Genomic DNA, 112,986 nt, shown 5'->3' with positions numbered 1-112,986 from the left:
ACAATCCGTCACCGGCCAGCCCGCGCGCGATATCGCCGCGCCCCAACGGTTTTCCGGTGATCCGGCCGATCGCCAGCAGGCTCGCGGTCGACTCGGCGAACACCACCGCGATCGCCACCGTCATGGACACGATGGCCGCGATCGGGAATTGCGGCGCCCCGAAGTAGAACGGATGCGGCACCCCGAACCAGCCCACCCCCGACACCCCGTCCAGTTGCAGCAAGCCCAGCGGAATCGCCAGCAGCACACCGGCGATCAGCGCCACCAGCACGCCCAGCTGCGACCACAGCCCGCGACCGAGACAGATGAATCCGAGCGCGATGGCGAGCACCGTCGCGGCCAGCCCGATCCGGGCCGGGTCGGCGAACGACGCCGCCTTGGCGTCGGAGCCCACGATCAGGCCGCCCGCCACCCCGATCAGCGAGATACCGACCACGGTCAGCACCGTGCCCGACACCAGCGGCGGGAAGAACCGCACGATCAGCGCGAACGGCCACGCCAGCAGCACCCCGGCCACGCCGCCGACCAGCATCGACCCGTACACCGCGGGCAGCCCGTACTGCTTGGCGATCAGGATCATCGGCGTGAGCGCCACGAAGGTCGCCCCGCACACGATCGGCATCCGCGCGCCCACCATCCGGCCCACCCCCAGGCTCTGCACCACCGTGACGATGCCCGCGACCAGCAGATCGGCGCTGATGAGAATCCCGATGGTGGACCGGTCCAGGCCGACGGCCGCGCCGAAGACCAGCGGCACCGTGATACATCCGGTGTACATGATGAGCACGTGCTGGATGCCGAACAGCAGCAGCGGCCCGACCGGTAACCGGGTGTCGACGGGATGCGGTGTTGTCATGGAGACTCCCTGGAGCGCAGGAGGGGCCGATCATTCTCACGGTAAATCACCCGACCGGGGGCGGGTTTTGTCCGGAAGGCCAAACCGGCGGCCGGGCGACGCGCCGGATTTGTCGCGGATACAGGTCCGGACCCGCCCGGGGTGAGCCAGAGTGAACGATGACGGATCGTCTACCGCAGGAGTATCCATGACCGATCTGAACGGCAAGATCGTGCTCGGCCCGAACCAGTACGGCAAGGCCGAGAACCGGGTGGTGCGCATCTATCGCGACACGGCCCGGCACGAGATCCGCGACCTGAACGTCTCCTCGTGCCTGCGCGGCGACTTCGACGCCGCGCACGTGAGCGGCGATCAGGCCACGGTGCTGCCCACCGATTCGCAGAAGCAGACGATCTACGCCTACGCCAAGACCCACGGCGGCGGCAGCATCGAGGAGTACGGGCTGGCGCTGGCCCGGCATTTCGTCGACGACATCGAGCCGGTGGACTCGGCCCGCCTCGAGATCGAGGAGTACGCCTGGCAGCGCGCGCAGGCGGGCGGCCGCCCGCACGACCACACCTGGACGCGCACCGGTCCCGACGTGCGGATCGCGGCGGTCACCGTGGCCGGTACGGGCGCGGCGCGGCGGGAGTGGGTGATCGGCGGCATCAAGGATCTGGTCATCCTCAAGTCCACCGGTTCGGAGTTCGCGGGCTTTCTCACCGACCCGTTCACGGTGCTCGAGCCCACCCACGATCGGGTGATGGCGACCAGCCTGGTGGCGCGCTGGCGCTTCGCCGCACCGCCCGCCGACTGGGACGCCGCCTACGCCGGGATCCGCGCCGTGCTCATCGAGCGGTTCGCGCAGTTGCAGTCGAAGGCGTTGCAGCAGACGCTGTTCGAGATGGGGCGGGCGGCGCTGGCGGCGTATCCGTGCCTGGCCGAGATCCGGCTGTCGGCGCCGAACAAGCATCACTTCTCCTACGATCTGGCCCGATTCGGCATCGAGAACGCGGGCGAGGTCTTTCACGCGGACGACCGGCCCTACGGGCTCATTCAGGCGAGCGCGCTGCGCGAGGACGCCCCCGACGCGGGAATCGCCTGGGACGACTACACCGGGGCGGTCTAGCGGACCGCTATATCGGGCGGTCAGGCCGGGAGCGCGCCGGGCCGGGACCGCGCCCGCACCGCCAGATACAGGTCCAGCCGATCGTCGAGGCGGCCCAGATCGCGCCCGGTGAGCTCCTCGACGCGGCCGATGCGGTAGCGAACGGTGTTGAGGTGCAGGTGCATTCGGTCGGCGGCCTGCCGCCAGGAGCCCGCGCAGCCGAGGAACACCTCCAGGGTCTGCAACAGCTCCGCGCCGGTGCGCTCGTCGTAGTCGACCAGCGGCCCGAGGACCCGGTCGGCGAAGCGGCGCTGCAGCTGATCCGGGATGGTGGTGAACAGGCCCACGGCCGAATCGACGTCGGCGACGCGCACATCGACCGGCTCGTCGGCGGCCACGCTGGCCGCCGCGACCGCGGAAGCGGCGGTGCCCGTGGCGGATTCGCCGCCGCGGCAGGCGCTCACGCCGACCCGCAACCGGACCTCGCGCAGCGCGGGGGCGAGCCGGATCAGGCGGCGGCGCAGCTGGGCGGCGATATTCTGCTCGGTGCCGCGGACCCAGGCGATGATCCGTCCGTCCGCATCGACCTCGGTTGTCGCGCCGGGCAATACGTCGTGCGCGATGGCCCGCAGCGCATCTCGGCCCGGGCCGCCGCCGGACCACTGTTCCGGCTTCGTCACCGGATCGAAGGCGACCGCGACCATCGGACCGGACGCGGCGTCCACCGGCGACCGGTCGCGCTCCCACGTCATGCGCAACAGTTCGAGGCGCCGCATCCGGTACAGTTCGGCGATCGCGGCCAGGTCGGCCCCCAATTCGTCCGGGTCCTGCTCGTCGGTCGCGCCGCGAATCACCAGGTACCACACCGAGAGTCGATCCCCGAACCGGCCGCCGACCGGCCACACCGCATAACCGCCGGGCAGCGACAGGGGCAGCCGGGACGCGGTGGCCGCCGCCGCGACGAGCGCGTCGATCCGATCGTCGGACAGCGGCTCGGTGCCCGCCACCGGCATCCCGGTCGCGGTCAGCAGCCACACCGAAATCCCGCAGTCCCGGGCGAATTCGTCGATCAGCGCGGCGATGTCACGGCCGTCGGCGACCGCGCTCAGCAGCCTGCGCTGCCGCGCCATCCCGGATTTCGCTCGGCGCAAACGCATGTCGGCGTTGCGACCGGCCAGGTACTCGATCATCCGGCTGAACGGGACGCGCTCGGGCACCTCGAGCAGCGGCAGCCCGTGGCGGGCGCAGGCCGCGACCACGTCCGGCGGCACCCGCCCGTGCAGCGACATCCCCGCCGCCACCGCGACGGCCCCGGCCCGGGCCAGCAGGCCCACGTAGCGGTCGCTGTCGTCCGCGTCGTGCCGCCAGACCAGCCCGGTGCACACCAGGGCGCCCGGGGTGACGAACGGCGTCGGATCGGGCATATCGGTCACGCAGATCCGGGCCACGGGCCGCTCCAGCGCCGCGGTCGCCCCTCCGAGTAGCCGCAGGCCGAGCGGCTCGGCCAGCATGTCCCGTACCAGCACGGCGCACCTCCGGTGATCGGTTCGACTGTGTCGTCACCGTAGAGCGGCGGTATTTCCGGCCCGTTTCGTCCGTGTCACGCCGGGCGGCAGCCGATCGCGCTACTCGGCGGGGTCGTCGGTGAATTCGCGCGGCACGTAGCGCCACACGCCGAGCAGCGCGCGATCGTCGAGCGGGTCGGGCGCGGTGTGCACGGTGTCGCGGAGGCGGGCGGTGGCGGCCTCAGTGTCCATGCCGGAACCGATCAGCACCAGCGTGCTCTCCCGGGCCTCGCCCCGGCCCCAGGCCGACGGCTCGAACACCACGTGCCGACCGACCATGTGCAGCACGAACTTTCGCCGCTCGCCGCGCACGCCGAAGGCGGTGCAGCCCTTGGCGCGGAACAGGCCGGGCGGCGGGTCCTCCAGGAAGCCGACCAGCCTGCGCGGGTCCAGATCCGTTGTGCTGGTGAAGGATACGCTGTCGTAGCCGTCGTGCAGATGGTGGTGGCCGTCGTCGTCGTGGTGGTCGTGGTCGTCGAGCAGTGCGTCGAGGCTGAGCTGCTCGGCGACGGGTGCGACGTGCTGCTCCGGCGGGTCGAACAGCAGGCGCGGGTCGGGGCGGCCGTGCGTGGTGGCGTGCACCGGCACCTGGCCCACCAGATCGCCGATCTCGCGGCGCAGCCGGTCCAATCGCTCGGCGGGCACCCGGTCGGCCTTGTTCACCAGGACCAGATCCGCCAGCCGCAGGTGGGTCGCGAGCTCGGGGTGCCGGGCGCGGCTGTCGTCGAAGTGTTCGGCGTCGACCACCTCGATCAGGCCGCCGTAGCGGATGTTCGGATTGTCGGAGCCGATCACCATGCGAATGAGGTTGCGGGGTTCGGCGAGTCCGCTGGCCTCGACCACGATGACGTCGATGCGGTTGCGCGGCTGCGCCAGCCGGGTGAACATCTCGTCGAGCTCGGTGATGTCCACCGCGCAGCACACGCACCCGTTGCCCAGCGACACCATCGCGTCGACCTGCCCCGCCACCAGCATCGCATCGATATTGACGGCCCCGAAGTCGTTGACCACCACGCCGATCCGCGCATCCCGCCGCCGCAGCAGATGGTTCAGCAGCGTCGTCTTCCCGGCCCCGAGAAACCCGGCCACAATCAGAACTGGAATGCGCCGACTCACCCGGCCACCCTACCGTTCGCGCATACGGCCGATCGGCGCGACCTACTTGGAGAAGGCGTTGTAGGCCGTCGCCACCAGCGTGTAGGCGAGGTTGATCAGCTCCGGCGGAATGGTCGCGTCGTTCATGCCCAGCGTCTTCGCCAGCGGAAGCAGCAGCTGCATGGCCGTGGTGACCAGGGTGCTCGCGGCCGCGGAACCATTGTCGCCCTGGGTCCCCGGCGTGGTCATCGGCGTAGTGCCCTGCTTACCCGGCATGGACGCGCCCGGAACCCCCGGAACGGAGGTATTCGGCACAGAACCGTTCTGACCACCGAGCGCGGAACCATTCTGGGCTCCCGGCGTATAAGCCCCCAAGGCATTCGGATCGATACCGCCCGACTGCTGACCCGGAACACTCCCCCCGGGAGCCACCTGCCCCGATCCACCCTGCCCCAGATTCGCCTGCCCAGGCTCGACCTGCCCAGCACCCAACTGCCCCGGCACGGATTGCCCCGCACCCGACTGTCCCGGAACCACCTGCCCCGCACCGGGCTGCCCCGGCGCGGCCTGCCCCGCACCCGACTGACCGGGAGCAATCTGCGCCCCACCGGGCTGTCCCGGAACCGCCTGACTCGAACCCGACTCCCCCGGAACCACTTGTCCCGCACCCGGACCCGTCTGTCCCGCACCGAGCTGCCCCGGAGCCGACTGCCCCGCACCCGACTGGCCGGGAGCAGTCTGCGCCCCACCAGGCCGCCCCGGAACCGCCTGACTCGAACCCGACTGCCCCGGAACCACTTGTCCCGCACCGAGCTGTCCCGGAGCGAACTGACTCGAACCCGACTCCCCCGGAACCGCTTGTCCCGCACCCGGAGCCGACTGTCCCGCACCCGACTGGCCGGGAGCAGTTTGTGCCCCACCAGGCTGTCCCGGAACCGTCTGTCCCGCACCCGTTTGTCCTTGGTTCGCCGACCCCTGGCCCTGGTTCGTTCCGGGGACCGAGCCGCCCGTCCCCGACTGGTCGGCCCCACCGGCACCGCCGTCGGCCGACCCGGTCGACAGCGGCGGCACCTTCGACTGTCCCTGGGTGCCCTGTGCCTGGCCGTCCGGTGACATTGTGCTCGGCGCGGCCTGGAACTGGTTGGTCGGCGGGGCGCTCGCCGTGTTCTGCCCCGGGGTCTTCGCGCCGTTCGCGGAGCCCGAATTCGGGCTGCGGCCCATCAGATTGTCGACGGGCGGCTGGCTCGGGGCGCCGAGCAGGTACGAGGCCAGCCCGGTGGTGATGGCGATGGCGTGCCGGATCTGACCGTCCTGGTTCTCCAGGGCGGTCGCGTCGTCGGCATTGGCCCCATTGCCCATTTCCACGAACACGTCGGGGACCTCGGTCAGCGCCGGGCCCGCGATGTCGTTGCGGGGCATCAGCCCGTCCACCGCACCGGCGTAATCGGCCGGGGTGAATCCGGCCGTCCGGTAGGCGTCGCGGACCGCCTTGGTCGCGGCCAGCCCGGCGCCCGACTGCACCTGGCTCGCCTTCTCGTCCGCGGTCGGCAGCTGCGGAACGATGAAGTGGAAACCATGATCCTGCGCGGGCGCACTGTCCGCGTGAATGCTGATCGCGACGTCGGCGCCGGACCGATTGGCGGCGGCGGCCCGCTCGTCGACGCAGCCGCCCCAGCCGGTGTCGTCCTGGCGGCTGAGCACGACGCGCGCGCCCAGCGTCTCCAGCGACTGCTTGACCAGCTGTGCCACATTCCAGTTCACGGTGTGCTCGGGCACGCCGTGCACGGTGGTCATACCCGTGGTCTGGCACGGCTTCGTCCCGCCGTAGCCGTTGGCGACCTGGCGGTTCATGTCTTCGGTGTGGTTGGGGCCCTGATGCCCCGGATCCAGGAACACCGTCTTCCCGGCAAGCTTGGTCGACACCTCGGGTGTCGCGGGGGCGGCGAGCGACATCGCCGGGTGCAGCCCGGCGGTGGTGGCCACGGCCGCGGCGGTGGCGGCCACGCAGAGGATGATGCTTGGTTGCTTCATGTGCGGACGGCGTACCCCGAAGGGACGCCCCTCCCTTCCCACTAGTAACACCAAACCCAGTGGTTCACTCTGGCAACGTAAGCATCAGGAAGCAAGTCCCGTTACCGAACAGTTATTCGTGTCGGGAGCCTCCGCGGATGGGCCAGGCGGGCAAAATCCGGTCGCCGTCGACCCGAATCCGCAGCGTATTCAGCGGACGTGCCGCGAGCCCCCGCGCCACGGTCCCATCCAGATGGAAACGACTGCCGTGACAAGGACAGATGATCAATCCGTTGGCTACCGACCCGCGGCGGGTTGGGTGACGCGAATCAGGCCCCGAGCGGGAGCTGACGCAGCGAGCGCAGCGCGTAGTGCACCCGGGTCTTCACCGTGCCGACCGGCACCCCGAGGTCGGCGGCCACGTCGCGGTAGGCGCGATCGCGCAGGATCACCTGGACCACCGCGTCGCGCTGCGGGCCGGGCAGGCGGGCGAGGAGCTGGTCGACCAGCAGGCCGTCGGTCAGCGAGTCGGTGAAATCCGGTCGGGCCCAACGCAGGTCGACCGAGTCCTCGACGAGATCCCACCCGGCCTCCATGGGCCGCGCCGCGCGCATCCGGATGATGTCGGTGAGCACATTGCGTTCGATCGACAGCAGCCAGGTCCGCACGCTGCCCCGATCCGGGTCGTAGGTGGCGCAGCCGCGCCAGGCGCGCAGCAGCGCCTCCTGCACGGCGTGCTCGGCCAGGCCGGGATCGCCGAGGCGGCGCGTCGCGCGCCAGTGCAGCAAGCCCTGCTCGGCGGCGAGCACCTCGGCGAGTCCTCGATCGGTACACAGTCGGGCGCACCGCGGGGCGCAACCGTCCGGGGCGACGGGCCGTAGACCACTCATACCGGGAATATCGCCGCGGCGCCCCGGAACGACATCGCGATCGTGCCCCCAATTCCGGCGGGCCGATTTCGCCGAATCGGCCACGCGGCGGCCGGATTCTGGTAGACCCACCTGCGAGGACGACCTGATCGAGGAGGACCGTCGTGCACGCAGGCACATTCGCGCTCGCGGGAGCCCTGGCGTCCGCGGTGACGCTGCTCGGATCCGGGATCGCCGCCGCCGATCCGGCGCCGAGCATTCCCGCCGACGGGGTCTACCGCGTGGGCATCGATATTTTGCCCGGCATCTACCAGGCGCCCGGGTCGCCGGACCCGAACCACGTCTGCGGGTGGCAGCGGCTGTGGAAGATCATGGGGCCGGGCGACGACCCCGATCCCAACCACTACGTCATCGCCAGCGACTTCACCCACGTCAATCCGGTGCGGGTGCTGATCCGCCCGAGCGATGTGGGTTTCGCGACGGCCAACTGCGGCGGCTGGGTGCTGATGCCCGCCCCGCCGTCCACCGGGTCCTACGGCCCGGGCGGGCTGTTCGGCAGCGAGTACTGAGCGCCCGGTGAACGGCGGGCCGGCGCTCCGATCGACCCGATGTTAACGCTCACAATCACTCCGTGTACTGTCCGGCTCGTCCCAGGAGTACCGACACCGGAGGTCGCGACGATGCCGCCTGCCATCACCCGCCGAAAGCTGGCCGACGGCAGGGAGATTCTGTACTTCGATGCAGATCCCGGCCAAGAGCACGCCGGGAACATCGGGAGCGGGACGCACGCCGGGAACATCGGGAACATAGTGCGGACCGCCGAGGACACGCGTGATCTCCCGCGGACGACCACGCATTCGCAGACGCGGTTCGACCCGCTGCTCGGTGAGTGGGTGGTGATCGCCTCGCACCGCCAGACTCGTACCTTCCTGCCCCCGGCGGATCTGTGCCCGCTGTGCCCGTCGACGCCGGAGCGGGCCACCGAGGTGCCCGAATCCGATTATCAGGTGGCGGTTTTCGAGAACCGGTTTCCGTCGCTGTCCACCGATCACGCGAATTTCGCTGCCACGGTGGAGGGTTCGCCGCTGACGCCGCTGCGCGACGGCTTCGGCCGCTGCGAGGTGGTGTGTTTCACCAGCGACCACGATTCCTCGTTCGCGCAGCTGGATCCGGCCCGGGCGCGGCTGGTGGTGGACGCCTGGGCGCACCGCAGCGCCGAACTGGCCGAGATCGACGGTGTGGCACAGGTGTTCTGCTTCGAGAACCACGGCGAGGAGATCGGCGTCACGCTGTCGCACCCGCACGGCCAGATCTACGCCTATCCGTTCGTCACGCCGCGGGTGGCGAAGATCTCGGCGAATGTGGCGGCGTACCGGAACTCGCACGGCGGCAACCTCTTCGGCGACCTGCTGGCCGCCGAGCGCGCGGCCGGGCTGCGGGTGGTCGCGGCCAACGAGGAGTGGACCGCCTTCGTCCCGCCGTTCGCGCGCTGGCCCTACGAGGTGCAGCTGTTCCCGCACCGCCGGGTGGCCGACATCCCCGAGCTCGACGACGCCCAGCGCGACGCCTTCGCCGAGCTGTATCTGAATGTGCTGCAACGGTTCGCGCACCGCTTCGACACCCCGATGCCCTACATCGCCGCCTGGAACCAGGCGCCGACGCCGAAATCCGGTCTGGCGCGCGACGATTGGTGGCTGCACCTGCAGCTGTTCTCGATCCGCCGGGCGGCGAACAAGCTCAAGTACCTGGCCGGTTCGGAATCGGGCATGCAGGTGTTCATCAGCGACACCACGCCGGAGACGGTGGCGACGGAACTGCGGGAGGTGCGGTGACCGGCGGAGTGTGGGTGGCGCCCGGGCGCGTCAACATCATCGGCGAGCACACCGACTACAACGACGGCTTCGCGCTGCCCATCGCGCTGCCGCAGGTGGTCACCTGCACGGCGGAGCCGACTTCCGATGGGCTGGTGCGGGTTTCGTCGCGCCAGCATCCCGGCGAGGAGATCCGGGTGCCGATCGCCGGGCTCGCCGACGCCGCGGTGACCGGGTGGGCGCGGTATCCGCTCGGCGTGGTGCACGAGTACGCCGCGCGCGGGCACGCGCTGCCCGGGGTGGCGCTGCGCCTGGACGGGGCGGTGCCCGTGGGCGCGGGACTGTCGTCGTCGGCGGCGGTGGAGTGCTCGGTGGCCATCGCGGTGCGCGACCTGTTCGCCCCGGCGGTGGCCGACGCCGATCTCATCGATATCGGCCGGGCCGCGGAGAATTCGTACGTCGGCGCGGCCACCGGCACCCTGGACCAGTCCGCCTCGGTGCTGTGCACCGCCGGGCACGCGCTGTTCCTGGACTTCGGCAGGGGTGAGCACGCGCAGGTGCCGTTCGATCTGACCGCGACCGGGCTGGAGCTGCTGGTGGTCGACACCAACACCCCGCACCAGCTGGTCGACGGCGGATACGGGCAGCGCCGCCGCGAATGCGAGCAGGCCGCCGCGGCGCTCAGGGTCGGCTCGCTGCGCGCGATCACCGAGCCCGCCGCGGTGGAGCGGATCGCCGATCCGGTGCTGCGGCGGCGGGCCCGCCACATCGTCTCCGAGAACGCCCGGGTGCTCGCCGTCGTCGAGATGTTGCGCGGCGGCGGCGATCCACGCGCGATCGGACCGATCCTCGCCGCCGGGCACGCCTCGCTGCGCGACGACTTCGAGATCTCCACACCGCAATTGGACGCCGCGGTCGACGCCGCGACGGCCGCGGGCGCGTACGGGGCGCGCATGGTGGGCGGCGGTTTCGGCGGCAGCATCATCGCCCTCACCGACACCGAGCGCACACCCCTGGTCGTCGAGGCGATCGAGAAGCGCTTCCGCGCAGCGGATTTCGCCGCGCCCCGCACCTTCGTGGCGGTGCCGTCGGCCGGTGCCCGCCGGATCGGCTGAGGCGGGAAGCGGACCTCGGTCCACCCGCCGGACCCGGTGAGGTCCCTCACAATCGGAGTACCCTCCGCGTCGCGAAATGCCGCCGTCGCATCGATTACCAAGCGTTTGCCGATGCCATCGAGACGGTGTCGGACACCCCGGCATCCCCCCAGAAAGAGGGGGTCGTAGCCGGAGGGTGACTAATTCCCGATACCAACGGTAACGTGAACATCCGTCCCAGACAGTTGCTTCCGAATGGCCGAGATGCGCTTGGGCGGCCGACTAGTTACTCTCGGGTAGCATCGTTGCTCGTCCCGAATTCCCAACGCATTCGTCACCCGTTTCAGGAGGCGACGTGTCGCATTCTCGCTTCGAATCCCTGGGCGCTTATCTGCCCGAAAAACGAGTCACCACGACCGAATTGGTATCGCGGCTGAAAGAGCCGCCCGCCTTCGATCTGGAAAAGATCACCGGCGTGGCGGAACGGCGCGTGCACGACACCTCGCCGGAGCGCTACGAGGACTCGTTCACGCTGGCACTGAAGGCCATCGACGACTGTCTGTCGAGGTCACAGTACTCGGCAGGCGACCTGGACGTGATCATCTCCACCTCGATCACGCGCAGTAAGCACGGCACCAGAATGTATATGGAGCCGTCCTTCGCCAGCTCTCTGGCCAAGCACATCGGCGCCGGATCCGCGATTACCTTCGACCTGTCCAATGCCTGCGCCGGAATGCTCACCGGCACCTACATCCTGGATCGGATGATTCGCGCCGGAATTGTGCGCAACGGATTGGTGGTCAGCGGCGAGGCCATTACTCCGATCGCGGATACCGCGGTCGAGGAAATTTCCGAGAAATACGATCTGCAATTCGCCTCGCTGACCGTCGGCGACTCCGCCGCGGCGGTGGTGCTGGATCGGTCGGTCGACGAGAACGACCGGATCGAGTACATCGAGCTGGTGACGGCGTCGGAGTTCTCGCACCTGTGCCTGGGCATGCCGAGCGACAAGACCGCCGGGCCCGCGCTGTACACCGACAACCGGAAGATGCACAACGAGTCGCGGTTCCTGCTGTGGACCGATACGCACCGGATGTTCTTCGACAAGCACGGCGGCAGTTTCGCCGACGAGAAGTTCGACTACATCATCCACCATCAGTTCGGCGCGGCCGCCATCCCGTACATCAACGCGATCGCCGAGCGCGAGTTCGGCGCGCCGATGCCGCCGGATCTGAATGTCATCTCGAAGTACGGAAACACCTCCACCACTTCGCATTTCATCGTGCTGCACGATTACCTGAGCCGCCAGGAGATTCCGTCGGGGTCCAAGGTGCTGATGGTTCCCGCGGCGTCCGGCGTGGTCGGCGGCTTCCTGTCCACCACCATCTCGTCTCTGAAGGTTTAGGGGGTTTCCGTCATGGGTGTGCGTATCAAGGCCACCGGCATCAGCCGCGAGGACGACTCGTACAGCATCGTCGATCACAGCGGCCGTGCCGCGCGGCGCAGCCTGGAGCGGGCCGGGGTGCGGCCCGACCAGGTCGGCGTGCTGATCAACGCGGGGGTGTTCCGCGACAACAACACCGTGGAACCGGCGATCTCGGCGCTGATCCAGAAGGAAGCCGGGATCGGCCTGGACTACGGCTTCGGCGATCCGCGCTCGTTCTCCTTCGATCTGATGAACGGCGCTGTCGGGGTGTTGAACGCGGTGCAGGTGGCGCAGTCGATCCTGGAGACCGCCAGCGCGGAGCACGTCGTGATCGTCTCCGGCGACACCCACCCGTCGCTGACCCGGTCCGCGGCCGACGAGCAGTTCCCGTACGCGACCTCCGGCGCCGCGCTGCTGCTCGAATACACCGACGCGCCAGAGGGTTTCGGGCGGGTGCACACGTTCACCGGCGAGGGTTCCCCGACCGAGGAGGCGTTCGTCGACACCGCCACCATGGGTGCCGCGGGCCGCACGCTGATGACCGTCGAGCGGGACGCGGACTTCACGCAGCGGCTGCTGGATGTGGCCGCGGGCGTGGCGCGGGCGGCGCTCGAGGAGGTGGGCGAGATCGACCCGGAGACAACGATTCTCATCGCCTCCACGCCGACCACCGAGTTCCCGCGCCTGCTGGCGGACACGCTCGGCATCGCGGAGGTGCGCACGCCGGACCTGTCCGCGGGCGACCCGCACACCGCGTCGCTGCCGCTGGCCTACGACCGGGCGGTGGCCGAGGAGTCACTGCGCGGGTTCTCCCGGATCCTGTTCGTCGCCGCGGGTGCGGGGCCGTCGGCCGCGGCGGTGCTGTACCGGCTGCCGGAGCTGGCCGGGGCGCGGGCGTGACCACCGCCACCTACTGGCGGGCCGTGGACCGATTCCGCGCGGTCGTCGCCGCCGATCCGGACCGGGAAGCCGTGATCTTCCCGGCCGGACGGCCCCGCGACGGGCTGCCCCGCTATCGGTATCTGACCTACCGGGAGCTGGATCGCTGGTCCGACGTCATCGCCGAGAAGCTCACCGCCGCAGGGGTTTCGAGTGGTACCCGCACCATCGTGCTGGTGCTGCCGAGCCCGGAGCTGTACGCGATCATGCTGGGGCTGTTGAAGATCGGTGCGGTGCCGGTGGCCATCGATCCCGGTATGGGCCTGACGAAGATGCTGCGCTGCCTGCGCCATGCCGACGCCGAGGCGTTCATCGGGATTCCGCAGGCGCATGCGGCGCGGGTGCTGTTCCGCCGCTACTTCAAGGGCATTCGGGTTCCGGTCACGGTGGGCCGCCGCTGGTTCTGGGGCGGGCCGACGCTGCGCGGCTGGGGCATCGAACCGGTCGCGCCGCTGCCGGAGCGCGCGCCCGCGCCCGATGCGGATCCGCTGCTCATCGCGTTCACCACGGGCAGTACGGGTCCGGCCAAGGCGGTGCAGATGACGCACGGCAATCTGTCGGCGATGGTCGATCAGGTGGACGCGGCCCGGGATCGGGTGCCGCCGGAGACGTCGCTGATCACCTTGCCGCTGGTGGGAATTCTGGACCTGCTGCTCGGATCCCGCTGTGTGCTACCGCCGTTGATCCCGAGCAAGGTCGGCTCCACCGATCCGGCGCACGTGGCCGACGCCATCGACCGGTTCGGGGTGCGGACCATGTTCGCCTCCCCCGCCGTGCTGGTTCCGCTGCTGCGGTATCTGCGGTCCACCCGATCGAATCTGCCTACGCTGCACAGCATCTACTCCGGCGGCGCTCCGGTCCCCGACTGGTGTATCGCCGGGCTGCGCGAGGTACTGAACGAGGACGTCCGGATCTTCGCCGGATACGGCTCCACCGAGGCGCTGCCGATGTCGACCATCGAATCGCGGGAGCTGTTCGACGGTTTGGTGGAGCGCGCCCATCGCGGCGACGGCACCTGCATCGGCCGCCCGGCCGAGCACGTGCGGGCCCGGATCGTCGCCGTCACCGACGATCCGCTGCCCACGTGGGCGGATGTGCAAGCGCGCGAAGGCGAATTGCGAGCCACCCGCGGCATCGGTGAGCTCGTGGTGTCGGGTCCGAACGTGAGCACGCGCTACTATTGGCCCGAGAGCGCCAATGCCACAGGGAAGATCGTCGATGGCGACACCGTGTGGCATCGCACGGGCGATCTGGCGTGGATCGACGAACAGGGCCGGATCTGGTTCTGCGGGCGTAAGAGTCAGCGGGTGCAGACGGCGGACGGTCCGTTGTTCACGGTGCAGATCGAGCAGGTGTTCAATACGGTGGCCGGGGTGGCGCGCACGGCGCTGATCGGTGTCGGCCCCAAGGGCGCGCAGCGACCGGTGCTGTGCGTGGAGCCGAAGCCGGGCGCGGACCGGGCGCTGATCGAGGTCGCGCTGAAGGCCCGCGGCGCCGAATTCGAGCTCACCGCACCGATTTCGGAGTTCCTGTTCCATCCGGCGTTCCCGGTCGACATCCGGCACAATGCCAAGATCGGCCGCGAGCAGCTGGCGGCCTGGGCCACCGAACGGACGGAAGCGGCGGCGGCGCGATGAAAACCACTGCACTGCGGGCGATTCCGATTCTCGGCTGGCTGTATCTGGCGGCCGGGCTGGTGGCCTGCGCCGCCGATCGCACCCCGCGCCACCGAATCCTGCGCGCGGTGTGGTGGATCGACGCCGTCCTGAGCACCGTCGTGCACGCCGCGCAGATTCCGGCGGCGCTGCGGGCGGCCGACCGCGCGGGCCGCTCGCGCCGCGAGGCCGCGCTCATGACGCAGATCTTCGGTCTCACCTGGACTCGGACGCAACAGGAGGCACGATGAAGGCACTGGTCACCGGCGCGTCCGGATTTCTCGGCGGCGCCCTGGTCCGGCGGCTGGTCCGCGACGGCGACCACAAGGTCGTCGTGCTGGCCCGGCGCACCAGCAAGCTGCGCGATCTGGCCGATCTCGACGGCGTCGAGATCGTCTACGGCGACCTGGCCGACGAGGTGTCGCTGGCCCGCGCGGCCACCGGCGTGGACGTGGTCTTCCACAGCGCCGCCCGGGTCGACGAGCGCGGCACCCGCGACCAGTTCTGGGCCGAGAATGTGCGCGGCACCCGGCGGCTGCTGGAGTCCGCGCGCCGCGCGCACGCCTCCCGCTTCGTGTTCATCTCCAGCCCCAGCGCGCTGATGGATCGCCGCGGCGGCGATCAGCTCGACATCGACGAGTCGGTGCCCTACCCGCGCCGGTACCTGAACCTGTATTCGGAGACCAAGGCCGCCGCGGAGCGGTCGGTACTCGCCGCCGCCACACCGGATTTCGTGACCTGCGCGCTGCGACCGCGCGCCATCTGGGGCGCGGGCGACCGCACCGGCCCGATCGTGCGGCTGCTGGGCCGCACCGCGGCGGGCACGCTGCCGGATCTGTCGTTCGGGCGCGCGGTGTACGCCTCGCTGTGTCACGTGGACAATATCGTCGACGCCTGCGTCAAGGCGGCCGCGTCCGAATCCGTCGGCGGCAAGGCGTATTTCATCGCCGACGCGGAGCGCACCAACGTGTGGGAGTTCCTGGCCGAGGTCGCGGGCGGCCTCGGCTATCCGCCGCCGAGCCGACGGCCCGATCCGCGGGTGCTCGCCGCCGCGATCACGGCCATCGAAACCGCTTGGCGCATACCATTTATCGCGAAGCGGTGGTCGCCGCCGCTGTCGCGGTACGCGGTCGCGCTGCTGACCCGCTCCGCCACCTACGACACCTCGGCGGCCGCACGGGATTTCGGCTACGAGCCGATCGTCGACCGCGACCGGGGCCTGGCCGAGTTCCTGGCCTGGCTCGACACCGAGGGCGGCATCGCCGAACTCACCCGAGACCTGTGATCCTCCGCGAGAGAGGCCGATCATGAGCACCGTCTTCCGTCGCCGCATCTCCCCCACCGAGCTGATGTACTTCCCCATGCGGGACATGGCTCCGCCGTTCCTCATGCAGCTGATGTTCCGGGGCGAGGGCGCCCTCTCGGCCGCCGAACTCCAGCGGGCCGTCACCGTGGCCGCCGCGGCGTGCCCGGGGGCGCGCCTGGTGCGCGACGGCGCCGACTGGGTGGACAGCGGCGTGCCGCCCCGGGTCCGCGAGGTCACCGGGCACACACTGAACTACCCGCGCCTGGAAGAGGATTCGGTACTCACCAGCCCGATCGGCCCCACCCCGGACACCACCTGCGAGGTGCTGCTGCTGACCGGTCAGGCGATCGTCTTCCGGGTGTTCCACGGCGTCATGGACGGCATGGGCATGGTGCAGTGGGCCACCAATGTGTTTCGGGTGCTGCGCGGCGAATCACCGCTGCCCTACCCGGATCCCGTCGCCGACGCCGAGCTGGTGCGCCGCGTCGGCGCGCCGGGCCGCCCGACGCCGATGGTGCCGCGGTTCCGGGCCGCCACCGGGCACGGCCGCCAAGACCCCGGGCTGGCCCGGCATCTGTTGCGGCACCGCGTGATCGAGTCGACCGGCCCCGGCGCGGTGGCCCGGGTCGCGGCCCTGCTCGCCGAGACCACCGGGACGGTGTCGCGGATCATGGTCCCGGTCGATCTGCGCCGCCACGATCCGGAACTGCGCTCGACCGCCAACCTCGCGCTGCCGCTGTTCCTCGATGTGCGGCCCGGCCAGAGCTGGGAACAGATCAACGCGGACAAGCGAATCGGGCTGCGGGAACGACGCGAGCTCAACCAGATGGCGTCCAGCGGCCTGGCCATCCCGCCCGCCGCGGGCCGCTCGCTGCTGCGCACCCTGAACTGGCTGGGTGCGCGCTCGGGCCGAAACCTGGCCTCGGCCACGGTCTCCCACATGGGCCGCTTCGATCTCGACGAGCTGACCGTGCCGGGCTTCGCGCCGACCGGGGTGTGCATTCTGCCGCAGCACAGCGTGGCCATGCCGCTGCTGTTCGGCATGGTGGAGGCGGGCGGGCACACCCACCTCACCGTCTCCGCGCGCAACGGCCGCGGCGTCGAGCCGCGCCTGGAGGCCCTGCTGGACCGGATCGCCTCCACCCTGGCGGCCGAACTGCCGCAGCGGGCTTCGGTCGCGCCATGAGACGCTGGGCCGGGGCGGTGGCGGCCCGCCCGAAGCTGGTGATCCTCGTAGCCCTCGTGCTCGCCCTGGGCTTCGGGCTGTTCGGCGCGGACGTGCAGGACCGGGTCAGCGCGGCCGGATTCTCCGATCCGGGCAGCGAGGCCGCGCTGGTCGATCAGGTCGTGCGCGCCCGGATCGGGCCGCAGAATCCCGATGTCATCGCCATCTACACGGTTCCGGACGGGCAGAGCCTCACCGATCTCGGGCCGCGCGTGCAGCGGGCGGTCGCCGACGTCGATCCGGGGCTGCTGGCGCATCGCGTCGAAACGTATTGGAACAACGTCCCACCGCGCCAGGGGTACTTCCGCTCCGCCGACGGGCGGCAGGCGCTGGCGGTGGTGTACGCGGCCGGTGACGAGAATCAGCGCATCGCCGCGTATCGGAATATCGCTGCGGCGCTGCGCGTTCCGGGCGTCGAGACCCGGTTCACCGGGTACAGCGCACTGGCGGACGCCATTACCGTGCAGTCCCGGCACGACCTGGTGGTGGCCGAATCCGTCTCGCTGCCGGTCACATTGGTGATTCTGGTGCTCGTGTTCGGCGGGCTGGTGGCCGCCGCGCTGCCGGTGCTGGTCGGCCTGCTCGCGGTGCTCGGGTCGCTGGGCGCGGTCGGGCTCATCGCGCGGGTGACCGAGGTGAGCGTGTTCGCGGTGAACATCGCCTCGCTGCTCGCGCTCGGATTGGCCATCGACTACGGGCTTTTCGTGGTGAGCCGGTTCCGCGAGGAACTGGCCGCCGGTCGCGCCGCACCGGAGGCCGTGGCCCGCACCCTCGCCACCGCCGGTCGCACCGTGGGCTTCTCGGCGCTGCTGCTGGCGTGCGCGTTCGCGGGCACGTTCGTGTTCCCGCAGGCGGTGCTGCGCTCGCTGGGCTTCGGCGCGATCGCGGCGGTGGCGCTCGCGGCCGTGCTGTCGCTGACCGTGCTGCCCGCCGCGCTGGTGCTGATCGGCCCGCGCATCGGGAAATGGAGTTGGCGCGCGGACGCTTTCGAACGCGGCGAACGGCGCGCCGCCCGCTTCTGGGGTCGCGTGGTGGCGGCCGTGATGCGGCGGCCCGCGGTCGTGGCCGTCGCCATCGGCGCGCTGCTGCTGACGCTGGCGAGCCTGCTCGGTGGGGTCCGGCTGGGCGATGTCGACCACACCGCGCTGCCCGCGGGCAGTGCGGCCCGCACCACCGTGGACGAGCTCGCCGCCCACTTCCCCGCCGCCAACAGCGGTGCCACCGTGCTGGTTTCGCGCACGGACGGCACGGCTCCGACCGCCGCCGACGCGGATCGGGTCGGCGCGGAGATCGGCGGTGTGCGCGGGGTGCACCAGGTGCTGCCAGTAGGCCGCGATGCCGATGTCGTGGTGCTGCACGCCGCCCTCGACGTCCCCGACCGCTCCGAGCCCGCCACCGAGATCGTCACGCGGATAAGAAATCTCGGGCTGCCCGGCATCGCGCTGCGGGTGGGCGGGGAATCCGCGGCGACGGTCGACAGCGTGCATGCCATCGTCTCGCGCATGCCGCTCATGATCGCGGTGATGGTGGCGGCCACGCTGCTGCTCCTGCTGCTCGCCTTCCGCTCGATGGTGCTGCCGATCAAGGCGGTGCTCATGGCATTCCTCAGCCTGGCAGCCACTTTCGGCATTCTCACGTGGATCTTCTACCGCGGCCACCTGGCCGGGATGCTGGCGGTCAGCGTCGGCCCGCTGTCGGCGGGCATGCTGGTGCTGATCATGGCCGTGGTGTTCGGGCTGTCCACCGACTACGAGGTGTTCCTGCTGTCGCGCATGGTCGAGGCGCACCACGCCGGGGCCGATACGGCCGAGGCGGTGCGCACCGGCATCGTGAAGACCGCGCGGGTGATCACCGCGGCGGCGACCCTGCTGGTCTTCATCACCGGCGCGTTCACGCTGTCCCCGCTCACCCCGATGCGATTCCTCGGCCTCGGCATGATCATCGCCCTGATCATCGACGCGACCCTGGTCCGCATGCTGCTGGTCCCGGCGCTGGTGAAGCTGATGGGCCCGGCCAACTGGTGGATGCCGGGCCGCCGCGCACCGCAGTCGGTGCGGGTGGTCGAACGGGAACGCTTACCCCTCGGGTAATCGACCGGCGCGCCCGCGTGGGGCAGGCTCGTGGTCATGATCGATACCGACGGGACGACGCTGTTCCACCAGACCATGCCCTTCACCGAGAAGCTGGGCGTCGAGGTCCTCGAACACGGGCGCGAGGTGGTACGCAGCCGCCTTGCCTGGGACGAGAGCCTGTGCACGCTGGGCGGCGCCCTGCACGGCGGAGTCCTCATGTCCCTGGCCGACGCCACCGCCGCGGTATGCGCATTCCTCAACCTGCCCGAGGGCGCACAGGGAACGACGACCGTCGAATCGAAAACCAACTTCCTGCGCGCGGTACGGTCCGGGCACGCGGTCGCCACGTCGCGGCCGCTGCACGCCGGGGGGCGGTTCATCGTGGTGGAGACGGAGATTCGCGACGACGAGGGCAAATTGGTCGCGAAAGTGACTCAGACGCAGGCGGTGCTGTAGCGGCACGCCGGAATCATGATGTAGAGCTAGTGAAATTCGCTGGTGCGCACGGCAACTCGGCCGAGATTGCGGCGTTCCGCAACCAGATCCAGAGCAGAAACCACCTCAATAGCCGGAAATACAGTGACACGCGGCCGAATCTGACCGTCACCCAGCAGCTTCCAAAGCTCGGTGCGATACTCGGCGATCACCTCCGGTACGCTGCGGGCGAGCAGCCCGACGGAGAACCCGGTGACCGTCTTCAGTTCCGGCAGCAGGCTGTTCACCTCGACCGCACCGCCGCCCGCGCTGTAGGCAACGAGTCGGCCGTGCGGGTTCAAGGTGGCCACGGTGCGCGCCAGCAGGTCTCCGCCGACGCCGTCGAGCACGACATCGACCGTCTCACCCCAGTTTTCGGCATACGTCACCACCGCGTCCGCCCCGCACTCGCGCAGGAAATCGGCCTTGTCCACCGATCCGGCCGCCGCGAGGACACGACCCGCGCCGAGCGCGCGGGCCATCTGCACCGCCAGGTGACCGCTACCGCTCGCCGCGCCGGTAATCAGAATCGACTCGCCCGCAGCGAACCGCCCGGCCCGCAGCGCACCCAGCGCCACAAGGCCGCCGCGCACCACCGCGAGCGCGTCCACGGCGGCCACCCCGTCGGGAATCTCGGTGAGCAGGGCCGGAACCCCCAGCACGTACTCGCCGTACGCCCCGGCCATCACCACCCCGCCGACCCGAACGCCCAGCCACGCTTCCGGCACCTCCGACCCCACGGCCACGACCGTGCCGACCACCTCGCCCCCGGGCTCGTCGGCCGTGCCCGCCCGCACCATCCGCACCAGGCCGAGGTGGATACCCGCCAGCTCGGTGCGAATCAGCACCTGCCCCGGACCGGGCGTCGGGCGCGGGGCCTCGACAACCTCGGGGAGCGCGGAGAACCGAATCTTGTACACGGGCAATGCCTTTCGAGAGGATTCGGCCGGGTTCGGCCGCACAGAACGTCACGGCGAGCAGACGGCTCGCCCGGGGCGCGGTATCAGCAGCTGTTCCGCGGAAGCATCCCCGCCTCCTTCCTAAAACTTACAACGGACGTAAATTTAGCCCGAGGCTATCCGATGCGTCAAGAGCATTTTTACCACGGTGGTAAACTTCCCGTTCGTGACCATCGAAGCAGGACTGCGAGAGACCAAGAAGCGGGAAACCCGCCAGTCGATCTCCGACCACGCCACCCGCCTGTTCATCGCCCACGGCTTCGAGGCCACCACCATCGCCGAGATCGCCGACGCGGCGCGAGTCGCCAAAAAGACGGTCACCAACTACTTCCCGCGCAAGGAGGACTTGGCGCTCGACTACCACAACGAATTCGCAGCCTCACTTGCCACCACCGTCACGGCCCGCGCTCCCGGCGAATCGGCCCTCACCGCCCTCCGCCGCGAATTCGACCGCGCCGCAACCGCTTACGAAGCCGTAGCAGGCTTCACCAGCCCCGGCTTCTGCCGCATGATCACCAACAGCCCCACCCTCACCGCCCGCCTCCGCGAACTACACGAACTCCGCGAACAGGCACTAGCCCAAGCCCTCCCCGGCACCGAACTAACCCGCCGCGCCGCCGCCACCCAACTCGCCAGCGCCCATCGCCTGCTGTTCCAACGCGTCCAAGAACTCACCCTCGAGCGCAGGTCTCGGCAACGGATCGCCGATACCGCCCGAGCCGAGGCAACTTACATCTTCGACCTCCTCGAGCCCGCCTTGGGCGACTACGCCATCGCTTGATCCAGAAAGCCCCTCACCGCCCCGCGCCGAACAACCCACGCAGTCCCAAACACCCAGCATCCCCACATCGTCCCGGCACCAGCAAGTACCACATTGTCCCGGCGCGCTTTTGGCCGGGATCGCACGGAATTCCGGCCAAAGCAAGCTGGAATGACGGGGCGCGCCTTCGATCCGTCCGGCGCGAGCATAGAGTGACCGCATTGCAACGGTAAGAGTGTGGTCAGTGATAGCTGGTCCGCGCAGCCAATTGCCGCTGAGTCAAGCCCGCGCCCTTACGTTCGGTGGCAATCGCTTGTCCGACATACTGGCCATATCCTGGCGTACCTCGGCGTCAGGCAGTCGCGAGCGCGTCGTAGCGATACCGGAATTGGTCGGCATCGTCACCGGAGGCGCTGGTGGCGGCAGTTCGTACCGGCTGTAGTTCGGCGACCAGGCGGGGGGAGTTCACCGGCCCCTCCAGCAACGGTAGTGCGGCCAGCCCTTCCGTCACTGCGTTGCGAGTGTCGCCGAGTCGGGCCAGCGATGCGGCGAAGTACGCTCGGTAGGATGCCTCATCACGAGGCTTACTGCCCTCGGTGCCGATGCTTTCGCGGTAGATCGCGGCAGCCTTGTAGTGTTCACCGAGGTAGCTCCTGGCCCGAGCCTCGATCGATCGAATTTCCGCGGGGGTGACGAACAACAGTCCCACCGGGTCATCGAGATCATCGAACCCGCGGTCGGTTTCTCGCCATGCGCGAGCTATCGCGTGTTCCGCCTCTCGTGCGTCACCGAGCGCCGCGTAGGCGACGCCTTGACGCGCCGACAACATCGCGTGCAGCCGGGCCGATCGAATATTTCGGCTGAGATCGGTTGCCCGCAAGGAGAGTTGAATGGCCTCGCGCACCCGACCGAAGTAGGAAGCCTGCCATTGCATACCGTCGACGATGTCGGTTATTCGCGCTTCGTCCCTGCTCCGCTCCGCGTATGTGAGGGCCTCGGCGTAGCACTGCCGGGCGACACGCTGATTGCCCGAATCGAAGGCCAACCAGCCCGCGCATTCGACAAAACGGGCCGTCACCGCGGCCAGAGCAGAACCTATCCGTTCGTTGTAGCTTCCGGTCTCCAGCAACCGCCGTGACAGCGCGTACTGCTGAAGGGCAGGCTCGAGGAGTCCGCCGCTGCCGTATTCGTTGTCATGCGCCCACAACTGATCTGCGGCCTTGGTCAGATAGTCGATGTGGACGTCGCCCACCGTCTGCGGCGTCGCAGCGGACGCCAGCACGTCGGATGCGGCGACGGATAGCAGTGCCGTGCCGAATACTGTCAGTCCGAATTCCCTGCGGTTCACGTCATCGGCTCCTTCGCTACCCCTGCTTTCGATGGTGCCTGCGCCCGAGGTTCCGAGCAATGCGGGCAGCAGTGCGGAGCGCGGGACACCCAGTGCGTCGGCGGCTCGGGTCAGCTCTCGGTAGTCGTAGAGGGTGCCGACTTCGCCGCGCTCGACGCGCCCGGCGTGGCTACGCTCCCAGCGCAAGAGCACGCCGAAGTCGGCCTGAGACAGGCCGATCGCCTTGCGAACCAGCGCGAAGGCAGCTCCGGGTTTCTGTTCCGCGAGCAGTCGTCGGAACTCCGGTGTGTCCCATTCGAACATGCTGGCCTTGCCGGTCATGTCCGCCCCTCGACCTCGTTGTATCGGCTCGCGTTCAGCGTATGCCGAACGTCCCGGGTCCGGCCGGTCAACGGCAGATACTGCGCATCATCGACGCGCCGTTTCATGCGTCGCAGCCCGCGGCTCCGCCGACAAAGCTTGGGACAGAAAGGCCCCCGAGCCGGACATTCGCGCCGTGCCCCGGACCCTCCGGCATCGAGGCCACACCTTCGACCGACCAAGAGGCTCGAGATGGCAACAGCAGCGGAGTCCGCAGTACTCGGAGTTCTCACGCCCGGCGGATTGCTGACCGCCGACCAGATCATGCAACAGGCCCAGCTGACCAGTTGGAGCGCACGGCGCGCGATCAAACAACTAGAAAGTCGCGGACTGATCATGGCCACGCCGTACCAGGCGCGCTGGTCGATCACCCCTCGTGGACAGGCCGCATGGCGGTCCAAGGGCAGGCGGCAGATCCCGTGACCGACTTCGGCCAGTTCGGATTGCTACTGCTGGCCTGCCTCGCGGTATCGGCGCTCGTGTACGCAGTCATCACGTTGTGGCCGCAGCGGATTCCGAAAGAACGCTCGGTGCACGGCATTCGGGAACGGATCGAAGACGAAGATCGTGTGGAGTGAAATCGACTGGCGTGGGGTGAAACCCGACTCGGAAGGTCCCGTCTTGTGAAGCATCACTGGCCCACTTCATGCCCGGTTGGCCGAACGATAGCCACGTCCCAGTTGGGGCGAAGGTCGGTGCAATGCCCAGGCTTGTGACGAATTCCTTACGGCCCCGGCGCGGCGCTGTCTAACTCGGGGATCGGCGGCGAGGATCGAGGGATGACATCTACTACGACGATTCTGGCCTGAGCGCATGCGGGTTCTGCTTACCGGCGCGGCCGGATTTATCGGATCGCATGTGTGGCGTGCGCTGCTCGAGGCTGGGGACGAGGTGGTGGCTGCCGATCTGATGTTGGCGGCTGCCCATGGGTCGGGGGCGATGCCGCCGGATGGCGTCCATTGCATCGATGTTCGTGATCCCGAGGCGGTGGCCGGGCTGCTGCGGGGGGTCGAGGTGGTGTGTCATCAGGCCGCGGTGGTTGGTGCGGGGGTGAGTGCTGCCGATGCGCCTGCCTATGCCAGTCACAATGATCTCGGGACCGCCGTTCTGCTCGCGGCCATGGCGGAGGCGGGGGTGCGCAGGCTGGTGCTGGCATCCTCGATGGTCGTGTATGGCGAAGGGCGGTATCGCACAGCCGATTTCACCGTGGTCGAGCCTGCGCATCGCTCCCCCGACGATCTGGCTCGCGGGCATTTCGAGCACCGAGACCCCGCCACCGGGCAGCCCCTGACTTGGGCCCCTATCGACGAGGACAGCCCGTTGCGGCCGCGTAGCCTGTACGCGGCGAGCAAGGTGGCGCAGGAGCATTACGCGGCGGCTTGGGCGGCGGCCACCGGTGGCACCGTTACCGCGCTGCGTTATCACAATGTGTATGGCGACGACATGCCCAGGGACACACCGTATTCCGGGGTCGCGGCGATCTTCCGATCGGCGCTGGAGGCGGGTGAGTCGCCGCGCGTTTTCGAAGATGGTGGCCAGATGCGCGATTTCGTGCACGTCCGCGATATCGCCGCCGCCAATGTGGCCGCGGTGCATCGGCCGCTGCCGGGATTCACGCCGCTGAATATCGCCTCCGGTACTCCGATCAGCATCCGCGAGGTCGCCGATCTCCTCGCCCGCGCCCACGGCGGAAAGCCGCCCGTCGTCACCGGTGACTATCGGCCTGGCGATGTCCGCCATATCGTCGCCGGTCCCGAAAGGGCCCGCAAGCTCTTGGATTTCACCGCGGCGATCGCTCCGGCCGAAGGGCTCGCCGAGTTCGCCACCGCGCCACTGCGAGCGGTCTCCGGAGCGGGTGCGCCCGAATGGCGGTGACTCCCCGGGACCGCAGGCGGGCCAAGTACGTAGTAGAGAGTTCTCCTCGTGATTCCGGCGTGCTTTTGGCCGGAATCTGCTCTGCCGCAGGTGATCCCGGCCAAAAGCACGCCGGGATCACGAGAAGGGCTTCGCCTGACCGGGAGAACCGAGAAGGGCCTCTGCCAACCGGTTACGGCTGTGGCCGGTGCCCCGGGTCGAGCAGGGGAAGGCGGATCTCGAAGCGGCAGCCTACTTCTCGGTTCACGGCGGTGATCTCGCCGTGGTGGGCTTGGACGAGGCCCGCCGCAATCGCCAGGCCCATCCCACTATTGCTGCCGATATCGGTGGCTGCCGGGGAGCGGGCGGCCGAACCGCGGTAGGCGACCTCGAAGATGCGGGGCAGGTCGTCGGCGGCTATGCCGGGGCCGGTGTCGTCGACGCGGGCCCAGGCGTGGTCGGGGGCGATGCCCGCGGAGATGTCGATGCGGCCGCCGGGCGGGGTGTGCTCGATGGCATTGGCGACCAGGTTGGTCAGCACCCGGGTCAGCGCGCGGTCGCTGCCGGATACCGGGATCTGCGAATCCGGTTGGCGCGCAGCCAGTGTCACCCGGGCGCGGGCGGCGGTCGGCTGGGTGGCGGCGGCCACCTCGTCGATCAGTTCGCGCAGATCCAGCGGTTCCAGGGCGAGCCGCAGGGCGCCGGAATGGATCTTCGACATCTCGAACAGGTCGTCGACCATGGCGGAGAGCCGGTTGGTGTCCCGCACGATCTGGCGGGCGTAGCGGTCGACGGTCTCGGGACTGTCGATCACCCCGTCCACCAGGGCCTCGCCCATGGCGCGAATACCGGCCAGCGGGGTGCGCAGATCGTGGCTGACCCAGGCCACCAGGTCGCGGCGGGCGCGTTCGGCGGCCCGCTCCTGCTCCAGCATCTGCCGCTCCCACACGGTCTTTCGGGCCTGGGCGCGGCCGAGCACGATCGCGGCGGGCACCGCGACCGCCGTGACGACCGCGAGCACCCAGATGATGCGCTCCAGTTCGTGGGTGAACATCAGCCCGCTCACCGCGATCACCCCGGCCAGCGTGGCGAGCGTCGGAATCAGCACCAGCACCACCATGCTGGTGGTCAGGCTGCGGTTGTAGGTGAGGCGCATGGCCAGCGCGCCCAGCGCCGTCACCGGGACCGAACCGGCCAGGGCGTAACCGATGAGGGCGAGCGCGTCAGTCGGCATCGTCGGCCTCCGTGCCCGGACGGCCCCAGGCGTAGCCGCGGCCCCACACGGTCTCGATGCGGTGGGCCGCACCGAGTTTGGCGCGCAGCCGCTTGATGTGCACGGTCACCGTGGACTGGTCGCCGAAGCTCCAGCCCCACACCCGCTCCAGCAGTTCGGTGCGCCCGAAGACGCGCTGCGGGTTGGCGAGCAGGAAGGCCAGCAGGTCGAATTCGCGGGCGGTCAGCTCCACCCGCTGACCGTCGACCAGCACCGCCTGCGCGTCCGGCCGCAATTCGATGGCGCCGCTGCGCAATACCGGCTCGGACGCGGGTTCGGCGCGGTGCGCGCGGCGCAGCACCGAGGCCACGCGCAGCGCGAGTTCCCTAGGGCTGAACGGTTTCACGATGTAGTCGTCGGCCCCGGATCGCAGGCCCAGCACCCGATCCTCCTCCTCGCCGAGGGCGGTGAGCAGGATGATCGGGGTGTCCGGGTGCGGCCCGGACCGCACCGTGCGGCACAGGTCGATGCCGTCGGGCGGCGGCATCATCACATCCAGGATGGCGAGGTCGATCTCGTTGCGCGCCAGGACTTCCGCTGTGGCCGGGCCGTCGGCGGTCTCGACCACGGTGAGCCCGTCGCGTTCCAGGTAGCGCCGCACCACCTCCCGGACCACCGGGTCGTCGTCGGCCACGAGAATGCGCATGCCGGTCACCAATTCGTCATGAGTAGATGGTTGATCAACAGCGCCGCGACCGCCTGGACCGCCAGCCAGGCGCGGGCGGTGCGGCGGGGCAGCAGGGCGGTGGCGGCGAGCAGCCACATGTCGAACGGCAGCCAGACCCGTTCCGTCTCGGCCTTACTCAGCCCGCTGAGGTCCGCGGCGAGAATGGCGACGGCCCCGACGGCGGCCAGCAGCGCGGCCGGGTCGACCGATTGCCGCCAACCATCCAGTCGCGCAGTGATTTTCGTCGCCTCCGGTACCCGCACCAGGCTCGTGACGGCGAGCCCGCCCACCACTCGATGCGCGGCGGCCGCAACGGCCGGGCCGACCGCGCACACGGTCGCGGCGAGATTACCCCACACCCAATAGGAATACGGGCGCACCGAGGCGATGCCCTGGTAATACCGTTGCACCACCAGGTGATAGCCGTCGAGCCACCAGAAACCGGCCGCCGTGAACGCCGCGACCACCAGCGCCACACCGATCAGCGCGGGCACCGCCGCCCGGAAGCCCCGCGCCAGCAGCACGGCCGCCGCGGGAATCACCATGAGCGTCAGGCCGTAATTCAGATACAGCCCGAAGCCGAACAGCAGCCCCGACGCCAATGCCGCACCCGCCCAACCGGTCCGCTGCCGGGTGGCGATCGCCAGCAACGCCACCGCCCACGCGGTGACCCCGGCGAAGAAGGCGTCCGCCGAGACCGCGATCCATACCGCCGCCGGTGCCAGCACCAGGAAAGGCAGTGCGGCGCGGGCACGTTCGGCCGCACCGAGCGCGATGAGCGCCACCGGCACCGCGACCGCCGCGCTGCATCCGACGAGCACGCACAGCCAGGCCGCCCACGCGCCGCCGCCCAGGCCGATCCGGTCCAGCAGCACGAAGGTCAGCAGCGCCCCCGGCGGATGTCCCGAGACGTGGGTGGTCCACGAGTCGGGCTGGAAGTCCAGGATGCGGGCGGAGAACCCGCGGAGCATGGCGGCGATGTCGTGCACGCCGCCGACCTCGTGCAGATACTCGTCGCCCCGGATCAGCCGCCCGGCGAAACCGACCCGCCATCCGTCGATCATGGCCAGGGCGAACGCCCATGCCACCGCCGTCACCCAGGCCAGCGGGAGCAGCCGCGGCCACGGCAGCCGCCGGGCCAGGCCCGGTCCCGCCCACACGACCAGTGCCGCGAGGGCGATCGCCGGGCCGGTCCCCCACCCGACGTGCGGGCCCCAGATGCCGAAGATGGGCGCGGCCGCCGCGTACACGCGCCGGACGAATTGTTCGCCTCGGATTTGCGGTACCGCGAAAGCGACGGCGACCAGCACCGCCGCGGCCGCCGCGCACACCAGATCGGCACGACGGCCGGACCGGCGCGCCGTCCGGTCGAGAATTACCTGCTGCACGGCGTCAACCCTAGGCCGCCGGGCCCGCACAACCCGGGTTATCCACCGTTTCTCCTGCTCTCGTCATACTTTCGTCATCGGTTCGCTCGGCCGAAAACGGCGGTCGCGGGCTTACGGTCGACTCCGTGACCGATGCACACGACGCACGGGACCTGACCGTGATCATCCCGTGCCACAACGAAGCCGGAGCGTTGCCAGGGGTCCTCGCCGCGGTTCCCGCCGGGTACCGGGTCATCGTGGTGGACAATGCCTCCACCGACGATACGGCGACCGTGGCCCGCGCGGCGGGCGCGACCGTGGTGGCCGAGCCGGTGCCCGGATACGGATCGGCCGTGCACGCGGGCGTCCGGGCCGCCGACACCGCCCTGGTTGCCGTGCTGGACGGCGACGGTTCCATGGACGCGGGTGAAATACCGTACCTGCTCGGCGATCTCGATCCGGGCGTGGACATGGTGGTCGGACGGCGGCGGCCGGTCGGCGCGCGCGCCTGGCCCTGGCACGCGCGGCTGGGGAACCTGCTGGTGGCCGGGCTGGTGCGCCACCGGCACGGGCTGCCGGTGCACGATATCGCCGCGATGCGGGTGGCGCGCCGGGATCGGCTGCTGGCGCTGGGGCCGCTGCATCCGCGCTCCGGATACCCGCTGGCGCTGCTGATCGGGGCGGCGCGGGCGGGATGGCGAATCGTGGAGCGCGACATCAGCTATCGGCCGCGCACCCACGGGGTGTCGAAGGTGTCCGGCTCGGTGCTCGGCACCGTCCGCGCGGTGCGCGACTTCTGGAGTGTGCGATGACCATCGAGGCAACCATGCTGGTGATCGCCAAGGCGCCGATCGCCGGATTCGCGAAAACCCGTCTCTCCCCGCCCTTTTCGCCGCAGGAAGCGGCCCGGCTGGCGGCCGCCGCGCTGCTCGACACGCTGACGGCGGTGCGCGACAGCGGCATTCGGCATCGGATGGTGGCCTGGACGGGTGAGCTGGAGCGGGCCGAATGTGCGGCGGAGCTGGCCGAGGCGCTGGCCGATTTCGAGGTGGTTCCACAGCGCGGCGACGGCTTCGGCGCCCGGCTGGCCAATGCGCACGCCGATGCCGCCCGCGCCGGACTGCCGGTATTACAGATCGGCATGGACACCCCGCAGGCGGGTCCGGACCTGCTCGCGGACTGTGCGACGGCGCTGCTCGACAGCGGCGACACCGTGCTCGGGCCCGCGACCGACGGCGGCTGGTGGGTGCTCGGCCTGACCGATCCCCGCCCGGCCCGGGTGCTGACCGAGGTACCCATGTCCACCGATACCACCGGGGTACTCACCCGAAGGGCCCTGTCCCGCTGTGGTTGTCGCGTCGGCGATCTGCCCGAGCTCTCCGATGTCGACACCGTCGCCGATGCGATCGCGGTGGGCGCGGAATACGACGGCCGCTTCCCCCGACTGCTCGACCGGCTGTACCCGCCGCGGTTGCGGACGACCGATGCGGGCCTGCTCGCGGATACCCGGGTGCCGTCGTGATCCGGCTGCGGCGCATCCCTCTCGACGATGACCTCCTGCTGCCGAAAAGCATTGCGGCACAGATCTCTCCGGCTCGCTCCCGCGCGGTGGCGGCCCGCGTGGGCCTGGTCCTCGGCCTGGCCATCGCGGTCTGTTTCCTCACCGGCCTGATCAGCCACTGGATCCAGCACCCACCCGCCGGGTTCTACTGGCCCGCCCGCCCGGTCTGGCTGTACCGGTTCACCCAGGGCACCCACGTAATATCCGGCGTCATCGCCATCGCCCTGCTCCCGGTGAAACTCTGGTCGGTCTTCCCCCGCCTGTTCGCCCGCCCCCTGCTCGGCAACCCCCTGCATATGCTGGAACGCGGCTCGATCGCAATCCTCATGGGCGCAATAATTTTCGAGCTGGCCACCGGTTTGCTGAATACCGCCCAGTGGTATCCGTGGCGCTTCTTCTTCACCACGACCCACTACGCCATGGCCTACGTCGCCATCGGCGCGGTCGCGGTGCACTTGGCGGTGAAGCTTCCTGTCATCCGTGCTGCCCTGAGCCGTCCACTGTCGGAACGAGAGCCGGAGCAGGACGGGTCTCGATCTCGGAAGGAACCGAAATCACCTGCCGCGCGGGGTATTTCACGACGAAATCTGCTGGGGATCGCGGGGGGCGGCGCCGTCGTCGGTGGCTTGGCGGTGGCGGGGCAGGCGGTGCCGTTCTTGCGCTGGGTTTCGGTGTTGGCGGCGCGGACCGGGGATGGGCCGCAAGGGGTTCCGGTCAATCGAGCGGCGGTGGAGGCGGGGGTCGAGCGGGCGGCCAAGGATCCGGGATATCGGTTGCGAGTGACGGTGGGGGGAAAGGCGCGGGAGTTCGGAATCGAGGAGTTGCGGCGGATGACGCAAACGGGGGCCGATCTGCCTATCGCGTGCGTGGAGGGGTGGAGTGCGGGGGTGCACTGGAGTGGAGTGCGGTTGCGGGATCTGCTGGGCGCGGTGGGTGAGTATCGCGGCGGCAGTGTGCGTTTCGGCTCGCTGGAGCAGGGTGGGCTGTATCGGGAGTCGGTGCTGCCGCATCCGCATGTGGTCGACGACGCGACGCTGGTGGCGCTGCGGCTCAATGGGGAGGAGCTGAGCCTCGACCACGGCTATCCGTGCCGCTTGATCGCGCCGAACCGGCCGGGAGTGTTACAGACCAAATGGCTTTCGCGCATCGAGGAACTGGCATGACGATCGTTCGAGTACTGCTCGCGCTGGCGGGCGGCTGGGCCGTCTGGTACGGCGCCAGCCTGCTGTGGCCCATGACGCCCACCGATCTGCGCAATGTCGCCCTCTGGTTCATCGGCGGAATCCTGCTGCACGACGCGCTTTTCGCGCCGCTGTGCGCGGCGCTCGGCTTCGCCGCCCGGCGCACACTACCGTCGGCGTGGTGGACACCGCTGGCCTACGGCGCGGCCTGCACCACGACCCTGCTCCTCATCGCCGTGCCCGTGATCGGCCGCGAACACGCGCTGCCGAACAACCCATCGGTGCTGAACCGCCCGTATCCGTGGGGCCTGGTGGCGGCGCTCGCACTGCTGTGGTCGCTTGTCGCACTGGACATTCTGCGCCGCCACCGCGCCCGGCGACCCTCCGCCCCGACTACAGCGCGGATTCCAGCGCCGCGATGAGGCCCACCGCGCGCGGATCCTCCGCTGCCTCGACGATATTGTTGGTGACGTAGGCGAAGGCGAGACCCCGTGTGGGATCGGCGAATCCGAGGGATCCGCCGCGGCCCGGATGGCCGAAGGAGTGCGGCCCGCCGAGGATGAAACCCTCGCTCGGCAGCATGTACCCGCAGGCGTACCGATCCGGGATCATCGTCACCCGGTCGATGCCCGCCGCCTGCTCGGCGGTGGCGTCGGCCAGGGTCTCGGCGGTCAGCAGCCGCACGCCGTCCACCTCGCCGATCAGCGCGGCATAGATCCGGGCCAGCCCGCGCGCGGTGCCGATGCCGTTGCTGGACGGGATCTCCGCGGATTGCACTGCGGCGGAGGTGAAGTCGATATCGGGATCGGTCACCGCGAACGCGCGGTTGAACAGCGAATCCGGATCCTGTACCGCCGCCACCAGCGGCCGCAGCTCCTCCGGCACCGCCTCGAGCGGGACGCTGCTCAGGTCGAGCTTGGGCGCGAAGACCAACCGCGCCACCCGATCCCGCTCGGAATCCGGCAGGCCGATGAAGAAATCGGCCCCCAGCGGGCCCGCGATCTCCTCGGCCACGACCCGGCCCACCGACCGCCCGGACACCCGGCGGATCACCTCGCCGACCAGCCACCCGAACGTCCGCCCGTGGTACCCGTGCGCGGCGCCCGGCGTCCACACCGGCCGCTGCGCCGCCAGGGCCGCGACCATCGGATCCCAGGCCAGCGCGTCCTCGACCGGCACCGGTCGGTCCAGCGCGGGCAATCCGGCACGATGCGCCAGCAGCCAGCGCACCGGAATCTCCTGCTTGCCCGCCGCCGCGAACTCGGGCCAGTACGACGCGACCGGGGCGTCGAGGTCCAGCACACCGCGCTGGGCCAGCAGATGCGCGGCCGTGGCGGTGACGGCCTTGGTCGCCGAATACACCAGGACCATGGTGTCGCGCTCCCACGGCCGCCCGGTCTCCGGATCGGCCGACCCGCCCCACAGGTCCACCACGGGCCGCCCGTCCCGATAGACGGCGACGGCGGCGCCGATATCCCCGTGTCGCTCGAAGTTCTCGGCAAACGCCGCACGCACCGGCTCGAATCCCGGGGCCACCGTTCCGTTGATCGTCATGCCTTCATCGAACACCGCCGCCACCACCGTGATTCCGCATCTCGGCGTCCGGCGATCCGCCCATCATGCGCAGCATGGGAATTCCGCCGGTGCGGACGAAGCGAAGGACCAGCAGCGCGGCCAGGATCCCGAAGACGATGTTCAGCCAGGTGGTGTAGTTCCAGCGGATGCCCTCCGCCAGCACCGTGGCAGTGCGCTGCTTCGGGACGAGACCCGTTGCGCCGAACAGGATTTCGATCAGATATCCGGCGCCCACCATGGCCGCGTAGAAGGTGCCCAGCAGGGTGAGCATCATGCGGGTGCCGTAGTACTTGCGATAGATGTTGAGGATCGGCAGGATCAGCAGGTCGGCGAAGATGAACGCGGTCACGCCGCCGAAGCTGATGCCGCCGTTCCACAGCACCGCCGCCAGCGGCACATTGCCGATGGAGCAGACGAAGGCCGCGATCGCGACCACCGGACCCACGATCGGGCCCCACACCGCCGACAGCACCGGATGATCGGTCAGAAAGAAGTTCTGCCAGAACGATTCCGGCACCCACGCGCCGATCGCGCCCGCGATGAGCAGGCCCACGATCAGGTCGCGCAGGATGGCGGCCCACTCCATCACGAACACGTGCGACACCGCGGTGTAGCCGCGCGGCGACAGCAGCCGCCGCGGGAACGAACCCTCCCCGGTGACCGACATGTCCATGGCCGCATGGCCTTCCATCGATCCGGCCAGTCCCCGATCGGCCTGCGCCCGCGCCGCCTCCACCAGCCGCGACCGCACGAAGAGCCGGAACAGCACCGCCACCAGCACGATCATGATCGGCCCGCCGATGAACTCGGCCGCGGTGAACTGCCAGCCCATCAGCAGCGCCAGAATGATGCCCAGCTCGACGACCAGATTGGTGGAGCCGATCTCGAAGGCCATGGCCGCGGTGAAGTTCGCGCCCTTGCGGAACAGCGAGCGGGCCAGCGCCACCGCCGCGTACGAGCACGACGAGGAGGCGGCGCCCAGCACCGAGGCGAGGGCCAGCGTGCGCGGCCGATCATCGCCGAGCAGCCGCACGATGGTGGACTTCCGCACCACCGCCTGCACCACGGCCGACAGCGTGAACCCGAGAATCAACGCCCACAGGATCTCCCACGTCATGGACCCGCCAGCGCCAGCGCATGCCCGATCGCGCCCATCTCGACCTCCTCTCGCTCCCGCGGCTTCGTCGTGCACCAGTCGCGAAGGTATACCCCTATAGGGTATTCGGTCAAGAGCTGACGCCGCCGACCGCGTCAGATCCCCCTCAACCGAGGCACCAGTTCGGCCACCCGCTCGACGTACTCCACCGGATCCCGGTCCGGCATGATGTCCAGCTGCGTAATGCCCAGCGCCGCATAGCGTTCCGCGTCGGCCATGAAGGCGTCGCGGTCGTCTACGGAGCCGAGGTAGGTGGCGGTCTTGCGGATGGCGTCGTAGTCGCGGCCCTCGGCGTCGCAGTGCTTGCGCAGCACGTCGAGCTTGTGGGTGACGTCCTCGACCGTGGAGGCGAACAGGTTGCAGGCGTCGGCGTAGCGGGCGACGAACAGCAGGGTCTTGCGCTCGCCGCCACCGCCGACCAGGATCGGCGGCCGCGGGCGGCTCAGCGGCGCGGGCACGCACAGGGTTTCCGCCAGCTGGTAGTGCTTGCCCTGGTACGGCCCGTTGTTGTCGCTCCACATCTGCAGGCAGATCTGGAGCGTCTCCTCCAGGCGTTCGAACCGCTCGCCCATCGGCACCAGCGGTACGCCGAGCGCACGCTGCTCGCGCTCGTACCAGGAGGCGCCGATGCCCAGTTGGGCCCGGCCGCCGGACAGCACGTCCAGCGTGGTGACGATCTTGGCGAGCAGGCCGGGATGCCGGTACATCACGCCGGTCACCAGCACCGCCAGCCGCATCCGCTCGGTCAGCGCCGCCACATACCCCAGGGTGGTGTACGCCTCGAGCATCGGCTCGTCGGCGGTGCCGCGGTGCTCCATCTGGAAGTAGTGGTCCATCACGGTGAATTCGGCGAACCCGGCCTGCTCCGCGAGCCGCGCGGCGGCGCCGAGCGTGGCCGCGGTCCGCGCCGTATCGGCCGGTGTGGAGAAGTTCCAGTAGTGCAGACTCAGATCCATAGCTCCTCTTCCTCCCGTGAGGCGGGAAACGGGGCGGGTGACCCCCGTCACCCGATCACCCTATCCCGCCGACCCACCAGCACGCCGCCCACCAGTGCGAGTGCCCCAGGATCACCGCGAAAATGCCTGCGCCCCAGGACAATCCGATGGCATCGCCGAGGTATCCGGCCGTCACCGGCAGCACCGCGGCGGGAAGGTAGCCACCCACGTTGAGGGCGGCGGCTCGGCCCGCCGGGCATCCGGGCGAACAGCAGCGTGAGCCCACCCAACTGCCCCAGCCCCCTGACCGATACCGGCCGCCAGCACCGCAAGTGTCAACGCGATCAGCAACCCCGCCGCCAGCGCCGCACCGAGCGTCAACGTTCCGGCCGAGATCCCGAGCCGGGCCCGCCACACCGGATACAGCGGGGTCGCCGCGTTGGACAGCACGAACACCGCCATGACCGGCCAGGCGGCGAGCCAGATTCGCCAGGCCGGGGTGTCGAGGAGAGCCGCGGCGCGCGGCGGGTCGGGGAGATTCGCCTGGAGATGGTGCTGGGTGCGCTCGCCGATCCGCTGCGCATGGGCATCGTCCGGCATCTGCTGCCGCATGCCGAGGACTACGACCATACCTGCGGCTGGTTCGGCATCCCCCGCCCGAAATCCTCACTCACCCACCACTTCCGGGCCCTGCGCGAGGCGGGCGTCCTCCGCCAGCGCCAGTACGGCCTGGAACGCCGCAGCCAGGTCCGCATCGACGATCTGGAATCCCGCTTCCCCGGCCTGCTCGACCTGGTCGCCGACCGGACTCCCGCCGAGTGACGAGAATCACCGGGGCCCTGGGTTATTCGAATTCCGCCCGGTGAGTCTGTGTCCAGGAGCGGAAGTTTCGGGGCGGTCGGCCGGTGAGCCGCTGCACATCGGGGTGGATCACCGAGGTGAAGGATGCGAGCGCACCCGCTCGGAGGGCCATGACGGCGTCGGCCATATCGGCGGACATGCCGGTGGCGATCAGTGCGGCGCGGGCCTGCTCGGGGGTGTTCTCCACGAATCGCAGGGGGCGGCCCAGGGTTTCGGCCAGGATGGCGGTCTGGTTGGCGGCGGACAGCGGCTCCGGGCCGCTGAGGGTGTAGATCCGTCCCTCATGTCCGGGTCGGGTGAGAACGGCCACGGCGACGGCGGCGATGTCTTCGGTGTCGATGACGGCGATCCGGCCCCGGCCGTAGGGCGCGTACACGGTGTCCTGTTCCCGGACGGTCCGGGCCCAGTGCAACGCATTGGCCATGAATCCCAAGGGGCGCAGCATCGTCCACGCCACGCCGCTGTCCCGCACCGCCCGCTCACCGGCGCGATGCCACTGCGGGATGGGGTCGGTCGCCGTCTCGTCGCCCACCCGGCCGGAGGACAGCTTCACGATGTGCGCCACCCCGGCGGCCGCCGCGGCCTTGGCGAGATTCGCGTCGTGCCTTGGTATTTCGGGTCCGGTGGATACCAGCAACACCCGCTCGACACCCGCCAGCACCGTCCCCAGCTCCCCGGGCTCCCCCAGATCCGCCCGCACCACCTCGACCCCGCCGGGCAGCCCCGCCGTCTCGGGCCGCCGCGTCACCGCCCGCACCGGCACACCCGCCGCGCACAACAGATCGACCACCACCCGTCCGACGGTCCCGGTCGCTCCGGTCACGAGAATCATCAGGCCACTCCTCCACTCACGATCCGCGGGACACCTCCCGCGGCCCACCCAGCTTCCGGCCGCCGCGCGGATCGAGCCACCCACTCGGGCGATTCCGCTCGAATCCTCTTCACCGCGATGAATTTCCGAGCCGAACTTCCATGCGGGCGGGAGATCCCGGCCAAAAGCATGCCGGGATCAGTGAAGTGGCGGCCGGGAGAACTGAAGTGGCATGCCGGGATGACCGAAGGGCGGGCCGAGACGACCGAAGAGGCACGCCGAGACAATCGAAGGAGCAGGCCGGGACAACCGAAAAGACACACCGAGACAACCGAAGGAGCAGGCCGAGACAACCGAAAAGACACACCGAGACAACCGAAGGAGCAGGCCGAGACAACCGAAAAGACACACTGGGAAAACTGAAGGGCAGGCCGGGGACGACTGAAGAGGCACGCTGGGAAGACTGAAGGGGTGGACCGGGACGAGTGAAGAGGCATGCCGGGGAGGTTGGGGAGGCGGGCTGATGGGCGGGGCTGGCCTTGGGGAGGGGGCTGGCATTATGGCGCGATGACTCGGTATGACACGACGGGGCGGACGTATGGGCGGACTCGGCGGGCGGATCCGCGGGTGGCGGGGGCGGTCGAGGGGGCGTTGCGGGGGATGGGGTCGGTGGTGAATGTGGGGGCCGGGAGTGGGTCTTATGAGCCTGGGCGGACCGTGGTTGCGGTGGAGCCGAGTCGGGTCATGATCGGGCAGCGGGGGGGTGGGGGCGGCGCCGGTGGTGCAGGGGGTGGCCGAAGCGCTTCCGCTGCGGGCGGATTCGGTGGATGCCGCGCTCGCGGTGCTGACCGTGCACCACTGGTCGGATCCGGGGCGGGGCATTGCCGAGATGAAGCGGGTCGCCAGGCACCGCCTGGTGGTGCTCACCTGGGATCACAGCGTGTTCCGCGAATTCTGGCTGCTGCGTGAGTATCTGCCCGCCGCGAGCGAGTCGGACCGCATGCTCGCCGTGCCGCTGGCGGAGCTCACCGAGGCGCTGGGCGAGGCCACCGTCACCCCGATTCCGGTGCCGCACGACTGCGTCGACGGATTCGGCGGCGCGTTCTGGCGGCGGCCGGAAGCTTACCTCGACCCGACCGTGCGCGCCGGTATGTCCCTGCTCGCCCTCACTCCGGAATCCGCACTGGCCGAGGGCCTTTCACGACTGCGCGCCGACCTGGACAGCGGCGCCTGGGCCGCCCGCCACGCCGACCTACTCGCCCGCCCCACCCTGGACCTCGGCTACCGTCTGCTCACCGCCGAGCTCTGACGTATCCCGTTTCGCCGCACCGCCTTCCGTCCGCGGCGGATACCACCACAGCAGCGGCACAACGATCGCCGCCGCGACGAACAGCGCCACCGCCGTGCAACCCATGGCGACGGTGAAGCCGTGGAAGAAGGCCGCGTCGCCGTGCGCGGCGGCGCCGGGAAAGGCGGCGACGACCGGCACCAGGATGCCCAGGCCGAGGCCGAAACCCAGTTGGGCCATCGCGTATTTCACCGCGCTCACCGTCCCGGCCCGATTCGGCGGCGCGGCGGTCATGATCACCACCGACTGGGGGTTCTGCGCCCACATCACCCCGAAGCCGATCACCGCACCGGCCACCGAGTAGACCCACAGGTCGGTGCCGCGGTCGACGGTCGTCAGCAGCAGCGCGCCCACCCCGCAGCAGGCCAGCCCGGACGCGCACAGCAGGCGCGCCCGCCGCCCCGCCTCCTGCGCCTGACCGGACAGCACCGCCCCGAGCACCATGCCCACATACAGCGGAATCGACACCACCACCACGGTCATCGCCGACCGGCCCCGATGATCCTCGAGCAGCGTCGCCGTCTGCAGAATGTAGGCGGCATGGGCGAAGCCGACCATCACCCCGGTCAGGCAGGCCCCGGCGAACGCGGCGGAGGCGAACAGCCGCAACGGAAGCGCCGGGGCGGAGCTGCGCCGCTCGCACCGCACGAACGCCACCAGGGCCACCGCGGCGAGCACGACGGCGACGAGCACGACCGGACTGCCCCAGCCGCGCACGGCCGCCTGCCCGAGCGCACCGATCAGCGCGAACAGCGCGGCCGCGGCCAGCAGCACCCCGGCGCGGTCGAAGGGGCGCGGCTGCTCGGCCCGCGAGTCCGGCACCAGCAGCCACCCCGGCACCAGCAGCGCCGCCGCGAGCACCGCGATCATCAGATACCCTGCGCCCCAGGATATCTCGGTGATGAGCGCGCCACCGACCACGGCCCCGGCCAGCACCGCCAGCGCCTGCGCACCGAACCAGAGCCCGAAAACGTGCGGCAGTTCGCGCGGGAAGACCAGGGCGGGCAGCATGGCCAGCGTCGTGCCCAGCCCGGCCGCCGTGCTCACCCCGGTCACCATCCGCCCCAGCACGAAAACCACGGCATCGGTCGACCATGCGGTGATCACCCCGCCGACGACCATGCCCGCCACCCCGCCCAGCAGCACCCGGCGCCGCCCGAACAGATCGCCCAGCACCCCGGCCCCGAGCAGGCACGCCGACAGCATCAACGTCCCGATTCCGGAGGCGATCGACGCGACCGCGGGCCCCAGCCCGAACTCCTCCTCGACCGCGGGCATGGCGATGGCGTGGATAACCGAATCGATGCTCATCAGGCAGGCGAGCGCCGTGACGGCACTCAGCGCAATGCCTCGTCGATGCCCCCACCCTTGCGTCTTCCGCGGCCATATCTGCGGAGCAGGGGTTTCGCTCATGGCACGACGCACCCTTTCGCGAGTCGAAGGCAACGTTTGCTGACATATTGCCAACGACTCGCTCTGGATGCGGTAACCCGCGGGGGCGCGTCGACCCCCTTTTCAGATTCTCAGCCGACGTTCAACTGCGGCCGCCGCCCGGCGCTGCCGTAGCGGGCGCGTGCCTGCTCGGGCGTCACGGTGACGGGCTCGAGCGGCACCCCCGCGTCGAGGTGTTCGCGGTACAGCCGCGCCGTCACCGGGCCGATGCTCGACCGCAGCACCGCCAGCTTGGCTCGCTCGCCGCCGAGCACCGCGACGGCGATCCGCCCCGCCGGGCGCACGGCCGCGTCCAGAATCGCGAACTGATCGAAGCCGCCGACCTCGCGCATCCACCGCGGCAGCGTCGCGATCACCGCGGGCGCGACGATCCGGCTACCGCCCCACAGCCGCAATCCCTTGTCCCACGGCGTGCGCAGCAGATAGTGCATGCCCCGGTGCGCCCGCTCGGAACTGCACAACCGCGGCTTGACGGCGGCGAAGTACTCGCGCACCTCCGCCCGCGAGCGCGGCACGTCCGACGGCATGCAGGTCTGAAGTTCCGCCGCCACAGCGCATTCGGCCCAGTACCGCCGCTCTTCCTCGGGATCGAGCGGGCCCGGACCGAACATCTCGTAGCACTTGAGCACGCTGTGCCAGCCGGTGATGTGAATCCACAACTGCGACTGGGGATTATTGGCGCTGTAGCGCTTGCCGGTGATCGGCTCGACGCCGGTTGCCTTGGCGTGCACCTGCATCAGATGTTCCGACGCCTCGATCGCCATCCGGCCGTCCCCGACCGCCGCGATGAGGAAGTACGCGAAGGTGTGGTCGAGCCGCCCGCGCGGATCGGAGTAGATGCCGCCGACGTCGGCGACCGCGGCGGTCAGATCCGGATCGAAGTGTTCGAGCACCACCGCGCGCTGGAAACCCAGCAGCGCCGTGGGCGCGGTCCACACCTTCCAGGTCGGCGAGCCCGGCCCGAAGAACCCGTAGTCGACCTCGCGGATCGCCCGGGCCGGCGCGTCGAATTGCGGTCGGCTGCCTGCGGTGGTCATCGCTGCGCTCCTTTGCACGGTCCGCTATCGGGTAGCGATTCATACACGAGCGTAGCATTTGCCGTTCAGCGCGGCTTGAGCCGACCGGCCGCGATCAGCACGTCGTAGGCCGCGGCCTTGCGGGGGCAGGTCGCCACCGCGCAGTCGAGGTGCTGCTGCATGACCCGATGGGCCTCCGGCACCTCGAGCGGATGATCGGGCGCCCCGTGCCGCAGCGTCGGCGCGGCCACCGCGAGCACGGGGGCCCGCTCGGCGCTGATCCGCCGCCGGATGTCGGCGACGCTGCGCCCCTGCGGAACCCGTTGCGGGCGAACGCTTATCAGCACCGCGCCCAGCACGCCGATCATGACCATGGTCGCGGCGAACACCTGCAAGCCGCCCATTATTCGACCTCCATGAGATGTAGAGACATGTCGTTGACTCCCACCTGCGCGGCGTTCAGCCGCTCGGCGAGCGCGGCACCGGCCGCCTCGTCGGTGGTCCAGACGCTCGCGCACGGCCCGAACGCCTCGTTGGCCAGCGCGATCACCCGCTCCCGGTTCTCGACCCGCACGACGGGCAGGATCGGACCGAGGGTCTGCTGGGTCAGCACGCGCATGGTCGGCTCGGCGTCGACGAGCACCGTCGGCTCGAAGACGTGCCCGCCGCCGGTGCCGCCGAGCCGCACGATGGCGCCCTTCGCCCGGGCGTCGCGCACCTGATCGTGGACGTAGCGCACGTGCGCCGAGGAGGTCAGCACCGCGCCGCGCAGCTCGCCCGGATCGGTCGCGCCGTAGGCCGTCACCGCGGCCACCAGCCGCTCGACGAAGGCGTCGTAACCCGCGGACTCGACGAAGACGCGCTCGATGCTGCGGCAGGTCTGCCCGGATTCGGCCAGCCCGCCCAGCGCGATCGCCGCGGCCGCGGCTTCGGGGTCGGCGTCGGCCAGCACCACGGCCGCGGACTTGCCGCCGATCTCGAGGCGGCACGGCACCAGTCGCGCGGCCGCGCGCAGCGCGACCACCCGGCCGATCTCCGGGGACCCGCTGAAGTGCACGTAGTCCGCGCCGTCCACGACGGTCGGCCCGGCCTTGTGCCCGGCCACGAACTGCAACACCGGCGGCGCGCCGATCTGCGTCCAGCCGGCGAGCACCGCGCGCACGGTCAGCGGCGTCACCGACGACGGCTTCACCACCACCGCCGACCCGGCCAGCAGCGCCGGCACGGCGTCGAACAGCGTGGAGGCCAGCGGATAGATCCACGAGGTGAGCACCCCGACCACCGCGCACGGGCGATAGGCGATGGCCAGATGCATCGAGGCGCTGGGCATCCGATTCCGCCGCAGCCGGTGCGGGCCGAGGAAGTCGGCGCCGCGGGTGCGGTGATAGTCGAGAGCGTCGATGCCGAACCGGAATTCGCGCAATGCTTCAGCAACCGACTTCCCGGTTTCTGCCGCGAGCGAGGCGGTGATCGCCTCCTCGTTCGCCAGCAACCAATCCCGGAATCGCGTCAACCAGCGCACACGCCCCACCGCACCCATTGTGCGCCAAGCTGTTTGCGCGTCGCGTAGGCCGCCGATCACCGCCCGGACCCGGTCGGGTGTATGCATTGGCAACGTGCCGAGTGTCCGCCCGTCGTCGGGCGCGGTCACGGTGATCCAGGCATTTCGGGCGGCGTCGGGATGGGCGGACAGCATGCGATGGTCTCACTCCGAGGCAGGCTGGACATGACGGGTCCGCACCACGATTGCGCAGGTAGTGGGCAATGTGGACGAATGCCCGACTCGAAAGGGTGCGCCGATCGCGGTGCGGCATGGGAGAAACCGTATGGCTATCGTGAAGTCTCAACCAGCGCGCATTGGGCCAGAAATCGGCGAATATGGGACGCTCCCAGCAAACTTACTTTGAAGTAAGACCAACGTACGCTGTGGATTTCGCAGCGCAGCAGGCCGAATTCTGCGACGATTCCAGGGTGGACGAACCTGCGCACGTGCGGTCGATCACCGGCGCGGCATTGCTGACCGACTACGCGGTATCGCGCGGTCTGACCATGCCGGCGATTCTGCGGCACACCGGTATTCGAGAACCCCAATTGCAGGATCCGAGTGCCGAAATCACCCTGGATCAGGAATTCACGCTGATGCGCAACGTGGTCCAGGGCGTCCGGGACGAACCCGGTCTCGGCCTCATGGCGGGTTTACTGTGCCATCCGCCGTCGCTGGGCGTGCTGGGTTTCGCCATCATGAGCGCGCCGACGCTGCGCCGCGCCGCGGAGATCGCGCTGCGCTACGCCGACCTGTCGCTCACCGTGGCCCGGCACGCGCTGCTCGACTACGACGACGAGGTGTGGGTGGTGCGCGACGACCACACCGTCCCCGAGGATCTGCGCCGCTTCACGCTGGAACGCGATCTCGCCGCCATCGCCACGCTGCAACAGGACCTGATCCCCATGCGGGTTCCGGTACTGCGGGTGGAGGTCACCGTCTCGCCGCATCCGGTGTACGAGATGTTCGGCGCCATGCTCGGCGTGGACAATATCGTCTTCGGCTCCGCCCGCTCGATCATGGTGTGGCAGGCCAGCGCGCTGGAAGTGCCGCTCCCCCAGGCCAATACGGCCACCGCCCGGTTCTACGAGAAGCAGTGCGCGGACCTGGTGCAGCGCCGCCGCACCCGCAACGGCGTCAGCGGCCGGGTGCGCGATCTGCTGATCCGGCACGGCGGGGTCACCGATCAGGCCCGCATCGCGGCCGACCTGGATCTCAGCGTGCGCACGCTGCGCCGCCGACTCGCCGAGGAGGGCACCACCTTTCGCGAGCTGAGCAACGAGACCGTCGGCATGCTCGCCGAAGAACTCCTCGTCGCCGGGCTCACCGTCGAGCACGTGGCCGACCGGCTGGGCTACGCCAGCGTCTCGGCGTTCACCGCCGCCTTCCGCGCCTGGAAGGGCCAGTCCCCCGGCCATTTCGCGCGCGACCATCGCGGCCGCGCCTCGTCACGGGTCTAGCCCGTGCCGACACCGCGGGCGATCACCGGTGCGGCCATGCTGGCCGACTTCGCCGTCTCGCGGGGCGCGGCGCTGCCGACCATCCTGCGGCACACCGGCATTCGGGAGGATCAGCTCCGCGACCCGAACGGGGAGATCACCCTCGCGCAGGAGATGGCGCTCACCCGCAATGTGGTAACCGAGGTGCACGACGAGCCCGGCCTGGGCCTGATGGCCGGATTGCTGTGTCACCCACCGAGTCTCGGGGTGCTGGGGTTCGCCGTCATGAGCGCGCCCACCCTGCGCCGGGCCGTCGAGATCGCGCTGCGCCACGCCGACCTGCTGTTCACCGCCGCGCGCTACCGCCTGGACAGGCACGGCGAGGAGCTGCGGCTGGTGCGCGACGACCAGGCCGTGCCCGACGATCTGAAACGCTTCGTCCTGGAACGGGATATCGCGGCGATCGTCACCATCCAGCAGGACCTGATCCCGGTGCGGGTGCCCGCGCTGCGCGCGGAGGTCGCGCTGCGGCCGCATCCGGTGTACGAGATGTTCGGCGCCGTCTTCGGTTCCGATGCGATCGTGTTCGAGGCGCCGCGCTCCATGCTGGTGTGGCACGCCACCACGCTCGACACCCCACTGCCGCAGGCCAATTCGTCGACCGCACGGTTCTACGAGCAGCAGTGCGCCGAGCTGATCCAGCGCCGCCGCGAGCGGAGCGGGATCGGCGGCCGGGTGCGCGAACTGCTCGTCCAGCGCGGGCGCTACGCCGATCAGTCGCACATCGCCGCCGCGCTCGGCGTCAGCGTGCGCACGCTGCGCCGCCGACTTGCCGAGGAGGGCACCACCTTTCGCGAACTGAGCAACGAAACCGTCGGCCTGCTCGCCGAGGAACTCCTCGTCGCGGGGCTCACCGTGGAACAGGCGGCCGAGCGGTTGGGGTATGCCAGCGTATCGGCGTTCACCGCCGCCTTTCGCGCGTGGAAGGGACAGTCGCCGGGGGTGTTCGGGCGGGCCAACAGGGGGCGGGTCTCGGCTCGGGCGTGAGGTCCCGGCCAAAAGCATGCCGGGAACGGGACGAGAAGCATGCCGGGAACAGGAGGAGAAGGCGGGCCGGGAACAAGAGGAGAGGGCGGGCCGGGAACGGGACGGGGAAGCGGGCCGGGAACGGGACGGGAAGCATGCCGGGAACGGGACGGAAGGCCCCTCTTGCGCGGGACTTGTGACCTGTTCGTCATCCGGCAAATCAGGGGCTAACGCTCTTGGTCGTCTTATGCTGCGGCCATGACAACCAGCACAGAAGGAGTTCACGAGGGTCCGCTGTATCTACTGGCCCGCGGCGCGTGGCAGTCCCTGCTGGTCATCGGCATTCTGTCGGTGGTCATCGGGATCATGGTTCTGGTCTGGCCCGGTCCGACGCTCGTCGTGGCGGGCATTCTCTTCGGTGTCTACCTGCTGGTCTCCGGCATTCTGCAGGTGGTCGCGGCATTCGGTCCGCACGTCGGCGGCGGCTGGCGGGCGATGTCGCTGATCAGCGGCATCCTGTCGTTCATCCTGGCCTTCTTCTGCCTGCGCAGCATCGGCGATTCGATCGTGCTGCTGGCGCTGTGGGTCGGCATCAGCTGGATGTTCCGCGGGATCGCGGGACTGGTCGTCGGGGCGGAGGCGCCCCGCGGCCTGCCGGGCCGGGGCTGGACCGTCTTCTACGGCATCCTGCTCGTGCTCGGCGGTATCGCACTGGTCCTGTGGCCCATCCACTCGATCGCGGTGCTCACCCTGGTGGTCGGCTGGTGGCTGATCTTCATGGGCGTCATGGAGGTGATCTACGCCTTCCAGGTCCGCACCACCGCAAAGAAGGTACCGACCAATCTGTGACCGTCGGCCCCGGCCAAAAGCATGCCGGGGCCGACGGGTTCCGTCTGTGCCGGGGCCTACGAGTTCCGGCCGCACCGGGGCCGACGGGTACCAGGCCCCGACGTGCAGGCGTCATTCAGGCCCCGGCGTGCAGGCGTCATTCAGGCCCCGGCGTGCAAGCTTCACTCAGGCCCCGGCGTGCTTTTGGCCGGGGCCCACTGATTCCCGTCATTCCCTGCTACCGTCGTTGTGCTGATACTCCCTGCCTCGAGGAGCCACATCATGGGCATCATCACGATGATCATCATCGGACTCATCGCCGGCGCGGTTGCCCGCCTACTCGTTCCCGGTAAGGAAAATTTCGGCATTCTCGGCACGATCGTGCTGGGTGTGATCGGCGGCTACGTCGGCGGCACCCTCGGCAGCATGGTGTTCGCGCCGCACAAGTTCAGCGTCCACCCGCCCGTCCAGCACTCGTTCCTCGGCGCCATCGTCGGCGCCGTCATCCTCCTGGTGATCTACAAGTTCGTCCGCGCCCGAGCCTGAAAAAGGCGTTGCCCCCGCCACATACAGTGACTGTATGAGGATTTGTGTCTTTCTGTCCGCGGCCGATCTCGACGCGCGTTACACCGCGGCGGCGCGCGAGTTCGCTCAGCTGCTCGGCAAGGACGGCCACACCCTGGTGTGGGGCGGCACCGACGCGGGGCTGATGAAGGTCGTCGCGGACGGCGTGCAGGAGTCCGGCGGGCGCCTGGTCGGCGTCTCGGTGGAATTCCTCGCCCACAAGGCCCGGCCGAATGCCGACGAGATGATCGTGGCCGCCGACCTGGGCGAGCGCAAGGCACGGCTGCTCGCCCTGGCCGACGCGGTGGTGGTGCTGGTCGGCGGCACCGGCACGCTGGACGAGGCCACCGAGATCCTGGAGCTGAAAAAGCATGGGCTGAACCGGATGCCGGTGGTGGTGCTCAATACCGCCGGGTTCTACGACGGCCTGCGCGGGCAGCTCGAGCGCATGCAGGCCGAGGGCTTCCTGCCGCGCCCGCTGACCGATCTGGTCCACTTCGCCGACACGCCCGCCGACGCCCTGGCCTACCTGGAGGCCGCGGGCGCCGACGCGCGCTGACCGCGCTCAGCCCAGGTGCCGGCGCCCGTGCAGGATCGTCATGATCTTGGCCATGGCGGCGTCGGCCTTGGCGGTGCGGTCGAAGGTGGTCAGCGCCATCAGCGGCGCGAACCGTTGCCGCGCCACCGCATGCGCGTAGGTGAACTCGCGCAGCCCGTCCGGTCCGTGGATGCGGCCGAAGCCGGAGTCGCCCACCCCGCCGAACGGCAGCGACGGAATCTGCGGGATGGTGAAAACCGCGTTCACGCTGACCATTCCGGCGCGCAACCGGTCGGCCAGCTCGCCGCCGCGGGCCTTGGAGTACACCACCGCCGACAACCCGTAGCGAACGGCATTGGCGCGCTCGACCGCCTCGTCCATATCCGCCACCGGCGCGACGGTCAGCGTGGGCCCGAAGGTCTCCTCGGTGACGGCCAGGGCGTCCTCGGGCACGTCGACCAGCACCGTCGGCTGCACCACCTGACCGGAGATCTCCGCGACCCCGCCGGTGAGCACCCGGCCGCCGCGGGCCACCGCGTCCTCGAGGTGGTGCAGGATCACGCCCACCTGTTTCGGCATGGTGATCGGGCCGATCTTGGCGGCGTCGTCGATCCCGGCCCGCAGCCGCCGGGCCCGGCCGGTGAGCTTGTCCACGAACTCGTCGTATACCTGCCGGTGCACGTAGACGCGTTCGGTCGCGATGCAGGACTGCCCGGCGTTGGCCATGCCCGCCCACAGCGCCGCGTCCACCGCGACATCGATATCGGCGTCGGCGTCCACGAGCAGCGCGTCCTTGCCGCCGCATTCGGCGACCATCGGGGTCAGCGACTCCGCGCACACGGCCATGACCTTCTTCGCGGTGGCGGTGGATCCGGTGAAGGCCACCTTGTCGACCCCGGCGCGGCACAGCGCGGCGCCGGTGCTCGCGTCGCCGGTGAGCAGTTGGAACACCGGCTGTTCCGGCACCACCTCCGCGAACATGTCCACCAGCCACCGGCCCACGCCCGGGCTGTACTCGCTCGGCTTGAACACCACCGCGTTCCCGGCCGCCAGCGCGTACACGATGGAGCCGAGCGGGGTGAACACCGGATAGTTCCACGGCCCGATCACGCCGACCACCCCGAACGGCCGATACTCGATCGAGGCGGCGTGGTTGAAGGTCAGCGGCCCGACCCGAGCGCGCCTGCGGCCCAGCACCTTCGGCGCGTTCCGGCCCGCCCACTTCAGATGGTCGAGCACGAGCGCCGCCTCGAGCGCGGCATCGGAGTACGGCTTGCCGGTCTCGTCGTGGATGACCGCGCCGAGCTGCCGCAGCCGCCGGGCGATCACCCCGGCGAACCGCGAAAGCCGTTCGGCGCGACCGGCATAACCGAGCCCGGACCACCATCGGAAGGCGTCGCGGGCCCGCTCGACCGCGGCGACGGCATCGGCCGCGGACTGGATCGGATAGCTGCCGACCACCTCGCCGGTGCCGGGGTTGCGCACCTCGAACACGGGTAGCGGGGTGACGGCGGTGTTCTCGTGCAGGGAGGTCATCGGCCGCTCTCCTTCGCAGCGGGGACGGTCGCGGCCGTCCGGCCGCGAACCAGATCGGCGGCCTTCTCGCCGATCATGACGGTGGGGGCGTTGGTGTTGCCGCGCGCGACCCGCGGCATGATCGAGGCGTCCACGACGCGCAGGTTGTCCACGCCGCGCACCCGCAGTTCCGGGTCCACGACGGCGGTTTCGCCGGAGCCCATGGCGCAGGTGCCGACCGGATGGAACAGCGTCTGGGTCCAGCGTTCGACGTGGGCGCGCAGCCCGTCCTCGGTGACGGCGTCGGCGGCCGGAAGATACGGCCGCTCCAGGTATTTCGCCAGCGGCGCCCGCCGCGCGATGTCCAGCAGCAGGCGCACGCCCGCCAGCAGCGTGTCCAGGTCGCGCGGATCGGTGAGATAGCCGGGGTCGATCTCGGGCTGCCACAGCGGATCCGCCGACCGCAGCCGCACCCGGCCGCGGCTGTGCACCTCGACCAGGGTGGCGCCGGCGGTGAACATCGGCGCGATGTTCTCGTGCAGCCCGTTGTCGTAGAACGCCGTCGGGGCGACGTGGAACTGCATGTCAGGCGCGCCCGAATCGCTTGTCACGGTGGTGAATCCGCCGCCCTCGCCGATATTGGACACCAGCGGGCCCCGGCCCAGCGCCTGCCACTGCGCCAGCCGCAGCGGCGTCTCGAACGCGGCCAGATCGGAGGTGGCGCGGGTGAACCACAGCATCGGGGTGACCGGGTGGTCGTGCAGGTTCTCGCCGACGCCCGGCAGGTCGACCACCACGTCGATGCCGGTCTCGCGCAGGTGCGCGGCCGGACCGATGCCCGAAAGCAACAGCAGCTGCGGCGAATTGATCGAACCGCCGGACAGCAGCACCTCGCCGTCGGCGTATGCCGCGTGCTCCGCGCCGTCGCGCAGGTAGGCGACGCCGATCGCGCGGGGGCCCGCCAGCAGCACGCGGGTGGCGTGCGCGCCGGTGCGGACGGTGAGGTTCGGGCGCGAAAGGGCCGGGCGCAGATAGGCGTCCGCGGTCGACCAGCGCCGTCCGTTCCGATTGGTGACCTGATAGCGGCCGACACCGAGCTGATTCGGGCCGTTGAAGTCGTCGGTCCGCGGCAGGCCCGCCGCGACCGCGCCCGACACCCAGGCGTCGGTGAGTTCGTGGGTGTAGCGCCGGTTCTCGACGTGCAGCGGTCCGGCGGTGCCGTGATACGCCGTGCGCAGCCCGGTATTGGTCTCCGATTTCACGAAGTACGGCAGCACATCCCGGTAGTTCCAGCCGGTCGCGCCGTAATCGCGCTCCCAGCCGTCGTAGTCGGCGCGGTTGCCGCGGATGTAGATCATGGCGTTCATCGACGAGCATCCGCCGAGCGCCTTCATCCGCGGCCAGTACGCGCGTCGCCCGCCGAGCTGCTTCTGCGGCGTGGTCTCGTAGCGCCAATCCCAGTGCGTGCGGATGAGTGTGCCCCATGCCGCGGGGATGTGGATCTCGTCGGCGTCGTCCGCGGGGCCCGCCTCCAGCAGCAGGACCGAGACCGCCGGGTCCTCGGTGAGCCGGTGGGCGAGCACGCATCCCGCGCTTCCGGCACCGACGATGATGTAGTCGAAGGATTCTCGATCGGTCATGGTGACCCTCCAATGCCCGCGCACAGCACGACCTCACCCATTGTCACGCGAGGACGCCGGTCCTTCGCCCGGAACGGGTCGATCGGGACTATCGGTGGGCCATCGGGCGGCGTGGTGGGTCGGTGTCAGATGCCCAGGGCCGGAAGGTCGCCGGGCGCGGCGCCGTTGGCCAGGAAATGTTCGGCCGGGACCTCGATGAACAGGACCCGGGCGCGGGCCACGACGGAACCGTCCAGTTCCAGTTCGGCGGTGATGCGCAGCTTGCGGCCCGCGCGTTCGTCGAGCCGCGAGCGAACGGTGAGCGTGCGGCCGATCGGCACCGGCGCGTGATAGGAGACGTCGAGCTGCGCGGTGACAGCGGGCAGACCCAGCGGCAGCAGCGCCGAACCGGCGGTCTCGTCCAGGGCGGCGGCCACCACGCCGCCGTGCGCCACACCGGGCGCGCCCTGATGCCGTTCGTCCAGCGTCAGCACGCCGACGATCCCGTCCTGCGCGCGGGTGAAGGCGATGCCCAGCCCCGCGGAATTGCCCGGCCCGCAACCGAAACAGCGGTCCTGATGCGGCGGCAGCGAGGCGCCGGTGTGGTCCTCGGGCAACGTCGATGTCACGTGCCCGACGGTATGTTTCGCGCGTCGACGGTGTCAACACGCGCGCAAACGGCCAGTTCGACATCGTTTTTCGGAGAAGTGCTGCACTGGCCGCCGATCCGGCGATGAATACCATGGAAGACGACGTCGAGGACGACGGGTGATTCATGGTGGTGACCGAGGTCCACACGGGGGGCACCGTGGCAAGCGACCGAACGAGTATGCGCGCGTACGACCGTGCCCGGCGGTCCATCGGGGCGGCGGTCGGCGTCGGCGGGGTGCTGTGGGTGGTGGCCCACCTGCCGATGATCCTGCGGCAGGCCCAGATCGTGAGCCCGTGGTGGACACCGGTCGCGGTCGTCGCGCTGGTAACCACCAGCGGCGCGCTGGCGGGCGCGGGCCTGCGCGGCGGCGTCGTCGCGGTCCGGCGGACGGCGCTCGCGCTGGCGGCGACCTTCCCGCTCTGCGTGGGCGCCCTGCCGCTCGCCTGCCGGTACGCGTGTTTCGCCCCGGAGGGCACCTGGCTGCCGCCGCTGGTCACCGTCACCACCGTCGCGGGTGTGCTCGCCTGGCCGCGGGCATGGCCGGTGTATCTGCTGGCGGCGGGCACTTTGGGGGTGGCGGTGGATCTCTACGTGTCCGGCGGCCCGGGGGTGCACAGCCTCGGGCAGAGCCTGCTGCGCACCTATCTCGCGCAGGGGTTCTTCGCCGCGATCGCCGCCCGCGTGCTGCACGCCGCGGGGCGGCTCGACGAGGCGACCGGCATCGCGGTCCGGCAGGCGACGGTGGCGGCGACCATCGAGGCGACCGATCAGGAGCAGGCGCGATTCGCCGGACTCATCCACGACAGCGTCCTGGCCACCCTGCTGGAAACGGCGCGGGCCGCGGGCGGGCCGGGCGCGGCCCGCGCGGCCGCACGCACGCTGCGGCAGCTGGCGGAGATCGGCGACGATCGCGCCGCCGATCGGCCGATGACGATCCCGGCCGCGCTGGCCGCGCTCAGCAAGGCGGTCACCGAGGTCGATACCTCGATCGCGGTCCGCGCCCGCATCGCCCGCGACGCGGGCACCCTCGGCCTGCCCCGCGACGTGGTCACCGCGATGGCGGCGGCGCTCGGCGAGGCGGCCCGCAACAGCGTGCGGCACGCCGCACCGGACGGACGCGCGGTCTCGCGCCGGGTCGCCGTCGTGGTCGACGAGGGCGGCGCCAGCGTCCGATTCACCGACGACGGTGTGGGATTCGATCCGGCGCGGGTGGCGCTGGACCGGCTCGGCGTGCGCCACAGCATTCTCGGTCGGATGCGGCGGCTGCGCGGCGGCGACGCCGTCGTCGAGACCCGGCCCGGCCGCGGCACCACGATCACGCTGCGCTGGACGCACGCCGATCCGTCCGAACCGGCGCTGCCCGCGCTGATCAACGCGCACAGCCCGGCCGGGGCCGCGCTGCTGGTCCTGCTGCTGCTCGCGATCGTGCTGTGGATGCTCGGCGAGCTGGACTACGGCACGGATCCGATGCTCGCGGCGGTGGCCTACGGCCTGACCGCGCTGACGGGCGTGGCCGTGCTGGCGCCCCGGGCCGACCCGCTGTCGTGGCCCGTGACCTGGCTCGCGGTGGCGGTGGGTCCGATCGCGGCCGCCCTCACCATCGCCGGTTACGCGGGGACGACGCCGCTGTACCACGTGTTCTGGATCGCGGTCGCCTACTCCTATTCGCTGGCGGTGATCGCCATCCGGAGCCGGATCGGGCCCGCCGCAGTCGGATTGGCCGGTGTGGCCGTGCCGATCCTGGCGGCCGGGGGCGGGATCGGCGGAATGCTGGACGCGCTGGCCTCGCCCGCGGAGACGGTGGTGGCGGCCGGGGTGCTGACCGCGTCGCTGCGCCCGACGCTGAGCTCCTTCCACGCCGCCCGCGCGGTGGTGGCCGCCCACGCCGGCGCCGAGGCACGGGCCGCGGCGCTGAGCCGGGAACGCGAACGGCAACTGGCCTATCTGGACCGCACCGCCCGCCCCGTGCTGGAGCGGATCGCCGCGGGCCGCCCGCTGTCGGCGGCCGCCGTCGAGGAGTGCCGCCTGCTGGAGGCGCAGCTGCGAGATCGGTTGCGCGCCCCGGGATTCGCGGTGCCGGAGTTCGTGCGGGCCGCCCGCCGGGCGCGGCGGCGGGGTATCGACGTGACGGTGTTCGACGACGGCGGCCTCGGCGATGTCGCCGACCGGGTCCGTGCCCTGGTGATCGAGACCGCGGTGGCCGAGCTCGACACCACCCGCGCGGGGCGGGTCACCGTGCGCGCGCTGCCGCCGGGCCGCGACACCGTCGCCACGGTGGTGGTGTCCGCGCCCGACCGCTACCGGCGCATCGAGGTCGACCCGACCGGCGCGGTCGCCAGGACCTCGGAAATCATTCCCGCCCACCAGGATTCGGAGCGCTCCGAACCGGCCCGCTGACCGCTCAGGGGCGGCACACCGCCGAGTGCGACGGGCCGCCGATCAGGGAGATCAGCCCGCGCGGGAACAGGATGCCGTAGAGGGAGATGTCCAGGCTGCAAATGTAGGCCTCGTTGTAGGCGCCCAGCTGGGTGGCGTTGCCGAGATCGGCGAGGGCGCCCGGCAGGTCCACCGCGGCCTGGTCGAGTTTCGCGCCGTTGTCCAGCAGCAGGGTCAGCGCGTCGCGCACGGACCGCTGTGCCGGTGCGATTTTGGGCTGTGCCGAGGCGACCGCCCGCACCATCGAGTCCGCGCCCGCGGCGATCTGCACGGTGGCGCTCTGCAGCGACCTGCCCTGCTCGTACAGGCCCTCGACGAGCGCCCGGGTCTGGGTGACCAGCGTCTCCAATTCGTCTCCGCGAGCGGCCAATCCGCGCATGGTGCCGGAGAGGTTGGCGATCACGTCGGCCAGGATGGCGTCGCGGCGCTCGAAGTCGGCGGCCACCGCCGCGGCCTGAACAATGAAGGAGCTCAACGAGACTCGGTCTCCCTGCAGCGCCTGAACGAACGTCTCCGACAGCTCGTTCACCCGCTGGGGCTGCAAATTCTCGAACAAAGGCTGAAAACCGTTGAGCAGACCGGAGATATCGAAGGAGGGCTCGGTGCGCTCCGGCGGGATGGAGGCGCCCGCGCGCAGCGGGGCCGGATCGCCCTTGTCGCCCGGCGCCAGCGCCACGTACCGCTGGCCGATCAGATTCTGGTAGCGCACAAGGGCTTTCGTGGTTCCGTACAGGGTCTGCGTGCGCTGCACCCGCATCGTCACCCGGGCCAGGTACCGATGCGTCTTCGGGTCGCGGATCAGGTCGATGGCGTCCACCGCGCCGACCCGCACCCCCGCCATCCGCACGTCGTCACCGGCCCGCAGGCCCAGCACATCGGTGAACACCGCCGAGTACCGGTCGGTCGGACCCGAGACGCTGTGCGCCAGCGTATTCCACATCACCGCGATCAGAAGCAACGAAACCACGACGAACGCACCGAAACCCAGCACCGGCCGACGCAGCCCCCTCAGCATCGGACCGCCCCCGGCGCGGGCGATACCGGCATACGTGCGAGCAAACCACGCCTCCTCGAACTTTCCGCGAAAACCCGATCAATGGCAATGATTCAGCTACCGCGTGGAGAGTACCGGGAAGCCTCGCCCGCCGCCACCGCCACACCGAGACCGCCGAAATCGGGGCCCGCGAACCGGCCCGATGCCGACAACAGCCCGGCATAGTCGACCCATGGCTCCACCCAATCCGGGCTCCCGCGCCCGCTTCGCCCGCATCGTCGCCGCCAGCGTGGCGGGGACGACGATCGAGTTCTACGACTTCTTCCTGTACGGACTCGCCGCGGCCCTCGTGTTCGACAAGGTCTTCTTCCCCGGCAGCGACGCGCTGACCGGCGTACTGCTGGCGATGGTCACCTACGCCGTGGGTTTCGCCGCCCGGCCGCTGGGCGGGGTGCTGTTCGGGCATCTCGGGGATCGGCTGGGCAGGCGGCGGACTCTGTCGCTGAGCCTGGTGGTGATGGGCGCGGCGACGGTGGCGATCGGGCTGATCCCCGGCTACGCCACCATCGGCGTCGCGGCCCCGATCCTGCTGGTGGTGCTGCGGCTGATCCAGGGGCTGGCGCTGGGCGGCGAGTGGGGCGGCGCGGTGCTGCTGGTGGCCGAGCACGGCTCGGCCCGCCACCGCGGATTCTGGAGCAGCTGGCCGCAGACCGGCGGGCCGCTGGGCAATCTCATCGCAACCGGCGTGCTGGCGGTGCTCGGCCTCGGCATCACGGGCAGCCAGTTCCAGCAGTGGGGCTGGCGCATTCCGTTCCTGCTGTCGATCGTGCTGGTGGCCGTGGGGATCTGGCTGCGCCACTCGGTGGAGGAATCGCCGATCTTTCTCGACGCCGCCCGGCGGCAGGCCGACGGCGGCCGCGCGCCGATCCGGACCGTGCTGGCCCACCACCGCAAGCCGGTGCTCCTGGCCGCCCTCGCCGACGTGGGCGAGAAGGCCACCTACTACACCTTCAACATCTTTCTGCTCACCTACCTGACGCAGGTGGTGCACGTGCCGAAGGCCACCGCGCTGACCGCGATCACCATCGCGTCCTTCTTCCAGGCCGCGGCCATGGTGGGCGGCGGCGTCCTGTCCGACAGCTACGGGCGCCGGATCTCCAGCGTGATCCTGGCCGTGCTCATCGCGGCGTGGGCGCTGCTCGCGCTGCCCTGGCTGAGCGGCGGCCGGTTCGGCGTGATCGTGGCGGTGATCGTCGTCGGGCTCACCCTGCACGGCCTGCTCACCGGGGCGCAGGCGCCGTTCTTCGCCGAGCTGTTCCCCAGCGAGGTGCGCTACACCGGGGCCTCGCTGGGCTATCAGCTGGCCACCGTGGTGGGCGGCTCGCTGGCGCCGATCGCCGGTATCGCGCTGCTGCACCGGTATTCGTCGACGCTGCCGGTGGCGCTGCTGCTGTGCCTGGCACTCGCGTGCACCATCGCCGCATTCGCGTGGGCGGGCGAGACCCGGCGGCGGGATCTGCGGGCGGTGTCCGGAGCGGACACAGCTTCGGCGACACCGGTGGAGGTCGCGTCGTGATCCCCGCGATCCTGGCGATCGACCTCGGCAAGACCGGCTGCCGGGGCTCGCTGCGCCTGGACGGCGTGCAGAAGGACTACGCCGAGACCGCCGGTGCGCCCGGACTCGCGGCGGTGAACGGGGTGTCGGCGGCGGCCCGCGCCATCGCCGAGGTCATCACCCAGATCGTGGATCTGCCACCGGATTTCACCATCTCGGTGGGCAGCGCGGGCGCGGCCTCGGCGCCCGAGGCGGCCGCGCGGCTGGCCCGGCAGCTGGCCGAACTGCCGGGCGTGCTGTCGGTGGCCGTCACCTCCGACGCCGTCACCGCGCACGTCGGGGCGCTGGGCGGCAGCCCCGGCGTGGTGCTGGCCGCGGGCACCGGGGCGGTCGCGACGGCCGTGGACGAGACCGGGCGCTTCGTGCGGATCGACGGCTGGGGCCCGCTGCTGGGCGACGAGGGCAGCGGCGGCTGGATCGGCACCGAGGGCCTGCGCGCCGTGCTGCGCGCCCACGACGGGCGCGCCCCGCGCACCGTGCTGGAGGCGAAAGTGAGCGAGTGCTACGGCATTTCGCCCGACGAGCTGCCCCGCCACCTCGGCGGCCAGGACAATCCGACGCTGCTGGCCGCGCGCTTCGCCCCGATCGTGGCCGAGGCCGCCGCCGTCGACGAGACCGCGGCGGCCATCATGGGCGAGGCCGCACAGGCGCTGGCGCGCACCGTGTTCGCCGCCGTGGAGCGCTGCGGGCTGCGGCCGCCGGTGCCGTACACCATCATCGGTGGGCTGACCAAACTCGGTGTGGCCCTGACGGATCCGCTCAACCGCGCCATCGCGCCCGTGGTGCACCACCGCAGACCGCACGGAGATCCCGTGGACGGGGCCGCGCTGCTCGCCTCCGATACCACGACCGTCCTGGAAACGCAGGTGATCCGGTGTACTTGACAATCATTGACAGACAACGGATCTCGGCCGACAATAAGTTACACGCCTGTCACCGCCCTTCCGGAGAGTCGCGATGAACGCACTCAATGTCGCCGTCATCGCGGTGTATCTCGTCGTGGTCGCGGGAATCGGCCTGCGCCGCTCCGGAAAACAGCGCTCCAGCAGCGACTACTTCGTCGGCGAGAACAGGATGCCGTGGTGGACGGTGTGCCTGTCGGTGGTCGCCACCGAGACCAGCGTGCTCACCGTCATCTCCATCCCCGGCGGCGCCTACACCGACCAGGCGTTCGGCAATGTGGAACTGGCGCTGGGCTACATCATCGGCCGCAGCGTCGTCGCGCTGGCGCTGATCCCGCTGTACAAGCGCGGCGGATTCGTCAGCGCCTACCAGTATCTGCGGCTGCGGTTCGGGCGCTACCTGCAGGGCGTGGCGGCGGTGACGTTCGTGGTCACCCGGCTGCTCGCCGAGGGCGTGCGGCTGTTCGCCTCGGCGATCCCATTGCAGTTGCTGCTCAACGAGTTCGGGCTGCACCTGGGCTACGACGTCATCATCGTCGCGCTGACCGTGCTGACCGTCGTCTACACCTACCTGGGCGGCATCAAGGCGGTGATCTGGACCGACGCGCTGCAGCTGGGCCTGTACCTGGTCGGCGCGCTCATCGCGCTCGCGGTGCTCAGCGGCCATGTCGGCGCGACCGGTTGGTCGAAGGCGTTGCACGCGGGCAAATTCCGGCTCTTCGACACCGATTTCGGCGCGGCGCACATCCTCACCTCGAGCTTCGCCCTGCCGACGGCGATCATCGGCGGCGCGCTGTTCTCGATGGCCTCGCACGGCTCGGATCAGCTGATCGTGCAGCGCATTCTGGCGACGAGGTCGCTGCGCGACGGCCGCCGGGCCATGATCGGCTCCGGCGTGTTCGTGGCGGTGCAGTTCGCCGCGTTCTCGGCGGTGGGCGCGCTGCTGTGGGCCTACCACGAGGGACGCAGCCCCAAGCAGCTGGGCCTGGCCACCTCCGACGATCTGTATCCCGACTTCATCCTGCACCAGCTGCCGGTGGTGATCTCGGGCTTGCTGGTGGCCGGAATACTCGGCGCCGCAATGGGTTCGCTGTCGGCGGCACTGAACTCGATGGCCAACTCGACGGTCGCCGACATCATCCGCAGCTTCTCGCGGCGGGACATCCCCGATCGAATGCTGCTGCGGCTGGGGCGGATCATGACCCTGGTGTGGGCGGTGCTGATGGCGGTGTTCGCCATGGGCTTCAGCGCCACCACCGGCAATGTGTATCTCACCGCGCTCGCCATCGCCGGGTACACCTACGGCGCCCTGCTCGGCGCGTTCCTGCTCGGGCGACTCGTGCGGCGCGCCAACGAATTCGACGCGATCGTGGCCTTCGTGGCGACAGTGGCGGTGATGGCGGTCGTGGTGCGCGCGGTCAAGATCGACGTCACCGTCGGCGTCACGGTCGTCCAGAAGGGCGTCGCCGCACAGTGGCTGGTGCCGATCGGTGTGCTCGTCACGCTCGCCGTCGGGGGAATGGCGAGTAGATTCCATGCTGCCCCCACGAAACCCGAACCGGCCGAGGCACACTGGTGAATCATCTCGACGATGACGACGTCCGAACCCGCCTGCTGACGGCGATGCCGCGGCTGCCACCGACCGGGCTGCGGGTCGCGCGGGTGATCCTGCACGACCCGCCCGGGACCGCGCAGCTGACCGTGAACCAGCTCGCCGACCGCGCCGCCACCAGTACCTCGGCGGTGGTCCGGCTCGCGAAATCGCTGGGCTACGAAGGCTATCCGCAGCTGCGGCTCGCCCTGGCGGCCACCGGCGCCGAACCGGGCACGCCCGTGTTCGCCTCCGACATCACCGCCGAGGACAGCCTGGGGCGGGTGCTGCACAAGCTGACCGCCTTCGAGACCGAGGGCATGGTCGCCACCGCGGAGCAGGCCGACCCGGCCACCCTCACCGCGGTGGTGCAGGCCCTGGTCCGGTCGCGCCGCATCCAGCTGATCGGCATCGGCGCCTCCGGGCTGGTCGCCACCGACCTGGAGCAGAAGCTGACCCGCATCGGGCGCTGGTGCCGGGTCAGCACCTCCGAGGACGACGCGCTGGTGCAGGCCAGCCTGCTGGAGAGCGAGGATGTGGCGGTCGCCTTCTCCCATTCCGGGGAGACCGCCGCGATCGTGGAGGCGCTGCGGCGGGCGGGCGCGCGCTCGACCACCGTCGCGGTGACCGCGGGCGCCCAGTCCCGGCTGGCCCGCGTGGCGACGCATACCATCGTGGTAGGGGGGCGTGAGGACGGCTTCCGTTCCGCGGCCATGGCGAGCCGGATGTGTCAGTTGCTCGTCGTCGACGCCCTGTATATAGGAGTGCTGCAACGCACGCCGTCGGCGGTGACCGCGTTGCGGCGCACCCACGAGGCAGTAGCGGATCGGCGCAGCAAGGAGGCGACGTGAGCGACATCGGTGCGCGCACGACCGAGACCCCCAACCCGCGGAGCACCACCCTGGACACCATGCCCGTCGAGGAATTGCTGCGCATTATGAATGCCGAGGACGCCCTGGTGGCGCCCGCGGTGGCGCCCACCGTGCCCGACATCGCGCGGGCCGTGGAGTTGATCGTCGCGGCCCGGGCCCGCGGTGGCCGGTTGATCTACGTCGGGGCGGGCACCAGCGGTCGGCTCGGCGTGCTCGACGCCGCCGAGTGCCCGCCCACCTTCGGCACCGATCCGAGCGAGGTGGTCGGCCTCATCGCCGGTGGCGCACAGGCATTGACGCATTCGGTGGAGGGCGCCGAGGACGATCCGGACCGTGCGGCCATCGATCTGGCCGCGGTCGGGCTGATCGCCGCCGACGTGGTGGTGGCACTGGCCGCGAGCGGGCGCACCCCCTACGCCATCGGCGCGCTGCGGTACGCGCGGTCGATCGGCGCGGGAACGGTGGCCGTGTCGTGCAATCGCGACGCGGAGCTGACCGCGTGCGCCGACATCGGCATCGAAATCGACACGGGCCCCGAGATTCTGACCGGTTCCACCCGCCTGAAGGCGGGCACCGCGCAGAAGCTGGTCTGCAATATGCTCTCGACCGCGGTCATGGTCCGCTCCGGCAAGGTATACGGCAACCTGATGGTGGACATGGTCCCGTCCAACTCCAAACTGGTAGACCGCGCCCGCCGCATAGTCGCCCAGGCCACCGGCGTCGACTGCGCCACCGCCGCAGCCCTTCTCGACGCCGCCGACGGCCACCCCAAAACCGCCATAGTCATGCACCTGGTAGGCGTCGACGCCACCCAGGCCCGCCGCCTCCTCGCGGGCGCAGGAGGGTTTGTGCGCCGCGCTGTCCCGGATTGATCCCGGCCAAAAGCACGCCGGGAACAAGAGAGTCAGCCTGCCGGGAAGACGAGAGTACTGCCGTCATCCCGGCGGGCCGGCTCCCTTGATCCCGGCGGGCTTTTGGCCGGGATCATAACCGATGCGGAAAATGAACGACATGTGGTGGTTCGGTGTATCGGAGGGGGTGGGGATCGGTAGCGTATTCGCCAGCGATCTTGCCTGCCGAATGTGCGGGGGCAGTGGCATCGGCGGAGGTTAATGTGCAGTACGTCATGGGAATTGTCGGCCTGGTGGCCTTTCTGTTGCTCGCGTGGTTACCGAGCATGGACCACCGGGCCGCGGGGAAGAAACTGATTCGGGTCGCGCTGCTGATCGCGGTGCAGTTCGTGCTCGCATTCCTGATGCTGAAGACCGGCGTCGGCACGGCGCTGATCAAGGCGATCCGGGACGGGTTCGCGCACATTCTCGGATATGCCGCGCAGGGCACCCAGTTCGTGTTCGGCGATCTGACCAAGGTCGGCACGATGCCGGCGTTCTTCTTCTCCGTGCTCATGCCCATCGTGTTCGTGTCGGTGCTGATCGGCATCCTGCAACACATTCGGGTCCTGCCGCTGATCATCAAATATCTCGGCCTGGCGCTGTCCTGGGTGAACGGCTTCGGCAAGGTCGAGTCCTTCAACGCGGTGGCCTCGCTCATCCTGGGCCAGTCCGAGGTGTTCATCTCGCTGCGCAGCATGCTCGAGCGCATCCCCCCGCAGCGCATGTATACCCTTGCGGCCTCGGCGATGTCGACCGTCTCGGCCGCCATCCTCGGCGCGTACATGCAGCTCATCGACGCGCGCTACGTGGTCGCGGCCGTGGTGCTGAACCTGGTCGGCGTCTTCGCGGTGACCTCGCTCGTCAACCCCTACACCGTGACCGCCGAGGAGGACGCCGAGCTGCTGGCGGAGCCGCGCGACGACGAGCACCGGTCGCAGTCGTTCTTCGAAATGCTGACCGACTACATTCTCGTCGGCTTCCGGGTGGCGTTCACGGTGGCGGCCATGCTGATCGGCTTCATCGCGCTGCTGGCAATGGTGAACGGCATTTTCGCGGCCCTGTTCCACGGCACCACCTTCCAGGACGTGATGGGTCATGTATTCTCGCCGTTGGCATTTCTGACCGGGATTCCCTGGCACGAGGCCGCCGACGCGGGAACGTTCATGGGCACCAAACTCGTGTCCAACGAGATGGTCGCGATGACCCAGCTGCACGAGAACAAGCACGGGCTGTCCCCGCACTCGATGGCGATCGTGTCCACCTATCTGGTGTCGTTCGCGAATTTCTCCAGCATTGCCATCCTCATCGGCGCGGTGCGCAGCATCAACAAAAAGCAGGGCCTGGTGGTGGCGCAACACGGCCTGCGCCTGCTCTACTCGGCCACCCTGGTCAGCTTCATCAGCGCCACCATCGTCGGCCTGCTCAGCTGAATTCGTCTCGTTCGGAAATTCTCCGATCGGTAATTCCGTTGCAAGAGACGGGTGTACGGGAATCGGGAGACTACCGTGTGGAAGATTTGCAGAACGTGCGGCGTGGAACACGATGCGGCGGCGGAGATCTGCCGCATCTGCGCCGACGAACGGCAGTGGGTGCCCGCCCAGGGCCAGGAGTGGGTCACCCTCGACGAGCTCGCCGCCGCGGGCCATCGCGTGGCGCTGCGGGAGCTGGAGCCGGACCTGTTCGGCCTCACCGTCGAGCCGCACTTCGGCATCGGCCAGCAGTCGCATCTGCTGCGGACTCCCGCGGGCACTGTGCTGTGGGACGTGACCGGCTACGTCGACGAGCAGGCCGCGCGGCTGGTGCGGGAACTCGGCGAGGTCGTGGCCATCGTGCCGAGCCATCCGCATCACTATGGCGCGCAGGTCGAGTGGAGTCGGGCGCTGGGCGGGGTGCCGGTGCTGGTGGCAGCGTCCGATCTGGAATGGGTGGCGCGCCCGGATCCGGTCGTCGAATCCTGGTCCGGCCGAGTCGATCTGCTACCCGGTCTCACCCTGCGCCAAGTGGGCGGGCACTTCCCCGGCAGCGCGGTGGCGCACTGGGCGGCCGGGGCGAACGGCCGGGGAGCACTGTTCAGCGCCGACACCGTCAAGGCGAATCCGGATCGCATGTCGGTGTCGTTCATGCGGAGCTACCCCAACCGCATCCCGCTGTCGGCGGCGGTGGTCCGCCGAGTCGCCGACACCGTCGCCGAATTCGAGTTCGACCGGCTCTATGACAACTTCGGCATGACCATCGATACCGACGCCCGAACCATTGTGCAACGCTCCGCGGAACGCCACATCCGTTGGGTGAGCGGCGATTTCGACAACCTCACCTGACCGTCAGTCGTCCAATCCATTGCCGTTGACCGACGACGCCGTGCGCTTCTTCTCCGCACGCGCGCGGCGGCGCTCGGCGCGCAGCTCGGCGAGTTCCTGCTCCAGCGTCTCGGCGATCCGGAACTGGCCGGTGTCGTAGAGGCTGGGGTCGGTCGTCGGGTCGGGCTCGGGGTCCTTCGGCTTGTCCTTCTTGCCGTTGGCCGGGGCGCTGTCCTTGCCGTCGGCGCGCCAGCTCTTGGTGGTGGTCGCCGTCGACTTCGGGGTCCAGATGTCGGGTTCGATTGTCGGCTCGACGGTTTCGGCGTCGCTCACCTCGGGCTTGGCGGCCTCGGCCTCCTCCGGCTGCTCCGGGGCGGGGGCCTTGGGCAGCGCGGGCAGCGGCGCGGGGCCGGGGCGGGTGTCCGGGGCGCTCTGGCGGATGAAGCTCACGAACGTCGGCAGGGTGCGCCGGATCTGCTCGGCCGGGTCGGGCAGGTCCTGAATCTGTTCGGTGGCACGGACGATGGCCTGCCCGTAGCGGTGGCTGGCGGCGTCGTGCACCAGCAGCGCCACACCGATCATGACCGGCGCCACGGCGTGCACGCCCACGTCGTACCACGAGCCGGAGCGCAGATACGGGTAGGTGTTCAGGCCGACGGTGAGCGCCAGCAGGGCGAGTTCGGCGGCGGCAACCTGCTTGCGGCTGTCCAGGATTCCCCACTCGGCGACCTTGTTGGTGCCGATCATGATGATGACGAGGCAGACGCTGATCATGCCTTCGAGCAGGTAGCTGAACCAGTACAGCGGGTCGCCGGGGCCGCCGGGCGCGATATTGTGCTGGACGTTGACGGCGGACCACAGCATGCCCACCATCACGACGCCGGCCAGCGACCGCAGCGACCACGCGCGGTGCCGGTACAGCGAGGCGAGCTTGGCGTGCGGACTGGATTCGCGCCGCTGTGCGGCGATCGCCCTGCGGGCCATCAAGAGATCACGCATGTCGGCCTTCGCGATCGCTTCGGAGGTCTGCCGGGCGCGATCGGAAGCCGAGGCCGCCGCCTGCACGTTCTTCCAGCGCTGATCGCGTTCCTGCTCGCGAATGCGCTCGGCCAGATCGCGTTCGGCCTGTAGCTCACCTTCCGACAGCGCCTCCGTCAGCGCCGGGTCGAACTGGTACGCCAGTCGCCCGCGGGCCTTTTCGACCCGCTTCGCCAACTGCGCGACGTCGTCGCCCGCGGGTTGTTCGATGGTCAATTGGACCACCGCCCAGTCAGATGCGGTGGCGCATACATGATCACGAGTGGGAACGGCACAGGACATTAATAGTCGATTCGGTGCCGCTAGCGAAACTGTAGATTTGCCGATTCGGGCCTCGTGTCGGCGTGGCGCGCACGACACGCCGAAGGCGGCAACCGCAAGTCAGCAGTGTGACAGTACAGTTCGCCCGTTATGCCCCGGCCAAAAGCACGCCGGGGCCATCGGGGCACACACGCCCGGGCATCAGGGCAAGTCGGACCATCGCGACTAAGCCGCCGCCGCATCGGAGCGCAGCAGTCCCATGGTCGCCTCGATGTCGTCGACGTCGACGACGAGGCGGGTGAAATCGGTACCGCTCAGTTCGATTCGGACCGCGCGGCCGTCGAAGAGGGTGTCCCAGAATTCCTTGCGGCCCTTGCCGCGGAAGGTGCCCGCGGCGATGACGCCGGGGAAGAACGTGCCGGGGGTGCGCACCCACGGCGGGCGGCGGTCCACCTCGGCCGGGACGACCGCGGTGATGTTCGACAGGTCGAAGCGCAGTTCCTCGCGCAGCGACAGGAATCGGTGCGCGCCCTGCACGTGCACCGTCACCGTCGTTCCCGTGAGCTCGAACTCGACCATCGCGCACCTCACTTGTCGTCGAGAGCATCCGTCTGTGTCGAGCCTGCCCAACGCTCCTGGTGGCAACCTGTGCCGTTCCTATGATTTCTCTCAGATTCGACACGCCTTCGTCACACTCGTCCGGTTCCGCGCCGTCCTGCGTAGGCTCACCGGCATGCGACTGAGCACACGAAATCAGCTCGACGGAACCGTCCTATCGGTGACCCGCGGCGAGGCGATGGCGGTGGTGCGGGTCCGCTTGACCGGCGGCGACGAGATCACCTCCTCGATCACCCGCGATGCCGTCGAAGACCTCGGCCTGGCCGAGGGCGCCCAGGTCAAGGTCCTGATCAAGTCGACAGAGGTCACCCTGGGCATCGAGTAGCCGCGTCACCGCATCAACCCGGTCCGCTTCACGGTGGTCAGGATCGGCACCGTCTCCACGCTGGTCGACCGGCCGAGCGTGCCCAGCGTGTCGGTCAGGAAGGCATACAGGCCGGTGAGGTCGGCCGCGGCGACGGCGACGAGCAGGTTCGTGGCGCCGGTGGTGGCCGCGGCGAAGCGCACGCTGGGGTGTGCGCTCAGGGTCCGCCCGGCGTGTTCGAGGTCGCCGGGCGGGACGGTCAGCCACAGCAGGGCCTCGGCGTGCACACCGAGCAGGGCGAGATCGAGCTCGGTGGCGACGCGGATCACCTGCCCGCGCAGCAGGGCCTCGAGCCGCCGCCGGGCGGTGGCGGCGGTCATGCCGGTGGCGGCGGCCAATTCGCCGTAGCCCGAACGGGCGTCGGCGGTGAGGGCCGCGAGCAGGTCGTGGTCGACGGCGGGCGGTGGACCCGGAATCGGCTGCGGCCGAAGGGCTCTCAGGCTCGCGATCTCGGTGTCCGACAGCAGCCCGCCGGTCCATTCGAAGGCGGTCGGGAAGACCCGCAACAGATTCTGCGCGGTCCACGAGTCGACGGCGGAGGTCGCGGGCAGGTCCCGCAGCAGCAGCGTATTGCGGGCGGCGGGGTCGTCGAGGAAGACCACGATGCCGAGTTCGTCGCCGCCGCCGAGGATTTCGACCCAGACGGTGTCCGGGCGGCGGGCCAGGGCGCGGGCGACCGCGCCGATTCTATTGGGGCGGCAGCGAACTCGAAGCGCCACCGGTGTCAGCGCCGGGAAGCACGCGGGATTGCGCACCACCGTGGCGCGCAGGGTCCCGTCGGCGTAGAGCGGGGCGGCCCGGCGCAGGACGGTGCGCTCGGACAGGCCGAGGCAGCGACCGAGGGTGCGCCAGGAGGCGCGCGGGGCGGCCAGCAGGGCGGCGGCCAGCCGCTGCTCGGTCGGGTCGAGCCTCTGTCGCATAATCCACTGTCTCATGCCCGGCGATGTCGGACTATCCGCAAAGTAGTGCGCAACCATGTCCGCGTTGGACCATCGGGCGGTAGACCTCTGTCATGAGCACTCTTTCGGACAGTCGGCAGCGGCCGGTCGTCGAGACGGCCTCGGGTGCGGTGCGCGGCGTGGCGACGGCCGCGGGCGCATTCGCCTTCCGCGGCATCCCGTTCGCCGCCGCGCCGGTCGGAGATCTGAGATTCGCCGCGCCGCAACCGCATTCGGGGTGGACCGGCATCCGCGACGCCGCCGCGGCCGGTCCCGCGGCGCCGCAGTGGCCGTCGCGGCTGGAGGCCGTGGCGGGCACCCGGGTGCCGAACTGGGCCGAGAACAACTGCCTGACCCTGAACGTCTGGACCCCCGACGCCGCGCCGGATGCGTCGCGGCCGGTGCTGCTCTGGTTCCACGGCGGCGGCTTCACCAGCGGCAGCGGCGGCTGGGACTGGTACGACGGGGCCCGGCTGGCGGCGCTGGGCGGCATCGTGGTCGTCACCGCCAACTACCGGCTCGGGCCGCTGGGGTATCTGTACCTGCCCGAGATCGGGGCCGACAATCTCGGTTCCCAGGACCAGGCCGCCGCGCTGCGCTGGGTGGCCGACACCATCGCGGCGTTCGGCGGCGATCCGGGCCGGATCACCGTGGGCGGCCAGTCGGCCGGTGCGTTCTCGGCCATGGCGCTGGCCACCGATCCGGCGACCGCTCCCCTGGTGCGCCGCGTGATCGGGCAGTCCGGGCCGTGGGGCCTGTCGTCGCCGACCCCGGCCGAGGCGGCCCCGACGGTCGCGGCGTATCTCGAGATCCTGGGTATTGCCGCGAATTCCGATGTGGCGAAACGGCTTCGGGAACTGCCGGTGAGCCGGTTACTGGCCGCCAATGCCCGGCTCGCTGCGGCGACCGCGCGACCGGGCTCGGTCGCACCGGCCCTGTATCCGGTGCTGGGCGGTGCGGGACACCCCGAGCCCTTCCGGGACGCGGTGGCGCGCGGCGCGCTGGCCGACAAGGACGTGCTGCTCGGCACCACCGACGACGAAATGGCCTCCTTCTACGCGTTCAATCCGATGGTCCGCACCGCCACCCGCGACGAGGCGGTCCGCATTCTCGACGGCCTCACCGACGGCGCGGGCGCGGAGCGGTACGCGAAATACGAAGCCGCACACCCGGATGCCGACCCGGCCGCGGTGCTGACGGCCGTCGCGACCGACCGCTTCAGCAGCGAACCCGCCGCCGAGTTCGCCGCTCTCGTTGCGGCCCAGGGCAATCCGGCACACATCTACCGTTTCGGCCGCCGACCCGTCCCGGACCTCTACGAGCTGGGCGCCGTGCACTGCGCCGAATTGCCGTTCCTGTTCGGCACCTTCGACGCCTACCCGAACGCGCCGATGCTCGGCACGGTAAGCGCGGCCGACCACGCCCTCGCGACGGCATTCGGCGGCGCGCTGGCGGCATTCGTGGCGACCGGTTCCCCGAACGGCCCCGGCCTCCGGACGTGGCAGCCGTACCGCTCCCCCGCCGATGTCCGGCCGTTCGACCGGTGAGCTAATCGACCGGAACCGGGTGGTGAGACACCGGAACTGGGGGCACACGGCCGAAGCTTCCGCCCGGAAATCACCCCTAAGATCGCGGTATGCGCTTTGGACCACGGATATCGGGTGTCGCGGCCTTCGCCGTGCTGATGATCGTGGCGGTCGCGACGGCATGGGCTCAGCAACCGCACGGACACCGCCCGGCATCCGCGCCCGCCGATACATTCAGCGCCGAGCGGGCATTGCGGACGGTGACGGCCATTGCCGCCCGGCCGCATCCGGCGGGTAGCGCCGAACACGACCGGGTCCGTGACCATCTGGTGGGCGAGCTGCGAAACCTCGGTCTGGACACCGAGATTCAGAGCGGCGTCGGCCGGTGGCCCGAGGCGTTCCATCGCGATGTGATGGCCATGGGCCGGGTGGACAATATCGTCGCCCGCATACCGGGCAGCGCGCCCACCGGAACGGTGTTCCTGACGGCACACTACGATTCGGTGCCCTCCGGCCCCGGCGCGAACGACGACGGGGTCGGCGTGGCGACGATTCTGGAGACGGTGCGCGCGCTGCGCGCCGCCCATGCCACCCCGCGCAATTCCGTCGTGGTCCTGCTCACCGACGGCGAGGAGAACGGAACGCTCGGCGCGGAGGCGTACGTCGCCGCGCATCGAGACGAGTTGCGCGGCGGGGTGGTCGTCAATCTGGAGGCCCGCGGCGCGGGTGGCGCCCCGGTGCTGTGGCGCACCACCCGCCCGGACGGCCGCCTGATCGACGCGGTCGCCGCGAGCGCGCCGTATCCGAACACCGATTCGCTGTCGACCGCGCTCGCCGGTGACCAGACCTCGAGCAATACCGACTACGCCGCGTTCCAGCCCGGCGGCCTGCGCGTGCTGGACTGGGCCTACGCGCAGCGAAGCGCCTACTACCACAACCCCTTCGACGATCCGGCGCACGTGGATCCGGCGACCGTGCAGCGGATGGGAGACAACACCCTCGCGCTCGCCCGGGAATTCGGCGGCCGGGACCTCACCGCCGCGGACGAACCGAATCGCGCCTACCTCTCGCTGCCGTTCGGGCCGCTGCTGATGATTCCGGTGTGGGCGGTAATAGCGCTCGCCGTGCTCGCGCTGCTGGCGGTGGTGTGGGTGATCGTCCAGGTGCGCAGGTCCGGCGAGGCGTCGGTGCGGGGCGTAGTGGGCGCTGCGGCAACGGCATTCGCCGCCGTGCCGATCACCATGGCGGCGGTGTACGGGCTGTGGGCGGCGGTGCTGGCCGTCCGGCCCGACTATCGGCCGCTGTTCGGTGATCCGTATCGGCCCGGGTGCTATTACGCGGCGGTGGTCGTGCTGGCCGTCGCGGTGCTCATCGCGGGATTTCTGCTGTCGCGGCGATGGTTCGGCCCGACGGCCGCGCATGTGGGCCTGCTGGCGTCGGCGGCGGTGGTGAGCGCGGCGGCGGCCGCCCTCGCGCCGACCGCGGCGGTGGTCTTCGTGATCCCGACCTGCATTGCGGCCCTGGGTGTCGCGGCGACCCTCGTGCTGCCGCGGGCCTGGCGGCTGCCCGTGTTGACGCTGTCGCTGATCCCGGCGGCGGTCCAGGTCGGCGGCACGGTCTGGACGGCGCTGGCGGCCGGGATTTCTGGCGCGCCGTACCTGGCGGCTCCCACCCTGGCCCTGCTCGGCGGCCTCCTGCTGCTGCCGCTCGCCCAGGCGTGGCCGCGGCGGCGGGTCGCACTGATTCCGGCGACGGCGGTGCTGCTCACCGTCGCCGCGACCGCGGCCGGGCTGGCGGTGGACCGCTTCGACGACCGGCACCCGCTGATGTCGCAGCTGGTGTACGCGCTGGACGCCGACCGGCAGGAGGCACGGTGGATGTCCCGTACCGCGCCCAATCGCTGGACCGGTGGCTTCCTCGACAAGCACCCGCCCACAGGACAGTTCGCCGAGCTGCTGCCGCAGGCGGTCGCCAGCCGCCCCGCCCCGGCGCAGGCGCTGCCCGCGCCGATCGTCGACATCGTGTCCGACAGCACCGAATCCGGTCAGCGAACGGTCCGGCTGCGCGTGCGCTCGCCGCGCGGTGCGACCGCCCTGGAGCTGCGCTACGACACCGAGGTGCGGTCGCTGCGCGTGGCCGGGCGGGAATTCACGCCGGTGCCGAGGCGGGGCGTGCTGTTCTACGCCCCACCCGCCGAGGGCATCGACATCGACCTCACCGCACCCGCGGGGCCGCTGCCGCTGACCGTGCTCGACCGCACCTATCTCCCGGATTCGAAGCTGGCGGCACTGGGTACCGTCCCGCCGGACATCTTCTTCCGGCAGGACAGCGAGGCCATCGTCTTCGGCCGGGTACCGGGCCTGTAGCGCGGGATCAGCGCGCGCTCCAGCCGCCGTCCATCGGATACGACGCCCCGGTCACCATGCCCGCATGGTCGGACACCAGCCAACCCACCAGTGCCGCAACCTCTTCCGGTTCCACGAGGCGTTTCACGACGCTGTCGGTGAGCAGCACCCGCTCGATCACCTCCCGCTCCGCAATCCCGTGCGCCCGGGCCTGGTCGGCGATCTGCTTGTCCACCAGTGGTGTTCGCACATAACCAGGATTGACGCAGTTGCTGGTGACCCCGTGCGGCCCGCCCTCCAGCGCCGTCACCTTGGACAGCCCCTCCAGCGCGTGCTTGGCCGTCACATAGGCCACCTTGTATTCGGAGGCCCGGATCCCGTGCACCGACGAGATATTCACGATCCGGCCGAATCCCCGCCGGTACATGTGCGGCAGCGCCGCCCGCACCAGCAGGAAGGGCGCCTCCACCATCAGCGCGAGCATGGCCCGAAACCGCGCGGGCGGAAAGTCCTCGATCGGGCTGACGGTCTGCACGCCCGCATTGTTGACCAGGATGTCCACCTCGAGCCGCACATCCTCCAGCGCCGCGACATCGAGCAGATCGACGGCCCACGCGGTGCCGCCGATCTCGCCCGCCAGCGCCTTCGCGCCCGGCCCGTCGATATCGGCGACGGTCACCGCGGCTCCCCGCGCCGCGAGCTCGCGCGCGCAGGCCGCGCCGATTCCGCTCGCGCCGCCGGTGACCAGGGCGGAACGTCCTGTCAGATCGGTCATTTCGCGACCACCTCCCGGAACGAGTATCACTGCGGATCGGCTACGCCGATAGTGGTACCTCCGATCCCGCGCCGTCCGACGGCGCGGGGCCGACCTGGATCGGCACGGTCGCGCAGTGCTGCGCCCAGCGGGCCCGCCGCGCGGCGCGCCGCCCCTGGTTGGCGCCCGCGCAATAGGCCGATATCTTCGTGAAGCTCCGCCGCTTCCGCCGCATTTTCGTCACGTCGTTCATGAGATCCTTGCTCCGAAGTCGCTCGTAGCCGTCCGAGGCGGTCGCCGCGCTCATCGCACCAACACGGTCCCCTCCACCACGTCTACTGCGACAGGCCGGACATTCAGCATGACACGCCGAATCGCAACGCCGAATGTGCGTGCAATTGTGCTTGCAGTTCAGGAAAGTGCGATAGCGTTGCCGTGTTGCCAGTAGTTGCCAGGGGGTCGCAACGCTGGTCGAAAAATCCACTGCGACACAGAAGTTAGCGAAATGAACGATTGGCATGCCTTCGGAGGCGAGCTGAGACGGCTTCGCCTACAACGTAACCGCACCCTGCGCGGCCTGGCCCGCAGTATCCGCTACGACGTCGGTGCGCTATCGCGCATCGAAAATGGGGTCCGCAAACCGGCATTGCGCCTGGTCCACGAGCTCGACGCCGAGCTCGACGCCGGCGGCGCGCTGGTGCGCCTGGCCACCGAGTGCGACGCGAGCGCACCGGACGGGATCACCGCCGCGGCGACCGAGTCGCTCGCCTTCGCCGACTGGGCGAGCGACGACCGCGCCGGGCAGCTCTCGATCGACGGTGTCCACTACGAGATCGCCCGCATCGCAATCTGTTACGTCCACGCCCCACCGCAGCCGCTGTTCACGGACCTGATGCTGCTGCGCGATCAGGTGTGGCAGTCGCTGCGCTGCGGCCCCACCCCCGCGCGAGCCCGGGACCTGATGTTCCTGGGCGGGGTGGCGGTGGCGCTGCTGGCCCAGCTGTCCGGAAATCTGGGCGGTTCCATCGCGGCCATGCAGCACGCGCTGGCGGCCGAGCGGCTGGCGCGCCGGGCCGAGCACCTGCCGCTGCTGGCCTGGGTGGCGGGCACCAAGGCCCTCATCGCCGAATGGAGCGGAAACCCCGCTCGCGCATTGGATTTCGCGCGCCAGGGCGCGGTGACCGCCCCCGCGGGCGAGCAGAGCGTGCGGCTGGCGGCCCTGGAGGCGCGCTGCGCGGCGCGGCTGGGCCGGTTCGCCGACGCCCGGGCCGCCATCACGCGGGCCGAGCGCGAGGCCGAGCGCCCCGCCGCCGTCGACGAGGTCACGGGATTCGGTGGGGTGCTGCGATTTCCGGCCACCAAGGCGGCCTACTACGCCGGGACCACGTTCCGGCTGATGGGCGCGCACGCGGACGCCGAGCGCTGGGCCGGGCAGGCCATCGCGGCCTACGCCTCGGGCCCGAGCGACGAACGCAGTTACGGCGACGAGGCATTGGCGCGGGTCGATGTGGCCATGGCCCGCATCGGCCGCCACGCGGTCGAGGAGGCCGGTGAGATCCTGCGCCCGGTGCTGGATCTGCCCGCGGAGCAGCGCATCCATCCGGTGGCCGCGAGCATGCGCCAGGTGGGTGAACATCTCGATACGCGCAGTGCCGCGGCGCGGGCGCTGCGCGACGAGATCGCCGCCTTCCGCACTGCCGAACCACCCGCGCCATGATGCCGGGCCGCCCGCATCGGTCGATCCTGGCGTCCGCGTGCCGCCGGGCCGGTCTGCCCTACGCCGATGCCCAGCTGCTGCACGTGCATTCGACCGTCGTCTACCTGCTGGAGAGCGCGGGCGTGGTGGTGCGGATCAGCCAGTCCGAGCACCGGGGCCTGCGCCCGGAACGAGCGCCGATGATCGCGCGCTGGCTCGGGGATCGCGGCCTGCCGGTGACCGAGCCGCTGTTCGACGACGCGGTGGACGTCGACGGTGCGACCGTCACGTTCTGGCACTACTACCCGCAACCGGACAGCGCCCGACCGCCCGCCCGCGAGCTGGGCCGCCTGCTGCGGCAGTTGCACGCGCTGCCCGCACCGCCGTTCGCGCTGCCCGCCTACGTGCCGCTGGCCGGTCTGTCCCAGGTCCTCGACTCCGCGCCCGAGGTGCTGTGCCCGGCCGAACGGGAATGGCTGGCGCGGCGGATGAATGTCCTTGTCGCGCAGTATGGTCGGCTGGATTCCGTGCTGGGCGTGGGCCTGGTGCACGGCGACGCCTACCGGGGCAACCTGCTGTGGTCCGAGGGCGGCGTGCTGCTGGCCGACTGGGACGAGGCGAGCATCGCGCCCCGCGAACTCGATCTGGTCAATATCTATCAGGGAATCCGCTTCGGCCACACCGAGATAGACCTGCGCGAGTTCGGCCTGGCCTACGGCTACGACGTCCGTGCGTCCCCGGCCTTCCCCACCCTGCGCGCCATGCGCGACCTGCACACGCTCACCTCGTATATCCGCCGCGCCGCCCAGGGCGACCTGGCCGCCACCGCCGAGCTCCGGCACCGGCTCGACACCCTGCGCAACCCGCAGTCCTCCGATGCGCGCTGGCACGCCGCGTGAGTCGCCGCCCCGGGGGACGCCATCGGGTGCGGCCAGCACCACCGTCGATCGGCCGGGAGGCTCGATGGCGGCGCGGGCGAGCGGTCGGCGATCCTGGAGCGATGACCCGGTGGCCCAGGAGAATTCGCGCGAGCATGGCACTGACCGCGACGGCGATGACGATCGGCGCGGGAGCGGCGGCGGCGACGGAGCCGCCGACCGAGTTCTGGGAGGTCCAGGACTACGCCACCATCCTCGAGGTGCGCGGCGACGGGTTGCAGACCTATCAGACGACCGACCTCAGCTGCCTGAAGGCCGATGCCGGAACCCCGGCGGGCCCGGACCGCTACAACCTGCCGGACGATATCTACACCCTCACCCGCACAACCACTCCCGACCGCGCGACCCTCCGGGTCGACGGGTCCCCGGGCCATCGCACCCTGCGCCGCCTGACCGCCCTGCCGCCCCGATGCACCGATCCGGGCGAGCCGAGCGGCTTCGACGTCTTCTGGCAGACCTTCCGAGAGAACTACCCCTTCTTCGACGCGAAGGGCATCGACTGGAATCGGGTCCGCGACCGCTACCGCGAGCGCGCCCTGACCGCCGAACACACCGGCAACGACAGGGAGCTGTTCGCCACCCTGAGCGATATGATCGCCCCGCTCCAGGACGCCCATGTCGCCGTGATCGCCCCGGGCATCGGCCGATTCGCCACCGCCCGGCCCGGCACCGTGGCGCCCACCCCGGAGTACGACGCCACGATCAAGTCCTATATCCGGCAGAGCGACTTCGGCGGCGTCGCGCTCACCGACTACGGCCGGGGCCGCATCTCCTATGCCGACCTGCCCGGCCATCCCGACTACGGCTACCTGCGATTGTCCGGGTTCTCCGGCTTCAGCGACTCCGACACCTTCGCCGACAACAGCGCGGAACTCGATCGCGCCCTGAACGACATCTTCACCCCGGACCGAAAGGCCCGGCTGCGCGGGCTGATTCTGGACCTGCGCGTCAACGGCGGCGGCTCCGACAGCCTGGGCCTGCAACTGGCCGCCCGGCTCACCGACGCCCCGTACTTCGCCTACGCCAAGCAGACCCGCACCACCGAGCCGCAGCCGCAGCAGATCCGGCCCGCCGCACCGGTTTTCGCCGGACCCGTCGCCATCCTGACCGGCGGCAGCACCGTCAGCGCCGGAGAAACCTTCACCCAGGCCATGATCGAGCGCCCGGCGCCCACCATCCGCATCGGCGCATCCACCCAGGGCGTGTTCTCCGATGTGCTGGAACGTAAATTCCCCGGCGCACACCACGACACCTGGATGTTCGGCCTGCCCAACGAGCTGTTCCGCACCGCCGACGGCCGCACGTTCGACGGGCCCGGAATCCCACCACAGATCCCGGAACCCGTCTTCACCGACGAGGAGATCGGCAGCCACCGCGACAGCGCCTTCGATCGCGCGGTGCGGTGGCTGAGCGACTCAGAGCCCGTTCGGCCGCACCGGTAGCTCGGTCAGGCCGCGAATCAGCATCCCGACCTGGTATTCCGGCGTGAACGCCCGGTCGGCCAGATCCAGGTTCGGGAATCGCGCCAGCAGCGACCGGAACGCCACGTCGGCCTCCAGCCGCGCCAGCGGCGCGCCGACGCAGAAGTGGATGCCGTGCCCGAAGGCCAAGTGCCCGTTGGCATTCGCCGTCACATCGAGCCGATCCGCGTTCCGGAACCGCGCCCGGTCCCGGTTCGCCGCGCCCAGCGAGATATAGACGATCTCGTCCGCCGGAATATCCACCTCGCCGATCCGCGCCGGTTCGGCGGTGTAGCGGACGGTGGACCAGCCGACCGGGCCGTCGTAGCGCAGGAATTCCTCCACCGCGGCCGGGACGCCGTCCGGATCGTCGCGCAGCGCGCGGAACTGATCCCGGTGGCGCAGCAGGTGATACACCCCGTTGCCGATCAGGTTGACCGTGGTCTCGTGGCCCGCGACCAGCAGCAGGAACGCCATCGACACCAGTTCGGCATGGCTGAGCCGGTCGCCGTCCTCGCTGGTCTGCACCAGCCCCGACAGCAGATCCTCGCCGGGCCGAACCCGCTTGGCCTCCACCAGTTCCTGTAGGTAGTTCGACATCGCGAGCGAGGCGGCATTGCGGTCCTCGACGGTGCCGGTGGTCCCGCCGAGCACCACCTTGGTCCACGCCTGGAAGGAGGCGCGGTCCTCGAACGGCACCCCGAGCAGCTCGCAGATCACGGTGACCGGCAGCGGTATCGCGAAGCGCTGCAACAGATCCGTCTCCTCGTGGGCGGCGACGTCGTCGAGCAGCGCCGCGGTGATCTCCTCGATGCGCGACCGCATGGCCGCCACCCGCCGCGTCGTGAACTCCTTGCTGACCAGCTTCCGCAACCGGGTGTGATCCGGCGGATCGGAGTTGAGCATGTGCGCGGCCAGCACCTGTGTATCCTCGTTGCCGATTCCCCCCGGGATCTTGCGGCGGAACAACTCGTAGACCTCGTTGTAGTTCTTGCGCAGCCGCGGATCGGCAAGGGCCGCCCGGCCTTCCGCGTATCCGATCACCACCCAGCACGGGGCCCCGCCGGGGAACTGCACGTGGTGCACGGGGCCGCTCTCGCGCCACCGGTCGTAATAGCGGTGTGGGTCGGCGTGAAAGTCGTCGCCCACCTTCTCGATTCGTTGCACGGCCTCGGTCTCGACCATATCCGTCCTCGTTACCTCAGTGCTGTCACTGACAACATTCACGCTACCCGCGTCCCGCCCGCATGGGTCCCGGCGCGGTCTCCCCTCGAGGTCCCGGCGCGATCTCCCCTCAAGGTCCCGGCGCGGTCTCCCCTCGAGGTCCCGGCGCGGTCTCCCCTCGAGGTCCCGGCGCGCTTTTGGCCGGGATCAGTTGGTACGAGTCAGCTCGAACCGCGGGAATTCGATGGGGGAGGGCTCCTTTCCCGCCTGCACCTCCCACGCCTGCCCCGTTTCGCCCTCCCGCACCATCCGCTCCACGGCCGCCGCGACGTACGCCGGGGAGGCGAGGGCGAGCCCCGACTCGCGCACGTATTCCTTCGCCTCCTCGGGCAGGATCGGGGTGTCGACGACGCCGGGGCACAGCGCATTGATCGTCACGCCCGACTCGCGATACTTCGGCGCGAGCGAGCGGACCAGCGCGACGACCGCGTGTTTGGTGGCGGAATAGATCGGATCGAGCGAAAACGGTGTCACCCCGGCGAGACTCGCGGTCACCACGATCGCCCCGCCACCGGCCGCCCGCAGCGCGGGCAGCGCCGCCCGGATGCCGAGCACCGGACCGTCGAGATTGACCGCCACGATCCGCCGATACCACTCCAGATCGAGTTCGTCTCCCCCGCCGCCGATTCCGGCATTGAGGTGCACGATGTTCAGCGCGCCGAAGGTCGTCACCGCCGCGTCGACGGCCGCCAGATTGTCCCGTTCGCTGCCGACATCGGTGCGCACGAACAGCCCACCGATCTCCGCCGCGACCGCCTGCCCCGCCTCCTCGGCGATGTCGGCGACCACCACATGCGCACCGCCGGCGGCGAATCGGCGCGCCACCGCGGCGCCGATACCGCTCGCCGCGCCGGTGACCAGTACTACTTCGCTCATGGGTTCACTCCTGTCCGATCTCGGCGGCGATCCGGGCGCGCACGCGCGAATTGCGCACGGCCGCAAGGCTGCCCGCCTCCAGCACCACGATCACCACGATGTACTGCAGCCCGTTGAGCAACGGAACCGTATCCACTGGCAGCGTATACGCGAACACCACCCGCACGACGGCATCGAGCACCAATCCGATCCCCCAGATCGCGGTCGCGATGCGCATGGACCGCCGGAAGGTCGGGGATCGCAGCCAGCCGGTCTCGATCCGCTCGTGGATCTCCCCCCCTCGTCATGGCGCGCGACAGCTGGAAGTAGGCGGGCGTGCGCAGCAGCGTCGCGCAGAACCCCAGGCCCACGATGGCGGTGATCCCGCCGTCCTTGGCCAGCATGAACCGCGGGCTGCCGGTCAGAAACGACACCCCGACGACCAGCGCCAGAATGCTCAGCGTGAGCACCCCCAGCATGTCCACGCGCCGCAGGGTGACCACCGACCAGATCGCCCGCACGGCCGGGGGAACGATGCCGAGGAACAGCGCCAGCCACTGATCGAACCCCGCCGCCCGCAGCCCGTAGTAAAGCGCGACGGGCGCAACGACATTGATCAGAATATTGGCCAGCACGGCCCGCCGGGGGTCCGGCGGGGACGCGTGCCCCCGCGTCTCGGGCACGGGTATCGAGGTGTTCACGGTGTCTCCCATCCCATGGTCCCGGCGTGCTTTTGGCCGGGACCTCGCAACCTGTCCTCCCGAAACTACGAACCCCGGCCCGCCGTCGACATCCGTCTGTCCCCCCGATCGGGTAGTGCTAGGCCCACCCCCGGACCGGCGCCCAGGGGTACTGCACACCCCGCACCCGGTAGGCGAGACTGGACCCGAAAGGAGGCGCGGTGCGGGTGCGACGGATCTACGACCATGCCCGGGCGGTCGGGCGCGGTCTGATCCGGTTCACGCTGGGCCCGGTGGAACTGCTGGTCTTCGCGATCTCCGCGGTGGCGATCGCCGGAACCTGTGTCGGGCTGGTCTTCCTGTACCCGCCCGTCGCCGTCCGCGCCCGGCCGCTGACCGCGCTGGCGCGGCGGCTGTCGGGCGCGTGGTCCGGCATCCCGATCGCCGCGCCCTACCGCCCCGCGCCGCCCCCGCCGGTCCTCGACGCCGACGGCCTCTACCGCACCCCGGACGGCGCGGTGTTCCCGTCGGCGCGCTCGGCCGCCTTCGGCCGCATGTCGCGCTGGGTGTGGACGGACCCGGCCACCTGGCGCGATCTGCTGTGGTCGCTCACCGACCCGTTCGTGGGCGGCGCGCTCGCGATCGCCCCGGCCGCCCTGCTCTGCGCCGGTATCGCCGCACTGTCGCTGTGGCACGGCGTCTTCGGCGCGATCGCCGGGGTGGCCTGCCTGGCCGCGGGCTGGTTCGGCGCGCCGGGATTGCTTCGGCTGCACGGGCGGTGGACGCGGCTGCTGCTGGCACCGGCCTCGCCGACGGCCGTCGGGCGCGGCGTGGTCTGGCGGCGTCGGCTCGGTGCGGGCGTGCTGTCGGGGGTGCGCTGCGTCATGCTGGCCGGGCTGTCGCTGCTGGCGCTGCCGCAGCTGGCGACCCTGCTGGTGGCGGTGGTGTGCACCGGGCCCGTCGTCACCAGCTGGGTGCTGGCCAAGGCGCGCTGGCTGCCGAATCTGTTCCGGCGGTTGGCCTTCGACTGGTCCGGTCGCGAGATCACCATCCCGTACCTGTCCACGCCCCGGCTCGGGCACGATCCGGCCCGGTCGCGCTCGTCCTCCGCGTGGTGGGGCACGTTCGCCGGGCAGGCCCGCGCCCTGTGGTACGACCCGTCCTCGGGGCGCGACCTGCTGTGGCTGATCTGCCAGCCGCTGGCCGCCCCGGTCCTGCTGCTGCCCGCCGCGCTGATCGGGTACGGCTGCTGGGGACTGGTGCTGCCGGTGCTGGAACAGCCCCTCGGCGCGACCCTTTCGCCGTGGTACGGCGAGCTGTTCGGTTCGACCGCCGCGGCGCTGATCGCCGGTCTCGCCTGCACCGCCACCGGGCTGGCCGCCGCGCCGAGGCTGCTGGAACTGCACGGCCGCTGGCTGTCGGTGCTGCTGGCCCCGACCGCCCGCGCGCGCCTGCTGGCCGATCGCGAGCGGCTCACAGCCCGCGTCGAGCGGCTCACCGAAACCCGTACCGCCGCCACCGAAACCCTCGCCGCCGAGCTGCGCCGCATCGAACGCGACCTGCACGACGGCGCACAGGCCCGGCTGGTGGCCATGGGCATGACGCTGGGCGCCGTCGAGGAACTCATCGATCGCGATCCCCGGGCCGCGAAAGCGCTTGTGGCGCAGGCCCGTCAGGCGTCGGTGAGCGCGCTCGCGGAGCTGCGCGCCCTGGTGCGCGGCATCCACCCGCCGGTGCTGGCCGAGCGCGGCCTGATCGACGCCGTCCGCGCCCTCGCCCTGGACAGCCCCGTGCCGGTGCGGGTGGACGCCGACCTCCCGGGCCCCGTCGACACCCCGGCGGAGTCGGCGCTCTACTTCGCCGTCACCGAGGTCCTGACCAACGCGATCCGCCACGCGCAGGCGCGGCACATCGAGATCGGCATCCATCGGCACGACGCGACGCTGCGGATCACCGTGCGCGACGACGGAATCGGCGGGGCCGATCCGCGCCGGGGCAGCGGCCTGCACGGTGTCGAACGCAGGCTGAGCAGCTTCGACGGTAGGGTTGTGGTCGACAGTCCGGTGGGCGGACCGACGATGGTGACGATGGAGCTGCCGTGCGCGTTGTCCTCGCGGAGGACCTCTTCCTCCTCCGAGACGGCATGACGCATCTGCTGTCCGCGCACGGTTTCCAGGTGGTGGCCGCGGTCGCGACCGGACCCGAACTACAGCAGGCGCTGCTCGAGCAGGACCTCGATATCGCGATCGTGGACGTGCGGCTGCCGCCGACCTGCACCGACGAGGGATTGCAGGCGGCGCTGCGGGCCCGCCGCGCGAAACCCGGCCTCCCGGTGCTGGTGCTGTCCCAGCACGTGGAACAGCTCTACGCCCGCGAACTGCTCGCCGACGGCACCGGCGCGGTCGGCTATCTGCTCAAGGACCGGGTGTTCAACGCCGAGCAGTTCGTCGACGCCATCCGCCGCGTCGCCGCCGGCGGCACCGCGATGGATCCGGAGGTCATCGCCAAGCTACTGGCCAGCCGGGCCCGCGACGAACCGCTCGCCGCGCTGTCGCCGCGCGAGCGAGAGGTGTTGGCGCACATGGCCGAGGGCTGCTCCAATGCCGCCATCGCCGCCCGGCTGTTCGTCAGCGAGGGCGCGGTGGGCAAGCACATCGCGAGCATCTTCGGCAAGCTCGGCCTGTCCCAGTCCGATGACACCAACCGCCGGGTGCTGGCGGTCCTGGCCTATCTGCACGGGCGGCTGTCATGCTGACCTGGTGAGCATCGGGGAGATCGCGGTCGACGTCGCGCCGGAGTTACGGGTGTTCGTCGCCGGTCGCAACGGGAATGCGGGGGCCGCTCGCGTCGATGGCGTGTCGACGCTGGGGCACGTGGTCGAATCGCTGGGTGTGCCGCTGACCGAGGTGGGGGAGCTCTTGGTCGGCGATCGGCCCGTCTCGCCGTCGTACCAACCGGTTTCCGGTGACGTGGTGACCGTGCGCCCGGTGCCGCGCCCGCAGCGGCTGGGCCGGACCCCGCGCTTCCTGGCCGACATCCACCTCGGCACCCTGGCGCGGCGGCTGCGGCTGCTCGGCGTCGACACCGCCTACGAGAATCCCGATATCGGCGACGCCGCCCTGGCCGCCCGCTCGGCCGCCGAACAGCGGGTGCTGCTCTCCCGCGACCGGGGCCTGCTGCGCCGCCGCGAAATCTTCGCGGGCGCATACATCTACAGCCACCGCACCGCCGAGCAACTCGACGATGTGCTGTCCCGCTTCGCGCCCCCGCTCGCCCCGTGGACCCGCTGCACGGCCTGCAACGGCGTGCTGGTGGCCGCCGATCCGGAGACCGTGCGCGAATTCGTGCCCGCCGCAACCGAACCGGCCCACGACAACGTCACCCGCTGCACCGACTGCGGCCGCACCTACTGGCGGGGCGCCCATCACGCCAACCTCGACGCCATCGTTTCCCGGGCGCTGGCGAAGTTCGGGGCCTGACGGCCGGGTTACCGGCGGGCGGCGGTGGTCACGAAACCGGCGAGCACGGCGGCCACCACCTGCCGGATGCGTTCGCGGGCAAGGGATTCGGAATCCGCGCGCAGGACGGTGTAGTGCACGGAGCCGACCAGGGCGTGCGAAAGAGGTTCCGGCGCAGCGGTTGCGGCGATCCGGCCCAGTCGCTGCTCGGCGGCCAGGTAGGCCGCCGCGGCGCTCTCGATCGCCTCCAGCCCGCCGGTGCGGGCCCCGAGCACCTCCCGGACCCGGCCGTTGAGCTCCGGCCGGGCGACCAGCAGCCGCGTCACCGCCATCACGGTCACCAGCGGCGTCGCGAGCACCGCCTCGCACACGGTGGCGACGATATCGCCGCGCCCGGCGCGCTCCGGCAACGTGGCCACCTCCGCCGAGATGACGAAGGCCCGGTCCACGGCGAAGCTGGTGAGAAATCCGTCGAGGTCGGAGAAGTGCGCATAGAGCAGCCCGGTGGCGACACCAGCCTCCCCGGTCACGGCACGACCACCGAGCTTGGACGGACCGTCCCGGAGAATCACGCGTTCCGCGGCCGCGAAGAGCTGCTGCCTGATCTCTGGGATGGCAACACCTCGGGGCACGCCCACAGTCTAAGCGCCCGACCCGAATCGGACCGTCCAGTAGCCGTCATACTCCTTGACCCCAGTATGAGCCTGTGCTCATACTCTATTTGAGCACACGCTCATACCCATGTGAGTCATGAGGAGAACAAGTGGCGGATTCGGAGGGCGCCGGGGCGCTCGGGCGGACGCGGCGCGCGGTGATCGCGGGCGCGGGCATCGCCGGTCTGGCGGCGGCGCTGCGGCTGCATCGCGACGGGTGGGAGGTGCTCGTGGTGGAGCGTTCCCCCACCCGCCGGTCCGGCGGTTACGTGGTGAATCTGGTCGGCGCGGCGTACGACGCGATCGCCCGCTTCGGCCTCGTTGCGGCGCTACGGCCGCGCGATATCGGGTTCTTCACGACGATCCTGGTGCACGCCGACGGGCGGGAGAAGCTCACCGTTCCGCCCGCGATCGCGCAGGCCGGGCTCGGCGACCGCGCGCTGACGGTCTTCCGCGGCGACCTGGAGACCGCGCTGTACGAGGCGATCGCGGACCGGGTGCCGATTCGCTTCGGCACCACCGTGCGGACGGCGGACGAACACGCCGGCGGCGTGCGGGTGACGTTCTCGGACGGAAGCAGCGAACAGGCGGATCTGCTCGTCGGCGCGGACGGCCTGCACTCCGGAATCAGGAAGCTGGTCGCCGACCCCGCGGCCGAGAGCCTGGTCCGGCTGAACTACGTCATGGCCGCCCTGCCGCTCACCGAGGCCCCGCCCGGTGTCCCGGAGAACGCGGCCACCAATTTCATCGGCCCCGGCCGCACGGCCGCGGTCGTCAATATGGGCCCGAACCGGTCCTCGGCCTTCTTCGTCCAGCACACCGACGACCCGGCCACCGCGGTGGCGGCCGGTCCGGCCGCCACCCTCACCGCGGCCTTCGGCGACCTGCACGGCGGCGTCCCGCAGGTGCTGCGCCGCATCGAATCCGACCCGGGCGCGGTCTATTTCGACGAACTCAGCCAGGTGCGGCTGGACCGCTGGAGCAGGGGTCGCATCGTCCTGCTCGGCGACGCGGCCTGGTGCGTCACGCCGTTCGCGGGCCACGGCGTGGGCCTGGCGGTCGCGGGCGCGGACCGGCTCGGCATGGCGCTGGCGCAGACCCCCGACATCCCGATCGCCCTGGCCCGGTGGGAGTCGGCCCTGCGCCCCGAGGTCCGCAGGCGACAAGCCTCGGCCCGCAAGGGCGCACACCGCTTCGTCCCCGTCACCAAGGCGCAGGTCCGCATGAACGAGATTATGCTGCAAGCGATTCAGCTCCCGGTGATCCGCGGCCTGATCCGGCGTTCCGTCCAGCGAGCGAACCGATAACCGCGCCGATCACCGCACCCGGAATGACGAATGCCGTTGCGCCACCGTCCGGACCGCCGCGACCACCCGATCCTGTTGCGCCTCGGTCATATCCGGGTACAGCGGCAGCGACAGTTCCGTCCGCCCCGCGGCCTCGGTGACCGGGAGCCGACGCGGGTGCGGCTCGCGTTCGCGGTAGTAGCGGTGCATGTGGACGGGGGTGAAGTGGATGCCCGCGCCGATGCCGGAATCGGCCAGGGCGGTGGCGAATTCGTCGCGGTCGATGGCCAGGGCGGCGAGGTCGAGGCGGATGGCGTAGAGGTGCCAGGCATGGCGGTGCGGGTAGGGCGGGACCTCGGGGAGGTGGATGGGGGTGAGGTCGGCCAGCAGACGGGAGTAGCGGTGCGCCAGGGCCGTGCGGCGGGCGTTGAAGGTGTCCAGCTTGCCGAGCTGGACCAGGCCGATCGCCGCGTTCAGGTCGGACATGACGTATTTCCAGCCGGGACACAGCACCTCGTAGCGGGAGCCGCCCGCGCCGCGGTGCCGCGTCCACGAACTCTGGGCGAGCCCGTGATAGCGCAGCAGGCGGATGCGCTCGGCCAGGGCGCCGTCGCCGAGGGTGACCATGCCACCCTCGGCGGTGGTGATGTTCTTGACCGGGTGGAAGGAGAACACCGCCGGATCGGTTCCGGCGCCGACGAATTCGTCGCCGTACCAGGTGCCGAGGGCGTGCGCGGCGTCGTGCACCAGGGTGATGCCGTGCTCGGCGGTGATCGTCCGCAGCCGGGCCAGGTCGGCGGGCGCGCCCGCGTAGTGCACGACGAACACCGCCTTGGTCCGGTCGGTGACCAGCCGCCGCACCTCGGCGGGGTCGAGCAGCAGGGTGCCGGGCAGCACGTCGGCGAATACCGCGCGAGCGCCGAGCAATTCCGCCACGTTCGCGGTCGCGGGCCAGGTGAACGACGGGGTGATGACCTCGTCGCCCGGACCGACGCCCAGCGCGGCGAGCACCAGGTGCAGCCCGGCGGTGGCGGACTCGACCGCCAGCGCGTAGGGCGCGCCCGCCAATTCCCGGAAAGCGTCCTCGAATTCGGCCGTCTTCGGGCCGGACGCCGTCCACCCCGACCGCAGAACCGCTACGGCCGAAGCGATCTCGTCCTCACCGAGCGACGGCCGGCTCCACGGAACCGACCCCTGGTACCCACCCACCGCGGCGCCTCCGTCCACGGAATTCACCCGTAGCAAACACGATACCCCGGCAACCGACCCGCTGTAATCGGTTGCCGTAAAACGGGATACGTCCCGGCTACGGCGCTTTCCCCGGTACGAATACCATCCGGTCGGGCCTTTCCGGAGCGTCGCGCCCGTGCCCGAAGCACCCGACCGGCAATCAGTAGGCGCTGGCCTCGTCGAGCCGGGCGATGTCGGCCGCGTCGAGCTTCAGGTCGAGCGCCGCGCCCAGGGCCCGCAGCTGGTCGAGCGAGGTGGCGCTGGCGATCGGCGCGGTGATGCTGGGCCGGGCGATCTGCCAGGCCAGCGCGACCGTCGCCGGGGTGACCCCGTGCGTGGCGGACACCTCGTCCAGGGCGGACAGGATCGCCAGGCCGCGCGGGTTGAGGTAGCGCGCCTTGATCGTCTGGCCGCGGGCGCTCTTGCCCAGGTCGGCCTCGGTGCGGTACTTGCCGGACAGGAATCCGCTCGCGAGCGCGTAGTAGGTGACCACGCCCAGCTTCAGCTCGCTCACCACCGGTTCCAGATCGCGCTCGTAGCCCTCGCGGTCGTAGAGGTTGTATTCGGGCTGGATCACCTGGTACAGCGGCAGCCCGGCGTCGCGGCCGACCTGCGCCGCCTCGCGCAGCCGCGCCCCGGTGTAGTTGGACGCGCCGATCGCCCGGACCTTGCCCTGCTCGATGAGCGTCTGATACGCGCCGAGGGTCTCGTCGAGCGCGGCGGAGTCGGCCAGGTCGCGGTGCGAGAAGTAGACGTCGACGTAGTCGGTCTGCAAGCGCCGCAACGATTCCTCGGCGGCGTGCAGAATATTGTCCCGCGACAGTCCCGGCCGCGCGGGCAGCTGCCCGACCTTGGTCGCGATGACGACCCGATCGCGCTTGCCCGACTTGGCCAGCCACTTGCCCAGCACCGTCTCCGACTCGCCGCCGGAGTTGCCGGGCACCCAGGCCGAGTAGACGTCGGCGGTGTCGATGAAGTTGATACCCATCTCGACCAGCGCGTCGAGCAGCGCGAACGAGGTGCTCTCGTCGGCCGTCCAGCCGAAGACGTTGCCGCCGAACGCCAATGGCGATACCTGAATCTCCGAAGTACCTAGTGAGCGCAGAACCATCGTGCCTCCCCGGATCTCGTGATGATGAACCTTTAGCAATCCTAACAAAGGCGCGTCGGCCGCCATTCCGCGCGACACTCCGCGGACCCATCCGGGCCCGCCGCCACTACGAAGGCACTAGCGATGGCGGGAGCCGGTTTCGGCCGGAGGGAAAGGGAGTTCCATGCACCCGGGTGCTCGGCTGTGCGCAATGGCGGTGGCGGCAATGACGGCGGTGGCGCTGGCACTGGGAGCCGGTCCCGCACAAGCGAATTCGGCACCGGACACGGTCGCTCCGCTACCCGCGGACTTCCTGTGGGGCGTGGCGTCCTCCGGCTTCCAGACCGAGGGGCACGCGCCGGACAGCAACTGGACCCGCTACATCGCGCGGTCCGGATACGAGCCCTACCGCGACTCCGTCGACTTCTACGACCGCTACGCCGAGGACATCGAGCTGGCGCACCGGCTCGGGGTGAAGGTGTATCGGATCAGCATCGAGTGGGCCCGGCTGCAACCCGCGCCGGACCGGTGGGACGAGGACGCGTTCCGGTTCTACGACCGGGTCATCGACGAGATCGTCGGCAAGGGCATGCGCCCGATGCTCACCCTCGACCATTGGGTCTATCCCGGCTGGGCGCTCGACGCGGGCGGCTGGCGCAACCCGGGCATGGTGGACTCCTGGCTCGCGAACATGCGCCGGGTGGTCGACCGGTACGCCGACCGGAATCCGTTGTGGGTCACCATCAATGAGCCGGTGGCCTACGCCGTGCACGAGCTCACCGAGGCGCACGTGGCCGGTGGCGACTTCGACGCCGGTTTCAACGAGATCGTCGACCGCTTCGTCCAGGCGCACCGCTCGAGCTACGACTACATTCGGCAGCGGCAGCCCGACGCCCTGGTCACCAGCAATATCGGCTACATCTCCGGCGACACGACGGGTATCAACGATCGCATCATCGACCGCATCGCCGACAAGGTCAGCTTCGTCGGCGTCGACTACTACTTCGACGCCACCACCGACGCCCCCAGGCCCGTGGCCCGCTCCGCCGCGGGCACCGATATCGCCCAGCTGTGGGAGCTGCCGCTGGCCGCCGAGGGCGTGTACTACGCGCTGCGGCACTACGCGCAGAGGTTCCCGACGCTGCCGCTGTTCGTGGTGGAGAACGGCCTGTCCACCGACAACGGTTTCGGCCGCCCCGACGGCTACGATCGCGCCGACTACCTCCGCGACACCGCCTACTGGCTGCAACGCGCCCGCATGGACGGCTACAACGTCATCGGCTACAACTACTGGAGTCTCACCGACAACTATGAATGGGGTTCCTACACACCGCGTTTCGGCCTCTACACCGTCTTCGTCGACGTCGACCCGTTCCTGATCCGGTTCCCGACGCCCGCGGCCGACGCCTACCGCGCCGTCACCGCCACCGGCGGCGTGCCGCCCGGCTACCTCCCCACCCGCAGGCCCGCGCCCTGCTCGCGAATCGACCCACCGTCCAGTTGCTCGGATCCGGTCGTCCTGCCCGACCGCGCCGGAAATCCCTGAGCCGCAGCATCGCCCGCACTCTTTTCAAGCAAACGCACCTCTTCGGGGCAATGGGAGAGCTGCGTTTGCATGGAAAGAGTGCGACCCCCAACGCACGCTACAGTCAACCGCACATCCGGGCGTCGCGGGAGCAGTCAATCTCGAGGGCTTGCCAATCATCGGTCTCCCCGATTCCCGCACACCGAGGACTCGGCGGCAGGATAATCGACGCCGACCGCGAATCCGGGGAGCATCCGAAATGTCCTTTCCCGCAACGACTCACGAAACCCATCTCGCGCCCGGCGGCATCCCCGGGCTGGGGCACGCGCTCCGGATGCGGCGCGATCCGCTGGCGCTGTTCGAATCGCTGCGGCCCTACGGCGACGTGGTCCGGATCAAGCTCGGGCCGCAGCAGGTGTACGTGGTCACCTCGACCGCGGTGAGCACCGAGCTGTTCGTCTCCAAGTACCGGTCGTTCGACAAGGGCGTGGCGGTGGAGCATTTCCGCAGCGTCTTCGGGTCCGGGCTGCTCAGCTCCGACGGCGAGACACATCGCGCGGACCGGTTGCTCATGCAGCCCGCGTTCCACCGCGACCGCCTGGCCGACTATGTCGAGCTCATGCGCGAGCAGGTCGTCGAGCACACGGCCACCTGGCGCGACGGCGACGTGCTGGACGCGCGGGCGGCGCTGACCGCGATCACGCTCGGCGTCGTCACCCGGGCCATGATCTCGGCCAAGGTGGGCGACGAGCTGGCCGCCGAGATCCAGCTGCGGCTGCCCCGGATCCTGGACCTGTCGTATCGGCGGGCCATGAACCCGCTGCCGTTGCTGAACCGACTTCCGTTGCCGCACAACAGGGAATTCGCCGACCTGGTGGCCCGCCTGCACCCGCGGATCGACGCGGTCATCGCCGACTATCACCGCAGCGAGACCACCAAGCCCGACCTGCTCAGCATGATGCTCACCGCGCGCGACGAATCCAGCGGCGCGAGCATGGCCGACGACCGCATCCACGATCAGGTCATGACCATCCTGCTGGCCGGATCGGAGACCGCCGCCACCGCGCTGTCGTGGATCTTCCTGCTGCTCGACGACCATCCCGAGGTGGCCGCCCGGCTGCTCGCCGAGCTCCACGAGGTCCTCGGCGAACGCCCGGTGACGGCCGCCGACCTGCCGCGGCTGACCTACACCACGCAGGTGATCGACGAATCGCTGCGGCACAGCCCCCCGATCTGGCTGATCACCCGGCGCGCGACCGAGGACGTCTCGCTCGGCGGCCACCTCGTCCCCCGCGGCGCCTCGGTCATGCTCAGCCCGTACCTCACCGGCCACGACCCGACACTGATCGAGGACCCCGACACCTTCGATCCCGACCGCTGGGCCGCCGACCGCGTCACCCAGCCCCTGCGCCTGGCCGCCCTCCCGTTCGGCGCGGGCCCGCGCAAATGCATCGGCGACTCGTTCGCCGTCGTCGAGGCCATCGTCACGATCGCGACCATCCTCCGCCGCTGGCGCGTCCGTCGGCAGCCCGGGAACACGATCACCAAGACCGCCGGGCTCACCTACTTCCCGGCGGGCCTGCGGCTGACCGTCGGCAGGGTGACCGGCTCCTCGTAGCTGCTCGGCGGGTCGACGTACGAGCGGGCCACGGGCGGCCGGGTCGGCAGATAGTCGGGCGCGACTCCCCCGGCCGCGACGATGGCGCGGTAGGCGTCGACGGCATCGGTGGGGATGCGGGTGAGCGCGGGATCGCTGTCCACGTTCACCGTGTGCAGACCGAAACGCGGTGTGTAGGAACCCCATTCGTAATTGTCGGTGAGGCTCCAGTAGTTGTAGCCGATGATGTTCATGCCGTCCATGCGGGCGCGCTGCAACCAGTACACGACATCGCGCAGGTAGCCGGCGCGGTCGTAGCCGTCGGGGCGCGGCTGCCCGTTGTCGGTGGGCATGCCGTTCTCCACCACATACAGCGGCTTGCCGGGGAACTGCCGGGCGTAGTGCCGCAGGGCGTAGTAGACGCCCTCGGGTTGCAGTGGCAGCTCCCAGATCTGGCGGTTGCCGGGCGGCGGCGCGTCGGGATCGTCCGCGCCGTAGTAGTAGTCGACGCCGATGTAGTCGAGCTTGTCCTTGATGCGGTCGACCATCGGCCCGTTGACCTGTGTCTCGCTGCCCGCGACGTAGCCGATGTTGCTGGTGACCAACGCATCCGGCTGCACCTGGTGGATGTAGTCGTAGACGCCGTTGTGCACCGCGGCGATCAGCGGCTCGATGACCGGGCCGGTGATACCGGTCTGCTGCTCCTCGTGCACGATGTAGGCGACGGGCTCGTTGACGGTCACCCACAACGGTTTTCGCGGCGCGTACCGGTCGACGACCTTGTGCGCGTTGGTCAGCCAGTCCGCCACCATGCCCGCGTCGTTCCAGCCGCCCTGATCGGCCTTCCACCCCGGATACACCCAGTGATCGAGGGTGAGCATGGGCCGCATTCCCGCCGCGATGATCGCGTCGATCAGCGAGTCGTAGAAGGCGAACCCGGCCTCGTCCCACTCCCCGGCCTTCGGCTGCACCCGCGCCCACTCGATGCTGATCCGAAACACGTTCAGCCCCATCGCCCGAGCGAGCGCGATATCGGAGGCATACCGGTCGTAGAAGTCGATGGAGTCGCCGTAGGCCTCGTAGCCCGACTGCTTGATGTAGCGAATCCAGTTGCTGTCGGGCGCGTGCCCCTCGGATTGGAACCCCGAGGTGGCCACGCCCCACAGGAATCCGGGCGCGAACGGAGTCACCGACGTGGGTGGCTCGGACGCTGCGGCCGTAGGAGTGTCAGGGGACTCAGGGGAAGCAGCGTCCATAGCCACTCTTCCTGGATACCACCGCGAACCGCCCCGAAACCAGATCGGCGCGGACTGTCACCCATCCGTACCCGCCGCGGCGCCGAACACCTCTTCGGCACGCTTTCCAGGCACGTAGATCGCGTGATGGCAGATCCCGCGATCGGAGGGTGCGCCATGCTGTTCCGGCTTCGCGCCCATCCCACGCGCGCGAAGCCGGAACATGCCCGGATCCCCCCTGCGGATACGAGCGGCACGCCCTGCCGGGGACTCGCTGCCGAAGGCCCTGAACCGCACCATCGGAAAGCAACCCGACACCACCGATCCTCGTCACGATCTTGACCGGGAACAAGGGTGAGTTGATTACCGCGCGTGTAGCCCGGCTTATCGGTTAATCCCGCGCGCGAAACGGACGAAACGAGCAAGATCCTTCGGGTGGCTGATATCGGGAAAGATGTGGTGGACGAGTCGGCGGCGCTGACCTACGGGTCGTATCTGGCGCTGGACGAGGTGTTGGGTGCGCAGCGGCCGCGGTCGGACGAGCACGACGAGATGTTGTTCATCGTGATCCACCAGGTGTACGAGCTGTGGTTCAAGCAGTTGCTGCACGAATTGGGGCACGCGCAGCGGAAACTGGCGGAGGGGAACACCCCGCACGCGCTGCACACGCTCAAGCGGCTGCTGTCGATCCTCAAGGTGGTGGTGGCGCAGATCGACGTGCTGGAGACCATGACACCGCGGCAGTTCACCAGCTTCCGGACGCGGCTGGACGCGTCGAGCGGTTTCCAGTCCGCGCAGTTCCGCGAGCTGGAGGCGGTGCTCGGGCGGCGCGACGAGGCCGCGTTCGCGCACTATCCGCAGGGCGATCCCGGCCGTGAGCGCATCTCGGCGGCCATGGCCCGGCCCTCGCTGTACGACTCGTTCCTGCGGTACCTGGCCGCGCAGGGTTACCCGGTGCCCGCGCAGTGGCTGGAGCGCGATGTGCGCACACCCGCCGCGCCCTCCCCGGAGTTGCAGAAGATCCTGCTGGCCGTCTACACCGACGATGGCGGCCCGGCGCAGGTGGCCGAGCGGCTGGTGGATCTGGACGAGGGCCTGCAGGAGTGGCGCTACCGGCACGTCATGATGGTGCGCCGCACCATCGGCGACAAGTCCGGCACCGGCGGGTCGTCGGGCGCGGAGTACCTGCGCGGCACGCTGTTTCATCCGGTGTTCCCGGATCTGTGGGCGGTGCGGAGCCAGCTGTGATCACCCTCGACGATGTGCGGCGCAGTCCGAATGCCCTGGCCCCGCACTACTCTCGCTTCCGGGTCGCGGAACGGCTGCTGCTGACCGGTCATTCGCATCAGGCGTGGCCGGATGTGGCGCTGCTGGGCCAGATCGACGCGTTCGACGATGCGGCCGCGGCGGTGGATCGCAAGTGGGATCTGGCCTTCGCCAAGGCCGACGCGGTGCGCGCCGGTTTCCGGCTGCTGCTCGACGATCCCGCCGCCGAGACGGCCTTCGGCGCCAATACCCACGAGCTCGTCGTCCGCTTCCTGTCCGCGGTGGACCTGCGCGCCCGGCCGCGGCTGGTCACCACGAGCGGCGAATTCCACAGTGTCCGCAGGCAATTGGCGCGACTGGCGGAGGCGGGCATCGAGGTGGTGCGGCTGGCGCCCGATCCGGTCGACACCCTCGCCGAGCGGCTCGCCGCGGCGGTCGACGACCGCACCGGGGCGGTGCTGGTCTCGGCGGTGCTGTTCGAGAGCGCCCGAATCGTGCCCGGCCTGGGCGAATTGGCCGCGGCGTGCGCGCGGCGCGGCGTCGAACTGCTGGTGGACGCCTATCATGCGCTGGGCGCGATACCGTTCTCCGTCCCCGGCGCGGGCCTGGACTCGGCGTGGGTGGTCGGCGGCGGCTACAAGTATCTGCAACTGGGCGAGGGCAATTGCTTCCTGCGGGTGCCACCGCACGCGCTGGAGTACCGCCCGGTGATCACCGGCTGGTTCGCCGAATTCGAGGAGCTGGCCGACGAGGGTGGCCGCCCGCGCGTGAGCTACGCGCCCGGCGGAACCCGTTTCGCCGGTGCGACCTACGATCCGACCAGCCACTACCGCGCCGCCCGGGTCTTCGACTTCTTCGCCGACCACGGCCTGACCGCCGCGGTATTGCGACGAATCTCGTTACACCAGAATGAATTACTGACCCGACTGTTCGACACGCTGGACGCCCCCGCCGAACTCGTCGACCGCGACCGCAGCGCACCCCGCACGGCATTCGCCGGATTCCTCTCGCTGCGCTCCCCGCACGCCGCGGCCCTGTCCCGCGGCCTGGCCGAGCGGGGGGTGATCACCGACAGCCGGGGGGAATATCTGCGCTTCGGTCCCGCGCCGTATCTGTCGGACGCTCAGCTGGAGTCGGCGATGGGGGCGCTGGGTGACGTGCTTGCCCATGAAAGCGAGGGCAGGTAGTTCCTGTAACGGAGTCTTCTAGCTGGAAGAAACTCATCTAGAACTGTCACGTGATTCCGGCGTGCTTTTGGCCGGAATCCTCCGCAAGATCCCGGCCAAAAGCACGCCGGGATCACTAGTTGGCCCCGCCGGGATCACTAGTTGGCCCCCTCCAGGAAGGCTCGTCATGCGAACGCTAGTCACCAGGTCCGTCCTCGCCGCCGCCGCGGTCACCGGCGTCGTCTTCGCCCTCGGCGCGGGTACTGCCGCCGCCGACCCCACGGCAACGGCCGCGTTCTCCCCCACCTTCACCATCGGCACCAAGGTCGGCGGGTCCGAGGTGACCTGCGCCGGATACCTGGAATCCACCGCCGCCGTCTACCCCGGCCAAACCCCCGGCTCCGTCCAGGTCCTCCTGAAGAGCCATTTCGTCGGCATCAGCCCCCAGTGCCTGATCTCCGGCACCGTGAAGTGGACCAATCAGGACACCGGCGCCTCCGGCTCGAAGCGCTACGACCTGTCCGGCTTCGACGGCCCCGCCGCTCCCACCGGGGTCTACTTCGACCCGGGCTTCGGCCACGTCACCATCGAGATCGACTCCGACAAGTGGTGCATCCCGGGCAAAGCGGAACTGACGGTGTGAGATTCGGCCATGGCGCGCGGCGACAGCATGGCCATCAGGGCGACCCACGCCATCGCCAGGATCGGGATGAGGAACCGCGAGGCAACACGCATGCATCCTCCACGTTGTCGGCACAGCGCTACGGATCCCGGTGAAAAGTCGTGATCACTGAACACCAGGATCGGGGTTGGCGGCGGACGCCACGCCGGTATACGAGCAAATCGCTCGTTACGTGGGAGATTCAGTGCAGGGTGCCCGCCGGGACGGCCAGATCGGTCTCGGTCTCCAGGCAGGTGCGGGTCAGTTCGGTCAGGCCGTCGGCGATCCGATCGACCGGCAGGTTCGGCGGTACATGCACGAATCCGCCACGGAGCGTGGGGTTTTCGGTGGCGATGAGGTGCAGCAGGCCGTAGAACACGTGGTTGCAGACGAAGGTGCCCGCGGTATAGGACACCGAGGCGGGGACTCCGGCGGCGGTCATGGCGGCAACGGCCGCCTTGAGCGGGAGGTCGGCGAGGTAGGCGGCGGGGCCGCCGGGAACCACCGGGCGATCCACGGGCTGCGCGCCCGCATTGTCGGGGATGCGGGCGTCGTCCAGATTGATCGCCACCCGCTCCGGCGTGATCTCGGTGCGCCCGCCCGCCAGGCCGAGGCAGACCACCAGCTCGGGCCGGTGCTCGGCGATCGCCGCCCGCAGCACGCTCAGCGAGGTGTCGAAGACGCACGGCAGCTGCGCGGCCGCGAAGACGGTGTCCGCCAACGGTTGTCGCCGGGCCAGCAGTTCCGCGGCGTCCCGGGACGGGTTGCTGGCCGCCCCGTCGAATGGCTCGAATCCGGTGATCAGCACGGTGCGCATCAGAATCCCCATACGTAGATGACCGCGATATTGCAGGCGAGCAGCGCGGCCGCGGTCGGCACCTGCGCCTTGATCGGTCCGTAGCGGTCCTTGGTCTCCAGCAGGATGGCGGGCACGATATTGAAGTTGGCCGCCATCGGCGTGCACAACGTGCCGCAGAAGCCGCACAGCATGCCGACGGCCAGAATGACCGGTGCGTGCCCGTGGAACTGGGTGACCAGCACCGGCCAGCCGATGGCCGAGGTCATCACCGGGAAGGCGGCGAACGCATTGCCCAGCACCACGGTGAACACCACCATGCCCAGCGTGTACAGCACCACGGCGGCGATCAGCGAGTCGTGCGGCAGCACGGCCGAGAAGATCCGGCCGATCTGCTTGCCCACCCCGGCCTGGTCGAACAGCAGACCGAGCACGGCGATCAGCTGCGGCAGCAGCAGGGCCCAGCCGATGGACACCGCCATCCGAGAACCCTCCCGCAGCGCGATTCCCGGCCCCGACCGACCGGCCGGGCGCAGCAGCGCCATGGCCACGACCAGCGCCACGAGCACCCCCGCGCCCAGCCCGGTCAGCGCCGGAGTCCCCTCGGCCAGCAAGGGTTTCCCGCCGACCTGCACCGAGGCGACCATCGTCGCGAACACCAGCGCGACCAGCGGGATCAACAGCGCCGGAACGAACAGCCGATTACCGAGTGTCGTTGCGGTGGCTTCGCGTTCGTCGCTCGTATTGGTGGCGATCGCGGAGTTCCCGAGCGCCCCCAGCCCGCCCAGCGCACCCACCACCAGCACCGCGAGCCCGAGCGGCCACGCGGGAGCGGACTTCTGGGTCACGAATGTGGAGTAGCAGAAGCACAGTCCGAGCAGCGCCCAGAACGCCCCCGCACCGGCGCGGCGCGGATTGTCCTCCTGCCGCACCGCGAAGGCCGCGATGGCGACGAAGAAGAACCCCATGAACCAGTACAGCCATTCGGCGTTGATCATCGCGCGACCGCCGCCCTGCCGCTGCGGGCCAGCCACCGATCCAGCCAGAGCAGCCGCGCGGTGTGGATCACGAAGGCGCACACCGCCGTCGGTATCGCCCACCGCGCCAGCTGCAAGGGGTCGAGTTGCAGGTGATAGGTGGTGTTCACGTACCCGGTGATCAGCAGGACGCTGCCCACCGCGATGAAAATGTCCTCGCCGAAGAACAATCCGATATTGTCCGTGCCCGCGGAGAACGCCTTGATCCGCTCGAGCGCCGGATCCGACAGCTCACCGAACCGGCGTTCGGCCGCGCCGCGCGCCATCGGGGCGATCAGCGGCCGCACCGTGTGCGCCTGCCCGAACACCCCGGTCAGCCCGAGGGCCGCGGTGCCCTGCCGGGCCAGCATGTAGCCCGACAGCAACCGCCCGGTGGTCAACACCCGGAGTTTGCCGATCAGCCGCCCGGCCTGCTGCTGCAGGCCGAACCGGTCGAGCAGACCGATGACCGGCAGGGTCACCACCCAGATCGTGACCGAGCGGCTGTCCGCGAATCCTTTTCCGATGCTGTCGAGAATCGCGGCCGGGGTCAGGCCGCCGAGCAGCGCCGTGACCACCCCCGAGACCAGCACGACGAGCATGGGATTGAGCCGAAGCGCGAACCCGGCGACGACCAGGGCCACACCCAATAGAACGAGCACGTATTCTCCGAAACCGACAAACGACTAGCGTGCGCAGACCGTACGGTGGCCGCCCTGCCTACCGCAAGCCGGGGCCGGTCATAGCGAAAGTCAGTAACGCTCCGTTTGCTGCGTGGCTACGGTGAACCCGTGTTTGGCGGTCTCGCAGTGCACACCGGTGGTTCGGGACGCGCAGGTGTAGTTCTGCACCACCAGAACCGCGCCGTACGGGAGAACCCGGCCGCCGCCCTCACCGGAGCCGCCGTTCGGCGGCGGACCCACGTAAATACCCTGATTGACGCAGGAGAAGTCGGTCCCGGACCCGGTGACCTTGACCGCCCGCTCCTCGACCGCGGGCTGATTCCCGCAGTCGGGTGTGGCGCCGGTGGTCGCCGGACCGGCGGGCCCCTGACACCCCGCGCCCAGACTGGGCTCGTCGGTGTAGATGCCGCACTTGAATTTCCCAGAGGGCGACTGGAAGAAGTACGTGGTGCCACTCAGGTAGTCCCGAGCATCGACGGTGGCATCATTCCTGTTCAGCGGCCGCGGACCTGTCGACTGCCGCACACCGCTCGCCGGACCGGACGCACTCGTCGGCCCGGAAGTCCCGGAATCGCCACAGGCCCCAGCACCGACCATCACGGTGACCGAAGCCGAAACCAACACCGCGATACGGGACAACGGAGTCATCAATTCTCCTCGTGTCGAACGATTCTCGGCCGCAGTAAGCAAACCGACTCCCCGGTCCCCGAAACGATGAGCGCGCCCACTGTACCAGCCCCCTGTTCGAATAGGCCCTGAACCAAGGTCTGTGGCCTGAGCCGCACAGTAGGGAGCATGTGGCAGCAGTATTCCGTCAGCTATCCGTCGGCGAGGCCGGTATCCCCGGACGGTCGGATCTACGTCGACAGGCGGTGCAGCGAGGTCTTCGGGGTGCGCGTTCGGCCGCTACCTCGGCGGCACGAAAAGGCCAGTTACCACTGATGATTCAGCGCAGTAAACCTCCGAGGGTCGCGAGTCGGCTCAGCCGGTCGGCAGGAGGAACGTTCGCGTTCATTCGGCCGTACTGGGGTAGGTGATGGTGATGATTGCGCCGCTGCCGGGGTGGTTGGTCGCGGTGACCGTGGCGTTGTTGCGTGTGGCGAGGGTGGTGACGATGGCAAGGCCGAGTCCGCTGCCACCGGCGGTGCGGGCGGTGTCGGCGCGGGTGAAGCGTTCGAAGGCGTGGGGCAGGAAGCCGGGGTCGATGCCGGGGCCGTGGTCGCGGATGTGGAGGGTGACGGTGCCGGGGGTGGCGGTGTGGGCGTGGATGGTGATCGGGGGTGCGCCGTGTTGGAGGGCGTTGTCGATGATGTTGGTGAGGATGCGGTCGAGGTCGTCGGGGTCGCTGGTCAGCCGCAAGTCTGCGGCGCAGTCGACGGTGATGTCGGTGCCGCGGTAGCGCCTGGTGACGGTGTCGAGGAGCGGTCGCAATTCGATTGTGGGGGTGGGTGTGTCGCCGGTCCGGCTGGTGGTGGCGGCGAGCATGGCGCGGGTGAGGCGGGAGAGCCGTTCGGTTTGGTCGAGGGCGGAGCGTAGGGCGGTGGTGAGTTCGGTGGTGGGGCGGGGGCGGCGCAGGGCGAGTTCGAGTTCGGTGGTGAGTAGGGCGAGTGGGGTGCGTAGTTCGTGGCCGGCGTCGGCGACGAATTGCCGTTCGCGGTCGATGGCTTCGTGCAGGCGGGTGAGCAGATCGTTGAATGTGGTTCCGAGTCGGGAGATTTCGTCGTGCGCCTCGGGTATGGGTAGCCGGGCGGCGGGGTCGGTGAGGGCGGCGGCGCGGGCACGCATGCGCTCGACGGGGCGTAGCGCGGCCATGGCCAGTAGATAGGCGCCGACGGCGGCGGCGAGCAGGACGAGCGGGAAGGCGACGGCGAGTTCGCGAGTCAGGTCGGCGACGGCGGCATCGCGGTCGGCGAGACTGGTCGCGGCGACGATGATCCGGTTGTCCGGTGCGGTGGTGGCGGCGAGGCGGACCGGTCCGGTCAGGTCTCCGGCGGTGGCGTGGTCGACCAGCAGGGTGCCGCGTTTCGCGGTGTCGAGTTCGGCGGGTGAGAGCACCGTGCGTCCGGACAGTTCCGGGGTGGTGGCGACGAGTTGGCCGGTGTCGGTGAGGATTTGGACGGCGGTGTCCTGGCTGGGGCCGGGCAGGACGGGCTCCACGGCGGCGGCCAGCGGACGCAGTTCGGTGAGCTGGTAGGTCAGTGATTCGGTGACGGCGGTATCGAGGAACGACCGCATGTGGGTGACGGTGGCGTAGCCGATGACGGCGAGTACGACGGCCATCATGACTGTGAATGCCGCCGTGAGCCGGATGCGGATAGGCCACCGGCGAATCATGAAGTGCGGCCGCCGTCGGTGCGCAGCCGGTAGCCGCTGCCGCGGACCGTTTCCAGGGAGGTGACCCCGAACGGCCGGTCGATCTTGTCGCGCAGGGCGCGGATATGGACGTCGATGATGTTGGAGCGTGATTCGTAGGCGAAGTCCCAGCAGTGCTCGGTCAGGACTTCGCGGGACAGGACGTTGCCGGGTTGGCGGGCGAACATCTCGAGGAGTGCGAATTCCTTGCCGGTCAGCTCGATTTCGGTGTCGCCGCGCCGACAGCGCCGGGCGGCGGTGTCGATGCGCAGGTCGCCGATCATGAACACTGTCGGCCGCGGGGTCGGGCCGCGGCGGATGACCGCGCGCAGGCGGGCGAACAGCTCATCGAGATGGAAGGGTTTGGTCAGGTAGTCGTCGGCCCCGCCGTCGAGGCCGTGGATCCGGTCGGTGATCGCGCCGCGGGCGGTGAGCATGAGTACCGGCACCCAGATCCCGGCCCGCCGCAGCCGCTCACACAGCTCGAATCCCGACATCCCGGGCAGCATCACGTCGAGTACGGCAGCGTCGTAGATCCGCCCCGCGGCGGCATCGTATCCGTCCGCGCCGTCCGTCGTGATGTCGACGGCGTAGCCCTCCTCGATCAGGCTGCGGCGTAGCAGTTCCGCCATCGTCGGTTCGTCTTCGACCACGAGTATCCGCATCGCGGCATCACCGGCCTTCGTCTTCATCGGCGCTTCATGAATACCGACTACACCTGTGCGGACAGCAGCGGCCACTGCGTCAACACCTACCCCACAGCGACAGGAACTGCCACATGATCGGCTGGAAAACACGCTCGACGGGCACCTCACGCCGCCGGATCGCCGCCGTCGGCGCGGCGGTGCTGCTGGTCGCGGCCGTGGCCGCCTGCGGCAGCACCGCCAAGAACAGCTCCGACCACTCCGCCGCGGCGCACCGGCCGGTGACCACCACCGATGCGGACTGGAAACCGGTCACCGACGCGCTCGGGCGCACCGGCAAGTTCGGCGATTCCAACACCGTGTACCGAATCCCGCTGGTACGCAACGATTTACAGGTAGTGACAGACGGTGTTCCGATCAGACCCGGGTTGTCGCTCGGCGGGTACGCGGCGTTCGCCAAATACGACGACGCCACCATACTGATGGGTGATCTGGTGGTCACCGAGGCCGAGCTGCCCAAGGTCACCGACGCGCTGCAGGCACACGGCATCGCCCAGACCGCGCTGCACAAGCACCTGCTCGAGCAGACCCCGCAGGTGTGGTGGACTCACATCCACGCCATGGGCGACCCCGCCCAGCTGGCCGCCGGACTGAAGGCGACCCTCGACACCACCACGCTCCCACCGCCCGCTGCGCCCCCGGCCCAGCAACCGCCGGTCGATCTGGACACCGCCGGTATCGATGCGGCCCTGGGCCGCAAGGGAACCGCCGACGGCGGCCTGTACAAATTCAACCTCGCCCGCACCGACACCATCGTCGACGACGGGCATGTCGTGCCGCCCACGTTCGGCGTCACCACCACGGTGAACTTCCAACCGCTTGGCGACGGCCGGGCCGCGATCAACGGCGATGTGGCCATGACCGGCCTCGAGGTCCAGAAGGTGATCCAAGCGCTACGAGCGGGCGGCATCGCGATCGTGACCGTCCACAATCACTCCCTGACCGACCAACCGCGCCTGTTCTACCTGCACTACTGGGCCGTCGACAACGCGGTGGCCCTCGCGAAGGCACTGCGCGGCGCGCTCGACGCGACCAGTTTGCAGCCCGCCGAGTAGGACAGGGGTTTCACCAGTGTTCGGCAGCCTCCACATCCTGTTCACCGCCGCGATCACCGCGGTACTCACCCTGGTCGCCGGCACGTGGCGGCTGGGACGACACGCCTGGCCGGACACCACCGCACTCGCGCTGCTCGCGGGGGCGTCGGTGTTCGGATGGCGGATCAGCGCCAACATGCCACAGCTCAATGCCGATGGCATGCCGGGGTTTTCGGCCAACGACTGGCTCGCCCCGGTACTGACATACGTGTTCGTCTCGCTGTACGCGGCCGTCCGGCCACCGGCGGATCGGCTCCGGTTCGACCAGACCCGAGCCCTGGCCGTCCTGATCAGTCTGGTAGTCAACGTGATCGCCATTTGAGCCTGTTCAGCAGAGCGGCTGCACCCCCGGCGCCTCGAGCAACTGCTCGACGCGCAACTCAACCGGGCACACCTCCACGGCCAGCCAATCCGCGAGCTTGTCCTCATCGGCCCGGGTGAACTCGCGAAACCGAATCCCGTGTTTCGGTGAGGCTTCGGCGAATACCCTCGAAGGCATCGCTTTTCGTGTGCGATGGAACAGGAGGGCGTCGTGACGATTCGGCTCGAGGTCGAGGCGCCGCACAAGACCGGTAGGAAGACTCGACGCAAGCTGCATGCCGCCGACAAGTGCGTGCTCACCCTCTACGGCGGCGGTAAGCCCCCGCAGACCCTGGCCGTCGATCGCGCCCTGCTGGAGCGGGCCGAGGCCACCGCGGAGTTCTATGCCGAACCCATCGAGCTCGTCATCGAGGGCGTGGCGACCCGGGCCGAGGCGCGGGCCATCCAGCGACACCCCTACCGCGCGCGGATCGTCCACGTCGACCTGATCCGGATCTAGGGACCGGTCTCAGTTCTGGCGTGGCATCAGTTCCGCGACAAAGCGTTCGACGAATTCGCCGAAGGGTTGGTCGGTGGAGCGGATGATGAATTTGGTGAGCCCGGCCTCGAGGTAGCCGTCGAGGAGGCGGTGCAGGTCGGGCCAGCTACCCGCGAAGACGTCGGCGGGGTCCAGGCCCGGTCGGCGCTGCCTGACGACGGCGGCCAGGTCGTCGGGGATGCCGTCTTGCGCGACAACCAGATTGATGCCGAAGTGGTCGGGCTCGATCTCCCGGCCCGCCTCGGCCGCCGCGGCCTCGATCGCCCGCCGGGCGCGCCCGGCCTCGGCGGGTGTCAGAAAGCTGCCCAGCCAGCCGTCACCGAAGCGGCCGATGCGCCGGAACGCCGCGGGAGCGGAACCGCCGAGCCAGATGTCCAAGGGCCGGGCGGGCCGGGGCTCGATGCTCGCTCCCTCGACGGTAAAGAATTCACCCTCGAAGTCGACTTCATCCTCCGCGAGCACCGACCGCAGCAGCCGCAGCGATTCATCGAACACCGCGCCCCGCTGCCCCTGCGGAACCGGAAACAGGTCGCGCTCCCCGGGCCGCGCCGACTGCAACCCGAACACCGGCAACACCCGCTTGGGCGCCAATGCCGCGAGCGAGGCCAACTGCTTGGCGACCAGCACCGGATGTCGTCCCGGCAGAATCGCCACCGACGTCCCCACCTTCAGATTCCTGGTCCGCGACAAGGCGAATGCCATTCCGACCACGGGATCGACCAGCGTCGAATACACCAACTCCGACAACCACAGCGAATCCACTCCGGCGGCCTCCAGCGTGTCCACCACGCCCGCCAGTTCCTCGGGTCCGCTCTCCCCCAGCCCCACCCCGAATCGAACCTTCATCCGCACACTCCTCCGCCCGACGCATGTCCCCCCTGCCAACCGGGCCCGCGCACGATCCATTCCCGCGCCCGATCAGCGCAACCAGTCGTATGCCGTTCCGGTGCCCGTGCGGAGCGCACGGCGATAGGCCAGCCAGGACAGGGCGAGATCCTGCCACGGGAGCCCGACCGGGGCGTACACGGTGATCTGCTCGGCGGCGGTTCGGGCGGGGGCCGCGCCGCGGAGAATGTCGCCGAGGGTGGCCGCCGCATGCTCCGGCCCGAGCCCCACCGCGCCGAGCGCCCCTGCGCCGCTGGCGAATTCGACGTCGTCGACCACCACATGGGCGGCGCGCAACAACTCGGCATCCAGCTCCGCCTTGCCGGGCTCGTCCGCGCCGAGGGAGGTGAGGTGCATTCCGGGCCGGGCATCGGACCTCCCGAGCAGGGGCGAGCGGGCCCAGGTGGCGAGGACGACCAGGTCGCAGCGCGCGGCCACCTCGGCGGGGCTCGCCGCGACCCGGCCCGAATCACCGGCGAGGGCAGCGGCTTTCGCGCCGTCCAGGTCGTGCACGGTGAGCCCGCCGATACCGCGCAACCGGGACAGGCCGTCGACGACCAGGCGGGCCTGCGCGCCCGCGCCGATCACGCCGACCTCGGAAATATCGTGGCGCGCCAACCGATCGGTGCCCAGCGCGGCGGCCAATCCGGTGCGCCACGCCGTGATCGTCGCCGAATCCAGCACCGCGAGCAATGCGCCGGTGTTCAGGTCGTGCAGGCAGACCACGCCGCGCAGCGCCGGATCGGAGCCGGGGAACTTGGCATTCACCTTCACCGTGTAGGCGGGGATGCCGTCGAGCAGTCCGGGAATCAGCGCGGTGGCGGTCCCGGGCCCCGGCAGGTCGGTCCGGACCCGCTGGGCCGTAACCGGAACCGGAAGCGCCGCGAAGCCGTCCCGCAGCGCGGTCAGGCATTCGTCGATCGACAACAGGCCGGTCAGATCGCCGTGGCCGAGAAGGATGGTCATGATTCGACTATCGCCGACCTCTCCGATTGCCGGACAGCCGGATTCGGGGGTCGGTACGCTGTCTGATGGCGGCTGCTCGGTTGATACGGGAGGTGTTCGATGCGAGTGACCACTCCTCCGGCTCGGTCCGAGAGTGCCGATTTGGCCGCATTCGTTCGCGAGGGGCTCGATGCGGCGAAGTTCTTTCCCGCCATGATCGGCGGGCTCACCGATCAGTTCCGGCCGGAGGATGTGCCCAGCGCCGACGATCCGGGGCGGACACCGCCGCGGGACGGGGCGGTCGCGAGCACCGGGCAGCCGAACGCGCGCATCCTCGACGAGCCGGGGGCGGCGCGCTGGCGGCGGCATGCCGTCGGGTCGGGCGACACGATCACCGTCCGCTGGTCGGCGGTCGCGCCGCGAAAGGTGCGGCGCTTCAACTTCTTCTGCACCCATCCCGACTGGGACCCGGAGCAACCGCTGAGCCGCCTACAGCTTCGAACCCACTCCGCCGACGAGTTCACCTGCACCGTCTACGGCGGCACCGCCCCGCAATCCCCGGCCATCCTCGGCTACCACGACCCGGCCTGCCGCCCCTTCCACACCGAGGTCACCGCCTGCCGCGCCTACTGGGATCCCGACGCCGCCAAGCCTTTCCAGGACGGCGGCATGCTCCCCGCCACCGACGAACAGTTCAGCCTCCCGCTCCCCCACCGCACCGGCTACCACGCCCTGCTCTGCACGTGCGAGGTGGCCGACACCGGCCTGGCCTTCTATTCGGTGATCGACCTCGACTTCGGGTAGGTCAGCGCTCGGGCCAGAACCAGGGCGGGCGATCGAGGAATTTCTGGCCCTCGATCAGGGTCTCGCCGTCGTTCTTCACCAATTCGATTGCGGTGGTGTCGATATCGAGTTCGGCGGCGGCGGCCTCGGCGGCGGCGATGAGGGTGTGCGCGTGCGAGACCACGATGAGCTGGCTGTGCTGGGCGGCGGTGGCGATCAGCGAACCGAGCGGGGCGAGCAGGTCGGGGTGCAGGCTGGTCTCGGGCTCGTTGAGCACCATCAGCTCCGGCGGGCGCGGCGTGAGCAGGGCGGCGACCAGCAGCAGATAGCGCAGGGTGCCGTCGGACAGTTCGGCGGCGGTGAGCGGGCGCAGCAGGCCCGGCTGATGCAGTCGCAGTTCGAAACGGCCGTTGTATTCGGTGACGTCGACGCGGCTGCCGGGAAAGGCGTTGTCCACGGCCATATTCAGCAGCTCGCGGTCGCCGATCTCGCGGATGGTCTGAATCGCCGCCGCCAGGTCGCCGCCATCGCTGCCGAGAACCGTTGTGCGCGTGCCGATCCGCGGTATGCGGGCGGGCGCGCTCGCGTCGGTGCGGAAGTGGTCGTAGAAGCGCCACGACCGGAGTTGCTCGCGGACCCGCCACAGTTCCGGTGCCACCTGGGGATCGGGGAATTCGGTGAGCATGCTGTCGAACAGGCGGATCGGGTAACCCCGGGTCGCCCGATGGCCGCGGCCGAGGGTGACCACCCCGTTGTGCCGGTCGACCAGGACCGTCGACAGGCGCAGCACCGGGCCACCCCACACCACCTCGCGTTTGATCTCCGGATCCAGGCCGAACATGCCCTCCGGGTCGCCGTCGCCGGGCATCCCGAGATCGATGGCGTACCCGAAGTCGTCACCGCCGAACCCCAGCCGCAGCCCCACCGGCTCCCCCGAGCGCCCGATCGTGATCCGCCCCGTCCCGGCCGGGCGCGTGACCGCCTGCGGCCCCGCCCACAGCGTCGACGGCAGTCCGCCCTCCCGCGCCAGCGCCCCGACCGCCCCGTTGCGCGCGGCATCCGCCAGCAGTCGCAGCGCCCGATACAGACTCGATTTGCCGCTGCCATTGGCCCCGGTGACGATGTTCAACCTGGTCAACGGCATGACAAGGTCACGCAGCGAGCGGTAGTTCTCGACCGCCAAGGTCAACATCACCCCACCGACCATAACGGGCGCGACCGACAGATTTGTCACCGATCGTGGCTACCATCGGGAACGATGCACGCCGACTTGATGTTCGATTCGCTGGACGGGCTGTCCGTGGGGGACGCGCTGGGCCAGGAATTCCCCGTGCTGGGCCGCTCGATTCCCCAGCTCCGGGCGGGCGATCTCCCGCCCCGGCGGTGGCGGTGGCGGTGGACCGACGACACCGAGATGGCGTGCTCGGTGGTCACCGAGCTGTGCGCTCGCGGCGGCATCGACCAGGACCGGCTTGCCGCCGCGTTCGCGCAGCGTTTCGATCCGAGCCGCGACTACGGCTTCATGGCGGCCGACATCCTCCGCCGCATCCGCACCGGCGCGCCCTGGCGGGATGCCTCCGGTTCCGCCTTCGACCACCAGGGTTCCTGCGGCAACGGCGCGGCCATGCGGGTGGCACCCCTGGGCGCCTGCTACGCGGGTGATCCGGAAAGGGCTGCCGCCGAAGCGATCCGGTCGGCACAGGTGACACATCTGCATCCCGAGGGCATCGTCGGCGCGGTCGCGGTGGCGCTCGCCGCCGAACTGGCCGCCCGCGCCCGCATGACCGGAACCCGCCCCACCCCAACGGAATTCCTCACCGCCATCCTCGACCGGCTGGGCGACGGCGAGACGACCCGACTGATCCACCACGCCCGCACCCTGCTCGGAGCCCCCGCCGACCGGGCGGCCCGGGAACTCGGCAACGGCTCCCTCGTCACCGCCCAGAACACGGTGCCGTTCACATTGTGGGTCGCCGCAACACATCTGGACGACTACCCGACCGCCATCACCACATGCCTCGCGGCGGACGGAGATATCGACACCACCTGTGCCATCGCGGGCGGAATAGTCGCCGCCCACACCGGCACCCGCTCCGGCCCCGCCGCCGGGGTGCCACCCGCCTGGCTCGCCGCCCGAGAACCATTGCCGGGCTGGCTCACTCGGGTCCGAACCGAGCACAAGTCCGCGCCGGGCCGCGTACGACGATGGCTGTTCGGCGCGCCGCGAGGGTAGAGTCGGCGGTCATGGGGCAGGGAAACGTGCTGGTGACCGGATCTTCCGGTGTGGTCGGGGCCGCCGTCGCGGACGAAATGCACAGGGCCGGATGGCAGGTGCGCGGCTGGGACATGCGCCCCGGGCCGTGGACGACCCACCTCGGCGATCTGCGGGACGCGCAGCTGCGGGCGCGCGCCGTCGCCGGAGCCGACACCGTGGTGCATACCGCCGCGCTGCACGCCCCGCACGTCGGCGCGGTTCCGGACGCGGAATTTCGTGCCGTGAACGTCGAGGCCACCGCCGCGCTGCTCGAGCGGGCGGCCGAATGCGGTGTGCGGCGACTGGTTTACACCAGTACCACCTCGGTGTACGGGCACGCCCTGGTGCCCGACGACCGCGCGGTATGGGTGGACGAATCGCTGGAGCCCCGGCCGCGCGACATCTACGACGAGACCAAGCTCGCCGCCGAAGCCCTCGTCCGCGCCCATCGCCCGCCCGCGACGATCATCCTGCGCATAGCCCGCTGCTTCCCCGAGCCCCCCGCGATCCAGGCCGCGCACCGACTCTACCGCGGGGTCGACGTCCGCGACGTGGCCGCCGCCCACCGGCTGGCCGCCGAAAACCACGAGGCGACCGGCACATTCAATATCGCCGGTCCACTGCTGTTCCACCTCGCCGACACCCGTCGGCTATGGCTGGACGCGCCCGCCCTGCTCACCCACCGATCCCCCGAAACGGCGGCCCTGTTCCACCGGCACGCCTGGCCGATACCGGCCAGAATCGACCGCGTCTACGACTCCGGCAAGGCACGCCGCGAACTGGGCTACCACCCCGCCTACGACGTAACGTCACTCGCCGCGACGGCGTAACCGCCTCGCGCACGGCCTCATTCGAGTTCATCGGTTCCGGTCACCGGGCCGGAATCTGTCCTGTTGCAGGAGATCCCGGCCAAAAGCATGCCGGGATCACGAGGGGGACGTGTGCTGACGGGCTCAGGTCGTCAGCAGGCCGACCCTTCTGGGCCCGGTCCCGACGCTTCGCCGGTGTGCAGGGTGACCGTGGTGCCCGCCGGGACGGATGTGCCCGGTGCGGGGTCCTCGCTGGTGACCATGCATTGTCCGCCGTTCGGGCCGCGGCCCGTGCCGCCCTGGACATTGCCGCGCAGGCCCGCCTGTTCGAGCATCTGTATTGCCGGGACGGGGCGCTCGCCCCGCACGTCCGGCACCGCCCGATTCGCGGCGCTCGGCTGACCCGCGGCGCTCGGTCGGCTCGCGGGGCTGGGCTGGCTCGCCGACGTCGGGTGCGTGGGCGGCGCGGGCTGGCTCGCCGAGGTCGAGGGCGTGGGCGGCGCGGGCTGGTTGTCGGCGTTGCAGCCGGACAGTAGCGCGGCGGCGGCGATCGCGCAGACGGCAGTGGCACTTCGCATGTGGTCGTCCTTTCTTGACGGCTCCGACGAAACTACCGTGACCGTTCAGAACCCGAGCGCGGACGACAGATCGCTTTCCCAGTAGGTCACGGCCGCGGCGGGACCGATCTCGGTCCCGTCCGGCAGGGCGACCGTCGTAGGGTAACCGTCGTCGTTGCTGTTGTCGGTGTCGACGAAGGTGACCTCGACGGTGCTCGCCGGGGTGACCCGTGGGTCGTCGGCGGCGGAGGTGACGATCGCGGCGTAGGCGGTCTCACCGCGCGCCAGGGTGACCGCCGCCTGCGGGCTGCTGTCACCGACCACCGACGCGGGGACGGAGCCGTCGAAACGCAGCCGCGGGTAGTAGTAAGCGGTGCACGGTGATTCGCCGCGATTGGTGACGCTGAGGACCAGATGGTTGATCGGGCGCTCGACGTTCTGGACCGTCACCGTCGTGTTCGCGGGCATGCAGGCATCGGTCTTGGTGACGGAGCCGTCGGGCGAGGCGCCCGCGGCGGTCGCGGTGAGGGCCACGGTCGCGGCGGCCAGGGCGGCGGCGGTGCAGGTGCGGTGGATCATCACTGTCCTTTCCGAAGGGGTACGACCGAGAGCCTGTCCATTCCGGTTCGTCGGCGGCAACGTGGAACGGCCACAACGGGACGCGGGAACGTTCCACCCCCTTCCGAGCTGCGGGAACACCGCCCGATGTGGAACGGCGCCTTGGCATTCCGGCCGCCGACCCCGCACGGGTGACCGGTCGGTAATATCCGCTCCGTGGGCGGAGTGTGCGTCGAGTCGGCCGGAACGAGCGGGCGAGCGGGTGGCCGTGAACGGCAGTGAGGCGGCCGAACTCGCCGCCCTCCTGCGCGAGGTCAAGCAACGCAGCGGTCTCAGCTACGGAATCCTGGCCAAGCGCCTGCACACGAGTACCTCCACGGTGCACCGCTATTGCAACGGCGACGCCGTCCCCGCCGACCCCACCGCGGTCGACCGCTTCGCCCAGGTATGCCGCGCAACCCCCGCCGAGCAGACCGAACTCCGCCGCCGCTGGGAACTGGCGAACCTGGCCCGAACCCGAAAAGCGGAGGCACAGCGCACGAATCAGCTCGCGGGGGGCGACGTATCCCGGCCTTCGACCGAGAAGACCGCTACCCAGGGCATCACCGCCGAGACCCGACCCGCCCGCCCCGGACCGCGCCGATACCGAGTGCCGATGCTCGCGGCCGCCGTGCTCGCGGCGGTCCTGTTCGTCACCGGCCTCGTGGTCGCGCTGAAACCCGGTGCCGCCCAGGGCAGGTCACGCGCCACGGCCGCCGCTCCCGTCGGCACCGACGCACCGCTGTCGGTGACCGTGCGCCCGTACACCTGGGAAGATCCCTGTACCCCGCACTATCTCGTCGATCGCCCGCCCGCCCAGGTGCCGCCACCCCCGCGCGAACAGGATGCGGCGGGCTGGGCCGGTGCGCTGGGCGCGGTGTCCGCCGACAGGCAGCGGGTCGAGCTGACCGTGCAGGGCACCGGCGACGACACCATCGTCCTTCAGGCACTGCATGTTCGCGCGGTGCGGACCGCGGCGCCGTTGCCGTGGAACAATTTCGCGATGGCGTATCGCGGAATCGGCGGCTGCGGCGGCGGTCCGGTCGATGTGGTGACCTTCGACGCGAACCTCGACTCCGCACAACCCGCCATGACCGTCCGGGACGGCCTCCCGAACTTCCCTTACAAGGCAAGCAAATCCGACCCCCAGCAACTGGTCGTGGTCGCACAGACCCACTCGCACGATGTCGGCTGGTACCTGGAGCTCGAATGGTCGAGCGGCACCCGCCACGGCACCCTCCGCATCGACGACCACGGCACCCCGTTCCGAACCAGCGCCGCCCTCGAACGCCCCACCTACGCCTACGGACTCGACGACGGCCACTGGGGGCCACCCGACAACTGACCCGAGGAGGGCCATGATCCACCACGGCTAGGGCGCAACGGTCGTCCGGGCGGGTCGGTAGCGGGCCCGGAGGCGGAAGCGCTCGCCCTGGGGACCGAGGATGCTCAGGAGCTCCACCGGGCGCACGTCGGCATTGCCGAACCAGTGCGGCAGGTGGGTATCGAACTCGGCGACCTCGCCCGCGGCGAGAACGAGCTCTCGATCACCGAGCACCGCGCGCAGCCGCCCGCTGAGGACGTACAGCCAGTGGTACCCGTCATGGGAGGTGGGCTTGGGTTCGACGCTGTTCGGGCCGCCGGGAAGAACCTGCTTGAACACCTGTAGCCCACCGGGATTGCGCGTCAACGGCACCACGGTCATCCCGTTGCGCACGAACGGCTGCGGATAGACCCGCGAATCCCCCTGGCCGGACCACCCACAAGCTCATCGAGCGGCACCCGATAAACCCTCGCCAGCCGCAGCAGCTGCCCCAACCCGGGCGTCCGCTGCCCCGACTCCAGCCGCGACAAGGTACTGACCGCGATCCCGGTGCTCTCCGCCACCGCGGTCAACGTCGCCCCACTGCGACACCGCAACTCCCGCAACCGGGCTCCCACCGCCCCTACCACGGCATCGACCTCATCAGTCATAGGTTCACTGTGCCCACCGTTTGCCACGCCCACAAAGCAACTTTGCCAATCCGTCAACAGCCCCGCAATGTGCCTGATACCCACCGGCACGTCCGGTCCTCGCGCTGATCGCCTCGGCGACGCTATACAGTTCACTCTCGTCCGGGATTCGGGGAATCGACCGAGCCGGGACGGATTCGTCCGAACGTCGACAACCGAGGAGAACAGCATGGCCACCGGAACCGTGAAGTGGTTCAACGCCGAAAAGGGATTCGGCTTCATCGCCCAGGACGGCGGTGGCCCCGACGTCTTCGTGCACTACTCCGCCGTCCAGTCGGCGGGCTTCCGCTCCCTGGAAGAGGGCCAGCAGGTGACCTTCGACGTGGCCCAGGGCCCGAAGGGCCCGCAGGCCGAGAACGTCACTCCCCAGTAAGCTCGGCACTCGCCCGCAACCTGGCGGGAGAACCACGCCGCCAGGCCACGGGCGCGGACGGAAATCGCCCCCGCACCCTCAGCTCGGGAATTCGATGTCGTCGGTGGCGATGGCCGCCGCGATTCGGCCGGGGGCACTCGTGTGCTGCCAGTACAGATTCGTGTGCCGGATGACCGCCTCGGGAAACGACGGCGGAATTCGGTCGATCACCAAGAGACGTCACGAATGTCGATGATAGGACGCGGCACCGACACGATGTCACGTTCGGGCCTCGGCGATATACGTTGCGCCACACCCGAACACGCGGACCGAAGTCGTCCTACCATTGGGGGCATGCGAATCGCTGCCGCGCAGGCTCGCCCGGCCTGGCTGGATCCCGTGGCCGGGACGAAGATCGTCGTCGACTGGCTGACCCGGGCGGCGGCCAATGCGGTGGACCTCATCGCGTTTCCGGAGACATTCCTGTCCGGATATCCGATCTGGCTGGCCCCGACCGGCGGCGCGCGGTTCGACGATCCGGTCCAAAAGGCCGCTTACGCATACTATTCGGAGGCCGCGGTCACCCTCGACGGCCCGCACCTGGCCACCGTGCGGGAGGCGGTCGCCGATCTCGGGGTGTTCTGCTACCTCGGCATCACCGAGCGGGTTCGCGGCACGGTGTATTGCACGCTGGTGGCCATCGATCCCGTTCGCGGCGTGGTGAGTACGCACCGCAAGCTGATGCCGACCCACGAGGAGCGCATGGTCTGGGGCATCGGCGACGGGCACGGGCTGCGCACGCACGAGGTCGGCGGGTTCCGGGCCGGGGGCCTGTCCTGCTGGGAGAACTGGATGCCGCAGGCCCGCCACGCCCTGTACGCCGACGGCGAGACGCTGCACATCTCCGTCTGGCCGGGCTCGACCCGCAATACCGCCGACATCACCAGGTTCGTCGCCCTGGAGGGCCGGGTGTACTCCCTGGCCGCCAGCGCGGTCCTCGACTATGCCGACGTGCCTCCCGATTTCCCGCTCCACGACGAGCTGCAACTGCTCGACACCCCGGCCGGTTACGACGGCGGCTCGGCCATCGCCGCCCCGGACGGCAGCTGGCTCATCGAGCCGGTGGTCGGCGAGGAGCGCCTGGTCGTCGCCGATATCGACCCGGCCGCGGTCCTGCGCGAACGCCAGAATTTCGACCCCACCGGCCACTACGCCCGCCCCGATGTCTTCGCGGTGACCGTCGACCGCCGCCGCCGCACATCGGCCACCTTCGTGGACTGACACCAAAAGGTGGGCCCCATCGAGCGAGGCCCACCTTTTGCCCTCATCGAGACGCTACGTGAGCGTCACGTCATCTACGTAATAGGTGCCCTGGCCGTACCAGCCGTGGACCCAGACGGTCACGGTGGTGGTCGAGGCGCCCGTGCTGAACTTGGTCGAAACCTGCTGGTACGCACCGTTGGTGGTCGCCGACCAGGTGGAGGCGTCGGTGGTGCCGGTGTTGTTCACGCCGAGGTAGACGTAGTTGCCGTTCACCCACGCCGACAGGGTGTAGGTGTGGTTGGGCCGGACGGTCACCTGCTGCGAGCACTGGGCGTTGTCGCTCGAACTCGCCGCACCCGCCAGCGCGTACTTGCCGCCGCGCACCGGATTCGTGACGACCGAACCGAGGTTGCCGTCACAGGTCCACGGCGTCAGCGCACCCGTCTCGAAATCCCCGTTGGCCAGGCCGGTATTGCTCGGCGGGGTCGTCGTGGGCGGGGCGGTGGTCGTCGTGGTCGGCGGGGCGGTCGTGGTGGTGGTCGGCGGTGTCGTCGTCGGAGGCGTGGTGGGCGTGGTGGTCGGCGGAGTCGTGCAACCCGACGACGGCCCGCCGTTCACATCGTTGACCACGTCGTTGAACAGCGTGGTCCCCGGATCCAGGTCCTCCAGCGAGTACATCATCGCGCCGCCGAGCCCCTTGCAGTGCAGGTAATCCGACTTGGCCTGGATGGACTGCGGCGAATCACCGCCCCACCAGTTCGTGCCGTCGTAGAAGTACGCGCCCTGAGCCGTGCTGTCGTAGAACGTATCCGACGGATTGTCGACAACCCCGCTGAGCTCCTTGTACATTCGGATGCCCGCCACATTCCCGGACAGCGGCGCACCGGGCGCCGGTCCCGAAGCGGGTTGGAACAGACCGTGGTTGCTCCCCGCCTGCACTCCCGTCCAACCGCGGTAGTAGAACGGGAATCCGACCGTCAGCTTATTGGCCGGGAACCCGCCGGGAATCCCGTACGAGCCGTCCCCCGTGGTCCACGCGGTGACCGCCTCGTCGATGTTGTACTTCGCGTTGCCCGGCGCCACCGGAGTCATCGGATCGTCCGGGCGGCTGTAGATGGGGTCCTGGAAGTTGGTGGGGCCGGTCGCTTCCCAGCCGCCGTGCATGTCATAGGTCATGACATTCCCGAAATCCAGGTACTGGCCCAGCTTGTCGGTCTCGTAGTTGCGAATCTTGTCCTGCCCGGCCGACAGCGCCGCGGTCAGCGCGTAGTGCTTGTTGTCGGCCTGGCCCTGCGCGTCCAGCTCGGAGCGGAATTCCGCTGCCAGCGCGGTGAAATTCGCCTTGTCGTTCGGGCTCGAGTGATTGCCGAGATGCCCGCCGCCGCCCGGGTACTCCCAGTCCAGGTCGACGCCGTCGAAGATGCCCGCGCCGGTGCCCGGCCCGCCGTATCCGTTCTGCGAGGGCAGGTTTCCCTTGAAGAACATGTCGATGCAGGAGGACACGAACTTCTTCCGGGCCGCATCGCTGGCGGAGACGTCGGAGAAGTACTTCGAATAGGTCCAGCCGCCGATGGACAGCAGCACCTTCAGGTTCGGATGCTTGGCCTTGAGCTCCTTGAGCTGCTTGAAGTTTCCGACGATGGGATCGTTGTAGGCGTCGGCGGTGCCGTCGACGCTGGTGCTCGCGTCGAAGGTCTTTCCGTAGTCGGCGAACGAATCCCCGGCTCCGTCACCGGCATTCGGATCGTTCTCGTTCTGGTCGGCGGCCTTGGTGGCCTCGAAGCAGGTGAGATTGACCGGGTCGATGTTCTCGAAGTCGTACATCATGTAGTCGAGCTTGTCGGCAATGCCCTCGCTATCCACCTGTTTGAGGTAGAAGGCATTCTCGTAGACCGACCATTGATCGTAGTAGGCGACCTTGATACCGCCGGTTGTCGCGGCCGCCGGAGCGGTGGTGTGGACAGGCGCGGCGTGGGTTATCCCCAACGCCGTCGACGCGCCGATCACCACACTCGCGACCGACGCGACCAACGCCGAATATTTCGTCGTCCACATGGGGTTCCTCCCTTGGGGTGACGGTTGATCGGTTACCTCGCGCAACCGGAATGGCGTTGCTGGCCAAGCTTTTCCACGCGCATCGTCCACCACGACATCCACTGCCCGATCCCGCGCGAACACATCCCGCCGGGGCGGGCACACGGGAATCGAGAACCGTTGTACGAGCGGAAGTCCCGTCGGCAGCTGCGCGGATTCGCTACCACGAATTGGACAACCGAATAAATGATGGCATGATCGGCGATCCGGCCGTAGCGGATAGCTCAGAGTTCGGAAAGCTTTCATGCCGATCAGATTCGTGAGCGGTCGTTGTCATGTGGGCGCCCGAAACGAGCACCATCCGGGCATCCGGGGGCGGTCGGCAGGTCACGGTGCTGCGCGACATGGTCATCGGAGAATGAACCGAACGGTCGGATAGATAAATTTTCGATTCGATATTGATCGCGCAAAGTGTTGCGCGGCAGTGCCCGTGCAAGTCCTCCGCGCCGGTTCTAGCCTGACGGGCATGTGTGTCAATGAGATCTTGCCCGCGGCAACCGAAATGCTCACCGTGCTGCCCCCGGACGTGGCGCGCGATCTGCTCGGCGTCTTCGAGCGCGCGCCCGACCTGACCGCCGCCGATCTGACGGCATTCCGGAACGCGGCCGCCGACGCCACGCACGCACAACTGCTGCACCTGCGGAGCGTGGCCCGCGGCCTCGCCCCGTCCCTCCCGGAACCCCTCCCCGAGCGACTGGCCGCATTCACCGCCGCGCCGACGACACCCGCCCTGACCGCCGTCTTCGACGCCTTCCTGGAGGTCGCCCTGCGCCCCTGCTGACGCCTGCCCGCCGCCGGACGCCCGGGCGACCTCGCACGCGATCGACTGCCCGTCAGGACCTTACGAAGTAGGAATCCCGTCGCGCCGCGCCGCCTTCCCGCCCATCAGCAGCGCGATCAACCCCAGCACGAGCACCACCGCGAACTTCTTGGACACCCGACGCCCATCCCGCTGTTCCTCCACGAATCCTCGCTCCCTTCTCCGTATTCCGCTGCGCCCCAACCTTCAACGCATCAATACGAATTCGTCACCATCGCCGGTGCGGATTGGCGCCGCATACGACCCGAGGTAACGTGGCGATCGAACGAGCACCATCGGATCGGAATCATGGTAGTGCACAATACATTTGAGCTTACAGACGCGGTTTCACCGGAACGCGGGACCGGTTGCGGAGTGGGCATATGACCAGGAAAGCCGAGGCCGACGGGCGACGGCGCACCAGCGATCCCGAATCCATTCGCATCTGGGCCGACGCCATCGCCGGTAAGGCGGGCGAGGGGTATCGGGTTGAACGCGAGCCGAATCCACCCTACGGCTGGAATCTGTTCGACCCCGCGGGCGCCCTCGTGTGCAGCGGCAGCCTGGACCGGCTCGAGCTGTGGGTGCTCCGCCGCAACACGCAAGCGCCCGATTGCTCCGCCGACGGCTACAGCGGCTGAATTCGTGTTGTCGCTGGGCTTGACGGCCGTGGCTGGTGGGTGGGGTACATCTGGTGGGTGCGGTATCCGCAAGGCGGTGGGCTGACCGCCGAGCGACGGATGTTGCGGGAGCGGTTGCGGCTGGAAGCCGCGGACGCTTTCGCCCGGGGCGAGGACAATGCGGTGATCGCCCACCGGCTGCGAGTCAGCGTGCGGTCGGTGCAACGGTGGCGCCAGGCGTGGGGATCGGCGGGGCGGGAAGCGTTGCGGTCCAAGGGCCCCGCGTCGCTGCCGTTGCTGTCCGACGAACAGTTCCAGGTACTCGAACACGAGCTGGCCAAGGGCCCGGCCGAGC

General features: G+C 69.9%; 111 protein-coding genes and 3 pseudogenes (2 of these 114 running past the window's edge). 62 read left to right on the top strand and 52 right to left on the bottom strand.

Annotated features, from left to right (window positions below):
- Window positions 1–856, bottom strand: the 5' portion of a protein-coding gene (locus tag HPY32_RS31575; protein ID WP_067578325.1) for a uracil-xanthine permease family protein. It extends 512 nt beyond the left edge of the window; the window shows 856 of its 1,368 coding nt (coding positions 1–856); its start codon is at window positions 854–856; its stop codon lies beyond the left edge, outside the window.
- A gap of 187 nt (window positions 857–1,043) precedes the next feature.
- Here HPY32_RS31575 and pucL point away from each other — a divergent pair, with 187 nt between their 5' ends.
- Complete coding sequence (gene pucL / locus HPY32_RS31570) at window positions 1,044–1,964, top strand: factor-independent urate hydroxylase (RefSeq protein ID WP_067578323.1); 921 nt, start codon at window positions 1,044–1,046, stop codon at window positions 1,962–1,964.
- Window positions 1,965–1,984: 20 nt separating this feature from the next.
- On the opposite strand, the gene HPY32_RS31565 is transcribed toward pucL, so the two are convergent.
- From HPY32_RS31565 to HPY32_RS31545, 5 genes and pseudogenes are all read right to left on the bottom strand, one after another.
- Complete coding sequence (locus tag HPY32_RS31565; protein ID WP_082870590.1) at window positions 1,985–3,469, bottom strand: PucR family transcriptional regulator; 1,485 nt, start codon at window positions 3,467–3,469, stop codon at window positions 1,985–1,987.
- Between the two features lie 99 nt (window positions 3,470–3,568).
- Complete coding sequence (locus HPY32_RS31560) at window positions 3,569–4,624, bottom strand: CobW family GTP-binding protein (RefSeq protein WP_067578321.1); 1,056 nt, start codon at window positions 4,622–4,624, stop codon at window positions 3,569–3,571.
- A 42-nt stretch (window positions 4,625–4,666) separates the two neighbouring features.
- The gene (locus tag HPY32_RS46640; RefSeq protein ID WP_067578319.1) at window positions 4,667–6,634 is read right to left on the bottom strand and encodes an N-acetylmuramoyl-L-alanine amidase; all 1,968 of its coding nucleotides are present in this window, start codon (window positions 6,632–6,634) and stop codon (window positions 4,667–4,669) included.
- 112 nt (window positions 6,635–6,746) lie between these two features.
- A pseudogene (locus HPY32_RS31550) lies at window positions 6,747–6,914 on the bottom strand (QcrA and Rieske domain-containing protein); the annotation flags it as partial.
- A gap of 28 nt (window positions 6,915–6,942) precedes the next feature.
- Window positions 6,943–7,503, bottom strand: coding sequence for a sigma-70 family RNA polymerase sigma factor (locus HPY32_RS31545; protein WP_082871052.1), 561 nt, complete (start codon window positions 7,501–7,503; stop codon window positions 6,943–6,945).
- Window positions 7,504–7,646: 143 nt separating this feature from the next.
- Here HPY32_RS31545 and HPY32_RS31540 point away from each other — a divergent pair, with 143 nt between their 5' ends.
- From HPY32_RS31540 to HPY32_RS31490, 11 genes are all read left to right on the top strand, one after another.
- Window positions 7,647–8,051, top strand: a complete 405-nt coding sequence (locus HPY32_RS31540; protein WP_067578317.1) for an Rv1352/Rv1906c domain-containing protein — start codon at window positions 7,647–7,649, stop codon at window positions 8,049–8,051.
- A gap of 138 nt (window positions 8,052–8,189) precedes the next feature.
- Window positions 8,190–9,314, top strand: coding sequence for a galactose-1-phosphate uridylyltransferase (galT, locus tag HPY32_RS31535; protein WP_082871050.1), 1,125 nt, complete (start codon window positions 8,190–8,192; stop codon window positions 9,312–9,314).
- The gene (gene galK, locus HPY32_RS31530; protein ID WP_231951318.1) at window positions 9,311–10,408 is read left to right on the top strand and encodes a galactokinase; all 1,098 of its coding nucleotides are present in this window, start codon (window positions 9,311–9,313) and stop codon (window positions 10,406–10,408) included. The genes galT and galK overlap by 4 nt, the downstream gene beginning before the upstream one ends.
- A 334-nt stretch (window positions 10,409–10,742) precedes the next feature.
- Window positions 10,743–11,792, top strand: a complete 1,050-nt coding sequence (locus HPY32_RS31525) for a 3-oxoacyl-ACP synthase III family protein (protein ID WP_067578315.1) — start codon at window positions 10,743–10,745, stop codon at window positions 11,790–11,792.
- Between the two features lie 12 nt (window positions 11,793–11,804).
- Window positions 11,805–12,713, top strand: a complete 909-nt coding sequence (locus tag HPY32_RS31520; RefSeq protein WP_067578313.1) for a beta-ketoacyl-[acyl-carrier-protein] synthase family protein — start codon at window positions 11,805–11,807, stop codon at window positions 12,711–12,713.
- On the top strand, window positions 12,710–14,389 hold the full coding sequence (locus HPY32_RS31515; protein ID WP_067578311.1) for a fatty acid CoA ligase family protein: 1,680 nt from the start codon (window positions 12,710–12,712) through the stop codon (window positions 14,387–14,389). Before HPY32_RS31520 ends, HPY32_RS31515 begins: the two co-directional genes overlap by 4 nt.
- Window positions 14,386–14,658 (top strand): hypothetical protein, encoded by a 273-nt coding sequence (locus HPY32_RS31510; protein ID WP_067578309.1) that lies wholly within the window; start codon window positions 14,386–14,388, stop codon window positions 14,656–14,658. Before HPY32_RS31515 ends, HPY32_RS31510 begins: the two co-directional genes overlap by 4 nt.
- Entirely contained in the window at window positions 14,655–15,692 is a 1,038-nt protein-coding gene (locus HPY32_RS31505; protein ID WP_067578307.1) for an NAD-dependent epimerase/dehydratase family protein, read from the top strand. The genes HPY32_RS31510 and HPY32_RS31505 overlap by 4 nt, the downstream gene beginning before the upstream one ends.
- A 22-nt stretch (window positions 15,693–15,714) precedes the next feature.
- Window positions 15,715–16,899: a peptide synthetase gene (locus HPY32_RS31500; RefSeq protein WP_067578305.1), complete on the top strand. Its 1,185-nt coding sequence runs from the start codon at window positions 15,715–15,717 to the stop codon at window positions 16,897–16,899.
- The gene (locus HPY32_RS31495; protein WP_067578303.1) at window positions 16,896–19,028 is read left to right on the top strand and encodes an MMPL family transporter; all 2,133 of its coding nucleotides are present in this window, start codon (window positions 16,896–16,898) and stop codon (window positions 19,026–19,028) included. The genes HPY32_RS31500 and HPY32_RS31495 overlap by 4 nt, the downstream gene beginning before the upstream one ends.
- Window positions 19,029–19,064: 36 nt before the next feature.
- On the top strand, window positions 19,065–19,466 hold the full coding sequence (locus HPY32_RS31490; protein WP_067584457.1) for a PaaI family thioesterase: 402 nt from the start codon (window positions 19,065–19,067) through the stop codon (window positions 19,464–19,466).
- A 26-nt stretch (window positions 19,467–19,492) separates the two neighbouring features.
- Here the strand turns inward: HPY32_RS31490 and HPY32_RS45050 are convergent, their stop codons facing one another.
- A complete protein-coding gene (locus HPY32_RS45050) occupies window positions 19,493–20,404 on the bottom strand; it encodes a quinone oxidoreductase family protein (protein WP_067578301.1) in 912 nt (303 codons plus the stop codon).
- A 205-nt stretch (window positions 20,405–20,609) separates the two neighbouring features.
- Between HPY32_RS45050 and HPY32_RS31480 the strand changes: the two genes are divergently transcribed.
- Window positions 20,610–21,224: a TetR/AcrR family transcriptional regulator gene (locus HPY32_RS31480; RefSeq protein ID WP_067584454.1), complete on the top strand. Its 615-nt coding sequence runs from the start codon at window positions 20,610–20,612 to the stop codon at window positions 21,222–21,224.
- Between the two features lie 331 nt (window positions 21,225–21,555).
- Here the strand turns inward: HPY32_RS31480 and HPY32_RS31475 are convergent, their stop codons facing one another.
- The gene (locus tag HPY32_RS31475) at window positions 21,556–22,872 is read right to left on the bottom strand and encodes a helix-turn-helix domain-containing protein (RefSeq protein ID WP_067578300.1); all 1,317 of its coding nucleotides are present in this window, start codon (window positions 22,870–22,872) and stop codon (window positions 21,556–21,558) included.
- Window positions 22,873–23,103: 231 nt separating this feature from the next.
- Here HPY32_RS31475 and HPY32_RS31470 point away from each other — a divergent pair, with 231 nt between their 5' ends.
- From HPY32_RS31470 to HPY32_RS31460, 3 genes are all read left to right on the top strand, one after another.
- On the top strand, window positions 23,104–23,334 hold the full coding sequence (locus HPY32_RS31470; RefSeq protein ID WP_156673876.1) for a hypothetical protein: 231 nt from the start codon (window positions 23,104–23,106) through the stop codon (window positions 23,332–23,334).
- Entirely contained in the window at window positions 23,331–23,489 is a 159-nt protein-coding gene (locus HPY32_RS31465; RefSeq protein WP_156673875.1) for a hypothetical protein, read from the top strand. The genes HPY32_RS31470 and HPY32_RS31465 overlap by 4 nt, the downstream gene beginning before the upstream one ends.
- A gap of 235 nt (window positions 23,490–23,724) precedes the next feature.
- Window positions 23,725–24,786, top strand: a complete 1,062-nt coding sequence (locus HPY32_RS31460) for an NAD-dependent epimerase/dehydratase family protein (protein WP_067578296.1) — start codon at window positions 23,725–23,727, stop codon at window positions 24,784–24,786.
- A 172-nt stretch (window positions 24,787–24,958) separates the two neighbouring features.
- On the opposite strand, the gene HPY32_RS31455 is transcribed toward HPY32_RS31460, so the two are convergent.
- Genes HPY32_RS31455 through HPY32_RS31445 form a run of 3 tightly spaced genes read right to left on the bottom strand, consistent with a single transcriptional unit; the run spans window position 24,959 to window position 28,093 of the window.
- The gene (locus HPY32_RS31455) at window positions 24,959–25,999 is read right to left on the bottom strand and encodes a sensor histidine kinase (protein WP_067578293.1); all 1,041 of its coding nucleotides are present in this window, start codon (window positions 25,997–25,999) and stop codon (window positions 24,959–24,961) included.
- Window positions 25,989–26,684: a response regulator transcription factor gene (locus tag HPY32_RS31450; RefSeq protein ID WP_067584451.1), complete on the bottom strand. Its 696-nt coding sequence runs from the start codon at window positions 26,682–26,684 to the stop codon at window positions 25,989–25,991. The genes HPY32_RS31455 and HPY32_RS31450 overlap by 11 nt, the downstream gene beginning before the upstream one ends.
- 5 nt (window positions 26,685–26,689) lie before the next feature.
- On the bottom strand, window positions 26,690–28,093 hold the full coding sequence (locus HPY32_RS31445; RefSeq protein ID WP_373686684.1) for a hypothetical protein: 1,404 nt from the start codon (window positions 28,091–28,093) through the stop codon (window positions 26,690–26,692).
- 125 nt (window positions 28,094–28,218) lie between these two features.
- Here HPY32_RS31445 and HPY32_RS31440 point away from each other — a divergent pair, with 125 nt between their 5' ends.
- The 4 genes from HPY32_RS31440 to HPY32_RS31425 are packed head-to-tail and all read left to right on the top strand — an operon-like array spanning window position 28,219 to window position 31,236.
- The gene (locus tag HPY32_RS31440; protein ID WP_067578288.1) at window positions 28,219–28,884 is read left to right on the top strand and encodes a glycosyltransferase family 2 protein; all 666 of its coding nucleotides are present in this window, start codon (window positions 28,219–28,221) and stop codon (window positions 28,882–28,884) included.
- Entirely contained in the window at window positions 28,881–29,594 is a 714-nt protein-coding gene (locus HPY32_RS31435) for a TIGR04282 family arsenosugar biosynthesis glycosyltransferase (RefSeq protein WP_067578286.1), read from the top strand. Before HPY32_RS31440 ends, HPY32_RS31435 begins: the two co-directional genes overlap by 4 nt.
- Before the next feature lie 38 nt (window positions 29,595–29,632).
- Window positions 29,633–30,796, top strand: a complete 1,164-nt coding sequence (locus tag HPY32_RS31430; RefSeq protein WP_067584449.1) for a molybdopterin-dependent oxidoreductase — start codon at window positions 29,633–29,635, stop codon at window positions 30,794–30,796.
- Window positions 30,793–31,236: a hypothetical protein gene (locus HPY32_RS31425; protein WP_067578284.1), complete on the top strand. Its 444-nt coding sequence runs from the start codon at window positions 30,793–30,795 to the stop codon at window positions 31,234–31,236. Before HPY32_RS31430 ends, HPY32_RS31425 begins: the two co-directional genes overlap by 4 nt.
- Here HPY32_RS31425 and HPY32_RS31420 read toward each other — a convergent pair.
- From HPY32_RS31420 to HPY32_RS44080, 4 genes and pseudogenes are all read right to left on the bottom strand, one after another.
- Entirely contained in the window at window positions 31,208–32,368 is a 1,161-nt protein-coding gene (locus HPY32_RS31420) for a serine hydrolase domain-containing protein (protein WP_067584446.1), read from the bottom strand. The genes HPY32_RS31425 and HPY32_RS31420 overlap by 29 nt on opposite strands.
- 4 nt (window positions 32,369–32,372) lie before the next feature.
- Window positions 32,373–33,544, bottom strand: a pseudogene (locus tag HPY32_RS31415) (permease).
- Window positions 33,545–33,640: 96 nt separating this feature from the next.
- Window positions 33,641–34,501, bottom strand: a complete 861-nt coding sequence (locus HPY32_RS31410) for an LLM class F420-dependent oxidoreductase (RefSeq protein WP_067578280.1) — start codon at window positions 34,499–34,501, stop codon at window positions 33,641–33,643.
- A 171-nt stretch (window positions 34,502–34,672) separates the two neighbouring features.
- Window positions 34,673–35,080: a hypothetical protein gene (locus HPY32_RS44080; RefSeq protein WP_197696339.1), complete on the bottom strand. Its 408-nt coding sequence runs from the start codon at window positions 35,078–35,080 to the stop codon at window positions 34,673–34,675.
- Here HPY32_RS44080 and HPY32_RS31400 point away from each other — a divergent pair.
- Window positions 35,063–35,302 (top strand): helix-turn-helix domain-containing protein, encoded by a 240-nt coding sequence (locus tag HPY32_RS31400; protein ID WP_231951317.1) that lies wholly within the window; start codon window positions 35,063–35,065, stop codon window positions 35,300–35,302. The genes HPY32_RS44080 and HPY32_RS31400 overlap by 18 nt on opposite strands.
- A gap of 22 nt (window positions 35,303–35,324) precedes the next feature.
- Here the strand turns inward: HPY32_RS31400 and HPY32_RS31395 are convergent, their stop codons facing one another.
- The gene (locus tag HPY32_RS31395; RefSeq protein WP_067578278.1) at window positions 35,325–36,173 is read right to left on the bottom strand and encodes an SDR family oxidoreductase; all 849 of its coding nucleotides are present in this window, start codon (window positions 36,171–36,173) and stop codon (window positions 35,325–35,327) included.
- 769 nt (window positions 36,174–36,942) lie between these two features.
- Between HPY32_RS31395 and HPY32_RS31390 the strand changes: the two genes are divergently transcribed.
- Window positions 36,943–37,461 (top strand): class I SAM-dependent methyltransferase, encoded by a 519-nt coding sequence (locus HPY32_RS31390; protein WP_309247559.1) that lies wholly within the window; start codon window positions 36,943–36,945, stop codon window positions 37,459–37,461.
- On the opposite strand, the gene HPY32_RS31385 is transcribed toward HPY32_RS31390, so the two are convergent.
- The 4 genes from HPY32_RS31385 to HPY32_RS31370 all read right to left on the bottom strand — a co-directional run bounded on the left by HPY32_RS31385 (window position 37,405) and on the right by HPY32_RS31370 (window position 41,664).
- On the bottom strand, window positions 37,405–38,913 hold the full coding sequence (locus HPY32_RS31385) for an MFS transporter (protein WP_082870587.1): 1,509 nt from the start codon (window positions 38,911–38,913) through the stop codon (window positions 37,405–37,407). The two genes, HPY32_RS31390 and HPY32_RS31385, sit on opposite strands and share 57 nt — an antisense overlap.
- A gap of 110 nt (window positions 38,914–39,023) precedes the next feature.
- On the bottom strand, window positions 39,024–39,989 hold the full coding sequence (locus HPY32_RS31380; protein WP_067578275.1) for an oxygenase MpaB family protein: 966 nt from the start codon (window positions 39,987–39,989) through the stop codon (window positions 39,024–39,026).
- Between the two features lie 65 nt (window positions 39,990–40,054).
- Window positions 40,055–40,372, bottom strand: coding sequence for a hypothetical protein (locus HPY32_RS31375; RefSeq protein ID WP_067578273.1), 318 nt, complete (start codon window positions 40,370–40,372; stop codon window positions 40,055–40,057).
- Window positions 40,372–41,664 (bottom strand): aldehyde dehydrogenase family protein, encoded by a 1,293-nt coding sequence (locus HPY32_RS31370; protein ID WP_067578271.1) that lies wholly within the window; start codon window positions 41,662–41,664, stop codon window positions 40,372–40,374. The genes HPY32_RS31375 and HPY32_RS31370 overlap by 1 nt, the downstream gene beginning before the upstream one ends.
- A gap of 275 nt (window positions 41,665–41,939) precedes the next feature.
- Here HPY32_RS31370 and HPY32_RS45045 point away from each other — a divergent pair, with 275 nt between their 5' ends.
- The 5 genes from HPY32_RS45045 to HPY32_RS31345 all read left to right on the top strand — a co-directional run bounded on the left by HPY32_RS45045 (window position 41,940) and on the right by HPY32_RS31345 (window position 45,927).
- Window positions 41,940–42,971, top strand: coding sequence for an AraC family transcriptional regulator (locus HPY32_RS45045; protein ID WP_067584437.1), 1,032 nt, complete (start codon window positions 41,940–41,942; stop codon window positions 42,969–42,971).
- 3 nt (window positions 42,972–42,974) lie between these two features.
- The gene (locus tag HPY32_RS31360; protein WP_067578269.1) at window positions 42,975–43,997 is read left to right on the top strand and encodes an AraC family transcriptional regulator; all 1,023 of its coding nucleotides are present in this window, start codon (window positions 42,975–42,977) and stop codon (window positions 43,995–43,997) included.
- A 237-nt stretch (window positions 43,998–44,234) separates the two neighbouring features.
- Entirely contained in the window at window positions 44,235–44,825 is a 591-nt protein-coding gene (locus HPY32_RS31355) for an HdeD family acid-resistance protein (RefSeq protein ID WP_067578267.1), read from the top strand.
- A 261-nt stretch (window positions 44,826–45,086) separates the two neighbouring features.
- On the top strand, window positions 45,087–45,350 hold the full coding sequence (locus tag HPY32_RS31350) for a GlsB/YeaQ/YmgE family stress response membrane protein (protein ID WP_067578264.1): 264 nt from the start codon (window positions 45,087–45,089) through the stop codon (window positions 45,348–45,350).
- A gap of 34 nt (window positions 45,351–45,384) precedes the next feature.
- Window positions 45,385–45,927: an LOG family protein gene (locus HPY32_RS31345; protein WP_067578262.1), complete on the top strand. Its 543-nt coding sequence runs from the start codon at window positions 45,385–45,387 to the stop codon at window positions 45,925–45,927.
- A 6-nt stretch (window positions 45,928–45,933) separates the two neighbouring features.
- On the opposite strand, the gene HPY32_RS31340 is transcribed toward HPY32_RS31345, so the two are convergent.
- The 3 genes from HPY32_RS31340 to HPY32_RS31330 form a co-directional block, all read right to left on the bottom strand.
- A complete protein-coding gene (locus HPY32_RS31340) occupies window positions 45,934–47,442 on the bottom strand; it encodes an aldehyde dehydrogenase family protein (protein ID WP_067578260.1) in 1,509 nt (502 codons plus the stop codon).
- Window positions 47,439–49,061, bottom strand: coding sequence for a GMC family oxidoreductase (locus HPY32_RS31335; protein ID WP_067578258.1), 1,623 nt, complete (start codon window positions 49,059–49,061; stop codon window positions 47,439–47,441). The genes HPY32_RS31340 and HPY32_RS31335 overlap by 4 nt, the downstream gene beginning before the upstream one ends.
- Window positions 49,062–49,186: 125 nt before the next feature.
- Entirely contained in the window at window positions 49,187–49,669 is a 483-nt protein-coding gene (locus HPY32_RS31330; RefSeq protein WP_067578256.1) for a PaaI family thioesterase, read from the bottom strand.
- Window positions 49,670–49,848: 179 nt separating this feature from the next.
- On the opposite strand from HPY32_RS31330, the gene HPY32_RS31325 reads away from it, so the two are divergent.
- Window positions 49,849–52,089: a DUF8320 family protein gene (locus HPY32_RS31325; RefSeq protein ID WP_156673873.1), complete on the top strand. Its 2,241-nt coding sequence runs from the start codon at window positions 49,849–49,851 to the stop codon at window positions 52,087–52,089.
- A 4-nt stretch (window positions 52,090–52,093) separates the two neighbouring features.
- On the opposite strand, the gene HPY32_RS31320 is transcribed toward HPY32_RS31325, so the two are convergent.
- Window positions 52,094–53,143 carry an MlaD family protein gene (locus HPY32_RS31320; protein ID WP_067578251.1) on the bottom strand — a complete coding sequence of 350 codons (1,050 nt, stop codon included), beginning with the start codon at window positions 53,141–53,143 and terminating at the stop codon, window positions 52,094–52,096.
- A gap of 211 nt (window positions 53,144–53,354) precedes the next feature.
- Here HPY32_RS31320 and HPY32_RS31315 point away from each other — a divergent pair, with 211 nt between their 5' ends.
- From HPY32_RS31315 to HPY32_RS31285, 7 genes are all read left to right on the top strand, one after another.
- Window positions 53,355–54,698 (top strand): MFS transporter, encoded by a 1,344-nt coding sequence (locus HPY32_RS31315; protein ID WP_067578249.1) that lies wholly within the window; start codon window positions 53,355–53,357, stop codon window positions 54,696–54,698.
- Window positions 54,695–55,621, top strand: a complete 927-nt coding sequence (locus HPY32_RS31310; protein WP_171983132.1) for an N-acetylglucosamine kinase — start codon at window positions 54,695–54,697, stop codon at window positions 55,619–55,621. Before HPY32_RS31315 ends, HPY32_RS31310 begins: the two co-directional genes overlap by 4 nt.
- A gap of 73 nt (window positions 55,622–55,694) precedes the next feature.
- Window positions 55,695–57,218, top strand: a complete 1,524-nt coding sequence (locus tag HPY32_RS31305) for a sodium:solute symporter (protein ID WP_067578247.1) — start codon at window positions 55,695–55,697, stop codon at window positions 57,216–57,218.
- Window positions 57,215–58,081, top strand: a complete 867-nt coding sequence (locus HPY32_RS31300; protein ID WP_098696665.1) for a MurR/RpiR family transcriptional regulator — start codon at window positions 57,215–57,217, stop codon at window positions 58,079–58,081. Before HPY32_RS31305 ends, HPY32_RS31300 begins: the two co-directional genes overlap by 4 nt.
- A complete protein-coding gene (gene murQ / locus HPY32_RS31295; protein WP_082870585.1) occupies window positions 58,078–58,974 on the top strand; it encodes an N-acetylmuramic acid 6-phosphate etherase in 897 nt (298 codons plus the stop codon). Before HPY32_RS31300 ends, murQ begins: the two co-directional genes overlap by 4 nt.
- Before the next feature lie 242 nt (window positions 58,975–59,216).
- Window positions 59,217–60,425 (top strand): NupC/NupG family nucleoside CNT transporter, encoded by a 1,209-nt coding sequence (locus HPY32_RS31290; protein WP_067578245.1) that lies wholly within the window; start codon window positions 59,217–59,219, stop codon window positions 60,423–60,425.
- Window positions 60,426–60,527: 102 nt separating this feature from the next.
- Complete coding sequence (locus HPY32_RS31285) at window positions 60,528–61,313, top strand: MBL fold metallo-hydrolase (RefSeq protein WP_231951315.1); 786 nt, start codon at window positions 60,528–60,530, stop codon at window positions 61,311–61,313.
- A 3-nt stretch (window positions 61,314–61,316) separates the two neighbouring features.
- Here the strand turns inward: HPY32_RS31285 and HPY32_RS31280 are convergent, their stop codons facing one another.
- Together HPY32_RS31280 and HPY32_RS31275 are read right to left on the bottom strand one after the other, a co-directional pair.
- A complete protein-coding gene (locus tag HPY32_RS31280) occupies window positions 61,317–62,555 on the bottom strand; it encodes a hypothetical protein (RefSeq protein ID WP_373686683.1) in 1,239 nt (412 codons plus the stop codon).
- 261 nt (window positions 62,556–62,816) lie between these two features.
- Complete coding sequence (locus HPY32_RS31275; RefSeq protein ID WP_067578243.1) at window positions 62,817–63,170, bottom strand: hypothetical protein; 354 nt, start codon at window positions 63,168–63,170, stop codon at window positions 62,817–62,819.
- 154 nt (window positions 63,171–63,324) lie between these two features.
- On the opposite strand from HPY32_RS31275, the gene HPY32_RS31270 reads away from it, so the two are divergent.
- On the top strand, window positions 63,325–63,534 hold the full coding sequence (locus tag HPY32_RS31270; RefSeq protein ID WP_067578241.1) for a TOBE domain-containing protein: 210 nt from the start codon (window positions 63,325–63,327) through the stop codon (window positions 63,532–63,534).
- Between the two features lie 5 nt (window positions 63,535–63,539).
- On the opposite strand, the gene HPY32_RS31265 is transcribed toward HPY32_RS31270, so the two are convergent.
- Window positions 63,540–64,493, bottom strand: a complete 954-nt coding sequence (locus HPY32_RS31265) for an Lrp/AsnC family transcriptional regulator (RefSeq protein ID WP_067578239.1) — start codon at window positions 64,491–64,493, stop codon at window positions 63,540–63,542.
- A gap of 92 nt (window positions 64,494–64,585) precedes the next feature.
- Here HPY32_RS31265 and HPY32_RS31260 point away from each other — a divergent pair, with 92 nt between their 5' ends.
- Together HPY32_RS31260 and HPY32_RS45040 are read left to right on the top strand one after the other, a co-directional pair.
- Window positions 64,586–66,058, top strand: a complete 1,473-nt coding sequence (locus tag HPY32_RS31260; RefSeq protein ID WP_067578237.1) for a carboxylesterase/lipase family protein — start codon at window positions 64,586–64,588, stop codon at window positions 66,056–66,058.
- Between the two features lie 89 nt (window positions 66,059–66,147).
- The gene (locus HPY32_RS45040) at window positions 66,148–68,403 is read left to right on the top strand and encodes a M20/M25/M40 family metallo-hydrolase (protein ID WP_082870584.1); all 2,256 of its coding nucleotides are present in this window, start codon (window positions 66,148–66,150) and stop codon (window positions 68,401–68,403) included.
- Window positions 68,404–68,410: 7 nt separating this feature from the next.
- On the opposite strand, the gene HPY32_RS31250 is transcribed toward HPY32_RS45040, so the two are convergent.
- Both HPY32_RS31250 and HPY32_RS31245 read right to left on the bottom strand, forming a co-directional pair.
- Complete coding sequence (locus HPY32_RS31250) at window positions 68,411–69,157, bottom strand: 3-hydroxybutyrate dehydrogenase (RefSeq protein ID WP_067578233.1); 747 nt, start codon at window positions 69,155–69,157, stop codon at window positions 68,411–68,413.
- Window positions 69,158–69,197: 40 nt separating this feature from the next.
- Entirely contained in the window at window positions 69,198–69,443 is a 246-nt protein-coding gene (locus HPY32_RS31245) for a hypothetical protein (RefSeq protein ID WP_067578231.1), read from the bottom strand.
- A 198-nt stretch (window positions 69,444–69,641) separates the two neighbouring features.
- Here HPY32_RS31245 and HPY32_RS31240 point away from each other — a divergent pair, with 198 nt between their 5' ends.
- The 3 genes from HPY32_RS31240 (at window position 69,642) to HPY32_RS31230 (ending at window position 73,212) form a co-directional block, all read left to right on the top strand.
- Window positions 69,642–70,853, top strand: coding sequence for a helix-turn-helix domain-containing protein (locus tag HPY32_RS31240; RefSeq protein ID WP_067578229.1), 1,212 nt, complete (start codon window positions 69,642–69,644; stop codon window positions 70,851–70,853).
- The gene (locus tag HPY32_RS31235; RefSeq protein WP_067578227.1) at window positions 70,850–71,731 is read left to right on the top strand and encodes a phosphotransferase enzyme family protein; all 882 of its coding nucleotides are present in this window, start codon (window positions 70,850–70,852) and stop codon (window positions 71,729–71,731) included. Before HPY32_RS31240 ends, HPY32_RS31235 begins: the two co-directional genes overlap by 4 nt.
- A 101-nt stretch (window positions 71,732–71,832) precedes the next feature.
- On the top strand, window positions 71,833–73,212 hold the full coding sequence (locus tag HPY32_RS31230; protein WP_082870583.1) for a S41 family peptidase: 1,380 nt from the start codon (window positions 71,833–71,835) through the stop codon (window positions 73,210–73,212).
- Here HPY32_RS31230 and HPY32_RS31225 read toward each other — a convergent pair.
- From HPY32_RS31225 to HPY32_RS31215, 3 genes are all read right to left on the bottom strand, one after another.
- Complete coding sequence (locus HPY32_RS31225; protein WP_067578223.1) at window positions 73,186–74,415, bottom strand: cytochrome P450 family protein; 1,230 nt, start codon at window positions 74,413–74,415, stop codon at window positions 73,186–73,188. The two genes, HPY32_RS31230 and HPY32_RS31225, sit on opposite strands and share 27 nt — an antisense overlap.
- A 186-nt stretch (window positions 74,416–74,601) precedes the next feature.
- The gene (locus HPY32_RS31220) at window positions 74,602–75,330 is read right to left on the bottom strand and encodes an SDR family NAD(P)-dependent oxidoreductase (RefSeq protein ID WP_067578221.1); all 729 of its coding nucleotides are present in this window, start codon (window positions 75,328–75,330) and stop codon (window positions 74,602–74,604) included.
- Window positions 75,327–76,010 (bottom strand): VC0807 family protein, encoded by a 684-nt coding sequence (locus tag HPY32_RS31215; RefSeq protein ID WP_156673871.1) that lies wholly within the window; start codon window positions 76,008–76,010, stop codon window positions 75,327–75,329. Before HPY32_RS31215 ends, HPY32_RS31220 begins: the two co-directional genes overlap by 4 nt.
- Window positions 76,011–76,210: 200 nt before the next feature.
- On the opposite strand from HPY32_RS31215, the gene HPY32_RS31210 reads away from it, so the two are divergent.
- From HPY32_RS31210 to HPY32_RS31200, 3 genes are read left to right on the top strand one after another with little or no spacing between them, the layout of a single operon-like run.
- Entirely contained in the window at window positions 76,211–78,136 is a 1,926-nt protein-coding gene (locus HPY32_RS31210; protein WP_082870582.1) for a sensor histidine kinase, read from the top strand.
- Entirely contained in the window at window positions 78,088–78,744 is a 657-nt protein-coding gene (locus tag HPY32_RS31205; RefSeq protein ID WP_082870581.1) for a response regulator transcription factor, read from the top strand. Before HPY32_RS31210 ends, HPY32_RS31205 begins: the two co-directional genes overlap by 49 nt.
- A 4-nt stretch (window positions 78,745–78,748) precedes the next feature.
- The gene (locus HPY32_RS31200) at window positions 78,749–79,468 is read left to right on the top strand and encodes a Mut7-C RNAse domain-containing protein (RefSeq protein ID WP_067578217.1); all 720 of its coding nucleotides are present in this window, start codon (window positions 78,749–78,751) and stop codon (window positions 79,466–79,468) included.
- Window positions 79,469–79,476: 8 nt separating this feature from the next.
- Here HPY32_RS31200 and HPY32_RS31195 read toward each other — a convergent pair whose 3' ends face one another.
- The gene (locus HPY32_RS31195) at window positions 79,477–80,079 is read right to left on the bottom strand and encodes a TetR/AcrR family transcriptional regulator (RefSeq protein ID WP_067578214.1); all 603 of its coding nucleotides are present in this window, start codon (window positions 80,077–80,079) and stop codon (window positions 79,477–79,479) included.
- Window positions 80,080–80,210: 131 nt separating this feature from the next.
- On the opposite strand from HPY32_RS31195, the gene HPY32_RS31190 reads away from it, so the two are divergent.
- Window positions 80,211–81,407, top strand: coding sequence for an FAD-dependent monooxygenase (locus HPY32_RS31190; RefSeq protein WP_067578212.1), 1,197 nt, complete (start codon window positions 80,211–80,213; stop codon window positions 81,405–81,407).
- A 9-nt stretch (window positions 81,408–81,416) separates the two neighbouring features.
- On the opposite strand, the gene HPY32_RS31185 is transcribed toward HPY32_RS31190, so the two are convergent.
- Complete coding sequence (locus tag HPY32_RS31185) at window positions 81,417–82,595, bottom strand: DegT/DnrJ/EryC1/StrS family aminotransferase (RefSeq protein ID WP_067584419.1); 1,179 nt, start codon at window positions 82,593–82,595, stop codon at window positions 81,417–81,419.
- A gap of 181 nt (window positions 82,596–82,776) precedes the next feature.
- Entirely contained in the window at window positions 82,777–83,727 is a 951-nt protein-coding gene (locus tag HPY32_RS31180) for an aldo/keto reductase (protein ID WP_067578210.1), read from the bottom strand.
- Window positions 83,728–83,890: 163 nt separating this feature from the next.
- On the opposite strand from HPY32_RS31180, the gene HPY32_RS31175 reads away from it, so the two are divergent.
- Together HPY32_RS31175 and HPY32_RS31170 are read left to right on the top strand one after the other, a co-directional pair.
- On the top strand, window positions 83,891–85,252 hold the full coding sequence (locus HPY32_RS31175) for a family 1 glycosylhydrolase (RefSeq protein ID WP_067578208.1): 1,362 nt from the start codon (window positions 83,891–83,893) through the stop codon (window positions 85,250–85,252).
- A gap of 238 nt (window positions 85,253–85,490) precedes the next feature.
- Window positions 85,491–86,849 carry a cytochrome P450 gene (locus tag HPY32_RS31170; protein WP_067578207.1) on the top strand — a complete coding sequence of 453 codons (1,359 nt, stop codon included), beginning with the start codon at window positions 85,491–85,493 and terminating at the stop codon, window positions 86,847–86,849.
- Here HPY32_RS31170 and HPY32_RS31165 read toward each other — a convergent pair.
- Complete coding sequence (locus HPY32_RS31165; RefSeq protein ID WP_231951313.1) at window positions 86,795–88,018, bottom strand: family 1 glycosylhydrolase; 1,224 nt, start codon at window positions 88,016–88,018, stop codon at window positions 86,795–86,797. The two genes, HPY32_RS31170 and HPY32_RS31165, sit on opposite strands and share 55 nt — an antisense overlap.
- Window positions 88,019–88,498: 480 nt before the next feature.
- Between HPY32_RS31165 and HPY32_RS46305 the strand changes: the two genes are divergently transcribed.
- The 3 genes from HPY32_RS46305 (at window position 88,499) to HPY32_RS31150 (ending at window position 91,138) form a co-directional block, all read left to right on the top strand.
- Entirely contained in the window at window positions 88,499–89,311 is an 813-nt protein-coding gene (locus tag HPY32_RS46305; protein WP_216676396.1) for a tryptophan 2,3-dioxygenase, read from the top strand.
- Complete coding sequence (locus tag HPY32_RS31155) at window positions 89,308–90,516, top strand: kynureninase/PvdN C-terminal domain-containing protein (protein WP_067578205.1); 1,209 nt, start codon at window positions 89,308–89,310, stop codon at window positions 90,514–90,516. The genes HPY32_RS46305 and HPY32_RS31155 overlap by 4 nt, the downstream gene beginning before the upstream one ends.
- A gap of 166 nt (window positions 90,517–90,682) precedes the next feature.
- Window positions 90,683–91,138, top strand: a complete 456-nt coding sequence (locus tag HPY32_RS31150) for a hypothetical protein (protein WP_067578204.1) — start codon at window positions 90,683–90,685, stop codon at window positions 91,136–91,138.
- A 220-nt stretch (window positions 91,139–91,358) separates the two neighbouring features.
- Here HPY32_RS31150 and pcp read toward each other — a convergent pair whose 3' ends face one another.
- The 6 genes from pcp to HPY32_RS31120 form a co-directional block, all read right to left on the bottom strand.
- Window positions 91,359–91,985, bottom strand: a complete 627-nt coding sequence (gene pcp / locus HPY32_RS31145) for a pyroglutamyl-peptidase I (protein WP_197696336.1) — start codon at window positions 91,983–91,985, stop codon at window positions 91,359–91,361.
- A complete protein-coding gene (locus HPY32_RS31140; RefSeq protein WP_231951312.1) occupies window positions 91,973–92,986 on the bottom strand; it encodes a DUF979 domain-containing protein in 1,014 nt (337 codons plus the stop codon). Before HPY32_RS31140 ends, pcp begins: the two co-directional genes overlap by 13 nt.
- The gene (locus HPY32_RS31135) at window positions 92,947–93,630 is read right to left on the bottom strand and encodes a DUF969 domain-containing protein (RefSeq protein WP_067578202.1); all 684 of its coding nucleotides are present in this window, start codon (window positions 93,628–93,630) and stop codon (window positions 92,947–92,949) included. The genes HPY32_RS31140 and HPY32_RS31135 overlap by 40 nt, the downstream gene beginning before the upstream one ends.
- A gap of 90 nt (window positions 93,631–93,720) precedes the next feature.
- The gene (locus HPY32_RS31130; protein WP_156673870.1) at window positions 93,721–94,299 is read right to left on the bottom strand and encodes a hypothetical protein; all 579 of its coding nucleotides are present in this window, start codon (window positions 94,297–94,299) and stop codon (window positions 93,721–93,723) included.
- A gap of 363 nt (window positions 94,300–94,662) precedes the next feature.
- Complete coding sequence (locus HPY32_RS45845) at window positions 94,663–95,934, bottom strand: sensor histidine kinase (protein ID WP_171983130.1); 1,272 nt, start codon at window positions 95,932–95,934, stop codon at window positions 94,663–94,665.
- A 47-nt stretch (window positions 95,935–95,981) separates the two neighbouring features.
- Window positions 95,982–96,695, bottom strand: a complete 714-nt coding sequence (locus tag HPY32_RS31120; protein ID WP_067578195.1) for a response regulator transcription factor — start codon at window positions 96,693–96,695, stop codon at window positions 95,982–95,984.
- A gap of 86 nt (window positions 96,696–96,781) precedes the next feature.
- On the opposite strand from HPY32_RS31120, the gene HPY32_RS31115 reads away from it, so the two are divergent.
- Together HPY32_RS31115 and HPY32_RS31110 are read left to right on the top strand one after the other, a co-directional pair.
- Window positions 96,782–97,762, top strand: a complete 981-nt coding sequence (locus HPY32_RS31115) for a DUF1259 domain-containing protein (RefSeq protein ID WP_067578193.1) — start codon at window positions 96,782–96,784, stop codon at window positions 97,760–97,762.
- A gap of 16 nt (window positions 97,763–97,778) precedes the next feature.
- The gene (locus HPY32_RS31110) at window positions 97,779–98,123 is read left to right on the top strand and encodes a hypothetical protein (RefSeq protein WP_067578191.1); all 345 of its coding nucleotides are present in this window, start codon (window positions 97,779–97,781) and stop codon (window positions 98,121–98,123) included.
- A 6-nt stretch (window positions 98,124–98,129) separates the two neighbouring features.
- Here the strand turns inward: HPY32_RS31110 and HPY32_RS31105 are convergent, their stop codons facing one another.
- Complete coding sequence (locus HPY32_RS31105) at window positions 98,130–98,300, bottom strand: hypothetical protein (RefSeq protein WP_156673869.1); 171 nt, start codon at window positions 98,298–98,300, stop codon at window positions 98,130–98,132.
- A gap of 33 nt (window positions 98,301–98,333) precedes the next feature.
- Here HPY32_RS31105 and HPY32_RS31100 point away from each other — a divergent pair, with 33 nt between their 5' ends.
- Window positions 98,334–98,621, top strand: a complete 288-nt coding sequence (locus tag HPY32_RS31100; RefSeq protein WP_171983129.1) for a hypothetical protein — start codon at window positions 98,334–98,336, stop codon at window positions 98,619–98,621.
- A gap of 9 nt (window positions 98,622–98,630) precedes the next feature.
- Here HPY32_RS31100 and HPY32_RS31095 read toward each other — a convergent pair whose 3' ends face one another.
- Both HPY32_RS31095 and HPY32_RS31090 read right to left on the bottom strand, forming a co-directional pair.
- Window positions 98,631–99,506: a TIGR03854 family LLM class F420-dependent oxidoreductase gene (locus HPY32_RS31095; protein WP_067578187.1), complete on the bottom strand. Its 876-nt coding sequence runs from the start codon at window positions 99,504–99,506 to the stop codon at window positions 98,631–98,633.
- A 72-nt stretch (window positions 99,507–99,578) separates the two neighbouring features.
- Window positions 99,579–100,511, bottom strand: a complete 933-nt coding sequence (locus HPY32_RS31090; protein WP_067578185.1) for an ornithine cyclodeaminase family protein — start codon at window positions 100,509–100,511, stop codon at window positions 99,579–99,581.
- Between the two features lie 141 nt (window positions 100,512–100,652).
- Between HPY32_RS31090 and HPY32_RS31085 the strand changes: the two genes are divergently transcribed.
- A complete protein-coding gene (locus HPY32_RS31085; RefSeq protein ID WP_171983128.1) occupies window positions 100,653–101,294 on the top strand; it encodes a lytic polysaccharide monooxygenase auxiliary activity family 9 protein in 642 nt (213 codons plus the stop codon).
- Window position 101,295: 1 nt separating this feature from the next.
- On the opposite strand, the gene HPY32_RS31080 is transcribed toward HPY32_RS31085, so the two are convergent.
- A complete protein-coding gene (locus tag HPY32_RS31080) occupies window positions 101,296–102,468 on the bottom strand; it encodes an AAA family ATPase (protein WP_067584407.1) in 1,173 nt (390 codons plus the stop codon).
- 63 nt (window positions 102,469–102,531) lie between these two features.
- Here HPY32_RS31080 and HPY32_RS31075 point away from each other — a divergent pair, with 63 nt between their 5' ends.
- Both HPY32_RS31075 and HPY32_RS31070 read left to right on the top strand, forming a co-directional pair.
- The gene (locus tag HPY32_RS31075) at window positions 102,532–103,506 is read left to right on the top strand and encodes an ADP-ribosylglycohydrolase family protein (RefSeq protein WP_231951311.1); all 975 of its coding nucleotides are present in this window, start codon (window positions 102,532–102,534) and stop codon (window positions 103,504–103,506) included.
- A gap of 11 nt (window positions 103,507–103,517) precedes the next feature.
- Window positions 103,518–104,357, top strand: a complete 840-nt coding sequence (locus HPY32_RS31070) for an NAD-dependent epimerase/dehydratase family protein (RefSeq protein ID WP_067578182.1) — start codon at window positions 103,518–103,520, stop codon at window positions 104,355–104,357.
- Window positions 104,358–104,488: 131 nt separating this feature from the next.
- Here HPY32_RS31070 and HPY32_RS31065 read toward each other — a convergent pair whose 3' ends face one another.
- Both HPY32_RS31065 and HPY32_RS31060 read right to left on the bottom strand, forming a co-directional pair.
- Window positions 104,489–104,914 (bottom strand): PASTA domain-containing protein, encoded by a 426-nt coding sequence (locus tag HPY32_RS31065; RefSeq protein WP_067578180.1) that lies wholly within the window; start codon window positions 104,912–104,914, stop codon window positions 104,489–104,491.
- Between the two features lie 45 nt (window positions 104,915–104,959).
- Entirely contained in the window at window positions 104,960–105,472 is a 513-nt protein-coding gene (locus tag HPY32_RS31060; RefSeq protein WP_067578178.1) for a DUF4232 domain-containing protein, read from the bottom strand.
- A gap of 247 nt (window positions 105,473–105,719) precedes the next feature.
- On the opposite strand from HPY32_RS31060, the gene HPY32_RS31055 reads away from it, so the two are divergent.
- A complete protein-coding gene (locus HPY32_RS31055; RefSeq protein ID WP_067584401.1) occupies window positions 105,720–106,835 on the top strand; it encodes a helix-turn-helix domain-containing protein in 1,116 nt (371 codons plus the stop codon).
- 27 nt (window positions 106,836–106,862) lie between these two features.
- Here the strand turns inward: HPY32_RS31055 and HPY32_RS31050 are convergent.
- A pseudogene (locus HPY32_RS31050) lies at window positions 106,863–107,464 on the bottom strand (helix-turn-helix domain-containing protein).
- Between the two features lie 208 nt (window positions 107,465–107,672).
- Here HPY32_RS31050 and HPY32_RS31045 point away from each other — a divergent pair.
- Entirely contained in the window at window positions 107,673–107,876 is a 204-nt protein-coding gene (locus tag HPY32_RS31045) for a cold-shock protein (RefSeq protein WP_067578176.1), read from the top strand.
- A gap of 78 nt (window positions 107,877–107,954) precedes the next feature.
- Here the strand turns inward: HPY32_RS31045 and HPY32_RS45840 are convergent, their stop codons facing one another.
- Window positions 107,955–108,086, bottom strand: coding sequence for a hypothetical protein (locus HPY32_RS45840; RefSeq protein ID WP_269456466.1), 132 nt, complete (start codon window positions 108,084–108,086; stop codon window positions 107,955–107,957).
- A gap of 123 nt (window positions 108,087–108,209) precedes the next feature.
- Here HPY32_RS45840 and HPY32_RS31040 point away from each other — a divergent pair, with 123 nt between their 5' ends.
- A complete protein-coding gene (locus tag HPY32_RS31040) occupies window positions 108,210–109,136 on the top strand; it encodes a carbon-nitrogen hydrolase family protein (RefSeq protein ID WP_067578174.1) in 927 nt (308 codons plus the stop codon).
- 54 nt (window positions 109,137–109,190) lie between these two features.
- Here the strand turns inward: HPY32_RS31040 and HPY32_RS31035 are convergent, their stop codons facing one another.
- Window positions 109,191–111,173 carry a glycosyl hydrolase family 18 protein gene (locus HPY32_RS31035; protein ID WP_067578172.1) on the bottom strand — a complete coding sequence of 661 codons (1,983 nt, stop codon included), beginning with the start codon at window positions 111,171–111,173 and terminating at the stop codon, window positions 109,191–109,193.
- Between the two features lie 505 nt (window positions 111,174–111,678).
- Here HPY32_RS31035 and HPY32_RS31030 point away from each other — a divergent pair.
- A complete protein-coding gene (locus tag HPY32_RS31030; RefSeq protein WP_156673868.1) occupies window positions 111,679–111,993 on the top strand; it encodes a hypothetical protein in 315 nt (104 codons plus the stop codon).
- A gap of 60 nt (window positions 111,994–112,053) precedes the next feature.
- Here the strand turns inward: HPY32_RS31030 and HPY32_RS45835 are convergent, their stop codons facing one another.
- A complete protein-coding gene (locus HPY32_RS45835) occupies window positions 112,054–112,176 on the bottom strand; it encodes a hypothetical protein (RefSeq protein WP_267466608.1) in 123 nt (40 codons plus the stop codon).
- A 218-nt stretch (window positions 112,177–112,394) separates the two neighbouring features.
- On the opposite strand from HPY32_RS45835, the gene HPY32_RS31025 reads away from it, so the two are divergent.
- Both HPY32_RS31025 and HPY32_RS46865 read left to right on the top strand, forming a co-directional pair.
- Window positions 112,395–112,652 carry a hypothetical protein gene (locus tag HPY32_RS31025; RefSeq protein WP_067578168.1) on the top strand — a complete coding sequence of 86 codons (258 nt, stop codon included), beginning with the start codon at window positions 112,395–112,397 and terminating at the stop codon, window positions 112,650–112,652.
- A gap of 57 nt (window positions 112,653–112,709) precedes the next feature.
- Window positions 112,710–112,986 (top strand): IS630 family transposase gene (locus tag HPY32_RS46865; RefSeq protein ID WP_444939652.1) (it continues 796 nt past the right edge of the window). Within the gene, window positions 112,710–112,986 belong to an annotated coding region that runs on past the window's edge; the region does not span the whole gene.

Source organism: Nocardia terpenica, from assembly GCF_013186535.1.
Lineage (GTDB): Bacteria > Actinomycetota > Actinomycetes > Mycobacteriales > Mycobacteriaceae > Nocardia > Nocardia terpenica.
This window is presented reverse-complemented; position numbering and strand designations above follow the sequence as displayed.

What these genes read in the sequence shown, in the direction of transcription:
- HPY32_RS31065 (WP_067578180.1), bottom strand. Translation starts at nt 104,914, where the DNA reads ATGCGAAGTGCCACTGCCGTCTGCGCGATCGCCGCCGCCGCGCTACTG.
- HPY32_RS31175 (WP_067578208.1), top strand. Translation starts at nt 83,891, where the DNA reads ATGCACCCGGGTGCTCGGCTGTGCGCAATGGCGGTGGCGGCAATGACG.
- HPY32_RS31030 (WP_156673868.1), top strand. Translation starts at nt 111,679, where the DNA reads ATGTGTGTCAATGAGATCTTGCCCGCGGCAACCGAAATGCTCACCGTG.
- HPY32_RS31420 (WP_067584446.1), bottom strand. Translation starts at nt 32,368, where the DNA reads ATGACGATCAACGGAACGGTGGCCCCGGGATTCGAGCCGGTGCGTGCG.
- HPY32_RS31340 (WP_067578260.1), bottom strand. Translation starts at nt 47,442, where the DNA reads ATGACCTCCCTGCACGAGAACACCGCCGTCACCCCGCTACCCGTGTTC.
- HPY32_RS31320 (WP_067578251.1), bottom strand. Translation starts at nt 53,143, where the DNA reads ATGCTGAGGGGGCTGCGTCGGCCGGTGCTGGGTTTCGGTGCGTTCGTC.
- HPY32_RS31040 (WP_067578174.1), top strand. Translation starts at nt 108,210, where the DNA reads ATGCGAATCGCTGCCGCGCAGGCTCGCCCGGCCTGGCTGGATCCCGTG.
- HPY32_RS31425 (WP_067578284.1), top strand. Translation starts at nt 30,793, where the DNA reads ATGACGATCGTTCGAGTACTGCTCGCGCTGGCGGGCGGCTGGGCCGTC.
- HPY32_RS31470 (WP_156673876.1), top strand. Translation starts at nt 23,104, where the DNA reads ATGGCAACAGCAGCGGAGTCCGCAGTACTCGGAGTTCTCACGCCCGGC.
- HPY32_RS31505 (WP_067578307.1), top strand. Translation starts at nt 14,655, where the DNA reads ATGAAGGCACTGGTCACCGGCGCGTCCGGATTTCTCGGCGGCGCCCTG.
- HPY32_RS31170 (WP_067578207.1), top strand. Translation starts at nt 85,491, where the DNA reads ATGTCCTTTCCCGCAACGACTCACGAAACCCATCTCGCGCCCGGCGGC.
- HPY32_RS31075 (WP_231951311.1), top strand. Translation starts at nt 102,532, where the DNA reads ATGCACGCCGACTTGATGTTCGATTCGCTGGACGGGCTGTCCGTGGGG.
- HPY32_RS31150 (WP_067578204.1), top strand. Translation starts at nt 90,683, where the DNA reads ATGCGAACGCTAGTCACCAGGTCCGTCCTCGCCGCCGCCGCGGTCACC.
- HPY32_RS31115 (WP_067578193.1), top strand. Translation starts at nt 96,782, where the DNA reads ATGATCGGCTGGAAAACACGCTCGACGGGCACCTCACGCCGCCGGATC.
- HPY32_RS45845 (WP_171983130.1), bottom strand. Translation starts at nt 95,934, where the DNA reads ATGATGGCCGTCGTACTCGCCGTCATCGGCTACGCCACCGTCACCCAC.
- HPY32_RS31510 (WP_067578309.1), top strand. Translation starts at nt 14,386, where the DNA reads ATGAAAACCACTGCACTGCGGGCGATTCCGATTCTCGGCTGGCTGTAT.
- HPY32_RS31315 (WP_067578249.1), top strand. Translation starts at nt 53,355, where the DNA reads ATGGCTCCACCCAATCCGGGCTCCCGCGCCCGCTTCGCCCGCATCGTC.
- HPY32_RS31495 (WP_067578303.1), top strand. Translation starts at nt 16,896, where the DNA reads ATGAGACGCTGGGCCGGGGCGGTGGCGGCCCGCCCGAAGCTGGTGATC.
- HPY32_RS31455 (WP_067578293.1), bottom strand. Translation starts at nt 25,999, where the DNA reads ATGCCGACTGACGCGCTCGCCCTCATCGGTTACGCCCTGGCCGGTTCG.
- HPY32_RS31095 (WP_067578187.1), bottom strand. Translation starts at nt 99,506, where the DNA reads ATGAAGGTTCGATTCGGGGTGGGGCTGGGGGAGAGCGGACCCGAGGAA.
- HPY32_RS31035 (WP_067578172.1), bottom strand. Translation starts at nt 111,173, where the DNA reads ATGTGGACGACGAAATATTCGGCGTTGGTCGCGTCGGTCGCGAGTGTG.
- HPY32_RS31230 (WP_082870583.1), top strand. Translation starts at nt 71,833, where the DNA reads ATGACCCGGTGGCCCAGGAGAATTCGCGCGAGCATGGCACTGACCGCG.
- HPY32_RS31350 (WP_067578264.1), top strand. Translation starts at nt 45,087, where the DNA reads ATGGGCATCATCACGATGATCATCATCGGACTCATCGCCGGCGCGGTT.
- HPY32_RS31335 (WP_067578258.1), bottom strand. Translation starts at nt 49,061, where the DNA reads ATGACCGATCGAGAATCCTTCGACTACATCATCGTCGGTGCCGGAAGC.
- HPY32_RS31225 (WP_067578223.1), bottom strand. Translation starts at nt 74,415, where the DNA reads ATGGTCGAGACCGAGGCCGTGCAACGAATCGAGAAGGTGGGCGACGAC.
- HPY32_RS31265 (WP_067578239.1), bottom strand. Translation starts at nt 64,493, where the DNA reads ATGCGACAGAGGCTCGACCCGACCGAGCAGCGGCTGGCCGCCGCCCTG.
- HPY32_RS31120 (WP_067578195.1), bottom strand. Translation starts at nt 96,695, where the DNA reads ATGAAGACGAAGGCCGGTGATGCCGCGATGCGGATACTCGTGGTCGAA.
- HPY32_RS31180 (WP_067578210.1), bottom strand. Translation starts at nt 83,727, where the DNA reads ATGGTTCTGCGCTCACTAGGTACTTCGGAGATTCAGGTATCGCCATTG.
- HPY32_RS31460 (WP_067578296.1), top strand. Translation starts at nt 23,725, where the DNA reads ATGCGGGTTCTGCTTACCGGCGCGGCCGGATTTATCGGATCGCATGTG.
- HPY32_RS31385 (WP_082870587.1), bottom strand. Translation starts at nt 38,913, where the DNA reads ATGAGCGAAACCCCTGCTCCGCAGATATGGCCGCGGAAGACGCAAGGG.
- HPY32_RS31305 (WP_067578247.1), top strand. Translation starts at nt 55,695, where the DNA reads ATGAACGCACTCAATGTCGCCGTCATCGCGGTGTATCTCGTCGTGGTC.
- HPY32_RS31220 (WP_067578221.1), bottom strand. Translation starts at nt 75,330, where the DNA reads ATGAGCGAAGTAGTACTGGTCACCGGCGCGGCGAGCGGTATCGGCGCC.
- HPY32_RS31250 (WP_067578233.1), bottom strand. Translation starts at nt 69,157, where the DNA reads ATGACCGATCTGACAGGACGTTCCGCCCTGGTCACCGGCGGCGCGAGC.
- HPY32_RS31410 (WP_067578280.1), bottom strand. Translation starts at nt 34,501, where the DNA reads ATGGATCTGAGTCTGCACTACTGGAACTTCTCCACACCGGCCGATACG.
- HPY32_RS31130 (WP_156673870.1), bottom strand. Translation starts at nt 94,299, where the DNA reads ATGACTCCGTTGTCCCGTATCGCGGTGTTGGTTTCGGCTTCGGTCACC.
- HPY32_RS31545 (WP_082871052.1), bottom strand. Translation starts at nt 7,503, where the DNA reads ATGAGTGGTCTACGGCCCGTCGCCCCGGACGGTTGCGCCCCGCGGTGC.
- HPY32_RS31025 (WP_067578168.1), top strand. Translation starts at nt 112,395, where the DNA reads ATGACCAGGAAAGCCGAGGCCGACGGGCGACGGCGCACCAGCGATCCC.
- HPY32_RS31370 (WP_067578271.1), bottom strand. Translation starts at nt 41,664, where the DNA reads ATGCTGTCCGCCCATCCCGACGCCGCCCGAAATGCCTGGATCACCGTG.
- HPY32_RS31090 (WP_067578185.1), bottom strand. Translation starts at nt 100,511, where the DNA reads ATGACCATCCTTCTCGGCCACGGCGATCTGACCGGCCTGTTGTCGATC.
- HPY32_RS31380 (WP_067578275.1), bottom strand. Translation starts at nt 39,989, where the DNA reads ATGACCACCGCAGGCAGCCGACCGCAATTCGACGCGCCGGCCCGGGCG.
- HPY32_RS31345 (WP_067578262.1), top strand. Translation starts at nt 45,385, where the DNA reads ATGAGGATTTGTGTCTTTCTGTCCGCGGCCGATCTCGACGCGCGTTAC.
- HPY32_RS31395 (WP_067578278.1), bottom strand. Translation starts at nt 36,173, where the DNA reads ATGATTCTCGTGACCGGAGCGACCGGGACCGTCGGACGGGTGGTGGTC.
- HPY32_RS31105 (WP_156673869.1), bottom strand. Translation starts at nt 98,300, where the DNA reads ATGCCTTCGAGGGTATTCGCCGAAGCCTCACCGAAACACGGGATTCGG.
- HPY32_RS31500 (WP_067578305.1), top strand. Translation starts at nt 15,715, where the DNA reads ATGAGCACCGTCTTCCGTCGCCGCATCTCCCCCACCGAGCTGATGTAC.
- pcp (WP_197696336.1), bottom strand. Translation starts at nt 91,985, where the DNA reads ATGGGGATTCTGATGCGCACCGTGCTGATCACCGGATTCGAGCCATTC.
- pucL (WP_067578323.1), top strand. Translation starts at nt 1,044, where the DNA reads ATGACCGATCTGAACGGCAAGATCGTGCTCGGCCCGAACCAGTACGGC.
- HPY32_RS31060 (WP_067578178.1), bottom strand. Translation starts at nt 105,472, where the DNA reads ATGATCCACCGCACCTGCACCGCCGCCGCCCTGGCCGCCGCGACCGTG.
- HPY32_RS31435 (WP_067578286.1), top strand. Translation starts at nt 28,881, where the DNA reads ATGACCATCGAGGCAACCATGCTGGTGATCGCCAAGGCGCCGATCGCC.
- HPY32_RS31275 (WP_067578243.1), bottom strand. Translation starts at nt 63,170, where the DNA reads ATGGTCGAGTTCGAGCTCACGGGAACGACGGTGACGGTGCACGTGCAG.
- HPY32_RS31520 (WP_067578313.1), top strand. Translation starts at nt 11,805, where the DNA reads ATGGGTGTGCGTATCAAGGCCACCGGCATCAGCCGCGAGGACGACTCG.
- HPY32_RS44080 (WP_197696339.1), bottom strand. Translation starts at nt 35,080, where the DNA reads ATGCCGGACGATGCCCATGCGCAGCGGATCGGCGAGCGCACCCAGCAC.
- HPY32_RS31475 (WP_067578300.1), bottom strand. Translation starts at nt 22,872, where the DNA reads ATGACCGGCAAGGCCAGCATGTTCGAATGGGACACACCGGAGTTCCGA.
- HPY32_RS46640 (WP_067578319.1), bottom strand. Translation starts at nt 6,634, where the DNA reads ATGAAGCAACCAAGCATCATCCTCTGCGTGGCCGCCACCGCCGCGGCC.
- HPY32_RS31070 (WP_067578182.1), top strand. Translation starts at nt 103,518, where the DNA reads ATGGGGCAGGGAAACGTGCTGGTGACCGGATCTTCCGGTGTGGTCGGG.
- HPY32_RS31240 (WP_067578229.1), top strand. Translation starts at nt 69,642, where the DNA reads ATGAACGATTGGCATGCCTTCGGAGGCGAGCTGAGACGGCTTCGCCTA.
- HPY32_RS31450 (WP_067584451.1), bottom strand. Translation starts at nt 26,684, where the DNA reads ATGCGCATTCTCGTGGCCGACGACGACCCGGTGGTCCGGGAGGTGGTG.
- HPY32_RS31400 (WP_231951317.1), top strand. Translation starts at nt 35,063, where the DNA reads ATGGGCATCGTCCGGCATCTGCTGCCGCATGCCGAGGACTACGACCAT.
- HPY32_RS31045 (WP_067578176.1), top strand. Translation starts at nt 107,673, where the DNA reads ATGGCCACCGGAACCGTGAAGTGGTTCAACGCCGAAAAGGGATTCGGC.
- HPY32_RS31490 (WP_067584457.1), top strand. Translation starts at nt 19,065, where the DNA reads ATGATCGATACCGACGGGACGACGCTGTTCCACCAGACCATGCCCTTC.
- HPY32_RS45040 (WP_082870584.1), top strand. Translation starts at nt 66,148, where the DNA reads ATGCGCTTTGGACCACGGATATCGGGTGTCGCGGCCTTCGCCGTGCTG.
- HPY32_RS31270 (WP_067578241.1), top strand. Translation starts at nt 63,325, where the DNA reads ATGCGACTGAGCACACGAAATCAGCTCGACGGAACCGTCCTATCGGTG.
- HPY32_RS31245 (WP_067578231.1), bottom strand. Translation starts at nt 69,443, where the DNA reads ATGAGCGCGGCGACCGCCTCGGACGGCTACGAGCGACTTCGGAGCAAG.
- HPY32_RS31260 (WP_067578237.1), top strand. Translation starts at nt 64,586, where the DNA reads ATGAGCACTCTTTCGGACAGTCGGCAGCGGCCGGTCGTCGAGACGGCC.
- HPY32_RS31235 (WP_067578227.1), top strand. Translation starts at nt 70,850, where the DNA reads ATGATGCCGGGCCGCCCGCATCGGTCGATCCTGGCGTCCGCGTGCCGC.
- HPY32_RS31355 (WP_067578267.1), top strand. Translation starts at nt 44,235, where the DNA reads ATGACAACCAGCACAGAAGGAGTTCACGAGGGTCCGCTGTATCTACTG.
- HPY32_RS31375 (WP_067578273.1), bottom strand. Translation starts at nt 40,372, where the DNA reads ATGGGCGGCTTGCAGGTGTTCGCCGCGACCATGGTCATGATCGGCGTG.